The 111,786-nt window shown below is 64.4% G+C and carries 106 protein-coding genes and 1 tRNA gene (2 of these 107 only partly in view); 65 read left to right on the top strand and 42 right to left on the bottom strand.

What is annotated here, in order from left to right:
• Positions 1-650, top strand: partial view of a glycosyltransferase family 2 protein gene (locus AC2FLM_RS02045; RefSeq protein ID WP_234218399.1) — the 3' portion only. Its footprint begins 238 nt before the window's first position; the window shows 650 of its 888 coding nt (coding positions 239-888); the start codon falls outside the window, past its left edge; its stop codon occupies positions 648-650.
• Between the two features lie 16 nt (positions 651-666).
• On the opposite strand, the gene AC2FLM_RS02040 is transcribed toward AC2FLM_RS02045, so the two are convergent.
• The gene (locus AC2FLM_RS02040; RefSeq protein ID WP_496855172.1) at positions 667-2,055 is read right to left on the bottom strand and encodes a M20/M25/M40 family metallo-hydrolase; all 1,389 of its coding nucleotides are present in this window, start codon (positions 2,053-2,055) and stop codon (positions 667-669) included.
• A gap of 317 nt (positions 2,056-2,372) precedes the next feature.
• On the opposite strand from AC2FLM_RS02040, the gene hemA reads away from it, so the two are divergent.
• From hemA to ispG, 3 genes are all read left to right on the top strand, one after another.
• Complete coding sequence (gene hemA, locus AC2FLM_RS02035; protein WP_496855170.1) at positions 2,373-3,596, top strand: 5-aminolevulinate synthase; 1,224 nt, start codon at positions 2,373-2,375, stop codon at positions 3,594-3,596.
• Positions 3,597-3,726: 130 nt separating this feature from the next.
• The gene (locus AC2FLM_RS02030) at positions 3,727-4,932 is read left to right on the top strand and encodes a helix-turn-helix domain-containing protein (RefSeq protein ID WP_496855168.1); all 1,206 of its coding nucleotides are present in this window, start codon (positions 3,727-3,729) and stop codon (positions 4,930-4,932) included.
• A gap of 72 nt (positions 4,933-5,004) precedes the next feature.
• Positions 5,005-6,132: a flavodoxin-dependent (E)-4-hydroxy-3-methylbut-2-enyl-diphosphate synthase gene (gene ispG / locus AC2FLM_RS02025; protein ID WP_496855166.1), complete on the top strand. Its 1,128-nt coding sequence runs from the start codon at positions 5,005-5,007 to the stop codon at positions 6,130-6,132.
• A 7-nt stretch (positions 6,133-6,139) separates the two neighbouring features.
• Here the strand turns inward: ispG and AC2FLM_RS02020 are convergent, their stop codons facing one another.
• The 3 genes from AC2FLM_RS02020 to AC2FLM_RS02010 all read right to left on the bottom strand — a co-directional run bounded on the left by AC2FLM_RS02020 (position 6,140) and on the right by AC2FLM_RS02010 (position 8,608).
• The gene (locus AC2FLM_RS02020) at positions 6,140-6,400 is read right to left on the bottom strand and encodes a hypothetical protein (protein ID WP_496855164.1); all 261 of its coding nucleotides are present in this window, start codon (positions 6,398-6,400) and stop codon (positions 6,140-6,142) included.
• Positions 6,401-6,503: 103 nt separating this feature from the next.
• Positions 6,504-7,262 carry a DsbA family protein gene (locus AC2FLM_RS02015; protein ID WP_234137008.1) on the bottom strand — a complete coding sequence of 253 codons (759 nt, stop codon included), beginning with the start codon at positions 7,260-7,262 and terminating at the stop codon, positions 6,504-6,506.
• Positions 7,262-8,608, bottom strand: coding sequence for a M48 family metalloprotease (locus tag AC2FLM_RS02010; protein ID WP_496855162.1), 1,347 nt, complete (start codon positions 8,606-8,608; stop codon positions 7,262-7,264). The genes AC2FLM_RS02015 and AC2FLM_RS02010 overlap by 1 nt, the downstream gene beginning before the upstream one ends.
• A 22-nt stretch (positions 8,609-8,630) precedes the next feature.
• Here AC2FLM_RS02010 and AC2FLM_RS02005 point away from each other — a divergent pair, with 22 nt between their 5' ends.
• From AC2FLM_RS02005 to AC2FLM_RS01980, 6 genes are all read left to right on the top strand, one after another.
• Positions 8,631-9,776: a pyridoxal phosphate-dependent aminotransferase gene (locus tag AC2FLM_RS02005; protein ID WP_496855160.1), complete on the top strand. Its 1,146-nt coding sequence runs from the start codon at positions 8,631-8,633 to the stop codon at positions 9,774-9,776.
• 61 nt (positions 9,777-9,837) lie between these two features.
• Entirely contained in the window at positions 9,838-11,055 is a 1,218-nt protein-coding gene (locus AC2FLM_RS02000) for an N-acetylmuramoyl-L-alanine amidase (RefSeq protein WP_234218404.1), read from the top strand.
• A gap of 156 nt (positions 11,056-11,211) precedes the next feature.
• Positions 11,212-13,698, top strand: coding sequence for a penicillin-binding protein 1A (locus AC2FLM_RS01995; protein WP_496855157.1), 2,487 nt, complete (start codon positions 11,212-11,214; stop codon positions 13,696-13,698).
• 180 nt (positions 13,699-13,878) lie between these two features.
• Complete coding sequence (prfB, locus tag AC2FLM_RS01990) at positions 13,879-15,006, top strand: peptide chain release factor 2 (protein ID WP_496855155.1); 1,128 nt, start codon at positions 13,879-13,881, stop codon at positions 15,004-15,006.
• 382 nt (positions 15,007-15,388) lie between these two features.
• Positions 15,389-16,795 carry an amidase gene (locus tag AC2FLM_RS01985; protein ID WP_496855153.1) on the top strand — a complete coding sequence of 469 codons (1,407 nt, stop codon included), beginning with the start codon at positions 15,389-15,391 and terminating at the stop codon, positions 16,793-16,795.
• Positions 16,796-16,822: 27 nt separating this feature from the next.
• Positions 16,823-17,602, top strand: coding sequence for a DUF2189 domain-containing protein (locus AC2FLM_RS01980; RefSeq protein ID WP_496855151.1), 780 nt, complete (start codon positions 16,823-16,825; stop codon positions 17,600-17,602).
• A 57-nt stretch (positions 17,603-17,659) separates the two neighbouring features.
• On the opposite strand, the gene AC2FLM_RS01975 is transcribed toward AC2FLM_RS01980, so the two are convergent.
• Positions 17,660-18,457 (bottom strand): helix-turn-helix domain-containing protein, encoded by a 798-nt coding sequence (locus AC2FLM_RS01975; protein WP_430539494.1) that lies wholly within the window; start codon positions 18,455-18,457, stop codon positions 17,660-17,662.
• Between the two features lie 227 nt (positions 18,458-18,684).
• On the opposite strand from AC2FLM_RS01975, the gene AC2FLM_RS01970 reads away from it, so the two are divergent.
• The gene (locus AC2FLM_RS01970; protein ID WP_496855148.1) at positions 18,685-19,035 is read left to right on the top strand and encodes a hypothetical protein; all 351 of its coding nucleotides are present in this window, start codon (positions 18,685-18,687) and stop codon (positions 19,033-19,035) included.
• 12 nt (positions 19,036-19,047) lie between these two features.
• Here the strand turns inward: AC2FLM_RS01970 and ilvN are convergent, their stop codons facing one another.
• Positions 19,048-19,608, bottom strand: coding sequence for an acetolactate synthase small subunit (gene ilvN / locus AC2FLM_RS01965; RefSeq protein ID WP_234145425.1), 561 nt, complete (start codon positions 19,606-19,608; stop codon positions 19,048-19,050).
• Between the two features lie 68 nt (positions 19,609-19,676).
• The gene (locus tag AC2FLM_RS01960) at positions 19,677-21,428 is read right to left on the bottom strand and encodes an acetolactate synthase 3 large subunit (RefSeq protein WP_496855146.1); all 1,752 of its coding nucleotides are present in this window, start codon (positions 21,426-21,428) and stop codon (positions 19,677-19,679) included.
• 407 nt (positions 21,429-21,835) lie between these two features.
• Here AC2FLM_RS01960 and AC2FLM_RS01955 point away from each other — a divergent pair, with 407 nt between their 5' ends.
• On the top strand, positions 21,836-22,684 hold the full coding sequence (locus tag AC2FLM_RS01955; protein WP_234218411.1) for a HalD/BesD family halogenase: 849 nt from the start codon (positions 21,836-21,838) through the stop codon (positions 22,682-22,684).
• Between the two features lie 23 nt (positions 22,685-22,707).
• Here AC2FLM_RS01955 and AC2FLM_RS01950 read toward each other — a convergent pair whose 3' ends face one another.
• Together AC2FLM_RS01950 and AC2FLM_RS01945 are read right to left on the bottom strand one after the other, a co-directional pair.
• Entirely contained in the window at positions 22,708-23,358 is a 651-nt protein-coding gene (locus AC2FLM_RS01950; protein ID WP_234162371.1) for a response regulator transcription factor, read from the bottom strand.
• Positions 23,355-24,788 (bottom strand): cache domain-containing protein, encoded by a 1,434-nt coding sequence (locus AC2FLM_RS01945; protein ID WP_234136273.1) that lies wholly within the window; start codon positions 24,786-24,788, stop codon positions 23,355-23,357. Before AC2FLM_RS01945 ends, AC2FLM_RS01950 begins: the two co-directional genes overlap by 4 nt.
• 260 nt (positions 24,789-25,048) lie before the next feature.
• Here AC2FLM_RS01945 and AC2FLM_RS01940 point away from each other — a divergent pair, with 260 nt between their 5' ends.
• The 3 genes from AC2FLM_RS01940 (at position 25,049) to AC2FLM_RS01930 (ending at position 29,547) form a co-directional block, all read left to right on the top strand.
• Positions 25,049-26,134, top strand: a complete 1,086-nt coding sequence (locus AC2FLM_RS01940; RefSeq protein ID WP_234215927.1) for a TRAP transporter substrate-binding protein — start codon at positions 25,049-25,051, stop codon at positions 26,132-26,134.
• Between the two features lie 114 nt (positions 26,135-26,248).
• A complete protein-coding gene (locus AC2FLM_RS01935) occupies positions 26,249-27,175 on the top strand; it encodes a TRAP transporter small permease subunit (protein ID WP_234218413.1) in 927 nt (308 codons plus the stop codon).
• Positions 27,176-27,192: 17 nt separating this feature from the next.
• Positions 27,193-29,547, top strand: coding sequence for a TRAP transporter large permease (locus AC2FLM_RS01930; protein WP_496855142.1), 2,355 nt, complete (start codon positions 27,193-27,195; stop codon positions 29,545-29,547).
• A gap of 220 nt (positions 29,548-29,767) precedes the next feature.
• On the opposite strand, the gene AC2FLM_RS01925 is transcribed toward AC2FLM_RS01930, so the two are convergent.
• The 3 genes from AC2FLM_RS01925 to AC2FLM_RS01915 form a co-directional block, all read right to left on the bottom strand.
• Positions 29,768-30,589, bottom strand: coding sequence for an arginyltransferase (locus tag AC2FLM_RS01925; protein ID WP_496855140.1), 822 nt, complete (start codon positions 30,587-30,589; stop codon positions 29,768-29,770).
• Positions 30,590-30,662: 73 nt separating this feature from the next.
• Positions 30,663-31,100 (bottom strand): RDD family protein, encoded by a 438-nt coding sequence (locus AC2FLM_RS01920; protein ID WP_496855138.1) that lies wholly within the window; start codon positions 31,098-31,100, stop codon positions 30,663-30,665.
• Between the two features lie 57 nt (positions 31,101-31,157).
• A complete protein-coding gene (locus AC2FLM_RS01915; RefSeq protein ID WP_234218416.1) occupies positions 31,158-31,601 on the bottom strand; it encodes a DUF2852 domain-containing protein in 444 nt (147 codons plus the stop codon).
• Positions 31,602-31,681: 80 nt separating this feature from the next.
• Between AC2FLM_RS01915 and AC2FLM_RS01910 the strand changes: the two genes are divergently transcribed.
• Entirely contained in the window at positions 31,682-31,969 is a 288-nt protein-coding gene (locus tag AC2FLM_RS01910) for a hypothetical protein (RefSeq protein ID WP_496855136.1), read from the top strand.
• Here the strand turns inward: AC2FLM_RS01910 and AC2FLM_RS01905 are convergent.
• On the bottom strand, positions 31,956-32,429 hold the full coding sequence (locus AC2FLM_RS01905; RefSeq protein WP_496855134.1) for a YbaK/EbsC family protein: 474 nt from the start codon (positions 32,427-32,429) through the stop codon (positions 31,956-31,958). The genes AC2FLM_RS01910 and AC2FLM_RS01905 overlap by 14 nt on opposite strands.
• Before the next feature lie 81 nt (positions 32,430-32,510).
• On the opposite strand from AC2FLM_RS01905, the gene AC2FLM_RS01900 reads away from it, so the two are divergent.
• The 5 genes from AC2FLM_RS01900 to AC2FLM_RS01880 all read left to right on the top strand — a co-directional run bounded on the left by AC2FLM_RS01900 (position 32,511) and on the right by AC2FLM_RS01880 (position 38,283).
• The gene (locus AC2FLM_RS01900) at positions 32,511-35,312 is read left to right on the top strand and encodes a [protein-PII] uridylyltransferase family protein (protein ID WP_496855132.1); all 2,802 of its coding nucleotides are present in this window, start codon (positions 32,511-32,513) and stop codon (positions 35,310-35,312) included.
• Positions 35,296-35,571: a hypothetical protein gene (locus tag AC2FLM_RS01895; protein WP_234136282.1), complete on the top strand. Its 276-nt coding sequence runs from the start codon at positions 35,296-35,298 to the stop codon at positions 35,569-35,571. Before AC2FLM_RS01900 ends, AC2FLM_RS01895 begins: the two co-directional genes overlap by 17 nt.
• Before the next feature lie 127 nt (positions 35,572-35,698).
• Complete coding sequence (locus AC2FLM_RS01890) at positions 35,699-36,481, top strand: DUF6778 family protein (protein ID WP_496855129.1); 783 nt, start codon at positions 35,699-35,701, stop codon at positions 36,479-36,481.
• A gap of 39 nt (positions 36,482-36,520) precedes the next feature.
• Positions 36,521-37,732 (top strand): RSP_2647 family RNA methyltransferase, encoded by a 1,212-nt coding sequence (locus AC2FLM_RS01885; RefSeq protein WP_496855127.1) that lies wholly within the window; start codon positions 36,521-36,523, stop codon positions 37,730-37,732.
• Positions 37,729-38,283: an RSP_2648 family PIN domain-containing protein gene (locus AC2FLM_RS01880; RefSeq protein ID WP_496855125.1), complete on the top strand. Its 555-nt coding sequence runs from the start codon at positions 37,729-37,731 to the stop codon at positions 38,281-38,283. Before AC2FLM_RS01885 ends, AC2FLM_RS01880 begins: the two co-directional genes overlap by 4 nt.
• Here the strand turns inward: AC2FLM_RS01880 and AC2FLM_RS01875 are convergent.
• Together AC2FLM_RS01875 and AC2FLM_RS01870 are read right to left on the bottom strand one after the other, a co-directional pair.
• Positions 38,275-39,258 carry an LLM class flavin-dependent oxidoreductase gene (locus AC2FLM_RS01875; protein ID WP_496855123.1) on the bottom strand — a complete coding sequence of 328 codons (984 nt, stop codon included), beginning with the start codon at positions 39,256-39,258 and terminating at the stop codon, positions 38,275-38,277. The two genes, AC2FLM_RS01880 and AC2FLM_RS01875, sit on opposite strands and share 9 nt — an antisense overlap.
• Before the next feature lie 18 nt (positions 39,259-39,276).
• Positions 39,277-39,963 carry a M48 family metalloprotease gene (locus AC2FLM_RS01870; protein ID WP_234145440.1) on the bottom strand — a complete coding sequence of 229 codons (687 nt, stop codon included), beginning with the start codon at positions 39,961-39,963 and terminating at the stop codon, positions 39,277-39,279.
• A gap of 241 nt (positions 39,964-40,204) precedes the next feature.
• On the opposite strand from AC2FLM_RS01870, the gene AC2FLM_RS01865 reads away from it, so the two are divergent.
• Positions 40,205-40,396 carry a hypothetical protein gene (locus AC2FLM_RS01865; protein ID WP_496855121.1) on the top strand — a complete coding sequence of 64 codons (192 nt, stop codon included), beginning with the start codon at positions 40,205-40,207 and terminating at the stop codon, positions 40,394-40,396.
• A 35-nt stretch (positions 40,397-40,431) separates the two neighbouring features.
• On the opposite strand, the gene AC2FLM_RS01860 is transcribed toward AC2FLM_RS01865, so the two are convergent.
• The 4 genes from AC2FLM_RS01860 to AC2FLM_RS01845 all read right to left on the bottom strand — a co-directional run bounded on the left by AC2FLM_RS01860 (position 40,432) and on the right by AC2FLM_RS01845 (position 44,254).
• A complete protein-coding gene (locus AC2FLM_RS01860; protein WP_496855119.1) occupies positions 40,432-41,616 on the bottom strand; it encodes a vWA domain-containing protein in 1,185 nt (394 codons plus the stop codon).
• 4 nt (positions 41,617-41,620) lie between these two features.
• The gene (locus AC2FLM_RS01855; RefSeq protein WP_011048221.1) at positions 41,621-41,788 is read right to left on the bottom strand and encodes a hypothetical protein; all 168 of its coding nucleotides are present in this window, start codon (positions 41,786-41,788) and stop codon (positions 41,621-41,623) included.
• A 6-nt stretch (positions 41,789-41,794) separates the two neighbouring features.
• Complete coding sequence (locus tag AC2FLM_RS01850) at positions 41,795-43,204, bottom strand: DUF2927 domain-containing protein (protein ID WP_496855117.1); 1,410 nt, start codon at positions 43,202-43,204, stop codon at positions 41,795-41,797.
• A 204-nt stretch (positions 43,205-43,408) separates the two neighbouring features.
• Entirely contained in the window at positions 43,409-44,254 is an 846-nt protein-coding gene (locus AC2FLM_RS01845) for an AAA family ATPase (protein WP_234145444.1), read from the bottom strand.
• A 336-nt stretch (positions 44,255-44,590) separates the two neighbouring features.
• Between AC2FLM_RS01845 and dksA the strand changes: the two genes are divergently transcribed.
• Both dksA and AC2FLM_RS01835 read left to right on the top strand, forming a co-directional pair.
• On the top strand, positions 44,591-45,067 hold the full coding sequence (dksA, locus tag AC2FLM_RS01840) for an RNA polymerase-binding protein DksA (RefSeq protein ID WP_234145445.1): 477 nt from the start codon (positions 44,591-44,593) through the stop codon (positions 45,065-45,067).
• Between the two features lie 72 nt (positions 45,068-45,139).
• Positions 45,140-46,312 carry an FAD-dependent monooxygenase gene (locus AC2FLM_RS01835; protein ID WP_496855114.1) on the top strand — a complete coding sequence of 391 codons (1,173 nt, stop codon included), beginning with the start codon at positions 45,140-45,142 and terminating at the stop codon, positions 46,310-46,312.
• A gap of 85 nt (positions 46,313-46,397) precedes the next feature.
• Here the strand turns inward: AC2FLM_RS01835 and xth are convergent, their stop codons facing one another.
• Positions 46,398-47,204 carry an exodeoxyribonuclease III gene (gene xth, locus AC2FLM_RS01830; protein WP_496855112.1) on the bottom strand — a complete coding sequence of 269 codons (807 nt, stop codon included), beginning with the start codon at positions 47,202-47,204 and terminating at the stop codon, positions 46,398-46,400.
• A gap of 346 nt (positions 47,205-47,550) precedes the next feature.
• On the opposite strand from xth, the gene AC2FLM_RS01825 reads away from it, so the two are divergent.
• Genes AC2FLM_RS01825 through AC2FLM_RS01815 form a run of 3 tightly spaced genes read left to right on the top strand, consistent with a single transcriptional unit; the run spans position 47,551 to position 49,981 of the window.
• Complete coding sequence (locus tag AC2FLM_RS01825; protein WP_496855110.1) at positions 47,551-47,958, top strand: hypothetical protein; 408 nt, start codon at positions 47,551-47,553, stop codon at positions 47,956-47,958.
• A 59-nt stretch (positions 47,959-48,017) separates the two neighbouring features.
• Positions 48,018-49,094 carry a DUF6902 family protein gene (locus AC2FLM_RS01820; protein WP_496855108.1) on the top strand — a complete coding sequence of 359 codons (1,077 nt, stop codon included), beginning with the start codon at positions 48,018-48,020 and terminating at the stop codon, positions 49,092-49,094.
• Positions 49,091-49,981, top strand: a complete 891-nt coding sequence (locus tag AC2FLM_RS01815) for a DMT family transporter (protein ID WP_496855106.1) — start codon at positions 49,091-49,093, stop codon at positions 49,979-49,981. Before AC2FLM_RS01820 ends, AC2FLM_RS01815 begins: the two co-directional genes overlap by 4 nt.
• A 3-nt stretch (positions 49,982-49,984) precedes the next feature.
• On the opposite strand, the gene AC2FLM_RS01810 is transcribed toward AC2FLM_RS01815, so the two are convergent.
• The gene (locus AC2FLM_RS01810) at positions 49,985-50,308 is read right to left on the bottom strand and encodes a HesB/IscA family protein (RefSeq protein ID WP_234162379.1); all 324 of its coding nucleotides are present in this window, start codon (positions 50,306-50,308) and stop codon (positions 49,985-49,987) included.
• A 75-nt stretch (positions 50,309-50,383) separates the two neighbouring features.
• On the opposite strand from AC2FLM_RS01810, the gene AC2FLM_RS01805 reads away from it, so the two are divergent.
• The 7 genes from AC2FLM_RS01805 (at position 50,384) to AC2FLM_RS01775 (ending at position 57,269) form a co-directional block, all read left to right on the top strand.
• Positions 50,384-51,541 carry a deoxyguanosinetriphosphate triphosphohydrolase gene (locus tag AC2FLM_RS01805; protein WP_496855104.1) on the top strand — a complete coding sequence of 386 codons (1,158 nt, stop codon included), beginning with the start codon at positions 50,384-50,386 and terminating at the stop codon, positions 51,539-51,541.
• Positions 51,542-51,612: 71 nt separating this feature from the next.
• Positions 51,613-53,358, top strand: coding sequence for an arginine--tRNA ligase (gene argS, locus AC2FLM_RS01800; protein ID WP_496855102.1), 1,746 nt, complete (start codon positions 51,613-51,615; stop codon positions 53,356-53,358).
• Between the two features lie 94 nt (positions 53,359-53,452).
• Entirely contained in the window at positions 53,453-54,544 is a 1,092-nt protein-coding gene (locus AC2FLM_RS01795) for an SPOR domain-containing protein (RefSeq protein ID WP_496855100.1), read from the top strand.
• On the top strand, positions 54,541-55,548 hold the full coding sequence (gene nagZ / locus AC2FLM_RS01790; RefSeq protein ID WP_496855098.1) for a beta-N-acetylhexosaminidase: 1,008 nt from the start codon (positions 54,541-54,543) through the stop codon (positions 55,546-55,548). The genes AC2FLM_RS01795 and nagZ overlap by 4 nt, the downstream gene beginning before the upstream one ends.
• Complete coding sequence (locus tag AC2FLM_RS01785; RefSeq protein WP_234145454.1) at positions 55,538-56,329, top strand: segregation and condensation protein A; 792 nt, start codon at positions 55,538-55,540, stop codon at positions 56,327-56,329. The genes nagZ and AC2FLM_RS01785 overlap by 11 nt, the downstream gene beginning before the upstream one ends.
• Positions 56,326-56,982, top strand: a complete 657-nt coding sequence (gene scpB, locus AC2FLM_RS01780) for an SMC-Scp complex subunit ScpB (RefSeq protein WP_496855096.1) — start codon at positions 56,326-56,328, stop codon at positions 56,980-56,982. Before AC2FLM_RS01785 ends, scpB begins: the two co-directional genes overlap by 4 nt.
• Positions 56,983-57,050: 68 nt before the next feature.
• Positions 57,051-57,269 carry a hypothetical protein gene (locus tag AC2FLM_RS01775; RefSeq protein ID WP_234136304.1) on the top strand — a complete coding sequence of 73 codons (219 nt, stop codon included), beginning with the start codon at positions 57,051-57,053 and terminating at the stop codon, positions 57,267-57,269.
• A 10-nt stretch (positions 57,270-57,279) separates the two neighbouring features.
• Here the strand turns inward: AC2FLM_RS01775 and AC2FLM_RS01770 are convergent, their stop codons facing one another.
• The 8 genes from AC2FLM_RS01770 to AC2FLM_RS01735 all read right to left on the bottom strand — a co-directional run bounded on the left by AC2FLM_RS01770 (position 57,280) and on the right by AC2FLM_RS01735 (position 62,782).
• Complete coding sequence (locus AC2FLM_RS01770) at positions 57,280-58,359, bottom strand: 2'-deoxycytidine 5'-triphosphate deaminase (protein ID WP_496855093.1); 1,080 nt, start codon at positions 58,357-58,359, stop codon at positions 57,280-57,282.
• Positions 58,360-58,420: 61 nt separating this feature from the next.
• A tRNA-Pro gene (locus tag AC2FLM_RS01765) sits at positions 58,421-58,497 on the bottom strand.
• A gap of 61 nt (positions 58,498-58,558) precedes the next feature.
• Complete coding sequence (locus AC2FLM_RS01760) at positions 58,559-59,305, bottom strand: MerR family transcriptional regulator (protein WP_496855091.1); 747 nt, start codon at positions 59,303-59,305, stop codon at positions 58,559-58,561.
• An 18-nt stretch (positions 59,306-59,323) separates the two neighbouring features.
• Positions 59,324-59,626 (bottom strand): integration host factor subunit alpha, encoded by a 303-nt coding sequence (gene ihfA, locus AC2FLM_RS01755; protein ID WP_234136307.1) that lies wholly within the window; start codon positions 59,624-59,626, stop codon positions 59,324-59,326.
• Positions 59,627-59,710: 84 nt separating this feature from the next.
• Positions 59,711-60,682: a beta-ketoacyl-ACP synthase III gene (locus tag AC2FLM_RS01750; protein WP_496855089.1), complete on the bottom strand. Its 972-nt coding sequence runs from the start codon at positions 60,680-60,682 to the stop codon at positions 59,711-59,713.
• 5 nt (positions 60,683-60,687) lie between these two features.
• Positions 60,688-61,803 (bottom strand): phosphate acyltransferase PlsX, encoded by a 1,116-nt coding sequence (gene plsX / locus AC2FLM_RS01745; RefSeq protein WP_234145459.1) that lies wholly within the window; start codon positions 61,801-61,803, stop codon positions 60,688-60,690.
• Positions 61,804-61,827: 24 nt separating this feature from the next.
• On the bottom strand, positions 61,828-62,034 hold the full coding sequence (gene rpmF, locus AC2FLM_RS01740; protein ID WP_011048200.1) for a 50S ribosomal protein L32: 207 nt from the start codon (positions 62,032-62,034) through the stop codon (positions 61,828-61,830).
• A gap of 208 nt (positions 62,035-62,242) precedes the next feature.
• Entirely contained in the window at positions 62,243-62,782 is a 540-nt protein-coding gene (locus AC2FLM_RS01735) for a YceD family protein (RefSeq protein ID WP_234170943.1), read from the bottom strand.
• Between the two features lie 84 nt (positions 62,783-62,866).
• On the opposite strand from AC2FLM_RS01735, the gene AC2FLM_RS01730 reads away from it, so the two are divergent.
• From AC2FLM_RS01730 to AC2FLM_RS01720, 3 genes are all read left to right on the top strand, one after another.
• A complete protein-coding gene (locus AC2FLM_RS01730) occupies positions 62,867-63,334 on the top strand; it encodes an outer membrane protein assembly factor BamE domain-containing protein (protein WP_234145461.1) in 468 nt (155 codons plus the stop codon).
• A gap of 86 nt (positions 63,335-63,420) precedes the next feature.
• Positions 63,421-64,161 carry a GNAT family N-acyltransferase gene (locus AC2FLM_RS01725; protein WP_234183900.1) on the top strand — a complete coding sequence of 247 codons (741 nt, stop codon included), beginning with the start codon at positions 63,421-63,423 and terminating at the stop codon, positions 64,159-64,161.
• 80 nt (positions 64,162-64,241) lie between these two features.
• Positions 64,242-66,050, top strand: a complete 1,809-nt coding sequence (locus tag AC2FLM_RS01720; RefSeq protein ID WP_496855086.1) for an ABC-F family ATP-binding cassette domain-containing protein — start codon at positions 64,242-64,244, stop codon at positions 66,048-66,050.
• Between the two features lie 21 nt (positions 66,051-66,071).
• On the opposite strand, the gene AC2FLM_RS01715 is transcribed toward AC2FLM_RS01720, so the two are convergent.
• Both AC2FLM_RS01715 and AC2FLM_RS01710 read right to left on the bottom strand, forming a co-directional pair.
• On the bottom strand, positions 66,072-66,827 hold the full coding sequence (locus tag AC2FLM_RS01715; RefSeq protein ID WP_496855084.1) for a 3-hydroxyacyl-CoA dehydrogenase: 756 nt from the start codon (positions 66,825-66,827) through the stop codon (positions 66,072-66,074).
• Between the two features lie 27 nt (positions 66,828-66,854).
• Positions 66,855-67,757, bottom strand: a complete 903-nt coding sequence (locus tag AC2FLM_RS01710) for a GNAT family N-acetyltransferase (RefSeq protein ID WP_496855082.1) — start codon at positions 67,755-67,757, stop codon at positions 66,855-66,857.
• A 45-nt stretch (positions 67,758-67,802) separates the two neighbouring features.
• Here AC2FLM_RS01710 and AC2FLM_RS01705 point away from each other — a divergent pair, with 45 nt between their 5' ends.
• A complete protein-coding gene (locus AC2FLM_RS01705; RefSeq protein WP_496855080.1) occupies positions 67,803-67,925 on the top strand; it encodes a hypothetical protein in 123 nt (40 codons plus the stop codon).
• A gap of 88 nt (positions 67,926-68,013) precedes the next feature.
• Here AC2FLM_RS01705 and tyrS read toward each other — a convergent pair whose 3' ends face one another.
• Positions 68,014-69,261, bottom strand: a complete 1,248-nt coding sequence (gene tyrS, locus AC2FLM_RS01700) for a tyrosine--tRNA ligase (RefSeq protein WP_496855078.1) — start codon at positions 69,259-69,261, stop codon at positions 68,014-68,016.
• A 62-nt stretch (positions 69,262-69,323) separates the two neighbouring features.
• Between tyrS and AC2FLM_RS01695 the strand changes: the two genes are divergently transcribed.
• The gene (locus AC2FLM_RS01695) at positions 69,324-70,436 is read left to right on the top strand and encodes an anhydro-N-acetylmuramic acid kinase (RefSeq protein WP_496855076.1); all 1,113 of its coding nucleotides are present in this window, start codon (positions 69,324-69,326) and stop codon (positions 70,434-70,436) included.
• A 93-nt stretch (positions 70,437-70,529) separates the two neighbouring features.
• Here AC2FLM_RS01695 and AC2FLM_RS01690 read toward each other — a convergent pair whose 3' ends face one another.
• Positions 70,530-71,246: an endonuclease/exonuclease/phosphatase family protein gene (locus tag AC2FLM_RS01690; RefSeq protein ID WP_496855074.1), complete on the bottom strand. Its 717-nt coding sequence runs from the start codon at positions 71,244-71,246 to the stop codon at positions 70,530-70,532.
• Positions 71,247-71,315: 69 nt separating this feature from the next.
• On the opposite strand from AC2FLM_RS01690, the gene AC2FLM_RS01685 reads away from it, so the two are divergent.
• Complete coding sequence (locus AC2FLM_RS01685) at positions 71,316-72,221, top strand: DMT family transporter (protein WP_496855072.1); 906 nt, start codon at positions 71,316-71,318, stop codon at positions 72,219-72,221.
• A gap of 90 nt (positions 72,222-72,311) precedes the next feature.
• Here AC2FLM_RS01685 and AC2FLM_RS01680 read toward each other — a convergent pair whose 3' ends face one another.
• Positions 72,312-73,730, bottom strand: coding sequence for a protein adenylyltransferase SelO (locus AC2FLM_RS01680; protein WP_496855070.1), 1,419 nt, complete (start codon positions 73,728-73,730; stop codon positions 72,312-72,314).
• Between the two features lie 65 nt (positions 73,731-73,795).
• Between AC2FLM_RS01680 and AC2FLM_RS01675 the strand changes: the two genes are divergently transcribed.
• The gene (locus AC2FLM_RS01675) at positions 73,796-74,215 is read left to right on the top strand and encodes a cupin domain-containing protein (protein WP_234218645.1); all 420 of its coding nucleotides are present in this window, start codon (positions 73,796-73,798) and stop codon (positions 74,213-74,215) included.
• Between the two features lie 254 nt (positions 74,216-74,469).
• Here AC2FLM_RS01675 and AC2FLM_RS01670 read toward each other — a convergent pair whose 3' ends face one another.
• On the bottom strand, positions 74,470-75,261 hold the full coding sequence (locus tag AC2FLM_RS01670) for a LuxR C-terminal-related transcriptional regulator (RefSeq protein ID WP_496855218.1): 792 nt from the start codon (positions 75,259-75,261) through the stop codon (positions 74,470-74,472).
• Between the two features lie 138 nt (positions 75,262-75,399).
• On the opposite strand from AC2FLM_RS01670, the gene AC2FLM_RS01665 reads away from it, so the two are divergent.
• Genes AC2FLM_RS01665 through AC2FLM_RS01645 form a run of 5 tightly spaced genes read left to right on the top strand, consistent with a single transcriptional unit; the run spans position 75,400 to position 80,964 of the window.
• Positions 75,400-76,473 carry an ABC transporter ATP-binding protein gene (locus tag AC2FLM_RS01665; protein WP_496855068.1) on the top strand — a complete coding sequence of 358 codons (1,074 nt, stop codon included), beginning with the start codon at positions 75,400-75,402 and terminating at the stop codon, positions 76,471-76,473.
• A 3-nt stretch (positions 76,474-76,476) separates the two neighbouring features.
• Positions 76,477-77,388, top strand: coding sequence for an ABC transporter permease (locus AC2FLM_RS01660; RefSeq protein ID WP_496827671.1), 912 nt, complete (start codon positions 76,477-76,479; stop codon positions 77,386-77,388).
• The gene (locus AC2FLM_RS01655; protein ID WP_234140800.1) at positions 77,381-78,184 is read left to right on the top strand and encodes an ABC transporter permease; all 804 of its coding nucleotides are present in this window, start codon (positions 77,381-77,383) and stop codon (positions 78,182-78,184) included. Before AC2FLM_RS01660 ends, AC2FLM_RS01655 begins: the two co-directional genes overlap by 8 nt.
• Before the next feature lie 21 nt (positions 78,185-78,205).
• On the top strand, positions 78,206-79,225 hold the full coding sequence (locus AC2FLM_RS01650; protein ID WP_234140802.1) for an ABC transporter substrate-binding protein: 1,020 nt from the start codon (positions 78,206-78,208) through the stop codon (positions 79,223-79,225).
• 56 nt (positions 79,226-79,281) lie between these two features.
• Positions 79,282-80,964 (top strand): amidohydrolase, encoded by a 1,683-nt coding sequence (locus tag AC2FLM_RS01645; RefSeq protein WP_496855065.1) that lies wholly within the window; start codon positions 79,282-79,284, stop codon positions 80,962-80,964.
• Between the two features lie 58 nt (positions 80,965-81,022).
• Here AC2FLM_RS01645 and AC2FLM_RS01640 read toward each other — a convergent pair whose 3' ends face one another.
• The 5 genes from AC2FLM_RS01640 to AC2FLM_RS01620 all read right to left on the bottom strand — a co-directional run bounded on the left by AC2FLM_RS01640 (position 81,023) and on the right by AC2FLM_RS01620 (position 86,308).
• The gene (locus tag AC2FLM_RS01640) at positions 81,023-82,084 is read right to left on the bottom strand and encodes a quaternary amine ABC transporter ATP-binding protein (RefSeq protein ID WP_496855063.1); all 1,062 of its coding nucleotides are present in this window, start codon (positions 82,082-82,084) and stop codon (positions 81,023-81,025) included.
• 11 nt (positions 82,085-82,095) lie between these two features.
• The gene (locus tag AC2FLM_RS01635) at positions 82,096-83,127 is read right to left on the bottom strand and encodes an ABC transporter permease (protein WP_496855061.1); all 1,032 of its coding nucleotides are present in this window, start codon (positions 83,125-83,127) and stop codon (positions 82,096-82,098) included.
• Between the two features lie 113 nt (positions 83,128-83,240).
• Entirely contained in the window at positions 83,241-84,215 is a 975-nt protein-coding gene (locus AC2FLM_RS01630) for an ABC transporter substrate-binding protein (RefSeq protein ID WP_496855059.1), read from the bottom strand.
• Positions 84,216-84,444: 229 nt separating this feature from the next.
• Complete coding sequence (locus AC2FLM_RS01625) at positions 84,445-85,614, bottom strand: M24 family metallopeptidase (RefSeq protein WP_496855057.1); 1,170 nt, start codon at positions 85,612-85,614, stop codon at positions 84,445-84,447.
• Positions 85,607-86,308: a GntR family transcriptional regulator gene (locus tag AC2FLM_RS01620; RefSeq protein WP_496855055.1), complete on the bottom strand. Its 702-nt coding sequence runs from the start codon at positions 86,306-86,308 to the stop codon at positions 85,607-85,609. The genes AC2FLM_RS01625 and AC2FLM_RS01620 overlap by 8 nt, the downstream gene beginning before the upstream one ends.
• A gap of 305 nt (positions 86,309-86,613) precedes the next feature.
• Between AC2FLM_RS01620 and AC2FLM_RS01615 the strand changes: the two genes are divergently transcribed.
• Genes AC2FLM_RS01615 through AC2FLM_RS01605 form a run of 3 tightly spaced genes read left to right on the top strand, consistent with a single transcriptional unit; the run spans position 86,614 to position 90,774 of the window.
• The gene (locus tag AC2FLM_RS01615) at positions 86,614-87,501 is read left to right on the top strand and encodes a phytanoyl-CoA dioxygenase family protein (RefSeq protein WP_496855053.1); all 888 of its coding nucleotides are present in this window, start codon (positions 86,614-86,616) and stop codon (positions 87,499-87,501) included.
• A gap of 2 nt (positions 87,502-87,503) precedes the next feature.
• The gene (locus AC2FLM_RS01610; protein ID WP_496855051.1) at positions 87,504-88,301 is read left to right on the top strand and encodes a maleate cis-trans isomerase family protein; all 798 of its coding nucleotides are present in this window, start codon (positions 87,504-87,506) and stop codon (positions 88,299-88,301) included.
• Positions 88,302-88,344: 43 nt separating this feature from the next.
• Positions 88,345-90,774 (top strand): GcvT family protein, encoded by a 2,430-nt coding sequence (locus AC2FLM_RS01605; protein ID WP_496855049.1) that lies wholly within the window; start codon positions 88,345-88,347, stop codon positions 90,772-90,774.
• A 36-nt stretch (positions 90,775-90,810) separates the two neighbouring features.
• Here the strand turns inward: AC2FLM_RS01605 and AC2FLM_RS01600 are convergent, their stop codons facing one another.
• Complete coding sequence (locus tag AC2FLM_RS01600) at positions 90,811-91,629, bottom strand: helix-turn-helix domain-containing protein (RefSeq protein ID WP_496855047.1); 819 nt, start codon at positions 91,627-91,629, stop codon at positions 90,811-90,813.
• A gap of 176 nt (positions 91,630-91,805) precedes the next feature.
• Between AC2FLM_RS01600 and AC2FLM_RS01595 the strand changes: the two genes are divergently transcribed.
• The 6 genes from AC2FLM_RS01595 to AC2FLM_RS01570 all read left to right on the top strand — a co-directional run bounded on the left by AC2FLM_RS01595 (position 91,806) and on the right by AC2FLM_RS01570 (position 98,831).
• Positions 91,806-93,374, top strand: a complete 1,569-nt coding sequence (locus tag AC2FLM_RS01595; protein WP_496855045.1) for an ABC transporter substrate-binding protein — start codon at positions 91,806-91,808, stop codon at positions 93,372-93,374.
• A 76-nt stretch (positions 93,375-93,450) separates the two neighbouring features.
• Positions 93,451-94,395: an ABC transporter permease gene (locus AC2FLM_RS01590; RefSeq protein WP_496855043.1), complete on the top strand. Its 945-nt coding sequence runs from the start codon at positions 93,451-93,453 to the stop codon at positions 94,393-94,395.
• Between the two features lie 10 nt (positions 94,396-94,405).
• Positions 94,406-95,284, top strand: a complete 879-nt coding sequence (locus tag AC2FLM_RS01585; RefSeq protein ID WP_496855041.1) for an ABC transporter permease — start codon at positions 94,406-94,408, stop codon at positions 95,282-95,284.
• On the top strand, positions 95,284-96,255 hold the full coding sequence (locus AC2FLM_RS01580; protein ID WP_496855039.1) for an ABC transporter ATP-binding protein: 972 nt from the start codon (positions 95,284-95,286) through the stop codon (positions 96,253-96,255). The genes AC2FLM_RS01585 and AC2FLM_RS01580 overlap by 1 nt, the downstream gene beginning before the upstream one ends.
• The gene (locus AC2FLM_RS01575) at positions 96,252-97,235 is read left to right on the top strand and encodes an ABC transporter ATP-binding protein (RefSeq protein WP_496855037.1); all 984 of its coding nucleotides are present in this window, start codon (positions 96,252-96,254) and stop codon (positions 97,233-97,235) included. Before AC2FLM_RS01580 ends, AC2FLM_RS01575 begins: the two co-directional genes overlap by 4 nt.
• Before the next feature lie 165 nt (positions 97,236-97,400).
• The gene (locus AC2FLM_RS01570) at positions 97,401-98,831 is read left to right on the top strand and encodes a C69 family dipeptidase (RefSeq protein WP_496855035.1); all 1,431 of its coding nucleotides are present in this window, start codon (positions 97,401-97,403) and stop codon (positions 98,829-98,831) included.
• A gap of 34 nt (positions 98,832-98,865) precedes the next feature.
• Here AC2FLM_RS01570 and AC2FLM_RS01565 read toward each other — a convergent pair whose 3' ends face one another.
• Positions 98,866-99,576: a helix-turn-helix domain-containing protein gene (locus AC2FLM_RS01565; protein WP_496855033.1), complete on the bottom strand. Its 711-nt coding sequence runs from the start codon at positions 99,574-99,576 to the stop codon at positions 98,866-98,868.
• Positions 99,577-99,824: 248 nt separating this feature from the next.
• Between AC2FLM_RS01565 and AC2FLM_RS01560 the strand changes: the two genes are divergently transcribed.
• The 10 genes from AC2FLM_RS01560 to AC2FLM_RS01515 form a co-directional block, all read left to right on the top strand.
• Positions 99,825-101,237 carry an MFS transporter gene (locus AC2FLM_RS01560; protein ID WP_234218460.1) on the top strand — a complete coding sequence of 471 codons (1,413 nt, stop codon included), beginning with the start codon at positions 99,825-99,827 and terminating at the stop codon, positions 101,235-101,237.
• Positions 101,238-101,303: 66 nt separating this feature from the next.
• Positions 101,304-102,701 carry a NarK family nitrate/nitrite MFS transporter gene (locus tag AC2FLM_RS01555; protein WP_234145491.1) on the top strand — a complete coding sequence of 466 codons (1,398 nt, stop codon included), beginning with the start codon at positions 101,304-101,306 and terminating at the stop codon, positions 102,699-102,701.
• 61 nt (positions 102,702-102,762) lie between these two features.
• Positions 102,763-106,491 (top strand): nitrate reductase subunit alpha, encoded by a 3,729-nt coding sequence (locus AC2FLM_RS01550; protein WP_496855031.1) that lies wholly within the window; start codon positions 102,763-102,765, stop codon positions 106,489-106,491.
• Positions 106,488-108,011 (top strand): nitrate reductase subunit beta, encoded by a 1,524-nt coding sequence (narH, locus tag AC2FLM_RS01545; protein ID WP_496855029.1) that lies wholly within the window; start codon positions 106,488-106,490, stop codon positions 108,009-108,011. Before AC2FLM_RS01550 ends, narH begins: the two co-directional genes overlap by 4 nt.
• Complete coding sequence (gene narJ / locus AC2FLM_RS01540; RefSeq protein WP_496855027.1) at positions 108,011-108,715, top strand: nitrate reductase molybdenum cofactor assembly chaperone; 705 nt, start codon at positions 108,011-108,013, stop codon at positions 108,713-108,715. Before narH ends, narJ begins: the two co-directional genes overlap by 1 nt.
• A gap of 14 nt (positions 108,716-108,729) precedes the next feature.
• Positions 108,730-109,512, top strand: a complete 783-nt coding sequence (gene narI, locus AC2FLM_RS01535) for a respiratory nitrate reductase subunit gamma (protein ID WP_234145495.1) — start codon at positions 108,730-108,732, stop codon at positions 109,510-109,512.
• Positions 109,513-109,516: 4 nt separating this feature from the next.
• Positions 109,517-110,314 carry a peptidylprolyl isomerase gene (locus AC2FLM_RS01530; protein ID WP_496855025.1) on the top strand — a complete coding sequence of 266 codons (798 nt, stop codon included), beginning with the start codon at positions 109,517-109,519 and terminating at the stop codon, positions 110,312-110,314.
• A 19-nt stretch (positions 110,315-110,333) separates the two neighbouring features.
• Positions 110,334-110,906 carry a hemerythrin domain-containing protein gene (locus AC2FLM_RS01525; protein WP_496855023.1) on the top strand — a complete coding sequence of 191 codons (573 nt, stop codon included), beginning with the start codon at positions 110,334-110,336 and terminating at the stop codon, positions 110,904-110,906.
• The gene (locus tag AC2FLM_RS01520; RefSeq protein ID WP_234145498.1) at positions 110,896-111,513 is read left to right on the top strand and encodes a carbonic anhydrase; all 618 of its coding nucleotides are present in this window, start codon (positions 110,896-110,898) and stop codon (positions 111,511-111,513) included. The genes AC2FLM_RS01525 and AC2FLM_RS01520 overlap by 11 nt, the downstream gene beginning before the upstream one ends.
• Positions 111,510-111,786, top strand: partial view of a molybdopterin molybdotransferase MoeA gene (locus AC2FLM_RS01515; protein ID WP_496855021.1) — the start only. 1,001 nt of this gene lie beyond the right edge of the window; 277 of the gene's 1,278 nt are visible here — the first part of the coding sequence; its start codon is at positions 111,510-111,512; the stop codon falls past the right edge of the window. Before AC2FLM_RS01520 ends, AC2FLM_RS01515 begins: the two co-directional genes overlap by 4 nt.

Genomic DNA, 111,786 nt, shown 5'->3' with positions numbered 1-111,786 from the left:
ACGCGCTCAGGCAATGGTACAAACACGTTCTGGTCTGTGACGTGGATGAATTCGTGGTGGTCGATCCGGCAACGGGGATGAACCTGCGCACCTGGCTGGACGATGCGCCGGGGCGCACTGTCTATACCGCGATGGGGCTCGAGATCGTGCATCTGCGCGACCGCGAAAAGGATGATATCGGCGGCGGCATCCTGGGCCCGCGCCGCCATGCGCAGGTGGCGCTGCATTATGCCAAGCCCTGTATCGTGTCACGCCCGGCCAAGATCGGGCGCGGCGGGCACTATGCCGAATATGAAAAGCTGAACATGCCGGATTTCCTCTACATGTTCCACATGAAGTATTGCGACTACGGGCTTTATGTCGAAACGCTCAATCGCCGTAACGCCTTCATCGAGAAACAGAAGCAGGTGGCAGGCGACGGCACCGTGCGCACCAATCCGAAATGGTTCGCGGATGGGCGCGATGATGACGCCGTGTTCAGCGCCTTCGAGCGGCGCCCCGTGGTCGAGAGCTTTGATCTGAGCCACGTGCGCGAGATCATGCATTCGACCTGGGAGCAGCGCGGCGACGGGTTGTGGCATTTCCACCGGCCCGAATATGACGAGCTTTACATGCTGCCGGTCCGGTTCGGCGGGGCCGACTGCGCCTGAGCCGGCCCCGATCGCGTCACCGTGTCAACGCATCCAGGATCCGCGCCCAAGAGCGGATACCCTTGTGAAAGCTCTCCACATCGTATTTCTCGTTGGGTGAGTGAATGGCGTCATCGTCATTGGCGTAGCCCACCAGCATCGAATCAAGTCCCAGCACCGATTTGAAGAAACCGACCACCGGGATCGAGCCGCCCATGCCGGTGAACACCGCCTCGCGGCCCCATTCGTCGGACAGCGCGCTGCGGGCGGCCTCCATCTCGGGGCGGGTGATATTCATCACAGAGGCTTTGGACCCTTCCAGGTCATTATCCCAGATCACCCCCGCATCGGGGCTGAGTTGCGCCTCGACATGTTTGCGGATCGCGACGCGCAGCTTGTCGGGGTCCTGATCGCCGACCAGCCGGCAGGTGATCTTGCAATGGGCCTGGGCCGGGATCACGGTCTTGGACCCGGCGCCGTTATAGCCGCCCCACAGCCCGTTGACCTCAAGCGTCGGGCGCGCCCATTGCTGTTCCAACGTCGAATAGCCCTGTTCGCCATGCGCTTGGCTATAGCCGACCGAGCTGAGGTACTCACCCTCGTCAAAGCCGCAATTTTCCCATTGCCGCAGCTGCTCGGCGGGCACTTCGTGCACGCCTTCGTAGAAACCTTCGACCGCGACGCGGCCCGTCTTCTCGTCATAGAACGAGGTCACGATGCGCGACAGCTCGCGCAGCGGGTTCAGGCCGGGGCCACCGTAATGGCCCGAATGCAGGTCGATGCGCGGCCCGGTGATGGTGAATTCATCCTTGAGCATGCCGCGCAGCTGCGCGGCGATCGACGGCACCCCGCGCGACACCATCGAGGTGTCACAAACCAGTGCGATATCGGCCTTCAATTCTTCGGCATTGGCCTGAAGGAAGGGCACCAGCGAGGGAGAGCCGCTCTCCTCCTCGCCCTCGAAGAAAAACGTGATGCGGCAGGGCAGGGAGCCATGCACCGCCTTCCAGGCGCGGCAGGCCTCGACAAAGGTCATCAACTGGCCCTTGTCGTCCGACGACCCGCGGCCCCGGATCACGCGCCCGTTCGGCGTGTCCTCGATCTGCGGTTCGAACGGTGGGCTGGTCCACAGGTTCAGCGGGTCGACCGGCTGCACGTCGTAATGGCCATAGAACAGCACATGCGGCGCGTCGTCATGGTCGGCGGCCACATGGCCCACCACCATCGGGCGACCCGGCGTGACCCGCTTTTCGGCGGCAATACCGATCCCGGCCAGATCGGCCACCAGCCAGTCGGCGGCCTGGTCACAGGCCTCGGCATAGGCCGGATCGGTCGAGATCGAGGGAATGCGCAGCAGCTCCATCAGCCGGTCGATGGCGGCGGGCAGGTCGGTGTCGATACGCGAGAGGACGTCGTCGAGGGACATCGGGCGGTTCCTTGTCTAACGGGATATTCGGGGCGGAGCCTAGCAGCACCGCCCGCCCTGTCCAGTGGCCGACGTTCACGATGGGAAACCGCAACCGGGATTTGCGGCGCCCGCTGCCGTTTTTGACGCCCATCGCGGCGCAGGGCGCCTTGTCCCCTCGAAACCGGCGGTTTAATTGACGCAAGTCAAGGCTGCGACATCGGGGCCGGATGTAACAGTTGAAAAAATGATGCGCCGCAGATATCCATTCACGAACGCGAATGTGGCGTAGAGCCTGACCTGCCGCAACCCGGCCGCACGATACGAAGGAGGATCCGGTGGACTATTCGGTTAAACTCGACGCCGCCATTCAGAAGCTTCACGACGAAGGCCGCTATCGCACCTTCATCGACATCGAACGGCGCAAGGGCCATTTCCCGCATGCGGTCTGGACCCGTCCCGACGGCAGCGAGCGCGACATCACCGTCTGGTGCGGCAACGATTATCTGGGCATGGGCCAGCAACCGGTCGTGCTGGAGGCGATGCAAGAGGCGCTGACCGCCGCTGGTGCCGGTTCGGGCGGCACCCGCAACATTTCCGGTACCACCGTCTATCACAAGCGGCTCGAGGCCGAGCTGGCCGACCTGCACGGCAAGGAGGCGGCGCTGCTGTTCACCTCGGCCTATATCGCCAATGACGCGACGCTGAGCACCTTGCCCAAGCTGTTCCCCGGCCTGATCATCTATTCCGACGCGCTCAACCACGCCTCGATGATCGAGGGCGTGCGCCGCAACGGCGGTGCCAAGCGTATCTTCCGCCACAACGACGTGGCGCATCTGCGCGAACTGCTGGCCGCCGACGACCCGGCCGCGCCCAAGCTGATCGCTTTTGAATCGGTCTACTCGATGGACGGCGATTTCGGCCCCATCGAAGAGATCTGCGACCTGGCCGACGAATTCGGCGCCCTGACCTATATCGACGAGGTGCACGCGGTCGGCATGTACGGTCCGCGCGGTGGCGGCGTGACCGAGCGTGACAACCTGGCCCATCGCATCGACATCATCAATGGCACCCTGGCCAAGGCCTATGGCGTGATGGGTGGCTATATCGCGGCCAGCGCGAAAATGTGCGATTCGATCCGCTCTTATGCGCCGGGTTTCATCTTTACCACCTCGCTGCCGCCGGCGGTTGCGGCAGGCGCTGCGGCGTCGGTCGCCTATCTGAAGAACGCGCAAGAGCTGCGCGACCAGCACCAGACCCAGGCCCGCATCCTGAAAATGCGGCTCAAGGGGCTGGGCCTGCCGCTGATCGACCATGGCAGCCATATCGTGCCGGTGATCGTGGGCGACCCGGTACACACCAAGAAGCTGAGCGACATGCTGCTGGAAGACTTCGGCATCTATGTGCAGCCGATCAATTTCCCCACCGTGCCGCGCGGAACCGAGCGTCTGCGCTTTACCCCGTCGCCGGTGCACGGGCCCAACGAGATGGACAAGCTGGTCAAGGCGATGGACGCGCTCTGGTCCCATTGTGCGCTGAATCGCGCCGAATTGGCCGGTTGAAGTCACGCGCCCGTGTGCAAGTCCTTTGCCCTATGATAGGGTTGAGGTAACAACAGGCACGGACGAATCGTTATGGGGACGATTCCCGGCGCTGTCAGGTATATCTGACAGCCAACTTGGGGCGGCAGGGATGATCGGGCGCAGGTCTCAGCGCAAGTCGGCAGACGTAGAAGAGGAGAAGCCGCGCGGCTTCGACGATTTCGAGTTGCGTCTGGGCGATGTCATGCGGGGCGAACGCGCCACCATGGGCAAGTCGTTGCTGGATGTGCAGCGCGAGTTGCGGATCAAGGCCAACTATATCGCCGCCATCGAGAATTGTGATCCCTCCGCCTTTGATACACCGGGCTTCATCGCCGGTTACGTGCGCTCCTATGCCCGTTATCTGGGCATGGACCCCGATGACTGTTTCACCAAGTTCTGCGCCGAAAGCGGGTTCGAGGTGGCGCATGGCATGTCCGCGCAGGCCTCTAGCGTCAAAAAGCCCGGTACCCCTCCGCAGCGCCGCCCGGCGGCCAGCGATCCGTTCATCGCACCCAACACGCCTTTTGCGCCAGGCCGCGATTCGCTCCTGTCGCAGATCGAGCCGCGGGCCGTTGGTTCCGTTCTCGTTCTGGTGGCCCTGATCGGCGGCATCGGCTATGGCGGCTGGTCGGTTCTGAAAGAGGTGCAGCAGGTGCAGGTGGCGCCGGTCGAACAGGCGCCGCTGGTGCTGTCGGACCTCGATCCGCTGAACGGCGCCGGCGACACGCTGGAAACCGCGATGGCCTCGCCCTCGGTCGAGGCGCTGGACCGGCTCTATCGTCCGCAGGCGCTGGATGTTCCGGTGCTGGTGGCGCGCGATGCCCCCATCGCCACGTTGGACCCGCGCACCGTGGGTAATTTCCAGACCCCCGAACTGCCCGATGTGCAGCTGAGCGAGACCCAGCGGGCGGTCGAGGCGCTGTTGCCTCAGGTTGTCGAAGATCTTGAGCCAACGCTGAAACTCGTCGCCGTCAGCCCCGCCTGGATGCGGGTTACCGCCGCCGATGGCAGCGTGATCTTCGAGGGTACGCTGGGCACCGTCGAACAGGGTAATGTCTATGAGGTGCCGCTGACCGAAGAGCCGCCGAAACTTCTGGTGGGCGAATCCGGTGGTGTCTATTTCAGCATGAATGGCGCGCATTACGGTCCGATCGGAGCACGTGGCACCGTCACCCGCAACGTGGTCCTGTCGATGGATGCGGTGGGCGAGCGGTTCCAGGTCGCCGATCTGGAGTCCGATCAGAACAACGCCCTGCGCCAGTTGCTGGTGGCCGAGGCCCAGAGTACCCAGCCGCAACAGGTCGCTAACGACTGATCCGCCATTGCCGCCACCGGTGTGGGGGCCTATCTAGGGGCCAACGCGTTCCGATGTAGAGGGCCGGCCCCCATGTCCCACAATCCCGTGCGCCCCTGGCGCAATGTCTATCGCCGCAAATCGCGCCAGATCATGGTGGGCAACGTGCCTGTGGGCGGCGATGCCCCGATCTCGGTCCAGACCATGACCAACACGCTGACCACCGATGTGGCCGCCACCGTGGCCCAGGTGCAGGCAGCGGCCGAGGCGGGAGCGGATATCGTGCGGGTCTCGGTCCCGAACGAGGCCAGCGCGCGGGCCCTGCGCGAGATCGTGCGCGAAAGCCCGGTGCCGATCGTGGCCGATATCCATTTCCACTATCGCCGGGGAATCGAGGCGGCCGAGGCGGGCGCGGCCTGCCTGCGCATCAACCCCGGCAATATCGGCAGCCCGGACCGGGTGCGCGAGGTGATCAAGGCGGCGCGCGATCACGGCTGTTCGATCCGGATCGGGGTGAATGCCGGAAGCCTGGAAAAGCACCTGCTGGAGAAATACGGCGAACCGTGTCCCGAAGCGATGGTCGAAAGCGGGCTGGAGCATATCCGCATCCTGCAAGACAATGATTTCCACGAGTACAAGATCAGCGTGAAGGCCAGCGACGTGTTCCTGTCGGCCGCCGCCTATCAGGGCATTGCCGAGGCCACCGACGCACCCATTCACCTTGGTATCACCGAGGCGGGCGGGCTGGTCAGCGGCACCATCAAATCGGCCATCGGTCTGGGGAACCTGCTGTGGATGGGGATCGGTGACACAATCCGCGTCAGCCTGAGCGCCGATCCGGTCGAAGAGGTCAAGGTCGGATACGAGATCCTGAAATCCCTGGGTCTGCGCCATCGCGGTGTCAACATCATCTCGTGTCCCAGCTGCGCGCGGCAGGGGTTTGACGTGATCAAGACGGTCGAGGCGCTGGAGAAGCGGCTGGAGCACATCAAGACGCCGATGAGCCTGTCGATCATCGGCTGCGTGGTGAACGGTCCGGGTGAGGCGCTGATGACCGATGTGGGTTTCACGGGCGGCGGCGCCGGGTCGGGCATGGTCTATCTGGCGGGCAAGGCCAGCCACAAGATGTCCAACGAGCGCATGATCGATCATATCGTCGAAGAGGTCGAGAAAAAGGCCGCCGCGCTCGAGGCCGCCTCCGCCGCCGAAGCGGCGGAGTAGGGGTCGCTTATCCGGCGCGGGCCATCGGGGCGCCGGGCCGGCTGCGCGACTGGGTCAGATCGCGCGACAGCCGCGCGATCCGGGCTTCCTTCATCGACAGTTCCAGATCCAGTCCCTCAAGCGTGCGGCGCAGGTCCTGTATCCGGTCCGTCTGCTGCCGGACATGGAACTGCGACAGGCGCAGCCTGCGCGCGGTAAGATACCAGAGCGCAAAGAATCCGACGGCGGGCAACAGGCCCGCAAGGGGGGCAAGGGTAATCATATCCATGTCCCGAGCCTAACCGCAAAAAGGTTAACAACCCGGTGATGCCCATCACGAAAATCTGGGCATTTTCGGGGCAGCGGCGCCGGCCCTGGCCGGCGCCATCAGATCAACTGCGTTCAGCGCGCAACGCGTCTGCGACCTGCTGCATCTGGTCTGCGGGCAGATAGCCGCGCAGCATCTCGGTTTCCATCACAAAGGAGGGCGTGCCGGAAATGTTCAGTCGCTGCGCCAGCGCCCTTGTTTCGGCCAGGCGGCGGGTGACTTCTTCGCTTTCCATCTCGGCCAGGATGGCGTCGGTATCGAGCCCCAGCCCCTCGCCGATACGGCGCAATGCGACGGCGTCGGCCTCGCCGGTAAAGTCGAGCAGCGCGTCATGCACCTGTTTATAGGCATCCGGCCCCGCTACGATCAGGGTGGCCACGGCAAAGCGGGACGAGGCCAGCGACGCCTCGCCCAGGATCGGGAATTCCTTGATGATCAGGCGGATATTGCCGTCCGATTGCAACAGTTCGGCCACCTCGGGTACGGCGCGGCGGCAATAGCCGCAGCGGTAATCCATGAACTCGACCAGGGTGATGTCGCCCTCGGGGTTGCCGCCGACCCAGGAATAGCCGTCATTGAACAGCTCTTCGGCATTGACCTGCACCAGGTGCAGATCCTGCTGCGCCTCTTCCTGCGCTTTGCGCTGTTCCAGCAGGTTGACCGCCTCGATGATCACCTCGGGGTTTTCCAGCAGATAGGCGCGCACCTGCTCGCCAAAGGCGGCGCGCTGGTCGGGGGTCATGTCGGACAGGTCCAGCGCCTGGGCCGGGACCGAGAGAAGCGACAGGGCCGTCACGGCCGGGGCGATATGGCGGAGCATCATCATTTCCTTTTTACTGAGCGTTCCGATGCCAACAGCACATCCTGCGCCCGTTGCCAACCGGGAGATCCGGTGGGCAGGGCGCCAACGGCGCGTTTGGCGTGAATAAGAGCGTCTTCGGGGCGGCCCTGAAGCGCATAGCGTTCGGCAGTCACCATCGAGGCCATGCCGTCATTGCCAAGCTTGGCATAGGCAACGGCCAGATCGCGCAACATGCGCAGGTCGCGGTACTCGCGGGCGCGGGCGCGTTCCAGCACTTCAAGCGCGGCGCGGTCCTGTCCGGCGCTCAGCAGCGCGCGGCCATACCCCGCCAGGATCAGCGCGTTGTTGGGGGCGAGGTCCACCGCCTGTTCATAGGTGGCGACGGCGGATTGGGTCTGTCGGTGCTCCATCAGGATCTGGCCCTTGAGTTCCAAATAGTATGGGTCCTCGGGGCGCAGCGCGATGGCACCGTCGATGGCGGCGCGGGCGCGGGACAGGTTGCGGTCGCGGTGCCAGGCAATCGCCTCGCGCATCAGGCGGATGTCGCGATGCGGTTCCTCGGCGGCGCGGCCCAATGTCCATTTCGAACTGCGGGAAAAGGCCGACAACTTGCCGCGCACGCGCGCGAACCAGTATTCGGCATTGGGATTGTCGGGCGCCTTGTCGCCATAGGATTGCAAAAACGCCTCGGCGTTGCGGATGCGGTCGCGGGTCAGCGGGTGGGACTGCATATAGGGGTCCTGCCGCCCGACGCTCAGCAATTCCTGCCCGGCAAAGGTGCGGTGCAGGTCGACCAACCCGCGCAGCGAGATATCGGACCAGCGCAGATAGCTGGCAGCGGAATTGTCGGCCGCCGACTCTTCGGCCCGAGTATGTTTCAGAAACCCGCGCAGGGCCGAGCTTTGCGATCCCGCCGCGATCCCGGCAGCAGCCTCGCCGCCGCCCGCCGCCGCCGCGATCAGCGACAGGGCAAGACCCAGCTTCGACAGGGTCTGCGCGTTTTCGAAATTGCCGATCCGCCGGGCAATATGGCCATTGGCGATATGGGCCGCCTCGTGCGCGATCACCGCTTGCAGGATATCGGCGCGGGCGACCTTCTGGATCAGGCCGGAATGGATGAAGATGGCATTGTGATCCAGCACAAAAGCGTTGAGCGAGCTGTCATCCACCACCAACAGCTTGACCCGGCGCGGGTTCAGCCCGGCGGCGCGCAGGATGGGAAAGGCCAGCTCCTCGAGCCCGTTTTCGATATCAGGGTCGCGCAGCAAGGTGATGGCCGAGGCGCTGCCTGCCGTGACCAGCCACAACAGAGCAACCAGCAACAGGGCCGGGATTGACGCCAGCCGGGATACGCGGTCAAAAGCCATGGCCGCACATTGGGAGAATGCCGTGAGAAACTCAAGCCGATCCGCCGTCGATCCCTTTATCGTGATGGATGTGATGGAGGCCGCCCGCCGCTCTGAGGAGGCCGGGCGCCGCATCATCCACATGGAGGTGGGTCAACCCGGTACCGGCGCCCCCAAGGGGGCGGTAGAGGCATTAGCCAAGTCGTTGGAAACAGACGCTTTGGGTTATACCGTGGCGCTGGGCCTGCCGGCACTGCGCCAGCGCATCGCGCGGCTTTACGGCGAGTGGTACGGGGTCGATCTGAACCCCGAAAGGGTGGTGATTACGCCCGGATCCTCCGGCGGATTCCTGCTGGCCTTTACCGCGCTCTTCGACAGCGGCGACCGGGTGGGGATCGGCGCGCCGGGATATCCCTCGTACCGCCAGATCCTGCGGGCGCTGGGGCTGGTGCCGGTCGATCTGCCCACCGCGCCGGAAAACCGGCTGCAACCGGTGCCCGCGGATTTTGCCGGGCTCGATCTGGCCGGGCTGATGGTCGCCTCGCCAGCCAACCCGACCGGCACCATGCTGGACCATGCCGCCATGGGCGCCCTGATCGAGGCGGCGCAGGCGCAGGGTGCAAGTTTCATCAGCGACGAGATTTACCATGGCATCGAATACGAGGCCAAGGCGGTAACCGCGCTGGAGCTGACCGACGAGTGCTACGTGATCAACTCGTTCTCGAAGTATTTCTCGATGACCGGCTGGCGCGTGGGCTGGATGGTGGTGCCCGAGGATCAGGTGCGCGTGGTGGAACGGATCGCGCAGAACATGTTCATCTGCGCCCCCCATGCCAGCCAGGTCGCGGCCCTTGCGGCGCTGGATTGCGACGCGGAATTGCAAGCAAATCTGGATGTTTACAAGGCAAACCGCAAGCTAATGCTGGAGCGGTTGCCCAAGGCCGGGTTCACCCGCATCGCGCCACCCGACGGGGCGTTTTATGTCTATGCCGACGTGTCCGACCTGACCGATGACAGCCGCGCCTTTGCCGCCGAGATCCTGGAACAGGCGGGCGTGGCGGTGACGCCGGGGCTGGATTTCGACCCGGTGCGCGGGGCCGGTACGCTGCGCTTTTCCTATGCGCGCGCCACGGCGGATATCGAGGAAGGGCTGGACCGGCTCGAAGCCTTCATGAAGGCACGCGGATGATGGTTTGCGGCATCGGTCCGTCGCGGTATCTTGTGGGATACCGGCGAGAGAAAGCAGGGACATGAGCAGGATTATCCTTTTCATCGCGCTGATCTGGGCGGCGCTGCCGGCGCTGGCGCAGGATTTCAGCGGCCTGGCCCGGATCCGGCCCGACGAAAGCCGCATCGAGACGCTGCCGCGCGGCGGGCTGCGGATCGAGCTGGGGCTGAGCCAAGGGGTGCCCTATCGGCTGTTCACTTTGGACGCGCCGCGGCGGTTGGTACTGGATTTCCAGGAAGTGGACTGGACCGGGCTGCGCGCCGAGGCGATGGACCAGAGCGACAAGGTGCTGGCGGTGCATTTCGGCACCTATCTTCCGGGCTGGTCGCGCATGGTGCTGGAACTGGCCGCTCCGCTGGCCGTCGATCTGGTGGCGATGCAGGTGGACGAAGGAACCGGCAGCGCCCGGCTGGAGGTGGCCCTGCGCGCCTCGGACGAGGAAAGCTTTGCCGCCGCCGCGGGGGCGCCGCAAGACCCGCGCTGGGACCTGCCCGCGCCCGAGGCTCTGCCGGCGCTGCCCGAGCGCGGCGCGGACGCGCCGCTGCGGGTGGTGCTCGATCCCGGCCATGGCGGCATCGACCCGGGCGCCGAAACCGAGGGCGTGGTGGAGAAACACCTGATGCTGCGCTTTGCCCGCGAGCTGCGCGAGGTGCTGCTGCGCTCGGGCGGGTTCGAGGTGGTTCTGACCCGCGACGGCGATCATTTCGTGTCGCTGGAACGGCGCATCGCGCTGGCCCATGAGGCGGGGGCGGATGTGTTCATCTCGTTGCACGCGGATTCGCTGAGCGAGGGGTTGGCCCATGGCGCCACCGTGCATGTGCTGGCCGAAGAGGCCTCGGACATCGCATCGGCCAAGCTGGCCGAGCGGCATGACCGCGACGACCTGCTGGCGGGCGCCGATCTGAGCGCCACCGACGACCGGGTGACCGATGTGCTGCTGGACCTGGCGCGGCAGGAGACCCGCCCGCGCACCGAGGCGCTGGCACGCGCGCTGGTCGATGGCATGACCCAGCAGGGCGGGCCGATGAACCGCCGCCCCCTGCGCGGGGCGTCGTTTTCGGTGCTGAAGGCCGCCGATATCCCCTCGGTCCTGATCGAGATCGGTTTTCTGTCCAGCCCGCGCGACCTGAAGAACCTTCAGGACGCGGAATGGCGCGCGTCGATCGCTGCGGGCATCCGCAACGGGCTGGCGAACTGGCATCAGGCGGATCTGGAACGGCGCGGCTTGGTCCGGCAATAGCGCGGGCCTGTCGGGCGGAACCGGGGCGCTGCCCCGGACCCCGAGGTATTTTTCAACAGAAGAAAGCGATACGCGGCGGCAAATTGGCGCCGGGCGTTTTGACCAGGGCGCACAAGGTGCCTATATAGAAGCCACCGCGAAACAAAGGCAGCGTACGTGATCCGGTTCATCCTCTCCTTCTTCGGGGCGATCTTCAGCCTCGTCACCCTGGGTGTCTTCATGGTCGCCCTGACCATCGGAGGCGTGTTCTGGATGTATGGGCGCGACCTGCCCAGCCACGAATCGCTGGCCCAGTACAAGCCCCCCACGATCAGCCGGATCTATTCGGGCGAGGGTCAACTGATCGACGAGTTTGCCAAGGAGCGGCGTCTGTTCACCCCGGCGGACGAGATCCCCGACCTGGTCAAACAGGCCTTCATCTCGGCCGAGGACAAGAATTTCTATACCCACCAAGGTTATGACATCCGCGGCATCGCTGCCGCCGGGGTCGAGGCGATCCGCTCGCGCGGCAGCAATGTGCGCGGCGCCTCGACGATCACCCAGCAGGTGATGAAGAACTTCCTCTTGTCCGGGGATCGTCGGGCAGAGCGCAAGATCAAGGAGATCATCCTGGCCGCAAGGCTGGAGCAGACGCTGAACAAGGAACAGATTCTCGAACTCTACATGAACGAGATCTTCCTCGGCCAGAACTCGTATGGCGTAACGGCCGCCGCGCAGACCTATTTCAACAAGACACTTGCCGAACTGGCCCCGCATGAGGCCGCGACGCTGGCCGCCATGCCCAAGGCACCGTCGGATTATCACCCGGTCCGCGAATATCAGCGGCTGCTGGACCGTCGCAACTATGTGCTGCGCGAGATGCGCGAGAATGGCTATATCGACAAGGCCACCTATGAGAACGAGCGCGCGATGCCGCTGCGCTCGGTGCAGAACGGCGATTTCGAAGGCTTCCGTACCGCGTTGCCGCCGCGTGATTATTTCACCGACGAGATCCGGCGCCAGCTGAGCGAGGATTTCGGCGAGGGTGAGTTCTTTACCGGCGGCTTCACCGTGCGCGCCTCGATCGACGAGGAGATGCAGGTCGAGGCCGCACGCGCGCTGCGCGAGGCCTTGCAGAAATACGACCGTGGCCGCGGCAAATGGCACGGCACCGGAAAGACCATCGAACCGGCCAAGCTGGGGGATGAGGATGTCTGGCGGGCAGAACTGGCAGCAACCGAGGTGCCGCGCGATGTGGATCTGGGCGGGCGCTGGCATCCGGCGGTGGTGCTGGGCGTTGGCGACCAGGAGCTGACCGTCGGGGTCGAGGATGGCCCGGCCAGGGGACGCGTGCCGCGCGCCGACATCAAGTGGATGAAGGGCAGCTTCAAGGACAATTTCGCATTGGGCGACGTGGTGCTGGTGCGCAAGGCGGACGAGGACTGGTCGCTGCGCCAGGTACCCGAGGTGCAGGGCGGGTTCATGGCGATGGACGTGAATACCGGTCGCGTTCTCGCGATGCAGGGCGGGTTCAGCTATCAGGACTCGGTGTTCAATCGCGCCACCCAGGCGCAGCGTCAACCCGGGTCGAGCTTCAAGCCCTTTGTCTATGCGGCCGCGCTGGACAGTGGCTATAGCCCGGCGACCATCGTGGTCGACGCGCCGATCGAGGTGAATACGCCGCAGGGCCTGTGGCGGCCCAAAAACGCGTCCAACAAGTTCTACGGCCCGACGCCGCTCAGGACCGGGATCGAACGGTCGCGGAACCTGATGACCATCCGTCTGGCGCAAGAGGTGTCGATGCCGGTGGTGGCGGGTTATGCCGAACGGTTCGGGGTCTATGACCACATGGGGCCGTTCCTGGCCAATGCGCTGGGGTCGGAAGAGACCACTCTGTACAAGATGGTGGCGGCCTATGCCATGTTCGCCAATGGCGGCGAGCGGGTGGAACCGACCCTGGTCGACCGGATTCAGGACCGGTTCGGAAAGACCATCTATCGCCACGACAGGCGCGACTGCGTCGATTGCCTGTCGGACCGGCTGGCGCCGGATCAGGCACCGCGCATCGTGACCAACCGCGAGCGGGTGATGGATGCGATCACCGCCTATCAGCTGACTTCGATGATGCGCGGCGTGGTTGAACGCGGCACTGCGAGCGGCGCCGTGAACCTGCCGGTGCCCACGGCGGGCAAGACCGGCACCACCAACGACGCCAAGGACGTGTGGTTCATCGGCTTCACCTCGAACATCGTGGCAGGTTGCTATATCGGTTATGACCGCCCACGCCCCTTGGGCCGAGGCGCCTCGGGCGGCGGCATGTGCGGCCCGGTGTTCCAGAGCTTCATGACCGAGGCGGTCAAGAAATACGGCGGTGGTCCCTTCGACATTCCACCGGGGGGCCATTTCATCAAGATCGACCGCTTTTCCGGCGCCCGCCTTCCGGACGACGCGTCGGGCGACTATGTGGTGGCCGAGTATTTCCGGGATGGCGAAGAGCCGATCTTTGGCCTGACCTATGATGGCGGCTTTGCGATGGGGTCGAACCTGCCACTGGTCGAAGAGGTGCAGCAGGCCGGCCAGCAGGTCAGGACCTCGACTGGAGAGGTCACCACTGTGGGACCCAAGGCCAATTTCGGCACTGTCAGTTCGGGCGGGCTCTACTGAGGGGGCTGTCCCTGCCGCGCACTGCCCTGCAAAGGGGGGCGGCCCACCGATCCAGAGCCAGTTACGCGCCGGCCGCTGGGGTAAGGCCCTGATGGCCGCAAAAACATCGGGCCTCGCTTGCCCGCGCCCCGGCACTGGTTTATCAGGCTGTTTCACGAGAGAACGAGAGCAGGACAGCCCATGCGCGCCGAAATCCAGAACATCGTGACCGACATCGAGAAATCCCTGCGCCTGCTGGCACAGCGGATGGATCACGAGACTGCGCAGCACCGGCTTGAGGAGTTCAACGCGCGGGTCGAGGATCCGAACCTTTGGGACAATCCGGAAAACGCCCAGAAGCTGATGCGCGAGCGTCAGACGCTGGTCGATGCGCTGGAGACCTACAAGGGGATCGAGACCGATCTGTCTGACAATATCGAGCTGATCGAACTGGGCGAGATGGAAGACGACCAGGACGTGGTCAAGGATGCCGAGGCGGCGCTCAAGGCGCTGCGAGAGCGCGCCGCCGAGAAAGAGCTGGAAGCGCTGCTGGATGGCGAGGCGGACGGTAACGACACCTTCCTCGAGATCAACGCAGGCGCTGGCGGCACCGAGAGTTGCGACTGGGCGTCGATGCTGGCGCGGATGTATGTGCGCTGGGCCGAGAAGAAGGGCTACAAGGTCGAGCTGCAATCGGAAAGCGCGGGTGACGAGGCGGGGATCAAATCGGCGGCCTACAAGATTTCCGGCCATAACGCCTATGGCTGGCTGAAATCGGAAAGCGGCGTGCATCGGCTGGTTCGGATCTCGCCCTATGACGCGGCGGCCAAGCGGCATACCTCTTTCAGCTCGGTCTGGGTCTACCCGGTGGTGGACGACAACATCGAGATCGAGGTGAACCCCAGCGATATCCGCGTCGACACCTACCGGTCCTCGGGCGCGGGTGGGCAGCACGTCAACACCACCGACTCGGCGGTGCGGATCACCCACATTCCCACGGGTATCGTGGTGACGAGTTCCGAGAAATCGCAGCACCAGAACCGCGACATTGCCATGAAGGCGCTGAAATCGCGGCTTTACCAGCAGGAGCTGGACCGCCGCAACGCAGAGATCAACGCCGCGCATGAGGCAAAGGGCGATGCCGGCTGGGGCAACCAGATCCGGTCTTACGTGTTGCAGCCCTATCAGATGGTCAAGGATCTGCGTACCGGACATGAGACCAGCGACACCAAGGGCGTGCTGGATGGTGACCTGGACGGGTTCATGGCCGCGACGCTGGCGATGAAGGTCTCGGGCAAGAGTCGCGCCGACGCGCAGGCCGAGGACTGAGCCCGACCGGGCAGGGGGGCGCTGCCCCCGCCTAAAAAATTCGACGAATTTTTTAGGCTCCCCCGGAGTATTTTCAGCGAAATGAAGGGGCGGGTTCAGCCCTGTTCCAGCTCGATCAGGTTGCCTTCGGGGGCGCATGTAAAGGGCGCGGCATGCGCGCACGGTGCTGGCGGGTTCGGTGATTTCGCCTTGCTGGCCGCCGCCTGCAGTCAGGATCGCGCGCGATGCGGCAGACATGGGCACGTCGCATGGGCCGATCCCAGGGGAGGGGCTAGGCCGGGAAGCGGGCGCTTGCAGAAAAGATACATGCAAACAGTGGGTTTAAATGCCATCCGGGCGTCGCTAGGCTCAGGTCGAAGCCAGCCTTGGGAGACCCCGCCACATGGATGTGATCCGTTCTTCTGCCAGTGATATTCTAGGGGCGCTGCGTAGCAGGCAGCTGTCATCCGAGGCTGTGATGGAGGCCACGCTGGCGCGGATCACCGCCGTCAATCCCGAACTGAACGCCATCGTGGCGCTGCGTTCGGCAGAGGAACTGATGGCCGAGGCACGGGCGGCGGATGCGGTGGCGCCCGAGGCGCGCGGTGCGCTGCACGGCCTGCCGATCGCGATCAAGGATCTGGAAAGCATTGCGGGTGTGCCGACAACCATGGGCTCGCCGTTGTTTGCGGATTTTGTCCCGGACAAGGACAGTCTCTTGCCGTCGCGACTGCGGGCGGCCGGCGCGATCCTGATCGGCAAGACGAACGTGCCGGAGTTCGGGATCGGATCGCATACGTTCAACCCGGTCTATGGCGCGACGGGCAACCCCTATGCGCCGGCCCTGTCCTGTGGAGGGTCATCCGGCGGGGCGGCGGTGGCGCTGGCCACCGGCATGACGGCCCTGGCGGATGGGTCCGACGAGATGGGGTCGCTGCGCAATCCCGCGGCCTGGAACAACGTGTACGGCTTCCGTCCGACCTGGGGCACCGTGCCCCTCGATCCGGAGCGTGAATTGTTCCTGCATCAACTGGCCACGCTGGGCCCGATGGGGCGCAGCCCGGCGGATATCGGGATCATGCTGGATGTGATTGCCGGGGCGGATGCGCGCGTGCCTTTGTCGGTGAACGCCCCCAAGGCATCGCCGGTGTCCCCTGCGGATCTGAAGGGTGTCCGCATCGGCTGGCTGGGCGACTGGGGTGGCGCCTATGCGATGGAGTCGGGGATTCTGGAACTGTGCGAAAGCGGGTTGCGTGTGCTTGAGACGCTTGGTGCCGCAGTCGAACCGGTTCCGGCCCCGATGGACGCGGCGGCGATCTGGGAGGCCTGGCTCGACCTGCGATCCTGGGGCAAGGCCGGTTCGTTGGAGCCCTTGCTGCGCCAGAACCGGTCGGCGCTGAAGGATACCGCGATCTGGGAGATCGAACGCGGACTCGGCCTCTCGGCGATGGATGTCCACCGCGCCAGTGTCAAACGCTCGAACTGGTACAAGCGGTCGGTCGAGCTTTTCGATGAATTCGATGCACTGGTTTTGCCCTCGGCGCAGGTCTGGCCCTTTGACGTGAACGTGCCGTATCCGAAGGAAATCGCGGGCCGCACCATGGATACCTATCATCGTTGGATGGAGGTCACGATACCGATCGGTCTGATCGGCCTGCCATCACTAGCGGTTCCGGCCGGGTTCGGCCCCCAGGGTGTGCCCATGGGGTTCCAAATCTTTGGCCCGCGCGGCGGCGATGCGGCACTGCTGGCACTGGGCGAGGCCTATCACCAGGCCACGACCTGGCCGCAACGTCACCCGGCCATGTAGACGCGAGACAACAGAGAAGGAGCAGGCATGATCGAGAAACCTTTTGGTGTGCCGCCAATGCATCCGGCCAGCTTCGACATGCTGCGCCATGCGCTGGCTGCCGGGCTGCGCGATTACTTGCGGGCGCCGCTGTTCGGGCTGCTGTTTTCGGGTTTTTATGTGATGTCGGGTCTCTTGATGGCCTGGGTGACGGCCTGGACCGGCACCACCTTCTGGCTGGTGTTGGCCGCGATCGGTTTTCCGTTGCTCGGCCCCTTTGCCGCCGTTGGCCTCTATGAGGTATCGCACCGATTGGAACAGGGCGAGCCGCTGGATTTCGGAGAGATATTCGGCGTTGTGATCTTGCAGAGCCGACGCCAGCTGCCCTCGATCTGCGCCATCATGGTGCTGGTCTTTCTGTTCTGGTTCTTCCTCGGTCACATGATATTTGCCCTCTTTCTGGGCCTGACGACCATGACCAATGTCTCCAGTTCGATGGAGGTGTTTCTCAGCCCCAACGGGCTGATGATGCTGGCCGTGGGCACAGTGGTGGGCGCGGGATTTGCAACGCTGCTCTACATGATCACGGTGATGTCGATCCCGATGCTGCTGGATCGGGAACTGGATTTCGTGACGGCGATGATCGCCAGTTTCGGCTTTGTTTCATCCAATCCCGTGGTGATGCTTGTCTGGGCCGGGATCCTGGCCGTGATGACCTTTGTCGCCATGGTGCCGGGATTTTTGGGTCTGTTTCTGGTGCTGCCCTGGTTGGGCCATGCCTCGTGGCACCTTTACCGTCAGGTGACGCGGGACGATACCGCGGCCTGACGCTTTGGCGGTGTGGCGGCTGATCCGCCCGCAGTCGTATTGCGGGGCTGCCGACCCTCAGCGGAACGCTTCGTCCGGGCGCAGCAGGCGCCGGTGAAAGGGCAAGAGTTGTTCTGCGTCCACAAAGCCGGCCTGGCGCGCGGTTTTCCAGATGGCTGCCTTGTCTCGGCCCAGGTGTTCGTAAACCAGTCGGGTGATGCGATGGCCGCTCACCGGTTCGCGCACCGAGCGCGACACGTAACCGACCCAGAAATTGTTTTCGAAAGACGCCACGCGCGACAAATAGTTGAAAGAGAAGGTCATCGCGTTGCGGCGCGAGATCAACAGTGTCACCCCGTCATCCTCGCGTGTGACATAACCGCGGAATTCACGGGTGCGGGGGTCGTCGGGCAGATCCTGTTGGCGCATCGCCTCAAGCGCCTCGTAGCCGCGGATATAGGTCGCGTTGTTCTCGCGAAAGACATAGACCAGCCCCAGCACGAATTTGTTTTCGTTGACGAAGCTACGCCGCGTGAACCGGTAGAAACCACTGGGAAAGTCGTCCTCGTCAAGGCGGGTCACGTCCGGCCCGAAGAACTCGGACAGCACCGGCCCCGACAGGATCTGATCCGAAACCGGTATGGCATCGACCGGATCCAGCAGGATACGCGCATCGACATCGAAAAAGCTGCATATCCGATCCAGCACGTCGGGGCGGGGAAAGCTCTCTCCTGACAGATATCGGTTGAACTGGGTGCGGTTGATGCCGAGTTGGCGCGAAAGTTCGGAGATTGAGGGGTAACGGCGGGACAGTCGGCGCAGGTTTTCGCCGAACATGTTGCGGAGTTCCGCCGGTGTCCTGGTAGGTTTTGTCATAGGGTCCCGAAACAGAATTGTTCATTTAGACCGAAACGTGAAGGGTTGAGTGGTTGCTCCCTTCGGTCGATACACAAGTTGATACTATATAGCGTCAAAATAGACGCGAAAGTGTGTCAGGAGGCTACCGGTCCAGACACAAAAAGCAATAGCCAGACACGCATTTTACCATGTTTGACTCGTGTTAATTCGCTCAATCTAAAGAAAACAAGTCATTGGGACGGGATATGTTTGGTGTAGTACTCTGGAGCGACAGTGATGATCAGAAAGCGGTCATCTGGTGCGAGGACCACGGGGACCTCGCGTTCTATCGGAAAACGGATGCTCAGGCATCGGTCTGCCTCGATGTGGGGGACTGGGTTCAGTTCGACCTGGTGACCGAACGCAAGCAGCGTCTGGCCTTCAATCCGCGGCTGGTCGATCAGGGCAGTTATCGCGGCTTGCAGGATCTGCTGCGCGATGCAGGCGCGACGGGTGGGGATGTCGCGGATGGGGCCGCGGCAAAGGTCATTCCGTTTGCAGCCCAGGCGCGGCGCAAGCCCGGCAGACAGGCCGAAGGCGAAGTCTGCCGCGCCTGAACCTCTGCTTTGTCAGTCGCCGCGCAACAGCGCCGCGACACCCGTGCGCGCGATCTCGGCCAGGCCCAGCGGCCGCATCAGATCGGCAAAGGCGTCGATCTTGTCCGGCGCACCGGTGATCTCAAAGACGAAGCTGTTGAGCGTGCTGTCGACCACGTTGGCGCGGAAGATATCCGCCAGCCGCAGTGCCTCGACCCGCTTGTCGCCGCTGCCCACCACCTTGAGCATCGCCAGTTCGCGCTCGACCGAGCGCCCCTCGACCGTCAGGTCATGCACGTCGCGGACCGAGACGATCCGGCCCAGCTGCGCCTTGATCTGCTCGATCACCTGTGGCGTGCCGGTGGTGACGATGGTGATACGGCTCAGATGGCCGGTGTGATCCACCTCGGCGACGGTCAGGCTTTCGATGTTGTAGCCGCGTCCCGAGAACAGGCCGATGACGCGGGCCAGCACACCGGGCTCGTTCTCGACCAGAAGGGCGATGGTGTGCCGTTCGGCCACGTCCGAGAAGGTCGGGCGCAGGTTATAGGCGGAATGGCTGCTGGAGCCTTTCTTGATGTGTAGGGCAGACATATGCGTCCCTTTCAGAGTGGAGAGTACCGGTCGCACAGGGCGCGACCGACAAAATTCGCAGGATTTTGTCAGACGAGGACCGCGCCGCCGGCCTGGATCACGCCCTGGGTCTCGGCATCGCCCAGCAGCATCTCGTTATGGGCCTTGCCCGAGGGGATCATCGGGAAGCAGTTCTCGTGCTTTTCGACAAGGCAATCGAAGATCACCGGCCCATCATAGTTGATCATCTCCATGATCGCGTCATCCAGATCGGCGGGATCCTTGCACAGGATGCCCTTGGCGCCAAAGGCCTCGGCCAGTTTCACGAAATCGGGCAGCGCTTCGGACCAGGATTGCGAATAGCGCTCGCCATGCAAGAGCTCCTGCCACTGGCGCACCATGCCCAGGCGTTCATTGTTCAGAATGAATTGCTTGACCGGCAGGCGGTACTGCACGGCGGTGCCCATCTCCTGCATGTTCATCAGCCAGCTTGCCTCGCCCGCCACGTTGATCACCAGCGCGTCCGGATGCGCGATCTGCACCCCGATCGAGGCCGGCGTACCGTAACCCATGGTGCCCAGGCCACCGGAGGTCATCCAACGGTTCGGATCCTCAAAGCCCAGATATTGCGCCGCCCACATCTGGTGCTGGCCCACTTCGGTACACACGTAGCGGTCACGCCCCTTGGTCAGCGCTTCCAGACGCTCCATCGCGTATTGCGGCTTGATGGTCTTTTCCGAAGGCTTGTAGGTCAGGCAGTTCACCTTGCGCCATTCGGTGATCTGGGCCTGCCATTTCTGCACCGCCTCGGCATTGGTCTTGCGCCCGCGCGCCTTCCAGACCTTCAGGATGTCTTCCAGCACATGGCCCACATCGCCGACGATGGGGATATCGACCCGGATCACCTTGTTGATCGAACTGGGGTCGATGTCGATATGCGCCTTCTTCGATTTCGGGCTGAACGCGTCGATGCGGCCGGTGATCCGGTCGTCGAAGCGGGCGCCGATATTGATCATCAGGTCACAGCCATGCATGGCCATGTTCGCCTCGTAAAGCCCGTGCATGCCCAGCATGCCCAGCCAGTTCTTGCCCGAGGCGGGATAGGCGCCCAGACCCATCAGGGTCGAGGTGATGGGAAAGCCGGTCGCATCCACCAGCTCGCGCAAGAGCTGGCTGGCGGCGGCGCCGGAATTGATCACGCCACCACCGGTATAGAACACCGGGCGCTTGGCCTTTTCGATGGCCGCGACCAGTTCGGTGATCTCTTCCATGTCGCCCTTGACCGGCGGGTTGTAATGGGTCTCGAGCCCCTTGGGGCCCTGATACTTGCCGGTCGCGAACTGAACGTCCTTTGGGATGTCGATCAGGACCGGGCCGGGCCGGCCCGAGGTCGCCACATGGAATCCTTCATGGATGGTCTTGGCCAGCTTGTCGGTATCCTTGACCAGCCAGTTATGCTTGGTGCAGGGGCGGGTGATGCCAACGGTGTCGGCCTCCTGGAACGCGTCCGAGCCGATCATGAAGGTCGGCACCTGCCCGGTGAGGACCACGATCGGGATCGAGTCGAGCAGCGCATCGGTCAGACCGGTCACCGCATTGGTGGCGCCGGGACCCGAGGTCACCAGCACAACGCCGGGCTTGCCGGTCGAGCGGGCATAGCCCTCGGCCGCGTGCACCGCGCCCTGTTCGTGCCGCACCAGAATGTGGCGAATGTCGTTTTGCAGAAAGATCTCGTCATAGATCGGCAGCACGGCGCCGCCCGGATAGCCGAATACCGTGTCCACGCCCTGATCCTTGAGGGCCTGGACCACCATCTTTGCGCCGGTCATCTCACGTGTCATCTGCTTTGCTCCATTGGCGACATGCGTCTTCTCGTTTCAGCATAAAAAAAGCCCCCGAACTTTCGGAGGCGCATGGGTTCGATTATGGCTTACCGTTACCGGCCCATGCGCGTTGTTCCTACGATTACGACTAGCGCGGTCATTCCCAGCGGCTCCTTCATGCTTGGCGGGGACATTATGGGCGAGGGCAGGGGGCGTCAACACTCAATCGGGTCGAAAACCTGTCGCTGCGAGCAGTTTTGGCGACATTTTGTTGCGCGGAATGCCGCAGGGCGGGACATTTCCGCGAATTTGACCCGTCGTCACATGATGGATCTGATCCATTGGCGGCGCGCGATGCCGGAAACAGGCCAGAAATCCGCGACTCGTTTACCGACCCTGTAGGGGCGGCAAAGCAGGAGGACGCGATGGAATTGCATGATTTGATCGATCTGGGGCGCTATCCGATCGACCGGCCCGATGCGCCGGCCTATGCGGCCATGCTGGCCGATCTCAGACGCGAAATCGCCGAGGACGGTTGCGCGGTGCTGCCGGGCTTTGCCCATCCCGCTGGCGTGGCGCGGCTGGTGGCCGAGGCCGATGCGGTGGCGCATCTGGGGCATCGCTCCTTCAGCCGCACCAATGTCTATTTCTCGCAGGACGACCCGAACCTGCCCGCCAACCACCCGGTTCGGCAATTCTTCGACCGCTCGAACGCCTTCGTGCCGGCCGATAATTTCCCACCCGACAGACCGCTGCGCCGGATCTATGAGGCCGGGCCCTTCATGCCCTTCATCCGTGACGTGCTGGGTGAGCCGGAAAACAGGTTCTTTCGCTATGACGACCCGCTGGCGGATGTGATCGTAAACGCGGTCGAAACGGGGCAGGGCTTCCCCTGGCATTTCGACACCAACAATTTCACGGTCACGCTGGCGATCCAGAACGGCAGCGCGGGTGGCGCGTTTGAATATGTGCCCGACCTGCGAACGGCGAGCGACGAGAATTTCGAGGGCGTGGCCGAGGTGTTGGCGGGTGCCCGCGACCGGGTCCGGGTGCTGGACCTGCAACCGGGTGATTTGCAGATCTTCAAGGGCCGATACGCGCTGCATCGGGTCGCCCCGGTCGAGGGGCCGCGACGGCGTTATGTGGGTATCTTCTCGTTTGTCGAGACCGAGGGGATGTGCGGTGGGGTCGAACGGACGCGGCAGCTGTATGGCAGGGTGCTGCCCCGGCATCACCAGCGCGCGGGATTGCGCGCAGACGCGTTGCGGGACTGATCCGAGCCGGTGCCGCTGCCGGGTCAGAGACCGACGCCGGTGCCTTGCAGTACGCCGTGTTCCAGCGCATAGCGGGTCAGCCCGGCGGTCGAGGAAATGCCGAGCTTGCGCTTGATGTTCTTGCGGTGGGTTTCCACCGTGCGCACCGAGATATCGAGCGCGATGGCCACTTCCTTGTTCGACTTGCCCTGCGCCAGTTGCAGCAGGATGGTCTGTTCGCGCCCGGTCAGCGCCTCGCGCGCCTCCTCGCCCTCCTTTGGCTCCAGCGAGCCCTTGGCACCGGTGCACAGATACCGCTCGCCCCGCATCACCGCGTCGACGGCCTGCTTGATCTCTTCGGTCGGCACGTCCTTGAGCACATAGCCCATGGCGCCATGGCTGAGCGCGGTGGAGATATATTCGGGGCTGTCATGCATGGACAGGATCAGAATGCGGGTATCGGGCATCTGCTCCAGGATGATCTCGGTTGCGCCCAGCCCGCCGAGACCGGGCATGTTCAGATCCATCAGGATCACATCGGGCAGCAGCGCCAGAGCGCGGCCCACCGCCTCGCGCCCGTCGCCCACGGTGCCGATCACCTGAATGTCGTCATAGCTTTCGAGAATGGCCTGAATGCCTTCGGCCACCATCGGGTGATCGTCGACGATCAGAACGCGGACGGGGGTGTCGGTCATGGCAGGGCCTTTCTCTTCGACGCCGGCTCCTCCTGGGGCGGCAACAGGTGGCTCAGCGGCAGGCTCACCTCGATCACGGTGCCGGTCTGCGCGCCGCGGGATGACAGGATGCGCAGGCTGCCGTCAAGCTGTTCGATCCGTTCCTGCATGTTGCGCAGGCCCAGGCCGGGGCCGGGTTTGCCCGGGGTCGAGCGGATGCCGCGGCCATTGTCCGAGATGCGCATGGTGGCGCCCTTCTTGTGGCCGCGCAGGTCGATCGAGACCCGGGTTGCGCCCGAATGACGCTCGATATTGGTCAGCGCCTCCTGGGCGATGCGGTAGAGCGCGATCTTGCTGTTGTGATCCAGCCGGTTGCGGAACACCACGGTGGTGAAATCGGTCGCGATGCCGGTGCGCTCGCGGAAATCGTCGGTCAGCGATTTCAATGCCGGACCAAGGCCCAGATCGTCGAGCACGCCGGGGCGCAGGTCGCGGCTGATGCGGCGCACCTCGGTGATCGCGATGCCGAGGTTCTCGATCCCCTTGTCCAGCGGCGGTTCGGCGCCGTCATGATCGCCGCGTGCCAACCGGCGACGGGCATTGTCCAGCGCATAGCGCACCCCCACCAGGATCTGGCTGATACCGTCATGCAACTCGCGCGCCACCCGCCCGCGCTCTTCCTCTTGCGCGTCGAACACCCGTTGCGTCAGTTCCTTGAGCTTGGCATCGGCCAGCCGGCGTTCGCGGATGTTCAGAACCATGCCCGAGCCGAACACGATCAGCAGCGCCGCCAGCGCGATGGCGCCGATATAGACAAAGGTGCGGCGGACGCGGGCCTGTGTCTCGGCCCGGGCCGCTGCGACCGAGGCCAGCACGTCGTCGATGAACACCCCGGTGCCCACCGCCCAGCGCCAGTCTTGCAAGCCCACCACATAGGCCACCATCTGCGCCTCTTCCCCGGTCGATGGTTTCTCCCACATGAAGGAATGCCAGCCCGCGCCCTGCCGGGCGAGGCGGATGAACTCGTCCACAACCGGTACGCCCTTGCTGTCGGTCAACCCCTCCCAGTTGCGGTTGATGAATTCGGTCTGGCGCGGGCTGACCAGGTTCTTGCCCTCGTAATCGTAGACGAAAAAGAACCCGTCCTGTCCGTAGATCATCGCCGCCAGCATCTGTGCGACCTGTGTCTTGGCCTCTTCATCGTCAGGCGCGGCGGGGCCATAGATATGGGCAAAGCCGTTGCGCGCCTGGGTGACGTAGTTGCGCAGTTCGGCCTTCTTTGCCTGCAACAGCTGCCGCTCCAGCGCCTGGATCTCGCGTTCGGCCAGGGTGCGGGCCTGATAGGCCACCAGCGCTGCGATGGCGGCCACCGCCACCACAAGCGGCAGCGTCGCCAGAAGCGAGATCTTCTGGGCGTAGTTGGGGCGGATCAGGTTGCGCAGGCGGTGCATGGCGAATCGATACGCAAAACCGGCGGCAAAATCAAAGCATGCGATCAAGTCGTGACCGGCCGCCACGCACTTGTGTGGTCGCGCAGTGCCCGAAAAACAGTGGATTTCTAGGTCAGTGGCCGCATTTTTCCGCGCTGCTACGTAGTACTAGGTATTCACAGAGCGGATCATCGCTCGTTACCCTTGCGACACTGGAAACGATCCGCCCACCGGGATGACCCGGCGGGCGTTCATGACTTGCAAGGGGAGGAAATACTCTTATGGATCGTCGTTCTTTTCTGAAAACCTCGGCCATGGGCGGCGCTGCCGCGGCTGCCACCACCGCTCTGGCCGCTCCGGCCTATGCTCAGGGCAAGCGGACCCTGACCATGGTCACCACCTGGGGTCGCGGTCTGGCCGGTGTGCATGATTCGGCACAGCGCGTCGCCGACAACATCACCGCCATGTCCGATGGCAACCTGACTGTCGACCTGAAGGCCGCCGGCGAACTGGTGGGTGCGTTCGAAGTGTTCGACGCCGTTTCCTCGGGCCAGGCCGACATGTATCACGGCGCCGACTATTACTTCGTCGGTCAGCATCCGGGCTATGCGTTCTTTACCGCGGTGCCCTTTGGCATGACCGCGCAGGAACTGGTGAACTGGTACTATCACGATGGCGGCCACGAGCTGCATGACGAGCTGGGCCAGATCTTTGGCCTGAAATCCTTCCTGGGCGGCAACACCGGCGCGCAGGCCGGTGGCTGGTTCTCGAAAGAGATCAATGGCCCCGAGGATTTCAACGGTCTGAAGTTCCGCATGCCGGGCCTGGGCGGCAAGGCGCTGGGCAAGCTGGGCGCAAGCGTTCAGAACATTCCGGGTTCGGAAGTGTACCAAGCGCTGTCCTCGGGTGCCATCGACGGCACCGAGTGGATCGGCCCCTGGGCGGACGAAAAGGCCGGCTTCCAGGAGATCACCAAGACCTATTACACCGCGGGCTTCCACGAGCCGGGTGCAGGTCTGTCGGTTGCCACCAACCGTGACGTGTTCGAGAGCCTGAGCCCCGCGCATCAGAAGATCATCGAGGTTGCATCCGCCGAATGCCACCAGTGGAACCTGGCCCAGTTCCTGTCCAACAACGGTTCGGCGCTGCAGCGTCTGCAGGCCGGTGGCGTCAAGGTCCTGGAATTCCCCGACAGCGTCTGGGATGCCTTCGGCAAGGCGAGCCAGGAAGTCATGGCCGAGAACATGGGCGACGAGCTGTTCAAGAAGATCCACGACAGCGCCATGGCGTCGATGAAATCCTCGTCGGCCTGGCTGAACATGTCGTCGGGCGTCTACACCGCACAGCGCGACCGCGTTCTGGGCTGATCCCGCCAAGCGGCCAATACCGGACCCCCGCCCCAGGGCGGGGGGCCTACGCTTTGCCAGGACCTTGCGGCGCTGTTCCGCAGGACGATCCGGCACTCCTGAATCGGGGACATCATGCAGGACGATAACGGTATCTCCTTTTTCGGCGCCCTGTGGAACGGTCTGATCTGGCTGTTTCAGAACATCGCCGAGGCATTCTATAATTTCGGCTACGCGGTCACCCATCCACAGCTCTGGCTGGACTGGTCCGACAAGGCCTCGATCATGCGCTTTGTCTATTATGGCGGCTCGGTCGAGTTCTTCTTCGTGGTCTTCACCTTCGTTCTGGTCCTCACCGCGATCGGAATGTATTTCCGCTCGTTCATGTGGTTGATGGTGCGCGGGCTCGAAGGTTTCGCCAACACGGTCGGGCGCTTCTTTGCCTGGGCGGGCCTGCTGATGGTGCTGCAACAGATCATCATCGTGTTCATGCAGCGCGTCTTTGCACGGCCCGATCTGTCCTTTGGCTTTGGCATCCCGGTGACGCTCGACGTCAGCTGGTGGTCCGAAGAGCTGAAGCTTTACAACGCCATGGTTGTCTGCCTTTGCGCCACCTACACGTTCGTGCAGGGCGGTCATGTCCGCGTCGACCTGATTTATTCCGGCCTCAGCCACCGTGGAAAACGGGTGGTGGACATGGCCGGATCGCTTCTGTTCATGATGCCCATGGCAGTGGTGACCTGGCTTTACGGCTGGTACTTTCTGTGGCGGCATCTGATCGTGCCGAACCCTTCGGCCAGCGACCAGCTTGACCGCCTGCTGATGAAATCTCGGGCGCTGCGCTGGAACGTGGAGACCATCGGGTTCAGTCCCAACGGGTTCAACGGGTATTTCCTGTTCAAGATCCTGCTGATCACGTTTGCCGCCATGGTGTTCATCCACGCAGTCGCCTTTTTCTACCGCTCCTGGCTCGAATTCGTCGAAGGCGAGAGCAGCGCGGGTAAATATCTCGACAAGGATACTCTTGGCGAGGGCGAAGAGGCCTATGAAGGCACGCATTAAGAATAGGAACCGGGAACATGCTATTCGGTCTTGATGGCGTCGAAATCGGCCTCATTATCGTCTTTCTCTGTCTCTTCGGAGGCATCCTGTCGGGATTTCCGGTGGCCTTTGCCATCGGCGGCGCCGGCATCATCTCATTCGGTATCATCGCCGCGCTGGACAGCGCGGGGCTGCTGATCCACCAGGCTATCGACACCTCGTCGCAGGCCTATAACGATCTGATCGGTTCCGGGGTCAAACCGGATGTGATCTCGGTCTTCCGATACCCCGAATTGCCACGGGTCGCCGAACATGTGTTCCAGGGCGGCTGGCAGACGGCGATGGATCGCAACGTCTCCTTCATCGTGAACCGGATGAACGAGCGGGTGCTGGCGGGCCAGTCCATCGAGACGCTGCTGGCGGTGCTGATGTTCGTGCTGATGGGCATCACGCTGGAGCGTTCGAAGATCGCCAACGATCTGCTGACCACCATGGCGCGCGTCTTTGGCCCGCTGCCCGGCGGTCTGGCGGTGTCGATCGTGGTCGTGGGCGCGTTTCTGGCTGCCTCGACCGGGATCGTCGGCGCCACCGTGGTGACCATGGGCCTGCTGGCCCTGCCCACCATGCTGCGCAACAACTACTCGCCGGAACTGGCGACCGGTGTGATCGCGGCGAGCGGCACATTGGGGCAGATCATTCCGCCCTCGATCGTGATCGTTCTGCTGGGCACGCTGGCGGGCGACCTCTATTCGACCGCGCAGGAGACCCGCGCCATCGAGGCGGGCTGTACCGACGCGCTGACTTATCTGGGCGAACCGGCGGTCGTGTCGGTCGGTACCCTGTTCCAGGCAGCGCTGCTGCCGGGCATCCTGCTGGCTCTGCTTTATGCGCTTTATGCCTTTGGCTATGCGCTGCTGAATCCCGACAAGGCGCCGGCGGTCGAGCTGGGCGGCGGTACGGGCGAGCCGATCACCCGCGCCGAGGGGCTGACCTGGCTGCTGGGGGCGCCGGCGGCGCTGATTGCCGGGGTGCTGCTGCTGGGCAGTCTTGGTATCGTGGGAAGTCAGGACGTGACGGTCTCGACCTTTTCCGACAGTTCCAAGAGCGCCAGCCTGCGCACCAATGTCGGAGCCGAATGCAAGGCATCGATGATCGCGCTGCACGGGCAGGAAGCCTGGGACTCGGCGGTGGCCGAGCAGGAGGAGATCGACGCCGCGGGCGGGGTGCAGGAATCACACCGCCTGACCGCAGAGGAGATCGCCGAAGCCCGCGCGGAAAAGATCGCCGGAGCCGCGCCGATTGGTACGGGTGTCGCGGTGATCGCGGTGCTGCTGGGTCTGACGCTGGTGGTGGGCCGGGGCATCGCGCCCTCGCGTGATCCGAAACCGCTTCTCGTGGGCGGGCTGGGTCTGGTCCTGATGCTGCTGGCCGATATCCTGTTCATCGGGCCGCTGACCTCTCCCGGGGTGACGGTGCTGATCCTGTTGCTGCCCCTGGTCCTGGCGCTCTATGGCTGCAAGGAAGCTGCGATCCGTTGCACCGGCAACGATCTTATCCGGGTGGTGTTCCCGCCGCTGGTTCTGATCATCGCGGTGCTGGGGTCGATCCTGGGCGGTATCACCAACCCCACTCCGGCGGCGGCACTGGGTGCGGGCGGGGCCATCATGCTGGCGGCCTATCGCAAGCTGCGCGATGAGGGCCGGTCGGGAAAGGTGATCATCTGGTCCACCTTCGCCATCATCATCTGCCTGCTGATCGGGGTGAATTTCGACCTGCGCATCAATCAGGACGGTGTCAGCGTCGAAACCTGGATTGCCTTCGTCTTTGCCTATGCGACCTATATCTATGCGCTGGGCGGATTGCTGTTCGGCTGCTGGGTGCTGTTTGCCGGCGGTGTCCTGTCACCGATCGTGCGCGAGACGGCCAAGGTGACCTCGATGGTGTTCACCATCCTGATCGGGTCGCAGCTGCTCAATCTTGTGGTGATCAGCTTTGGCGGCGAGCATTACATCCAGCAGTTCCTGAAGAGCTTCGACAACGAGTTCAAGGTCTTCCTGATCGTGATGCTGGTGCTCTTCGTGCTGGGCTTCGTGCTCGATTTCCTCGAGATCATCTATATCGTGATCCCGATTGTCGGGCCGGTGATCTATGGCGGGTCCTTCGACCCGAAATGGGTGACCATCATGGTGGCGGTGAACCTGCAGACCTCGTTCCTGACGCCACCTTTCGGCTTTGCCCTGTTCTATCTGCGCGGGGTGGCGCCGAAGGAGGTGACCACGGGCCATATCTATCGCGGTATCGTGCCTTTCGTGATCATCCAGGTGGTAGGGATCGCGATCCTGTGGAGCTTCCCGTCGATCGTGACCATCGTTCCGGCGCTGATCCCGAACTGATCTGGGTGTTACCAAACGGAAAAGGGGGCCTCTGGGCCCCCTTTGCTTTTTGAGTTCCGGTCAAGGGGCGCTGCCCCTTCTTGCCCCTCTGGGGCAATTCATCCCCGGGATATTTCAGGCAAGAGGAAGATGCAGGACCGGGGGGGGGCGGGCACTGGCGGTTGAGACGCGGATCGCGTCTGCGGTTGGCTACGCCTTCACTCGCTTGGAAAAAGCAATCTCAGTCGCGGGTGGGCCAACGGTCAGGGAGCTGGATATTCGCGACCTGTTCGGCGATGGGATCGGTCGACAGCGGATGCTGGATGGCGTCATGCGCCTGCGGGTTCTTCATCGCCTGCCAGCGACCGCCCAGATAGATTTCGAGCCCTGAGAAGCGGGACTTGTAACCCATCTTGGGGCTGTCGGGCACCCAATAGCCAAGATAGACATAGGGTAGACCCGCCTCGCGTGCGATGTCGATGTGATCGAGGATCATATGGGTGCCAAGCGAGTCCCGGTGCAGGTCCGGGTCGTAGAAGGAATAGACCATGCTGAGCCCGTCATCGAGCACATCGGTCAGACTGACCGCGGTCAGCGCGCGGGTGTCGCGATGGGCATATTCGATTACCCGGCTGCGGATCGGCGTCTCTTCGATCATCGCGGCGAATTCGAACACATCCATGTCGGCCATGCCGCCATCGGCATGGCGGCTGTCGAGATAGCGGCGGAACAGTTCGTATTGCTCGTCTGTGGCCCATGGCGAGGTGGCGCGCCGGGTCAGATGCGCGTTGCGGCGCAGGGCGCGTTTCTGACTGCGGCTGGGTTGAAAGGCTGCGACGTCGATCCGGGCCGAGAGACAGGCGGCGCAATCGGCGCAGGAGGGGCGGTAAAGCACATTCTGCGAGCGGCGGAACCCCTGTTGTGACAGCGCATTGTTCAGCCGTTCGGCGCCTTCACCCTGGAGCGCGGTGAACAGTTTCCGCTCCATCCTGTCCGGCAAATACGGGCAGGGTTGCGGAGCGGTCACGTAGAATTGTGGCGCAATGGGCAGGGTGTGGCGCATGGGGGTCCCGTCTGTTCCTCGGCGGATGATAACAACCGATCCGGGACCCGCCAAGTGACCAAAGTCACAAGAGTTAAGCGTAGGCCCGCCGGTTCAGCGCCACGGTGCCCAGCACCGCATCGGTCAGGCCCTGGGCGCGCGATCCGGTCAGCATCATCAGGATCGAGATCACCTGAAGGATCGGCAAGGCCATGCTGACGGTATAGCCCGCGGTATGGGCCAGCGCCTGGCCGCCGTTCAGGCGGGCGCCGTAGGCATCGCGCAGCTCGATCCCGACAAAGCGCATGCCCCAGGTGGCCGAGCCGCCGGCGATGGTGGCGACGCGGTAGACAAAGCCCACCACCAGATAGAGCAGCGGCCAGACAAAGGCGCCGACAAAGGCGGTCAACAGTACCACAATGAGGCTGAGAATCAGGATGACGCAGGTGTCGAACACCCAGGCAAAGAACCGCTTGGCCGGGATGCTCTGATAAAACTCCGGCTGGTGGTCGGGATGGGGGAGGTGGGTCATCGGGGCAGGGTCCGTTTGCGTGTGAGGGCCGCCCGCGAAGGGGCGGCCACGTTGGGCTTAGGCGTTGTCTTCGCCCTTGTCGTCGCGGGCACTCTCGTCATCGCGGGCCCTGCGGACGCGCTCGTCCATGAACTCGTCGAACTCGGCCTTGTCCTTGGCTTCGCGCAGGCGGTGGAGGAAGGCTTCGAAATCGGCCTGTTCGCGTTCCAGGCGGGCCAGCGTGTCGGCCTTGTAGGCGTCAAAGGCGCTGTTGCCGGTGGTCGACATCGCCCGCATGCCGTGATGGCTCCAGGCTTTGCGGCGGGTGCAGGATTTGCTGAACATGCGTTTGCTCCAGATCATGTAGGCGAGAAGGGCGAGGCCGATGGGCCAGAAGAAGACAAAGCCAAGGACCATGGCAGCGATCCAGGCGCCTTTGCCCTTGCTGTCCAGCCAGGCTTCGCTTCGGTGCAGCCAACCCGGATTTGACGGGGCGGCGACGGGGTCGGTCATCATGGTCATCGTGGTCTCCAGATCAGTTGATGTGAATGTCTTTCACATTACCGATGTGGGGCGGTGAGCGAGACAATGCAAGAGGGTATGTGAAAAAGATTTACATCATGGTTTCGGCGAGTGTTCGCTCAATATGCAATCAAGAGTTGCGCGTTCAGAAAATTTGGGTTTTGATAATTTCCAGAACCTATACTCTTGTCGATAGGGAAACAGGGGCGACCATGCCGGAACAGACGGCACATAACGCAGGTCGGGACGTACGGTGTCGGGACAATCGGATGCCGGCGGGCTGGTGGTTGTTGCCCAGCGTCGTGCTGGGGCTGTTTGGCTGGACCGTGCTGCTCGGCCAGGTTCTTGCTCTGATCAACCCATCCTGACGAAATTGGCGGCTGCGGCGCCGGTCAGACGCTGAAGCTCTGCCGGAGCAATCGAAAAGACATGGCGCGGCGTGCCTGCTGCGGCCCAGACCACCGGAAAGACCATCAGCGCGGGATCCATGAAACTGGCCACCGGGGACAGATGCCCGACGGGTGCGACACCGCCGATGGCAAAACCCGTCTTGTTGCGCACGGTATCGGCGTCGGCACGTGACAGCGGCGCGCCGAACAGGGCGGCGGCACGGTCCGGATCGACCTGGTTGCCGCCAGCGGTCAGAAACAGCGCCAGTGCATCGCCGTCCCTTTGCTGAAAGATGATCGACTTGACGATCTGGTTCAGCGCACAGCCGACGGCGGCAGCGGCGTCCTCGGCCGTGCGGGCATTTCCCGTCTCGCGGATTTCGGTGGCGACCTGCGCGGCCTCGAGTGCGGCGCGGACCCGTTTCAGGCTCTTGCTCATGGCGCAGAACTGCCCGCACTGGTGGCAAAGGTCAAGTTTTGACGCATTGACGGCGGGTGGGGCGGCTGCGCTATTTGGCGCATGACAACACGCCTAGCCATCACCCGACTCCCCCGTGCCTATGATCCCGAACTGGGGGCTGAGGCGCGTGCCCTGCTGCCCGAACTGGGGGGCGATCTGGCCGATCTTGTCGCCGGTGCGGGGGGCACCAGCCCCTATCTGATGGGGCTGATGCGGGCCGAGGCCGCATGGCTGGCGCCCGCGCTCGAGGATGCCGATGCGGCGGTGGCCGCCGAACTGGCCGCGGCCCGCGCGCTGCCACCTGACCAGTTGAAACCAGGGCTGCGCCGGGCCAAGCGGCGGCTGGCGCTGTTGACCGCGCTCGCCGATCTGGCAGGCGCCTGGCCGCTGGAGAAGGTGACCGCGCTGCTCACCGATTTCGGTGCGCTGGCCGCCGATTTGGCCGCCAAGGCCGAGATCGCCGCCCTGATCCGGCGCGGCAAGCTGCCGGGCCAGACCGAGGCGGATGTTGAAACCGCCGCCGGGATGGTGATCCTGGCCATGGGCAAGATGGGCGCGCATGAGCTGAACTACAGCTCGGATATCGACCTGATCGTGCTGTTTGACGAAACCCGCTATGAGCCCGACGATTTCTTCGAGGCACGTCAGGGCATGGTGCGCGCCACCCGCAATTTCTGCGCCACGCTCAGCGACAAGACCGCCGATGGCTATGTGTTCCGCACCGATCTGCGCCTACGCCCCGACCCGGCGGTCACCCCGGTCTGTCTGGCGATGGAGGCGGCGGAACATTACTACGAAAGCCTTGGCCGCACCTGGGAGCGTGCCGCCTATATCAAGGCGCGGCCCTGCGCGGGCGATCTGGCGGCGGGGGGGCGGTTCCTTGAAACCCTGCGCCCCTTTGTCTGGCGCCGCCACCTGGATTTCGCCGCCATCCAGGACGCCCATGACATGCGCCTGCGCATTCGCGAGAACAAGGGCACCGGCGGCGCCCTGACCATTCCGGGCCATGACATGAAGCTGGGCCGGGGCGGCATTCGCGAGATCGAGTTCTTTACCCAGACCCGGCAGTTGATCGCGGGCGGGCGCGACCGAGACCTGCGCTTGCGCGGCACGGTCGAGGGGCTGGCGGCATTGGCGGCCAAGGGCTGGGTGCCGCCCGAGGTGGCCGAGGCGCTCACCCGCCACTACCGCGCCCACCGCGAGGTCGAACACCGCATCCAGATGGTGCATGACGCCCAGACCCACCGCATTCCGCAGACCGAAGAGGGCATTGCCCGCGTGGCCTGCCTGATGGGGATCGACGCCGCCGAGCTGCGCGCCGACCTGACCCGGCGCCTGACCGAGGTGCATGGGCTGACCGAGGATTTCTTTGCCCCCGACAGCGCCGCCGCCCCGGCGCCCGCCGTTCCAGCAGAGGTGGTGTTCGACGACAATGTGCTGTCGCGCTGGCCTACCTATCCGGCGCTGCGCTCGCAGCGGGGGCGGCGTATCTTTGAGCGGCTGAAGCCCGAATTGCTGGCGCGGCTGGCGCGCACCGCCAAACCGGACGAGGCGCTGCTGGCGCTCGATGGCTTTCTGGCCGGGCTGCCCGCCGGGGTGCAGCTGTTTTCCCTGTTCGAGGCCAATCCGCAACTGATCGACCTGTTGGTCGATATCGTCGGTACCAGCCATGCGCTGGCGACCTTCCTGTCGCGCAATGCCTCGGTCTTTGACGCGGTGATCGGCGGCTCGTTCTTCGACGACTGGCCGGGCGGGGCGGCGCTGCGCGCCGATCTGGCCGAGCGTCTGGCCGCCGAGGACGATTACGAGGCCCGGCTCGACATGGCGCGGCGCTGGACCAAGGAATGGCATTTCCGCATCGGCGTGCACCATCTGCGCGGGCTGATCGACGGCGCCCGCGCCGGCGCGCAATATGCCGAACTGGCCGAGGCGGTGATCTCGGCGCTGTTTCCGGTGGTTGAGGCCCAATTCGCCCGCAAACACGGCACGCCGCCCGGACGTGGCGCCACGGTGCTGGGCATGGGCTCGCTGGGGGCGGGGCGGATCAATGCGCAATCCGACCTTGACCTGATCGTGATCTATGACCCCGAAGACGCCGAAGGCTCGGACGGGCCGCGCCCGCTGGCGACCCGGCCCTATTACGCAAGGCTCACGCAGGCGCTGATCACCGCGCTGACCGCGCCAATGTCGCAGGGCAAGCTGTACGAGGTCGACATGCGCCTGCGCCCCTCTGGCACCCAGGGACCGGTGGCGACCAGTTGGACCAGCTTTACCGAATACCAGCTGAACGAGGCCTGGGTGTGGGAGCATCTTGCGCTGACCCGTGCCCGTCCGGTGGCGGGTTCAGAGGCATTGGGCGCGGATATCGAGCGGTTCCGCCAAGAGCTTCTGAACCGCCCTGCCGACCGCGACAAGGTGCTGCGCGAGGTGGCCGAGATGCGCGCCCGGCTGGCGGCGGCGAAACAGCCCGCCGGAGTGTGGGATGCCAAGACCGGGCCGGGCCGGATGCTGGATATCGAACTGGTGGCGCAGACCGGCGCGCTGTTGTCGGGCAGCGCCGCGCGCGATGTGGCGCAGGGCCTGCAAGGTGCGGTCGCCGCTGGATGGCTGGATGTCGCGGATGCGCAGTCGCTGACCCGTGCCTATGACCTATGCTGGTCGGTACAGACGGCGGCGCGGCTGCTGTCGGGCGAGATGATCGACGCGGAGCGGATCGGCGAGGGCGGCGCGGCCTTCCTCTGCCGCAGCACCGGGTTCGAGGACATGGCGGCGCTGGAGGCGGCGCTGGAGACGACATATGCCGAGGCGGCGGCGCTGATTGGCGCCGCGGTGGGAGGACCAGAGGATGCCGAAGACGGGTGACCCGCATGACCCCAAGGGTCTGATCTACGAGGCCTACAGGATCGAGGGGATCACGGCCCCCGAATGCCGCACCATATTCCTTGACTGGGCGCTCAGCCTGCCGGTGGGAACAGACCAGCGCGACGCGTTGGCGGACCTGCACGGGCGCTATGGGGCCGAGGCGCCCGATCATCCCATGACCGCCGTCATGCAGGACGGGCTGAGCGCCGAACAGGCGCCCCGCCGACGTGGCGGATGGCGTAGCCGACCCAGAAACTGAGTGATCCCGGATCGGAAACAATCTCTGAAACGTACGGAATTTGTCGCAAAGTTGCCCTAATTGCGGGGCAAATTCTCCTCAAACGGGTGCGGCTGTGGGAGTCGGAACCCGAAAATGGAGAAGAGACATGAAAACCATGCGGATGATCCTGCTTGCCGGTCTGGGCCTGTCGGTTGCGGCCTGCACGGCCGTCGATGTCCCGACCCGGAACGCCCCTTACGAGCAATTGCCGACCACGTCGATTACGGCTCCGGCGGGGTATGACCTGCTGCAACCGGAAAGCCGGGTCCAGTCAACCGCGGCGGTGGGGCAGGTGGTGATCCCGCATGCCGACATCGACACCGTTGCGCGCGCAGCGACGCAAGAGCCGGGAGTTGGCGGCTTGGTTGCAGGGCAGGCGCCCGTGACCATCAACTCGGTCACCGTACTGGTGCCGCGCTCTTTGAAGGTGTCCGAGCGCAACAGCTATCTGCCGCGCGGCGACATCGTGTGGCGCGAGGATCCGATCGGCGATCGTCACGCCCAGGTTCAGAAGATCGTGCAGGACGCGATGGTGCGTGGCGTCAGCCCGCTGAGCGGCCCGGTCAAGGCCGATCTGGAAATCGTCGTCAAGCGGTTCCACGCCTTGACCGAAAAGGCGCGCTATACCACCGGCGGCGTGCACGCGATCACCTTTGACATGGTCCTCAAGGATCCGGTTACGGGTGAGCAGTTGACCCCGCCGCGCGAGGTTCGCGCCGATCTGGAGGCCTTTGGCGGCCAGCAGGCGATCAACGCCGAGGCCCGCGGTCAGACCCAGAAGGTCCGCATCACCGACCACCTGACATGGGTGATCCAGCAAGAGCTGATCAACCCCGAAGGCTACGAGAACGCCTCGTTGGGCATCATCCAGGTGATGAATCGTCTCTGACACTTCCCAGCCAACGGGAATGAGATTAAGAGGGCGCTCATGACAGCGCCCTCTGACGTTTTTGACCGTCCCCGCATCCGCCTGAAGCCCAAGGCCAACGCCCGTGCCATCCGTCACGGGGCGCCTTGGGTGTTCGACAACGAGGTGGTCACCGACCGCCGCACCCGCAAGATCGCGCCGGGCACGGTTGCGGTGCTCGAGGATGACAACCGCGCGCCGCTGGGGCTGGTGGCGGTCAATCCTGGCTCGCGCATCCTCGCCCGGATGCTGGACCGCGATCCGGACGCGGTGCTCGATGCCGCCTGGTTCGAGACGCGGCTGACCCGGGCGCTGGCACTGCGCGAACGCCTGTTTGACGCGCCCTTCTACCGGCTCGTCCATGCCGAGGCCGATGGCTTTCCGGGTGTGATCATCGACCGGTTTGGTGACGCCTGCGTGATCCAGCCCAACGCCGCCTGGGCCGAGGCGCATCTGGAACTGCTGAGCGCGGCACTGATCAAGGTAACCGGCGTGAACACGGTTCTGAAGAATGCTTCGGGCCGGACGCGGTCTCTCGAAGGGCTGGATGACAAGAACGCGGTGCTGTCCGGGGCGGCGCCGGTGGCGCCGCTTCCTGTGCCGATGAATGGGGTGACCTATATGGCCGATCTGACCGGCGGCCAGAAAACCGGCCTGTTCTACGACCAGCGCCCGAACCATGCCTTTGCCGCGCGGCTGGCGGGGCAGGGTGCGCGGGTGCTCGACGTGTTCTCTCATGTGGGCGGCTTTGCGCTGGCGATGCTGGCCGGCGGCGCCGGCAGCGCGCTGGCGGTCGATGGCTCGGCCCCGGCGCTGGCCTTGGCCGAACAGGGGGCGCTGGCCTCGGGTCTGGCCGGGCGGTTCGAGACACGGCAGGGCGATGCGTTCGACGTGCTGACCACGCTGGGCGAGGAAGGCGAGACATTCGACGTGGTGATCTGCGATCCGCCCGCTTTCGCGCCCTCGAAACAGGCGCTGGACGCAGGCCTGCGCGCCTACGAACGGGTGGCGCGGCTTGCCGCGGCGCTGGTGCGACCGGGCGGCTATCTGGGTCTCTGCTCCTGCTCGCATGCCGCCGACCTGTCGCGGTTCCGCGAGGCCAGCGTGCGCGGCATCGGCCGCGCCGGGCGCAGCGCGCAGCTGATCCATACCGGCTTTGCCGGGCCGGATCATCCGCAATTGCCGCAACTGGCCGAGAGCGGCTATCTCAAGGCGGTGTTCTTCCGGCTGTGAAAGCGGTGCTCGACACTTGCGTGATCTATCCCACGGTCATGCGCGAGATGCTGCTGGGTGCGGCGCGGCTGGGGCATTTCACCCCGCTCTGGTCGGCCCGCATTTTTGAGGAATGGGCGCGTGCGGCGGTCAAGCTGGGACCGGCGGGCGAGGCGCAGGCGCGCGCCGAGATCGCCCTGACCCGCGCCGCCTGGCCCAGGGCCGAGGTGCCGCCCGCGCCCGGTGTCGAGGCGCGGCTGTGGCTGCCCGATCCGGCGGATATCCATGTGCTGGCCACGGCCATCGCCGGATCTGCGGATGTGATCGTGACCCTCAACCGCGCCGATTTCCCGCGCAACATCCTGGCCGAGGAAGGGCTGGAGCGGATCGACCCGGATGCGTTCCTTTTGCAATTTTTCAGCGACGACTCGGAAAATATGGCCCTCATGGCTGAAAAAATGCTGGATGAGGCCAATCGCCTGTCGGGCGAGACTTGGACCCTCCGCAGTCTGATGAAAAAGGCGCGCCTGCCTCGGCTGGGCAAGGCGCTGGAACACCACCGCTCAGAGTGAGCGCAGGATTCCGGCGGCGATTTCGAACGAACGTTTGCGCGCGGCGTGATCGTGGATCTGCCCGGTCAGGATCACTTCGTCGGGCTGATAACGGTCGATGATCTCGGACAGCTGGGATCTGACCGTCTCGGGGCTGCCCACCGCCGAAACGCTGAGCGCGGCATTCACCCCGGCCAGCGTGGCGCGATCCAGATGCGCGGCGATATCGTCAACCGGCGTCGGCAGTTTGCCGGGCCGCCCCAGCCTGAGCCGGGCAAAGGCCTGTTGCATGGTGGTGCGCAGGCGTACCCCTTCAGCGTCGGTTTCGGCGGCAAAGACATTGATCGCCATCATCGCATGGGGGTGATCCAGATAGACCGAGGGGCGGAAGCTGCGGCGATAAATCTCCAGCGCCTCCTCCAGCGCCTGTGGCGCGAAATGCGAGGCAAAAGCATATGGCAGGCCCAGTTGAGCCGCCAGTTGCGCGCCATAGAGGCTGGACCCCAGGATCCACACCGGCACATGGGTGTTCTGGCCGGGAAAGGCGCGCACCCGTGCCTCTGGATCCTCGGGGCCAAGAAAGCCGATCAGGTCGATCACATCCTGAGGGAAACTGTCCTGCTGGGACAGCCCCCGGCGCAGGGCGCGGGCGGTCGCCATATCGGTCCCGGGCGCCCGCCCCAGCCCCAGGTCGATGCGGTCGCCATAGAGCGACGCGAGTGTGCCAAAGGCCTCGGCCACCATGTAGGGCGCATGATTGGGCAGCATGATGCCGCCCGCACCGATCCGCATGGTCTTGGTCCGGCTGGCGATATGGCCGATCAGCACCGCGGTCGCGGCGCTGGCGATGCCGGGCATGTTGTGATGCTCGGCCAGCCAGTAACGATGATACCCCAACGCCTCGGCATGCGCGGCCAGATCGCCGCTGTTGGCCAGCGCCTGGGGAATATCGCTGCCCTCGGGCACCGGGGCAAGGTCGAGCAGGGAATAGAGCATGCGGGTCGGTCCTGAGGATCAATGGGCCTGCCAGCGCGCTTCGAGCCGGTCAAGCGCGGCGATGCGCTCGGCGGTTTTGGGATGACTGAGCAGCCATGCGGGCGCCACCCCGGCGCGCTGCGCAGTGAGCGCGTCAAGCTTGTGAAACAGCGCCTTTTGCGGCGCCACACCGATGCCGGCCTTGGTCAGCAGGGCGGCGGCATAGGCGTCGGCCTCATATTCGTCGGCGCGGCTTAGTCGCGCGGCAAGCAGGGTGGTCAGCATATTGGCGATCCAGACCCCGAAAAAGGGGATGAACCGGCCCAGCAGCATGGCCAGCGCGGTGCGCATGGCGTTCTGGCCGGAAAAGTCGATCATCCGCCGCCGCGAATGGCCCAGCGCCACATGCCCCAGCTCATGCGCAATGACCGAGGTCAGCTCTTCGCCGGTAACCTCGCCGCTTTGATATTTGCGGTAGAAGCCGCGGGTGATGAAGATGCGCCCGTCAGGCGCGGCCAACCCGTTGACCGGGTCGATTTCATAGATATGCACCGGCACCCGCGCCACGCCCAGCGCCGCCGCCAGCCGGTCGGTCAGCCGTTTCAGCGCCGGGTCGGCCAGCTCGGTCGAGCGGGCATCCAGCTCGCGCCGGGTCCGCCAGGCCGAGAAATGGTACATGGCAAAGGCGTAGAGAACCGCCAGCAGGATCGGGGTGACACGCAACATGGATCAGATATGGGGCGTTCCGGCGACGGGGGCAAGCGGCAAGCCGCCGATGACGGGTCGGTCCGGTGGGCAGGGCGCCATCCTGGGCAGAGTTCTGCCCCCGCATCCGGCACCGCAGACAGGGTTTCCGCCGGTTTCATCCGGGTCCACGCAGGGGGCTTGTCGCGCCAAAGAGCTCGCGCCTAGCGTGCCACGGGCGGCCCGATGCAGCCGCACATCTTGATGCGAGGAACCACGAGCGATGACGACCAGATTGACCCTTTTGATTGCCTTTGCGCTTCCGCTGATGGGCTGTTCCGAGCCTGAGCCCGAGCCGGTACAGATCCTTGAAGCCCCCTCATTCGACAAACTGGGCAATCCGGTCTGTCCCGAAGGCTATAACCTGTCCACCACCGAGACCGGCGAACCGGTTTGTGCCGGGGTTGTGTACTGAACGCATGAAGCCGCTGGCCGCCGCGCAGCTGGGGGTCAGCGGGTCAGCACCCGCATGCCCTGTTCCAGCCCCGACAGGGTCATCGGCACCATCCGATCCTCGAATATCTCGCGGATCATGCCGATCGAATGGGTATAGTCCCAGTATTTCTCGGGCACCGGGTTGATCCAGAGGTTGCTGGCCCATTGCTCGCGCGCGCGCGCCAGCCAGACCTGGCCCGCCTCCTGGTTCCAATGCTCGTTGGCACCGCCGGGATAGGCGATTTCGTAGGGGCTCATCGAGGCATCGCCCACGAAGATGCATTTGTAATCGGGCCCATAAGTGCGCAGCACCTCATGGGTGGGGATCTGCGCATCCCAGCGGCGACGGTTGTCGCGCCAGACGCCTTCGTAGAGGCAATTGTGAAAGTAGTAATATTCCAGATGCTTGAACTCGGTGCGGGCGGCCGAAAACAGCTCTTCCACCACCTTCACATGCGGGTCCATCGAGCCGCCCACGTCAAGGAACAGCACCACCTTGACCGCGTTATGCCGTTCGGGGCGTTCCTTGACGTCCAGATAGCCGTGTTCGGCGGTGGCGCGGATGGTGCCATCCAGGTCCAACTCCATCGCGGCGCCCTCGCGCGCCCAGCGGCGCAGCCGTTTCAGCGCCACCTTTATGTTGCGGGTGCCCAGTTCGACCGTGTCGTCGAGATTCTTGAACTCGCGCTTGTCCCAGACCTTGACCGCGCGCTGGTGGCGACTTTCCTTCTGGCCGATCCGCACCCCTTCGGGGTTGTAGCCATAGGCGCCAAAGGGCGAGGTGCCGGCGGTGCCGATCCACTTGTTGCCGCCCTGGTGGCGGCCCTGTTGTTCCTTGAGCCGCTCGCGCAGCGTCTCCATCAGCTTGTCGAACCCGCCCAGCGCCTCGATCTCGGCCTTTTCCTCGGGCGACAGGTGTTTTTCGGCCATCTTCTCCAGCCAGTCGGCGGGGATGTCCACGGCCTCCATCACCTGCTCAAAGGTGATCTCTTCGAGTCCCTTGAAACTGGCGGCAAAGGCGCGGTCGAACTTGTCTATATTGCGCTCGTCCTTCACCATCGAGACGCGGGCCAGGTAATAGAAGGCCTCGACATCGTAGGTCGCCAGCCCCTTTTTCATGCCTTCGAGAAAGGTCAGGTATTCGCGCAGTGACACCGGAACCCCGGCTTTGCGCAAATTCTCGAAAAAGGGCAGGAACATCGGCTCAGACCATCAGACGGTGGATCACCAATGTTGCTATCATCCCGAGGAGCGCGAAGGCAATCGCGTAGCCCGCAGCATATTGCGCGATATCCGCGGTTGTGCCGTTACGTCGCTTGGCGGTCAGCCCGCCAAGCAAGGCGCCGAACAGCGCCGCTGCGATGACAATCATGCGTTCTTACCCGCCCAGTGCGTTGCGGGGGTTCAGGGCCGCGATCTCCTGCATCTTGGCCCGAACCGCCCAGTCCGAGCCGAACCCGTACCGCGCCCAGCCGACACTGTCCAGCCGCAGGTCGCGGGCAGCGTCGGTTTTGCCCAACAGGGTCAGCGCCTCGGCCTCGAGCATCATGAGGGTGGCCAGCAGCGCGGCATTCTCGGCCTGGGCGGCGACGTCACGCATCGGGCGCAGCTGGGCCAGCGCCCCGGCACCATCGCCGCGCGAGATGGCAAAGGCGGCGGTCTGGGTGGTCACATAGGCCTGATGCAGCCGGGTGCCCGGTGTCGATTGCAGCACCTGCATGGCGGTCGTGAAATGCCGCTGTGCCAGATCGGGATCGGCGGTTTGCAGCATCCGGCCAAGCATGTAGTGGCCAAAGGCGCGGCGCTGGTCCACCCAGCCCCAGGACTGGGCCATCTGCGCGGCTCGGTTGGCGGCGTCCAGCCGGGCCTGATAGGCCGTTCCGGGGCCAAGTGCGGCCTGTACCTGATCGATCCAGGCGCGCGGGGTCGACACGACCGGTTGCGCGGCAACGGTGACGCCGCGCGGGTTGAGCCGGCCCAGCAGGTCGGGCAGCACTGCGGCGACCTGGGCCTGGCTCATGCCGCTGCGCAGTTCCGGCGCATAGGTGGCACGCAGCACCAGCATGTCGAACCCGGTCAGGATGGTGTGGATATTGTCGTCGTTGAACACCGAATCCGGCAGGCGGTAGAGGTCGTTGAGCGGCCCGATCGCCTGTGCCAATTCCTCGTGCAGGCAGTCGCGCAGCTCTTGCGGGCTGCTGTCATAGGGTACGAAGATGCCCAGCCGCTCGCGCTTGCGCAGGTTGGCCCAGTTGGTCTTGTCCTTGCGGCGGTCGCGGCGGAATTCGGCCAGGCTCGACACGTTGGGAACCACGAAACAGGCGGCATGGGGCAGGGCGCGGCCGATCTCCTCGCGGCTGACGGCCTCGATGGTGATATTGGCGCTGGCGTCGCTGACCTGACGGATGTCGATCCCGGCCTCACCGCGCAGGCGCCCCAGCAGCCGGGTCAGGTCCGGTTGCAGGCTTGCGGGCGGCGAGCCGGTCACGCGCACGGTGATCGGGGTCTCGAACCGGGTAAACACCGGCAGGTCGCGCCCGCTTTCCAGCTGGAAATGCAGGGCCAGAAAATCGGCGGCAATGTTGCCGTTCGACCGTTGCGGCGGCTGCACCCGGGTGGCGCCAAAGCTCTTCATCGGCTCCAGCGACAGGCCGGGCGTCTGCGCGCGGGTCGGAGTATCCTCGAGCGGGACAGTATCACAGGCTGCAAGCCCGAGGCCCGAAACCACGGCAAGCGCCCGGAACAGCGGGCGGGAGACGGCACGGGAAAAGGCGCTTTTGACTGTCATCGTGTTACTGCTGCTCAACGTTACCAAACCTGTCAATCTTTGTCGGGGCGTAAGGTTACCGCTCTGACAAGGACATGGTGGCATCCGCACCCCTCCGGGGGCAAGCGCGCGAAGGGCGATTAAGGCCCCGTTTACTACTTTTTTGGAAACAAAAAGGGCGGCTCGAAACGAACCGCCCTCGATCGGTCACCAATTTCGCGTGAATCAGCGTTTGCCCCGCGCCATGAAGGCAAGCCGCTCGAACAAGTGTACGTCCTGCTCGTTCTTGAGCAGCGCACCGTGCAGTTTCGGCAGCGCATTGGCCCCGTCGCGGCGCAGATCCTCGGCGGTCAAATCCTCGGCCAGCAGCAGTTTCAGCCAGTCGATCACCTCGGAGGTCGAGGGTTTCTTCTTCAACCCCTGCGTCTCGCGAATCTCGTAGAACTGGGTCAGTGCGGCGGTCAGCAGCGTTTCCTTGATGCCGGGGTGATGCACCTCGACGATGCGGCGCATGGTGGCCTCGTCCGGGAAACGGATATAGTGAAAGAAACAGCGCCGCAGAAACGCGTCGGGCAGTTCCTTCTCGTTGTTCGAGGTGATGATGACGATGGGGCGCTGCCGGGCGCGGATGGTCTGGCCAGTCTCGTAGACATGGAACTCCATCTTGTCGAGTTCCTGCAACAGGTCGTTGGGAAACTCGATATCGGCCTTGTCGATCTCGTCGATCAACAGCACCACTTTCTCGTCCGCGTCAAAAGCCTGCCACAGCTTGCCCTTCTTGATGTAGTTGCTCACATCATGCACGCGCTCCTCGCCCAGTTGGCTGTCGCGCAGACGGCTGACCGCGTCATACTCATACAGGCCCTGTTGTGCGCGGGTGGTGGATTTCACGTTCCACTCGATCATCCGCAGGCCCAGGGCGCCCGCGACCTGTTTGGCCAGCTCGGTCTTGCCTGTGCCGGGCTCGCCCTTGACCAGCAGCGGCCGCTCCAGCGTCACGGCGGCGTTTACGGCAATCGTCAGATCGTCGGTCGCCACATATTCGGCGGTTCCCTGGAAACGTGCGGTCATGGCGGCCCTCATCCTGTCGTGCTTGGCCCTCAGGTAAAGCGCGCGTTTCGCTTTGGCAAGGCGCGCCGCCGCGTCGTACCGGGGACCGGAAACAGGCTGTTTCCCTCCGCAAGGCTTACAAAAGGAGTCTTTTCTCTGCATATGTCGTAACGTCAGTTTCCGCCCGAGCTCTTCGGCGCCGGCCCGAATTCATAAAAAAAACAAGGGTTTGCGCCTAGTTTTCAGAGGGTGCGATGAATTGCCGGTCAGGGCGGTTTTTTGGCCGCCGTCACATGTCTTTGTGTAGTGACATTCCCCGGCTCGTCGGATAAACGCTGCGGCAGAAGGGGGAGCCGAATGTCTGAAAATATTTCCGAAACGGACGTTGTTGGCCAGACCGAGGGAGCACAGATGAAGCCGGAATCCTTTCTGCCGGAAGACTATCGCCCGGCCGAAGACGAGCCATTCATGAATGATCGTCAGCTTGAGTATTTCCGCCGCAAGCTGATCAACTGGAAACACGAATTGATGGCGGGCAGCCGAGACACGATCGAAGGTCTGCAGGACAGCACGCGCAACATTCCCGACGTGGCCGACCGCGCCAGCGAAGAGACGGACAGGGCGCTGGAACTCAGAACCCGCGACCGTCAGCGCAAGCTGGTCGCCAAGATCGATGCCGCGCTGCGTCGCATCGATGACGGTGAATATGGCTATTGCCAGGTTACCGGCGATCCGATTTCGCTCAAGCGTCTTGATGCGAGACCGATCGCAACCATGACGCTCGAAGCGCAGGAACGTCACGAGCGCCGGGAAAAGGTCCATCGCGACGATTGACGTCGCGACCTGCGACAATCAGCGGAAACGCCGGGGTCTTTCGCCTCGGCGTTTTTGCGTTAAAGGGGGCGCATGGGAATGTTCGGAACCAGGATCATCGTGGTGGGCGCCGGCATCGGCGGGCTGGCCGCTGCGCTGGCGCTCAAGGCGCGCGGCGCCGATGTGACCGTGCTGGAGCAGGCCGACGCCATCGTCGAGGTGGGCGCCGGTATCCAGGTCAGCCCGAATGGCGCCGCGGTGCTGGGCGCGCTGGGGCTGGGGCCGGCCTTCGAGGAGATTTCGGTCCGGGCTCGCGCGGTGGTGTTGTCGGATTACCGCCGCCCGGGCGAGGTGGTGCGGCTCGACCTGATGCGCCATGCGGGCGACCAGCGCTATGCCTTCGTACATCGTGCGGACCTCGTCGACCTTCTGGCCGAGGCGGTGCGCCGGGCAGGCGTGCATGTCAGGCTGTTGCAGAAAGTGGACCGCGTCGATCCCGGTTCACCACCGGTCCTGCATATGTGCAACGGGGCCCATCTGACCGCCGATCTGGTTGTGGGGGCGGACGGGCTGCACTCGCGCGCCCGTGCCGCGCTGAACGGGGCGGGCAAACCTTTCTTCACCGGTCAGGTTGCGTGGCGCGCGACCGTACCCAACATGGTCGACCTGCCGGACGAGGCGCGGGTCTATATGGGGCCGGGGCGGCATCTGGCCTGCTACCCGCTGCGGGGGGGAAGCCTGGTCAATCTGGTCGCGGTGCAGGAACGCGCCGACTGGACGGCCGAAAGCTGGAGCCAGTCCGACGACCCCGCCAACCTGCGCGCCGCGTTTGCAGATTTCAGCGGCCTGCCCGCCGCCCTGCTGGCGCAGGTCAGCGCGCCGGGCCTTTGGGGCCTGTTCCGCCACCCGGTGGCGGAAACCTGGCATCGGGGCCGGGTCACTCTGGTCGGCGATGCGGCCCACCCGACGCTACCTTTCATGGCACAGGGCGCTAATATGGCGCTTGAAGACGCCTGGGTGCTGGCCGATGAACTGGGCAAGGCGCCGGGGATCGAGCTGGGGCTGGCCGCCTATCAGGCCCGTCGTCAGGCCCGCGCCCGCCGGGTGATCGCAGCGGCAAATGGCAATGCCTGGAAATACCACCTGCGCAGCCCGTTGCGCGGCCCCGCGCATCTGGCCCTGTCACTTGGCGGCAGGCTGGCGCCCGCCCGCATGGTGCGCCAGTTCGACTGGCTCTACCGCCACGACGTGACAATGGGCGCGTAAACGGCCCTCTCTTCTTCTGTTCCCAAATACCTCGGGGGAGACGCGCTTGCGCGGCGGGGGCAGCGCCCCCAAACAACCGTGCGGCTCAGATATCCAGCTCGACCCAGACCGGCACGTGATCGGACGGCTTGTCGCCGCCGCGTACCTCCTTGTCGATGCCGCAATCGCGCATCAGGTCGGCGGCCTGCGGGGTCAGCAGGAAATGGTCGATGCGGATACCGTCATTGCGGTTCCAGGCGCCGGCCTGATAGTCCCAGAACGAATAATGCCCCGGCCCCTGCACCCGCGCGCGGAACGCCTCGGTAAAGCCCAGGTTCAGGATCCGGCGAAAGGCGGCGCGACTTTCGAGCCGGAACAGCGCGTCCTCGCGCCAGGCCTCGGGGCGCTTGGCGTCCTCGGCCTGCGGGATGATGTTGTAATCCCCCGCCATCAGCGCCGGTTCCTCTGCCGCCAACAGCTCTGCCGCGCGGGCCCGCAGCCGCTCCATCCAGCGCAGCTTGTAGTCGTACTTGCCACCCGGCACCGGGCTGCCATCCTCGGCCAGTTCGACCGGGTTGCCATTGGGCAGGTAAAGCCCGCAGACCCGCAGCGCCTGTTTGCCCACCACCGTGGCCTCGATCCAGCGCGCCTGTTCGTCGCTCTCGTCGCCCGGTAGCCCGCGCGAGACATCCTCGAGCGGAAGTTTCGACAGGATCGCCACCCCGTTGAAGCCTTTCTGGCCATGCGTTTCCACGTTATACCCGCGTTCTTCGAACAGATCGCGGGGGAAAGCCTCGTCCACCGACTTGATCTCTTGCAGCAGCACCACATCGGGTTGGGCGCTGTCCAGCCAGTTTGGAAGCGCCTCGGCGCGGGCCTTGATCCCGTTGATGTTGAACGTGGCGATCTTCATGTCCGGGTCCCCCGTGCTGGCTTTGCCCCGATCTATCCCCGATCCCGGCGGCGGGGGCAAGCGATGCAAGAACCCGCAGATCGGCAAGGTCGGGCGAATCCGTCCCGCCGATTCGCTGTGAAGTTGCCGAACTTTCGCCCCAATTCGCTGAATTTTCGAGTTGTGGATAAAAATTTTTCAATGATTTCCGTGTCCTACAATTTTATTGAATGACTTATTTTTGCCTCATTTCCTTAATGTGGATAACTCATTATTTTGCAACGCATGATTGAAAAATATCTTTTCGAGAGCCGTCGGTCCTGCAACCGTGAGGGGGTCATCAACACCAACTCTGGGGGACAGACCAATGACTGCCATGCTCAAGATCAACCAAATCCAAGGCGAAATCAAAGACGGTGCCAGTATGATGGATGGCGACGTAACGGAAATGTTCTCGTCCGGCTCCGCGCCGATAACCTCAGCACGCGCAATGATGGGCGAGGGCGTTCAGATGTTCTCGACCAGCTGCCAGGCCTCGGGCGCCGACACCGCCACGGGCGAGGGCGTTCAGATGTTCTCGACCAGCTGTCAGGCCTCGGGCACCGACACCAGCACGGGCGAGGGCGTGCAGATGTTCTCGACCAGCTGCCAGGCCTCGGGCACCGACACCAGCACGGGCGAGGGCACTCAGATGTTCTCGACCAGCTGCGAGAAGGTGGGCGCCGTTGCGGTCAAGCTGGGCGAAGGCACCCAGATGTTCTCGTCGGGCAGCTGAGCACGGAACAGGTAAGGGCCGGGCGTTTGTTGGACGCCGCGAAACACGGGAGATCTCTCATGTCGAACGTCATCCAGCTGAACGCCCGGCGCCCAAGCTTCGGGCCCCTTCGGGGGCTCGCGGCGCTGATCGACGGCTTTGCCAGCCACCGTCGGTTCGGAGACGACGTGTTCTGGCTCAAGGAAAATGCCGAGCTGCTGAACATTCTGGAATGCACCGGCCAGGCACCGGGCCAGGAGGCCCTTGAGCCGCATCTGGCCTTTTACACCGACCTGCCCGAGCGGCTGCGTTTCTTTCCGCAATATTACCGGTTCCTGCTGTCGATCTGCCTCGATCTCGAGGATCTGGGGATGCCGGGCGATACCGGGGCCGAACTGGCGGACTGGGTGGCGCGGCAGGGCCTGCCCGAGGCGGAACTGTCGGATTTGCAGAGGGCCGAGGCGCGCCGCCTGCTGGCCCGGCGCGGCGTTGTGATCTCGTCACGCGATGCCGGGCTGACTGTGCGGCTGCATGATTTCATCTCTCGCTCGCAGACTTTTGCACTGCCCAACAAGAAGGCCGCTTATGAGCTGACCCATATCGTTTTCTACCTGTCCGAATACGGGCGGCGTGCCCCGAAACTGCCGGCCGAGGCGCTTGTCAGCCTCGAATATGTGGGTCTTTTGGCCTATCTGGAGCAAAACGCGGATCTTTTGGCAGAAATCTGTGTCGCCATGCGCTATGCTGGCACAACGCCCTCGCCGATCTGGGAAAACTGGCTGGCGGGCGCGATGGGGGCATTCAGCCTTCGCAGCGGAGCGCAGGCAGACATGCAGGATGACTATCACGAATATCTGGTATGTGCCTGGGCAGGGCTGGCGGCGCGGCGCGGCGCGCCCGCGCAGGCGGTGGCGCCGGGGCCCGTCTCGTTCCACCGGACAGCAGGCTGGAGCGGCCCGCTGCGCGAGATTTCCGAATGCATCTACCGGATGGGGGCCGCGCGCAGCGGCGACTGGCACCGGATGCGCCCGCAGATCGCGGCGCAGCTGAGCGAGACCGGCCATGACATCCTGACCGAGGCCGAGGCCAGCAGCCCAAGGTTCGACGCCTTTTTTGCCGGTTTTGCCCGCAGCAGCGTGATGCGGGTGGCGGGATGAGGGCGGCGCTGACAGGCGGCGGGCTGGTTCTGGCCTATACGGCGGTGATCTCGTCGGCGGACGCGATCACCAAGCTCATCGCCCAAGGGTATGCGGCGCCACAGCTTTACGCGATCTCGGGGTTCATCGTTGCGGCGATCAGCCTCGCGGTGGCGCGGGGTAACCGGACGCGGGCGCTCAGAACCGTATGCCCCCGCGCCATGGCGCTGCGGGCATTGGCAACGGTGGTGGCCTCGCTCTGCTTCTTTCATACCTTCCGGCTGCTGCCTTTTGCAGATGTCTTTGTCTTTATCGGTCTGATGCCGATCGTGGCGGCGCTGATGTCGGGGTTGATGCTGGACGAACATGCCCGCCCGGCGACCTGGGCCGCGCTGGTGGCGGGGTTTGTGGGCGTGCTTTGCCTGATGCCAGGCGGTATCGGTGCCATCGGAGCGGGGCATCTCTGGGCGCTGGGTGGGGTGGTGACGGGCACCTTCTCGCTGATCCTGTCGCGCTATATCGGCCGGTATGAAAGCAATGCGCTGGCGCAGGTGTTCTATCCGAACCTGGCGCTGGGGCTCAGCATGGCGGTGGCGCTGCCCTTTGTCTGGGTGCCGATGCCGATGCTGGATCTGGCCTGGGTCGGGGCCTATGCGGCGCTCTTGTTCCTGGCGCGCTGGCTGCTGGTGATCGCGCTCAGGCTGCTGGCGGCCTATGTGGTCACACCGCTTCTGAACCTGCAATTCGTCTGGATGGTGGCGTTGGGCGCGCTGGCCTTTGGCGAATGGCCCGCGCCGATGACCTGGCTGGGTGCTGCCATCGTGATGGTCTCGGGCCTCTATCTGATCTGGGATCAGATGACCCCAACGCGCGCGCAGGAGGAGTTGAGCCTGCGCACCGATCCCTGAGGTTCAGATCGAGAACGAGGTGCCGCAGCCGCACGAGGCGGTGGCGTTCGGATTGTCGATCACGAAACGGGCGCCGATCAGCTCTTCGGAAAAGTCGATGACGGCGTTTTCCAGAAACGGCAGCGAAATCGCGTCGACTACCACCCGCTGACCCTGGCCTTCGAGCACCAGATCGTCGGACTTGGGTTCGTCCAAGGCGATCTCGTATTGAAAGCCGGAACAGCCGCCGCCTTCGACCGCAACGCGCAGCGCCTGGCCCTGATCCGCGGCGCCGATCTCGGCCAACCGGGCAAAGGCGCGGTCAGTCACTTTGGGGGGCAGGCGCATTGCGGTCTCCACGGTTTCTTTCCGGTGCTGCCTGCAATATAGAGGGGGCAGGGACAGGCGACAAGGACGAGACCATTGAAAAGAGCGGGGTTTGCCTCGGATCCGGGCCGCGCGCGCGGGCGGCTGGTGGCCGAAGAGGAAAGCGGCTTTCGCTCCTGTTTCCAGCGTGATCGCGACCGGATCATTCATGCCAGCGCCTTTCGCAGGCTGAAGCACAAGACCCAGGTCTTTGTCGAACATGAGGGTGACAGTTATCGCACCCGGCTGACCCATTCGATCGAGGTGGCGCAGGTGGCGCGCACCATCGCGGGGGCGCTGGGGCTGAACCCGGAGCTGACCGAGGCGGTGGCGCTGGCCCATGACCTGGGCCACACGCCCTTTGGTCATACCGGCGAGGATGCGTTGCACGCGCTGATGGAACCCTATGGCGGGTTCGACCACAACGCCCAGGCCATTCGCATCGTCACCCGGCTGGAACGGCATTATGCCGCCTTTGACGGGCTGAACCTGACCTGGGAAACGCTTGAGGCCATTGCCAAGCATAACGGCCCGGTCACCGGGCCGCTGCCCTGGGCGCTGGCGGAGTGCAACGCTGCCTTTGATCTGGAACTGGACACCCATGCCAGCGCCGAGGCGCAGGTGGCCGCCCTGTCCGACGATATCGCCTATAACAACCACGATCTGCATGACGGGTTGCGCGCCGGGCTGTTCAGTGATGACGAGATCGCCGAACTGCCCATCGTCGGTGACTGTTATGCCGAGGTCGACCGCACCTATCCCGATACCGATGCCTATCGCCGGAGGCACGAGGCGCTGCGACGGGTGTTCGGCGTGATGGTGGCCGATGTGATCGACACGTCGCGTGCGGCGCTGGCCGGGTCGGGGGCCGAAAGCGTTGAGGATATCCGCCATCTGGGCCGCCCGGTGATCCGGTTTTCGGATGCGCTCTGGTCCGATCTGCGCCAGATCAGGGCCTTTTTGTTCACCCGCATGTATCGCGCGCCCTCGGTCATGGTGGTGCGCGAACAGGTGGCGCGGGTGGTCGAGGAGCTCTTTCCGATCTATCTGAACGATCCCCGGCAGATGCCAAAACACTGGCATGGTGAAATCGACGCCGCCCCGGACGAGACCGCGCTGGCGCGGATCGTGTCCGATTATGTCTCGGGCATGACCGACCGCTTTGCCTTGCAGGACCATGCGCGGCTGACGGGAAGCGAACCGATCCGGCACTGACGCGCGCGCCAGGCTGCATTGACCTTGGCGGTTTGCGTGGTAAACCGCCAGTCAAGCAAAAGGATGCCGAGATGAACCTCTTTACCGAGATGCGCGGCCTCGTTCTGGAGGCGCTGGACCAGATGCAGGCCGAGGGCGCGCTGCCCCAAGGTCTCGATTTCGCCAATGTGGCGGTCGAACCGCCGCGCGATGCCGCCCATGGCGACATGGCCACCAACGCCGCCATGGTGCTGGCCAAACCCGCGGGCCAGAAACCCCGCGACATCGCCGAAGCGCTGGCCACCCGGCTGGCCGCTGATGGCCGCGTGGCCAAGGCCGAGGTGGCCGGGCCCGGATTTCTCAACCTGACCCTGGCCGCCCCCGTCTGGCAGCGGGTCGTGGGCACCGTGCTGCAAGACGGCACCGCCTATGGCCGCTCGGACATGGGGCAGGGCAAGAAGGTCAACGTGGAATATGTCAGCGCCAATCCCACCGGCCCGCTGCATGTGGGCCACACAAGGGGCGCGGTGTTCGGTGATGCGCTGGCCAGCCTGCTGGATTACGCCGGCTATCAGGTGACGCGCGAATATTACATCAACGATGGCGGCGCCCAGGTCGATGTGCTCGCCCGCTCGGTCTATCTGCGCTATCTCGAGGCGCATGGCCAGGCGGTGGAATTTGCCGATGGCACCTATCCCGGCGAGTACCTGGTCGAGGTCGGTCAGGCGCTCAAGGACAAGGTGGGCGACGCCTATGTCGGTCAACCCGAAGAGGTCTGGCTGGAGGAGATCCGCAACTTTGCCACCGATGCGATGATGGATCTGATCCGCGCCGATCTGGCCCAACTCGGGGTTCAGATGGACGTGTTCTATTCGGAAAAGTCGCTCTATGGCACGGGCCGGATTGAGGCGGCGATTGACAGCCTGCGCGCCAAGGGGCTGATCTATCGCGGCACGCTGGAGCCGCCCAAGGGCAAGCTGCCCGAGGATTGGGAGCCGCGCGAACAGACCCTGTTCAAATCCACCGAACATGGCGATGATGTGGATCGGCCGATCATGAAATCGGACGGCGCATGGACCTATTTCGCCCCCGATATCGCTTATCATTATGACAAGGTTTCCAGGGGCTTCGACGCGCTTATTGATGTGTTCGGTGCCGATCATGGCGGCTATGTCAAACGGATGAAGGCCGCCGTTTCGGCCCTGTCGGACGGGCGCGTGCCGCTCGACATCAAGCTGTGTCAGCTGGTCAAGCTATGGAAGAATGGCGAGCCGTTCAAGATGTCGAAACGGGCAGGCAACTTCGTCACCCTGCGCGACGTGGTCGAACAGGTTGGCCCGGATGTGACCCGCTTTGTCATGCTGACCCGCAAGAACGACGCACCGCTGGATTTCGATTTCGACAAGGTGCTGGAGCAGAGCCGCGAAAACCCGGTGTTTTACGTGCAATACGCCCATGCGCGGGTGTCCTCGGTGCTGCGTCGGGCGACCGAGGCGGGCATTGATGCCTCGGATGCGGCGCTGCGCGTGGCTGACCTGGGCCTTTTGGGCCACGAGGCGGAACTGGCCGTCATGCGCAAACTGGCAGAATGGCCACGCCTGGTCGAGATTGCCGCGCGCACCAACGAGCCGCACCGGATCGCCTTCTATCTCTATGAACTTGCGGGAGATTTTCACGCGCTCTGGAATCGCGGCAACGATCTGGTCGAGCTCAGATTCATCCAGGATGGCGATCAGGGCACAAGCCAGGCAAAAATCGCACTGGCCCGTTCGGTGGCGGTTGTGATTTCAGCCGGTCTTGCTATTCTTGGCGTCACTCCGGCGGAGGAGATGCGGTAACTCGAAACAACACCGCCCAAACCGTCGGTCGAGGCAGTTTCAAGAAAAACCTTTGCGTGATCAACGTATTGCGCGGCAGGGCAGTGAGGCGGATATGGCGAGTTTCGATTACACGGGTCACGTGAACCCGAACCATGTGCAGTATAGCTATCAGATGCCCGGCATGGGGCTGGATGTCGAGGACGAGGCCCTTGCCGAGGACATGGGCGAAGATTACGGTCATGCACCCGCGCGACCGGGTCTTGCCCGTGCGATCAGCGTGGCGGGTGCGGTCGGATCGTTGGCGCTGGTCGTGGGCATCGGTATCTGGGGCTACAAGCTGGTGATGCGCGATGTCAGCGGTGTCCCGGTCGTGCGCGCGGTCGAGGGGCCGATGCGCATCCAGCCAGACAAACCCGGCGGCACCCCCGCCGATCATCAGGGCCTTGCCGTCAACACCGTGGCCGCCGCGGGCAGCGCCGCGCCGCCCGCCGACCGTCTGGTTCTGGCGCCGCGCCCTGTGTCGCTGAGCGAAGAGGACCTGCCGATGGACGAGCTGCGCCCGACCCCTGCTTCGCTTGAGGTCGATGCGGCCGATCCCGAAGCCGTCGAGGCGTTTCGCAATGGTGATATCGACAGGCTGGTGGCGGAACTGACCGAAGGCACCGCGCCGCTGGAAGCGCGCGAGAGCGCCCTGCTGGATGAGGGCACCAGCCGCACCGCCTCGATCGAACAGCCCGAACCTTTGCCCGCCATCGACCCGGCCGACCTGCTAGCCGAGAACCCGCAACTTGCGCTGGTGGACGAACCCGGCGTTGCCCGGTCGCTGCGTCCCCAGACCCGGCCGCAGCGCTCGGTTCCGGCCGAGACCGAGGCACGCGCGGCCATGAACGCGGCAGTGACCGCCGCTGTTGGCGCCGCTACAGCGGTGGATCTGGACCCGGCCAGCCTGCCGGTGGGCACACGCCTGGCCCAGCTGGGCGCCTATGACAGCCCCGAGATCGCGCGGGCGGAATGGGACCGGCTGAATGGCCGGTTTGGTGAATATCTCGACGGCAAGCAGCGGGTGATCCAGGAGGCCTCGAGCGGTGGGCGCACCTTCTATCGCCTGCGCGCCGCAGGCTTTGACGATCTTGCCGAGGCCCGGCATTTCTGCTCGGTTCTGGTGGCAGAACGCGCCGATTGCATCCCGGTCACCACCCGGTGAACTTTGGTGCCACCATTCTTGATGCCGAGGGGCTGCGGCTGACTGCCGAAGAAAAGGCCCTGTTTCGCGAGGCCGATCCATTTGGCTTCATCCTGTTTGCCCGCAATGTCGACAGCGCCGATCAGGTCCGCGCGCTGTGCGCGGAGATACGCGATGCGGTGGGCCGCGACTGCGTGATCACCGTCGATCAGGAAGGCGGCCGGGTGCAGCGCCTGCGCCCGCCGCTGGCACGCAACTGGCTGCCCCCGCTCGATCATGTGACGCGGGCTGGCACAGGGGCCGAGCGCGCGATGTACCTGCGCGCCCGGCTGATCGCGCATGAGTTGCGCGCGGTGGGGATCGACAGCAATTGCGCCCCGATGCTCGATCTGGCGCGCGACGACACCCATCCGTTCCTGCGCAACCGCTGTTATGGTTCGGAGCCCGAAACCGTGGCCCGGCTGGGCCGTGCCGTGGCGCAGGGGCATCTGGACGGCGGCGTGCTGCCGGTGGTCAAACATATGCCCGGCCATGGCCGCGCCACGCTGGACAGCCACCATGACCTGCCGCATGTGGCGCTTGCGGTCGAGGCGCTGGACGACAGCGACTTTGCCCCGTTTCGCGCGTTGAACGACATGCCGATGGGTATGACCGCGCATCTGGTCTATGACCGGATCGACCCGCGCCCCGCCACCATCTCGCCGGTGATGATGGCGTTGATCCGCGAACGGATCGGGTTTCAGGGCCTGATCATGACCGACGATATCTCGATGAAGGCGCTGGCGGGCTCGATCGCCGACAAGACCGTACAGGCGCTGGCCGCTGGCTGCGACGTGGCGCTGGTCTGCAATCAGACCCTGGCCGAGCGCGCCGCCGCCGCCGGGGCTGCTGGCCGGATGCGTGCCGAGGCCCAGGCGCGGGCGGAACGGGCGCTGGCCCTGCGTCAGCCGCCGGGGGAACTTGACATCCCCGCCGCCGAGGCGGAACTATCTCGCCTCATGGGCGGGCAGGTGTATGACGGATAACCTTTTCAGCGAAGAACCGACCTCGGTTGCCGACCGGCTGGCCGCCGAGGCGCTGATCGTCGATGTGGACGGGTTCGAGGGGCCGCTGGACCTGCTCTTGACCCTGTCGCGCACGCAAAAGGTGGATCTGCGCAAGATCTCGGTGCTGGAGCTGGCACGGCAATATCTGGCCTTTGTCGAACGCGCCAAGGCGCTGCGCATCGAACTGGCCGCCGATTACCTGGTGATGGCGGCCTGGCTTGCCTTTCTGAAATCGCGCCTGCTGCTTCCGCCAGACCCGGATGAGGATGGCCCCTCGGGCGAGGAACTGGCCGCGCATCTGGCCTTTCAGTTGGAGCGCTTGCAGGCGATGCGCGATGCCGCCGCGCGGCTGATGGGGCGAGACCAGCTGGGGCGCGACTTTTTCCGTCGGGGCAAGGGCGAGGATATCGCCCGCATCCGTACCGTGACCTATTCCGCCTCGCTGCTGGACCTGATGCAGGCCTATGCCCGCATCCGCACCCGCGACGAATTCCGCCCCTTCGTGATGGATCGTGACAAGGTCTATACGATGGAACAGGCGCTGGAACGGATGCGTGGGCTGATCGGCTTCGCCGGCAGCTGGACCGATATGGCCAGCTATCTGCCCGAAGGCTGGGGCAAGGATCCGGTGCGCCGCCGCTCGGCCACGGCGGCGACCTTTGCCGCCTCGTTGCAACTGGTCAAGGAGGGCCATCTGGAAATCCGGCAAAGCGAGCTCTTCGCCCCGATCCACCTGCGCAAGAAAGATACCGAGACATGAGTGACGCGCCCGAGGAAAGCACCGAAAGCCTGTTCGAGGCGCCGCCGCTGGCGGAACAGGAACGCATGGTCGAGGCGGTGCTGTTTGCCAGCCCCGACCCGGTGGGCGTGAGCGATCTGGCCGCGCGCATGCCCCATGGCAGCGACCCGGCCCGGGCGCTTGAAATGCTGCGCAAACGCTACGAGGGGCGCGGCGTGCGGGTGGTGCAGGTGGGCGAGGGCTGGGCCATCCGCACCGCGCCCGACCTCGGCTTTCTGATGCAGAAGGAAACGGTCGAGACCCGCAAACTGTCGCGCGCGGCGATCGAGACGCTGGCGATCATCGCCTATCACCAGCCGGTGACCCGCGCCGAGATCGAAGAGATCCGGGGCGTCTCGGTCAGCCGGGGCACCATCGACCAATTGCTGGAAATGGAGTGGATCCGTCTGGGCCGCCGCCGGATGACACCGGGCCGCCCGGTCACCTTTGTGGTGACGCCGCATTTCCTGGACCATTTCGGGCTGGAAAGCGCCCGCGACCTGCCGGGACTGAAAGAACTGCGCGCCGCCGGGTTGCTGGAAAACCGCCCCCCGCCGGGCGCCTTGCCGATTGCCGAGGCCCGCGAAGAGGGCGAGGAGAACGAAGGCCAATCCGAGCTTTTTGAAGAAGATTGATGCCGAGGCCCTGAAATTTCCCAAATTCGATGCTATGTCTCTGCCCGGGCAGCAAAGAGGAAAAAATCATGAACGTGAACCAGCTGATCGACATGATCGTCCGCACGGTGGTGCGCCGGGCGGTGAATGGCGGCGTCAATGCGGGCTTTGACGCGATGTCGAATCTGGGGCGCAAATCGCGCAAGGCTCCGCCGCCGCAACACCAACCGGAACCCGATCCCGAGCGCGAGCGGATCCGTCAGATGCGCCAGGCGCGTCGCGCGGCTCGAAACGAACAAGAGCTGTAGTGACAGGGTGTTATGCAGGGGTCTTGAAGTGTTTTGACAGCTTCAGCCCCTGGCCCTGATAATTCGACGCGATGCCCGCGCCGTATAGCTGGGTGGGCTGTTCGGCCATCTTTTCATAGACCAGCCGTCCAACGATCTGCCCGTGTTCCAGCACGAATGGCGCTTCGTGACAGCGCACCTCAAGCACCCCGCGCGAACCGGCGCCACCGGCCTGTGCATGGCCGAAACCGGGATCGAAGAAGCCCGCGTAATGCACCCTGAATTCGCCCACCATGGCCAGATAGGGCGCCATTTCGGCGGCATAGAGCGGCGGGATATGCACCGCCTCGCGGCTCACGAGGATGTAGAACGCACCGGGATCGAGAATGATGCGGCCATCGCGGCTGCGCACCTCCTCCCAGTATTCCGCCGGATCATAGGCGCCGATCCGCTCCAGGTCGATGACACCGGTATGCGGCTTGGCCCGATATCCCACCAGATCACTGCCCGGCAGGCGCAGATCGACCGAGAAGCCCAGACCGTCCTGAATGACGGCCGGGCCATCGACCAGCGGCATCTCGGCATGCAGCGCGCGCAGGGCGGTATCGTCCAGCACCGCCTGACCGCGCCGGAACCGGATCTGGTTCAGCCGCATGCCCGGTCGCACCAGCACGGAAAACGAGCGGGGGCAGATTTCGGCATAGAGCGGGCCGGTGTAGCCCGCGGGAATACGGTCGAATTCGGTGCCGCCATCGGTGATGGTCCGGGTCAAGAGGTCCAGCCGCCCGGTCGAGCTTTTGGCATTGGCAACGGCGTTGATTTCAGCGGGCAGGGCCAGCGATTCCATCAGCGGCACCAGATAGACGCAGCCCTTTTCCAGAACCGCGCCCTGACTGAGGTCGATCCGGTGCATCTCGAACTCGGCCAGACGGTCGGCAACACTGTGTCCGGCCCCCGCCAGAAACGAGGCGCGGACGCGATACGCCACGGCGCCCAGGCGCAAATCCAGGCTGGCGGGTTGGATCTGTTCAGGCAGAACCGGCGGTTCGGCACTGATTTCTCCGCCCGCGATCATTGCCTCGATCTGCTGGTTCGGGCACACGCCGGTCATCCCGTTCCCTCCGCGGTCCAGAGGCCCTGGTCTGCCATTTTTTCGTTACGTCGGTGTGATTTGGTCGGGCTAGCAGGACTCGAACCTGCGACCTTCCGTCCCCCAGACGGACGCGCTACCAGGCTGCGCCATAGCCCGACGATGTGGTGTTCATACCGGTTTTCCCGGCAGGGGCAAGAGGAAAACATACCCTTTTTTCTTATCCCGCCTGCCGGTCCAGCCAGCTCTGCAACTTGGTCGCCAGAGGAAGGATGCCGGACTGCGCAGCGGCGGGCAGGTCGTGGATTTCAGCAAGTGCCGTCAGCAGGCCCGGCTCTGCCTCGATGTCATCGTCGGCGGGGATATCGGCCACTTCGATGGCAAGCGGACGGGGCGGTGCGTCGGCCTCTTGTGGGGGGGTGTCTTCGACCGCATCCTCGGGGGTCTTGTTCTGAACAGGGTCCACAGCCCGTTCGGGCGCAGACAGAATCTCGACATCTCCGGGGGTCTCGTCCTCTTCGTCGTCCTCAGACGGGGCGGGGGACGAATCGGCGACGATCTTTTGCAGAACCTCGGTCGGGACAGGTTCGCCCAGGTCCATGTCGAACTGTATGGCGCTGTCCCTGTCAGAGGGCTGGACATTGAACCGGACCACGTTGCCGCCACTTTGTGGGCCGGGAGAGGCCGAATCCTCCAGATCCTGCGACTGGCCCGAAACATGGGCGACGCCCTGTTCACGCAACAGTTTCTGCACGCCCTTGATGGTCATGCCATCGTCATGCAGCAGCTTTTTGATGCCACCCAGCAACTGCATGTCCGCGGGCCGGTAATAACGGCGCCCACCGGCACGCTTGACCGGTTTGACCTGGCTGAACTTGCTCTCCCAGAACCGCAGTACATGGGCCTGCACCCCCAGCCTTTCCGCGACTTCCGAGATGGTGCGAAAGGCGTCGGGCGATTTGCTCATGAAAACGGACCCTTTGATTTACTTGCGGTTTCCGGCGGCAACCCGTTCCTTCATCAGGTGCGAAGGGCGAAAGGTCAGCACCCGGCGCGGCTGGATCGGGACTTCCTCGCCGGTCTTGGGGTTGCGCCCGATCCGGGCGGATTTGTCCCGCACGCTGAAGGTGCCGAAGGACGAGATTTTCACCTGTTCGCCGCGCACCAGCGCGTCGGACATGTGGTTCAGCATGCTTTCCACCAGCTGTGCGCTTTCATTGCGCGACAGGCCCACTTCGCGGAAAACCGCCTCGCTCAAATCCATCCTTGTGAGAGTTTTGTCACTCATGCCGACCCCCTGTTGCTGACAAAGCATAGGGGGTCAGGAAATTCCCTGTCAATATCAATGAATTGCAAAGCGCAGGATAGGCCGCTACCAGCGCAGAACCACCGCACCCCAGGCCAGGCCGCCGCCGATTGCCTCGGTCACAACTAGATCGCCGGTCTTGATCTGGCCGCGCGCCTTGCCCACCGACAGCGCCAGCGGAATCGAGGCGGCGGAGGTGTTGCCGTGGTCCTGCACCGTCACCACGACCTTGTCCATCGGCAGGCCCATCTTCTTGGCGGTGCCCTGGATGATACGGATATTGGCCTGATGCGGCACGATCCAGTCCACATCGGCGCTGCTCAGCCCGGCCTTGCCCAGAGCGGTCTCGGCTGTCTGGGCCAGCTTCTCGACAGCATGGCGGAACACCTGGTTGCCCTGCATGCGCAGATGGCCGGTGGTCTGGGTCGACACGCCGCCATCGACATAAAGCAGGTCCTTGTAGCGACCGTCGGAATTCAGGTCGACCGACAGGATACCCCGGTCCTGCGGGGTGCCTGCGGCCTCTTCATATTCCAGCACCAGCGCCCCGGCGCCATCACCGAACAGCACGCAGGTCGAACGGTCGGTCCAGTCCATGATCCGGCTGAAGGTTTCGGCGCCGATCACCAGTACCCGCTTGGCCTGACCCGACACGATCAGTGCGTTGGCGTTGCTCAGCGCATAGACGAATCCCGCGCAAACCGCTTGTACGTCAAAGGCATAGCCATTGGTCATCCCCAGCCGCGCCTGAACCATCGTGGCCGCCGACGGAAAAGTGAGGTCGGCGGTCGAAGTTGCCAGAACGATGGCATCCAGTTGGTTGGCGGTCATCCCAGCATCGGCCAGCGCGGCCTCTGCGGCACGGGTGGCAAGGTCCGATGTCGTCTCGTCCTTGGCGGCGAAATGGCGCCGTTCGATCCCCGACCGGGTCCGAATCCATTCGTCGGTCGTATCCAGGGTTTTCTCGAATGCCGCGTTGGGAACGATCTGTTCGGGAAGATAGTGCCCGACACCTCTGACAACTGCGCGGCCTGCCATTGATTTTACCTGCTTTCTTGTTCTTCTGCCTGGGCCCCGGCTGGGGCTGGTTCATCTTGGGTAAGGGCGGCGGCGGATGCAACCCGGGCAGCCAGCCGCTCAGCAAAACCTGATTGCGCGAGAGTGAACGCAAGCTTGACCGCCGCCGAGATACCGGTGGCATCGGCGCTGCCATGCGACTTGATCACGGTACCGTTCAGCCCCAGGAATACGCCGCCATTCACGCGGCGCGGGTCGATCCGCTTGCTGAGCCGCTGGAGAGAAGTCACCGCGAGCAGCGAGGCCAGCCGCGACAGCGGCGAGTATTTGAAGGCCTCGCGCAACAGCGAGCCGATCATCCGCGCAGTGCCTTCGCCGGTCTTGATCGCCACATTGCCGGTGAACCCGTCCGTGACGATCACGTCACATCGTTTGCCGGGAATGTCGCTGCCTTCGACAAAGCCTACGAATTCGAAATTTGCGCGATCCGCGTAGTCCGCGATCAGCGCCTGCGCTTCTTTCAGCTCGGCCTTGCCCTTGTGCTCTTCGGTACCGACATTGAGCAGCCCGACACGGGGGCGGGGCAGGTTCATGCCGTTTCGCGCATAGGACGCGCCCATCAGCGCATATTGCAACAGGTCGCGGGCATCGGCGCGGATATCCGCGCCGGCATCGAGCAACACGTTGAACCCCTGCGGGTTGCCCGAGGGGAACAGAATCGCGATGGCCGGGCGGGTCACACCGGGCAGGCGCCGCAGCCGCAGCATGCTCAGCGCCATCAGCGCCCCGGTATTGCCGCAGCTGACGGCACCGGCGGCCTCGCCGTTGCGCACCGATTCCAGCGTCGACCACATCGAGGTGTTCTTACCGTTGCGCACGACCTGGCTGGGTTTGTCCTCCATCGTGACCACATCGGTGCAATCACGAAAAACGACGCGTCCGTCGAGAACGCGCCGCTTGGCGACCAGCTTTTTCAGCCCGTCTTCAGGGCCATGCAGAATGAACCCCACATGGGGGTTCTTCTTTGCCGATTTCGCAATGCCTGCCACCACGACCGAGGGACCCGCGTCCCCGCCCATGGCGTCAACCGAGATGATGATCTGTCCGGACGCATTGCCGGTCTGATCGGGCTGAGCCGTCATGCCGTGGCCTGCTCCAGATCGGGCTTAGGCCGCGTCTTCGTCCAGCTCGATCTCGTCGGCCTGAGCAACGACTTCGCGGTCGTCGTAATGGCCGCAGGCGGCGCAGACGTGGTGCGGGCGCTTCAGCTCGCCGCAATTGCCGCATTCGTTCGGGTTGGCAGCAACCAGGGCGTCATGCGCACGGCGCATGTTGCGACGCGATTTGGATACTTTGTTCTGTTGGACAGCCATTGTCTCAACCTTTGTCTTAACTGAGGGCCGCAGACAGCGCCGCAGGCCGGTTTCATTCTTCGTTTCCCAGAAGGCGTGACGAGCGTTTAGGCCGCGGCCCCCGCATTGTCCAACCCTAAATCCGATTGAGCGCGCGAAAATACTGCGATTCTCGCCACGTTCAAGGGGTTTTTCTGACCGCTCCCTATGGCAGGTTTCACCGCCCTTGTCATGAGTCTTTTTTGAGGGTTTCGCGCAGCGCGGCCAGCCCGGCAAAGGGGCGGGTTTCCTCGTCCGTCATCGCCTGTTTGCCCGGCTCGGTGAACACCGCCTGACCCAGATCGACGCCTTCCTTGCGGGGATAGGCGGGCAGATTCAGCGCGAGTGCCTCGCTCATTACGGCGTCCAGGTCGATGGTCGCGCGCAGCGGTTCGGCCTCGTCATCCTCGGTGGCCATTTCGGCCTCTTCCTCGTCCGGCTCGGTCCAATCGGCAAGAAACAGCCGGGTCAGCCGGGTGTCGATGCGGGTGGTGACCGGGTCCAGCGTGACGACGCAGGGCTGGATCACCGTGGCGCCCAGCTCGGCCTCAAGCCGCCAGTCCCGCTTGCCCTCGGCCCGGATCGTGCCGCTGAAGCGCAGCTTGCGCAGGCCGTCCAGGCCCAGATCCTGGGCGATCTCGGCCAGTCGGGCGGGGCCGGGGCGCAGGTCGAAGGCGGTAACGCTGTTTTGTGGCAGATCTGCGACCCGCAACACGGTTTCGTCGGACATTGGTGCGCTTTCGTCTGTTGAACCGGAGCAAAGGTTTCTGTAATCGGGATAAAAGGCGCGCAAGGCCAAGGCAAGGGGGCAGGAATGTCAAAGACCGCAGGGCTGCTGAAACCGGTGTTCCGCATCGTGGCTATCGGCCTCACCGTCGGTGCGCTGACCGCCTGTACCGCCATCTACCGCAATCACGGCTATGTGCCGACCGCCGAGGAGCTGGCCGCGATCCAGGTCGGCGTCGATACCCGTGACAGCGTGGTCGAGGCCGTCGGCACCCCCAGTTCCTCGGGCCTGCTGAATGAAAGCGGCTATTACTATGTCGCGACCCGCATGCGCCATTACGGCGCCCGTGCGCCGCAGGTCGTCTCGCGCGAACTGGTGGCGATCAGCTTTGACCAGCGCGGCGTGGTCCGCAATATCGAGCGCTACGGGCTGGAAGACGGTCGCGTCATCCCGCTGGAGCGGCGGGTGACCAGCTCCAGCGTCGAGGACAAGACCTTTATCCGCCAGCTGCTGGGCAACCTGGGCAATTTCAACCCCGCGAACGTGATCAACTGATCGGCAATACCTGTCACCCCGGCGTCACATCTTGTGTGCTAGGGGTCGGCCCACTAGGTTTGACCTGTTCAGTGGAGGGCCGCGTGATGCCGGATACCGTACTGTTGAGCAAAGGCCGCTATCGCGCGCGACTGGCGCAGGGGCCTGCGGATATCGCCGCGGCTCAGGCGCTGCGGACACGGGCCTTTCGTACCGCGACACCCGACCGGGATCGGTTCGACACTGTCTGCGACCACATTCTGGTCGAGGACATGCGACAGGGCGCTGCGCTGGTCTGCTGCTTTCGCATGCTGACGATGGAGGGCGGCGCCGAGATCGGGCGCAGCTATTCGGCGCAATTCTACGAGTTGGCGGGGCTGCAAAGCTTCGAGGGCCGCATGGTCGAGATGGGCCGGTTCTGCATTCATCCCGACCATCACGACGCCGATATCCTGCGGGTGGCCTGGGGGGCGATGACCGCTTTTGTCGACCGCACCGGGGTGCAGATGCTGTTTGGCTGCTCCTCGTTTGCCGGGACCGAGACGGCCGATTATCTTGATGCCTTCGCGATGCTGAAACACCGTCATCTGGCGCCCAAGCGCTGGCTGCCGCGGGTCAAGGCGCCCGACGTGTTCCGATTCGCCGCCCGCCTGCGGCGCAAGCCCGACGCCAAGAAGGCGATGCTGCGCATGCCGCCGCTGCTCAGGACCTATCTGCTGATGGGCGGCTGGGTCAGCGACCACGCGGTGGTGGACCGGCAGATGAACACGCTGCATGTGTTCACCGGGCTCGAGATCGGCGCGATCCCGCCCGCGCGCAAGCGGCTGTTGCGGGCAGTGGCGGGCTAGGCTCAGGATTAATGGATTCTGAGCCTGGAGGGCACACAAGGGGCGTTGACGCCATGCGGGGCGCGGTTTAGCTGGCGGGCATGGCACGTATTCCTCTGTTGCAGATGACCGGTATCTCGCTGACCTTCGGCGGCGAGCCGGTATTTTCCGATCTCGATCTGGTGGTTCAGCCGGGCGACCGCGTGGCGCTTGTCGGGCGCAACGGGTCGGGCAAATCCACACTGATGAAGGTGATGGCCGGGCTGGTCGAACCCGACGCGGGCGAGATCGTGATCCCGCCCGGCAAGTCGGTCGGATACATGGAGCAGGACCCGACCATGACCGGGTTTGCCACGCTGGGCGATTACGCCGCGAGCGGGCTGGAGCCGGGCGAGCTTTACAAGGTCGAGCGCGCCGGTGAGGGGCTGAAATTCGACCCCGCCCGCGCGGTCGAGACCGCTTCGGGCGGCGAGCGGCGCCGCGCCGCGCTGGCCAAGCTGATGGCCGAGGCGCCCGAGCTGATGTTGCTGGACGAGCCGACCAACCATCTGGATATCGAAGCGATCGGATGGCTTGAACGCGAGTTGTCGGCCACCCGCGCCGCCTTTGTGCTGATCTCGCACGACCGTGCGTTCCTGCGTGCATTGACGCGCGCAACCCTTTGGATCGACAGGGGAATCGTGCGCCGTCAAGAACGTGGCTTCGAGGATTTCGAGGCTTGGCGTGACAAGGTCTGGGAGGACGAGGACACCGCCCGCCACAAGTTGAACCGGCTGATCAAGTCCGAAAGCCGCTGGGCGGTCGAAGGCATCAGCGCCCGGCGCAAGCGCAACCAGGGCCGGGTGCGCGCGCTTCAGGCGTTGCGGGCCGAACGCGCCTCGCAGATCAAGCGTCAGGGCACGGCGGCGATGTCGCTGGATGCGGGTCCGAAATCGGGCCGCAAGGTGATCGAGGCGCAGGGCCTGACCAAGGCGTTCGATGGCAAGCCCATCCTGCGCGGGCTAGACCTGACCGTGCTGCGCGGCGACCGGGTCGCCTTTGTCGGTCCCAATGGGGTGGGCAAGACCACCGTGCTCAAGATGTTGCTGGGTCAGGTCGAACCGGACAGCGGCACCGTGCGGCTGGGCACCAATCTGGAGATCGCGGTATTCGACCAGACCCGCGCCCAGCTCGACCCCGAGATGAGCCTGTGGGACAGCCTGACCAGCGACCCCGAGATGCGCGTGTCGGGCAAGGCCGATCAGGTCATGGTACGCGGCCAGCCCAAACATGTGGTCGCCTATCTCAAGGATTTCCTGTTCGACGAACGCCAGGCGCGGGCGGCGGTGAAATCGCTATCGGGCGGTGAAAAGGCGCGGCTGTTGCTGGCGCGGCTGATGGCGAAACCCTCGAATGTGCTGGTGCTGGACGAACCGACCAACGACCTGGATGTGGAGACGCTCGACCTGTTGCAGGAAATTCTGGACGATTACGACGGCACTGTGCTGCTGGTCAGCCACGACCGCGATTTCCTCGACCGCGTCGCCACTACCACGGTTGCAATGGAGGGGGATGGCCGCGCCGTGGTCTATGCCGGAGGCTGGACGGACTATCGCGCGCAACGGGGCGAGGATACGCCGAAAGAAGACGTAAAATCAAAACTTTCTGCGCCAAAGGCAAAGCAAGAGGTGAAGCCGAAATCGGGCCTCACCTTCTCGGAAAAGCACCGGCTCGAGGCGCTGCCGGCCGAGATCGCCCGACTTGAAGCCGAGATTGCCAAGTTGCAGGAACTGATGGCCGACCCCGAGCTTTATACCCGCGAACCGATCAAGTTCCAGAAAGCGACCGAGGCTCTGGTGCAGCGGCAAGAGAAACTCTCTGCCGTCGAAGAGGAATGGCTGACTCTGGAAGAAAAGGCCGAGGCCGGGTAAGCCCGGCCACGGGCCAAAGGCTCAGCGCATCCGCAGGGCGCCGTCGAGGCGGATCACCTCGCCGTTGAGATAGCCCATCTCGACGATGAACCCGGCCAGACGGCCGTATTCGCGCGGGTCTCCCAGGCGGGCGGGATTCGGCACATCGGCGGCCAGACCAGCGCGCACCTCTTCAGGCAGGCCCATCAGCATCGGCGTCAGGAAGATGCCGGGTGCGATGGTCATCACCCGAATCCCGGTCGAGGCCAGATCGCGCGCCATCGGCAGGGTCATGCCCACAACGCCACCCTTGGAGGCGGAATAGGCCACCTGGCCCTTTTGCCCGTCAAAGGCCGCGACCGAGGCGGTGTTGATGATCACGCCGCGCGCGCCATCCGGTTCGGGGTCGTTCTTTGCCATCTCGACGGCGGCCAGGCGCGCGACGTTGAAACTGCCAACCAGATTGATGTCGATGGTGCGCTGGAAGGCGTCCAGGGGATGCGCGCCTTCCTTGCCCACCGTCTTGATACCATAGGCGATACCGGCGCAGTTCACCGCGGCGGTGATCTTGCCCATCTTCTCCATGGCGTGGGCGATGGCGGCGGTGACCGAGTCTTCGCTGGTCACGTCGGTCTGGGCGAAATGCCCGCCGATCTCGGCGGCGACCTTTTCACCGCGTTCGGCATCGCGGTCGAGGATAGTCACCTGCGCGCCGTTCTCGGCGAAATAGCGGGCGGTTGCCTCGCCCAGACCGGAGGCGCCGCCGGTGATCACGGCTGCGGTTGTGTCGAGTTGCATGGGCCTCTCCCTGATATGAACATATGTTCAATAATCCGGGGCGGGGGCGTCTGTCCAGCTTTGTTGCATGCGCCTGCGGTCGAGCCAGGCCAGCGGACGCAACGTTTTGCCCATCGGCGGCCACCAGGCCCAGGTACCGCCAAGGGGGCGCGTGCGGGCGCCGGTGCCCAGCTTGAACCGGGTCAGGCCGGGGGTCTGTTCGGTCTCCACCGGGCCGAGGTCAAGCCGGGTCGCGTCTTGGGCGGAGAGCCATGTCATCGCCTGCCACATCAGCAGGGTCTGGGCGCTGGCGGCCCGGCCCGTCGGGGTGCTGTGGCCGATGTGATAGCTGGCGGCTGTACCATGGCGCAGGATCAACAGGCCCGCGACGGGGGTTCCGCCCTGGCGGGCGGTGAACAGCTGCGCCGCGCCGGGATTGGCGCGCGCATAGGCCAGCGTCAGGGCGGTGGGCCAGTTGCGGTAGCCGCGCGCGCGCTGTTGCGCGGCCTCGGCGATGAGCAGCCAATGGGCGGGGTCCTGCGGCAGCGGGCCCTGTGTCACGCGCAGGCCCTGCCTGCGCGCATGGCGCAGGCGGTTGCGCCATTTCTGGTGCAGCCCCGCCATCAGATCGCCGGTGAGATCCAGTTCAGCCACATGGGCGGGGGTGATCAACGGCACCGCCCCCAGCCGATCGAGACCCGGGCAGGGTGTGTCCGGGTTCATCAGGATCAGGCTGCGGCGCAACCCGGCGCGGGCGAGCAGGCCGGGCAAGGCCCGAGGGGCAAGCCGGGCACGGCTGAGAAGGGCGATGGGCAGCCCGCCAATGCGCCGTGTCAGCACCAGTGTACCGTCATCCAGTCGCGCCGCCCGCTGGCCGCAAAGCGCCAGTGCGGCGGCGAATTCGGCGCTTTGCTGCAAGGGGGGCGCATCGGGGGCGGTGGTGTCGCACATGGCGCCATTAACCGGTTCGAAACCTAAGACCAGGTTAATGCGCGTATGAAACGGGTATTTGGCCAGAGGATCGCCGCCCCGAACCCGACGCGGGCGGCCGCCGCCCTGCTGGCGGCGATCCTGTCCGGCGTGCTGCTTTTGGGGTTGGGGGTCATGGCCCTGTTCTGAACCCGGTGGGGGCAAGGGGGCGCTGCCCCCTCGGCCCTTGCGGGCCTCACCCCCGGAGTATTTGGGGCGAAATGAAGGGGCGGTTGTTCTAGGCCAGCTGTACCAGCGCGTGGCGTTTCTTGCCGGCGCTGAGCTTGATCGGTTGGGTGAGGTCACCCGCCTCGATCATCAGACCCGCATCGGTCAGTGGCGCGTCATTCAGGCGGGCGCCATCCTCGGCGATGAGGCGCTTGGCCTCCTTGCCGGATTTGGCGAGGCCGGTCTTGACGATCAGCTGCACGATGGAGGCAGGCAGGTCGGCGGCGCCAAGGGTGAGCGTGGGCAGGTCGTCACCGATTCCGCCCTTTTCGAACACTTCACGGGCGGTGGCCTCGGCCGCCGCCGCCGCCTCGGCCCCGTGACAAAGGGCGGTGACCTCGTTGGCGAGGATCACCTTGGCGGCGTTGATCTCGGAACCCGCCAGCGCGCCCAGGCGGTCGCATTCGTCGACGGGCAGCTCGGTATAGAGTTTCAGGAACCGGCCCACATCGGCATCGGTGGTGTTGCGCCAGAACTGCCAGAATTCGTAAGGCGAGCGCATGTCGGGGTTGAGCCAGACGGCGCCGTCCTGGCTCTTGCCCATCTTCTTGCCGTCAGACGTGGTCAGCAGCGGCGAGGTGAGGCCATAGACCTCGTGGTCGATCACCCGGCGGGTCAGGTCGATGCCGTTGACGATATTGCCCCACTGGTCCGAGCCGCCCATTTGCAGGATACAGCCATAGCGGCGGTTCAACTCCATGAAATCATAGGCTTGCAGGATCATGTAGTTGAATTCGAGGAAGCTGAGCGATTGTTCCCGGTCGAGACGGGATTTCACGCTCTCGAACGACAGCATCCGGTTGACCGAGAAATGTCGCCCGATATCGCGCAGGAAATCGAGATAGTTCAGATCGGCCAGCCATTCATCGTTGTTGAGCATCAGTGCCGCGTTCTCGGTGCCACTGTCATAGTCGATATAGGCGGCGAATACCTTGCGGATCCCGGCGATATTCTCGTCGATCTGGGCGGGCGTCAGCAGCGGGCGTTCGTCGGCGCGAAAGGACGGATCGCCCACCTTGGTGGTGCCGCCGCCCATCAGCGTGATCGGCTTGTGCCCGGTTTTTTGCAGCCAGCGCAGCATCATGATCTGGATCAGGCTGCCCACGTGCAGCGATTTGGCGGTGGCGTCAAAGCCGATATAGCCGGGCTGGCATCCCTTGATCAGCGCCTCGTCGAGGCCCTGATAATCGGTGCAGTCGGCGAGAAAGCCGCGCTCCATCATCACCGCGATGAAATCCGATTTGGGATGGTAGGTCATGTCTTGCCTCGGGGTTGGATTGCGGGGCACTTATAGGCGGCAGTTGAACAAAGGAAAAGGCCATGAAGAGGGCCATCGGGCGAGTGGGGCCGGTCACGGCGCTGGGGGCGATGTCGGGCACGTCGCTGGACGGGGTCGATGCGGCGGTGGTCGAGACCGATGGTCTGGCGATTTTCGGATTCGGGCCGGTGGGGTATCGCGCCTATGCGCCCGAGGAGCGCGCTGTGCTGCGCGCTGGTCTCGGGCGCTGGAGCGGGCCCGAGGTCGAGGCGGCAGGCGATCTGGTGACGCAAGCCCATGTGCAGGCGCTGGCCGGGTTCGAGGGCGTCGATCTGGTGGGGTTTCACGGCCAGACCCTGGCGCATGAGCCGCGCGGGCGGGGTACATTGCAAGTTGGCGATGGCGCGGCTCTTGCCGCCGCCCTGGGGCGGCCGGTGGTCTGGGACTTCCGCAGCGACGATGTGCAACTGGGCGGAGAGGGCGCGCCTTTGGCGCCGTTCTTTCATTTTGCCTGCGCCAAGTGGATCGGTGCCAGCGAGCCCTTGTGTTTTCTGAACCTCGGTGGAGTGGGCAACCTGACCTATGTGGATCCGTCTTTTGACCGGCCCGAGACGCCCGGCGCGCTTTTGGCCTTTGACACCGGTCCGGCCAACGCACCGGTCAACGATCTGGTGCAGGTGCGGCTGGGCCTGCCGATGGACGAAGGCGGCGCGGTGGCGCGGGGCGGCACCGTGGAGACCGGCGCGCTGGAGCTTTTTCTGGCCGAGCCCTATTTTGCAAGAATGCCGCCCAAGTCGCTGGACCGAAACGATTTTTCCGAGATGATCGGGTTGGTGTCCGAACTCAGCGACAGCGATGCGGTGGCGACGCTGACAGGCATGTGTGCAGCGGCGGTGGCGCAGGGGATGGAACATTGCCCGCGTCCGCCTGCGCGGGTGCTGGTTACCGGCGGCGGGCGGCACAATCCGGTGCTGATGGAGATGCTGCAAGTGTCCCTGGATTGCGCCGTTGAACCGGTCGAAAGCGTCGGGCTTGATGGCGACATGCTCGAGGCGCAGGCCTTCGCCTATCTGGCGGTGCGGGTGGCGCGCGGCCTGCCGACCTCGTGCCCCGGCACCACTGGTGTGGGCGCGTTGGTGGGGGGCGGTATCGTCAGCCTGCCGGACGAGGCATGACGGGGTGCTGGTGCTGAAAAAATTCGTCGAATTTTTTCGCCCCCCGGTAAAAATGTCCGAGCAGAAAGAAGCCTGTGCGCCGTTTGAGGGCTGTCAGTCCGGACGCGTGAGATCGGCCCAGACCGGCAGGTGATCCGAGGCGATGGGGGCGGGACGCTCGGCAAAGACGCCATGCGCAACGGCACTCAGCTCCGCGCTGTGCGCGATCCGGTCCAAAGCCCCCAGCGGACGCGGCGCCGGAAAGCTGGGCCGGGCCGGAAGGAAGCGCAGCATCGGCGCCAGATGGTCCAGCACAGGCTGGCGCGACCATTCGTTGAAATCGCCGGCCCAAACCGTGGGCATCGGCGGCAACCGCTTCAGATCGTGGGCGAGGTGCACGATCTGGTCCCGGCGCGAGGCCGCGAGCAGGCCAAGATGCAGGCCCAGAACCCGCAGCGATCCGATTGGGGTATCGAACTCGACCCGCACCGCGCCGCGCGGCTCGAATCCCGGCAGGTCGTGATGGGCGCTCGAAAGCTGGGTGATGCCGGCGCCCTTCCAGATCACCGCATTGCCGTGCCAGCCCAGCGATCCGGCGCCGCCCAGGTCCACCACGTTCCAGCCGGCCTCCTCCAGCACGAAATGCGGCAGGGCGGCGGGACGCGGCGGCAGGCGTTTGTCGGCCTCTTGCAGCACGGCGATATCGGCGCCGAGCGCCCCCAGTACCTGAAGGATACGGCGCGGCTGGCGGCGCAGGTCGAGGCCCACGCATTTCTGGATGTTGTAGCTGGCAAGGCGCAGCGTCGGGGCTATCGTCATCGGTTGCGTCATGGATCCTGTCCCCCGTCATGCGGCAGCGCGCGGCGGGGCGCAAGGGCCGGATCGCGGGATTTGCTTGACATGTGCAGGACCCCGCCGTTCTGTGCCTGCATGGAACAGAAACGCCCCGTCGACGCGGCCGGAGCCGTGGCCCTTGTCGGCATTGCCGCGCTGTTGGCCTTCAACCAGGTGGTGATCAAGGTGACCGGCGGCGGATTTGGACCGGTTTTTCAGGCCGGGCTACGCTCGGCTGTCGCATTGGTCTTTGTGCTGGTATGGATGCTTGCCCGACGCAAACCGATGGCTTTTCCGCGCGCGGCCTTGATGGGCGCACTGATCACAGGCTTGCTCTTTACTATCGAGTTCATGGCGCTGTTTGCCGCGCTCGATCTGACGTCGGTCTCGCGGGTGTCGATCCTGTTCTATTCGATGCCGGTCTGGCTGGCGCTGGGCGGTCACTTTCTTTTGCCGGGCGAACGGCTGTCCGGAGCGCGGGTTCTGGGATTGGTGCTGGCCATGGGCGGGGTGGTGCTTGCGCTGCTCGAGCGCGATGCCGCGCATGTGAGCCTCTTGGGCGATGCGCTTGCTGTATTTGCTGCCATGTGCTGGGCCGGGATCGCGCTGGGAGTGCGGCTGACACCGATGGCCCGCGTCCCGGCGGAAATGCAGCTGACAAGCCAACTGGTGATCTCGGCGCCGCTGCTGCTGTTGCTTGCGCCGCTGACGGGTGAGAGCCTGCGCGCGCCCGAGCTTCTGCATTGGGCCGGGCTGCTGTTTCAGGCGGTTTGCGTGGTGGGACTCGGATTCGTGATTTGGTTCCGGCTGCTGGCCGTCTACCAGGCCAATGGCGTGGCCTCGTTCAGCTTTCTGTCACCGGTTCTGGCGGTGATCTTTGGCTTGCTGCTGTTGGACGAGCGGGTGGGCGCCGTGGTCTGGCTGGCACTTGCTCTTGTCGCGACAGGGATCGTGCTGATCAACCGGCGCTGAGGCGGAGCCGGGCCAGGGGGCGCTGCCCCCGCCTACAAAATTCGTCGAATTTTGTAGGCCCCCCCGGAGTATTTTGGGCGAAATGAAGGGTCAGGTGCCGCAGAACGTGGCCTGTACGACCTCGTTTTCCGCTGGTGGGCGGGTCAGGTCGATGTGATCCAGCTGATCCTCGTAAGGACGGGACAGCACGGTATGGAGCCTCTGGAACGGGGCATAGTCGCCGTTTACCGCCGCCGCGATCATCTGTTCGACCCGGTGATTGCGCGGGATGAAGGCGGGATTGGCGGTCCGCATCACAGAGTCGGGCGCTGCCTCTTGCCCAACGCGCTGCTGCCATTCCGTCGCCCAGCTATCATAGGCGGTCGGGTCGGTGAACTGGTCGCGCGCCCTCGGGCCGCCCAGGGCGCGAAACGTATTGGTGAAATCGGCCCGTTCGCGCGCCATGCGGGTGAGCAGGTCCGTCACCAGCGTCTTGTCGGCCTCGCCGGGTCGATCGATGCCGATCTTGGCGGCAAATACGCCAAGCCATTCGCGTTCCAGCAAGGCAGGCATGGCATGCACGATCGCGGTGGCCTCTTCGACGGCGGCCTCCTTGTCCTCGACCTGCTGGATCAGTGCGGTGGCCAGCTGTGCCAGGTTCCAGACCGCGATATCGGGCTGATTGGAATAGGCATAGCGCCCATAGCGGTCGATCGACGAATAGACCGTGTCTGGGTGATAGGTATCCATGAAGGCGCAGGGGCCATAATCGATGGTCTCGCCCGAGATAGTGCTGTTGTCGGTATTCATCACCCCGTGGATGAACCCCACCCCCATCCAGCGCGCGATCAGCCGCGCCTGCGCATCGCGGACGGCGGTCAGCAGGCCCATTGGCCCATCGGCATCCGGATAATGGCGGGCAATGGCATAGTCGGTCAGCCGTTTCAGGTGCCCGATCTCGCCCCGCGCGGCAAAGACCTGGAACGTGCCAACCCGCAGGTGGCTTTGCGCCACGCGGGTCAGCACTGCACCGGGCAGGGCCTGCTCGCGCCGAACTGTCTCGCCGGTTTCGACCGCCGCCAGTGCGCGGGTGGTGGGGATGCCGAGGGCCGCCATCGCCTCGCTCACCACATATTCGCGCAACACCGGGCCAAGCCAGGCCCGTCCGTCGCCCCCGCGCGAATAGGGCGTGCGCCCCGCACCTTTGAGCTGGATGTCGCGGCGGATGCCGTCACTGCCCAGCACCTCGCCCAACAGGATCGCGCGCCCGTCGCCCAGTTGCGGGTTGTAATTGCCGAACTGGTGCCCGGAATAAAGCTGCGCCAGCGGTTCGGCACCTTGCGGGACGGTGTTGCCGGCAAAGACCTGCGCCATCTCGGGCAGATCGCCCGGCGTGATGCCCAGCAGGCGTGCGAGATCGGTGTTGAATGCCACAAGGCGTGGTGCGCGGACCGGGTCGGGCACCTGCGCGGAAAAGAACCCGCCCGGCAGCCGGGCGTAACTGTTGTCGAAGGGGATCGCGATTGTCATGCGCCCAAGATATGCTGGACCGAGCGAAAGACCAGCCCCAAGCGAGAGAGCCGATGCCCGATCATATGACCGCCGAAGAGATCATCCGCCACCTCGAACTGGAACCCCATCCCGAAGGCGGCTGGTACCGGCAGACCTGGATTGCCGACAATCCGGGCCGCGCCAGCGGCACCTGCATCTATTTCCTGCTGAAATCGGGCGAACGCAGCCATTGGCACCGGGTCGACGCGACCGAGATCTGGCTCTGGCACGCGGGCGCGTCTCTGGTCCTGTCGATGAGCGCGACCGATACCGGCCCCGCCACCGATCACCTGTTGACGCCGGACCTGCGAGCGGGTGCGCCGCAACTGATCGTGCCGCCCGGCTGGTGGCAGGCCGCGCGCAGCACCGGCGAATACACGCTGGTCAGTTGCACCGTCTCACCCGGTTTCCGGTTCGAGGGGTTCGAACTGGCGCTGCCCGGCTTCGACATACCGCGTCGTTGACAGGCGGCGGTGTTGCTGTTCGTGGCAGGACATGCGGTTCTTGCTGTCTCCAAGGTGACATCCCCGCTCCGATGCCTTGCGACGCTGGCGCTCCTCCAAGTCCCCGCAGCACGAGGCGAGGTGCCGGGCGCAAGATGAAAAAACCCTGCTGGCTAACCGTTGATCATCGTAATGACGGTGAATGCGCTGGCAAAGCCTGTCCGGCCCCGCGGCCCGCGCGATTTCTGCCTGTTCCCGGCGGGACATACATGTCGTCACATCAGGTGCCTGAGCAGGCCGAAAAGCTCGCTTTGCGAGGAAATCGCCAGTTTGCGATAGAGGTTGCGGCGATGGACCTTGCTGGTCTCGCGGGCAATGTCCAGGGTCAGCGCCGCCGAGCCGTTGGAATGGCCCTGCATCACCAGCGCGGCAATCTGCGCCTCGCGTTTCGTAAGGCCGATTGCCAGCTTTTCCCGTGCATGCGAGCGGATCAGTTCGGCCAGCGACGGTGTTTCGACCGGCGTGCTTTCAGAGCGGCGCGGGTCGAGCAGGGTGACATGCTGGGTCAGCAGTTCCAGCAGGACCGGCGCGTGATGCTTCAGACATTGAAGCTCGCGCCGGCGATAGGGGCCCATCTCGTCGAACCGGCTGATGGACAGGTGCAGGCGGGTGCCCGAGGGCAGCGGAGCGAGCAGGCCCACCTCGTCGCACAGCCCGGTCTTGCGGTAATACTCCAGATAATACTCGCTGGAAAAGAAGCGGTCCGGCGCGATCTCCGGCAGCCGGTAGAGACCGCCACCGCGGGGCAGGTCGCGAAACTGAAAGAACGGGTCAAAGGCATAGGTGTTGTCGACATATTCCGTCAGCGCCGAACTGGGCAGCTTCTTGGCCATCAGCCAGGCGTCCAGCATCATCGGCGCCTTGCCGGGATCGAAGCGGAACATCAGAAAGGTTGCAAAAGGCATCCGCGCCCTGAACAACCGGCGATAGGCGGGAAAGAATGCGGGCGTGCCGACGGTGGCCATCGCCCGGCGCAAGCGCAGGATATCCCGTTCGGTCGGGTTCATCACGGTAAAAATACCTACATCGGGGGGAAAATCAGTCGAAAAATACCCCTAGTGGGGTATATCCCCGGGATATGTTTGGGGCAATCATCAAGTGAATGACGTATCCGTCAGGATGCCGCGACCAGATGGGGGGCGCATTTGACCAACGCGATCAGCGCACGTGCCTTGCGCAAGGTGTATCCGGGCAATCCGCCGGTCGAGGCCCTGAGCGGTGTCGAGATCGACATAGCCGACAACGAGTTTTTCACGCTGCTTGGCCCGTCGGGTTGCGGCAAGACGACGATCCTGCGGCTGATCGCGGGGTTCGAGCATCCGACCTCGGGCACGCTCGAGATGTTCGGGCAGAGCCTGCTGGACCTGCCGCCCTACAAGCGCCAGATCAACACCGTGTTCCAGAGCTATGCGCTGTTTCCGCACATGACGGTGGCCGAGAATATCGGTTTCGGGTTGGAGATGCTGGGCAGGCCCAAGGCCGAGATCAGCCAGACCGTGGGCGAGATGATGGAACTGGTGCAGATGTCGCATCTCGCCGACCGGCAGACCGGCCAGATCTCGGGCGGTCAACAACAGCGCGTTGCGCTGGCCCGGGCGCTGGCGCCCAAGCCCCGCGTGCTGCTTCTGGACGAGCCGCTGAGCGCGCTGGATTTCAAGCTGCGCAAGAACATGCAGCTTGAACTCAAGCGCCTTCAGACCGAGACCGGCATCACCTTCATCTTTGTCACCCATGACCAGGAAGAGGCGCTGACCATGTCGGACCGGATCGCGGTGATGTCCGATGGCGCCATCCGCCAGATCGGTTCCCCGCGCGAGATCTACGACCATCCCGCCGACCGGTTTGTCGCCGATTTCATCGGTGATACCAATTTCCTGTCAGCCGATGTGGTCGAGAACAGGGACGGTGCGGCAACGCTGAGACTGGGCTCGGGGCGCACCATTGCCGCCCGTGCCGCCCAAGGGGTCAACGGCCGTGTCACCATCGCGGTGCGCCCCGAACATGCCCGCCTGGGCACGCCCGCCGAAGGGCTGCTTGCGGGCGTGCTGAGCGATGCGGTCTATTTCGGCACCGACACCCATTTTCACGTGACCCTCGAAGACGGGACAACCTTTGTGCTGCGCCAGCAGAACAGCCCCGACAGCACGGCGGGATTTGCCACCGGTGATCCGGTGGGGGTGTGCTTTCCTGCCGAGGTCGCCCAGGTGCTGAGGGACTGAGCGATGGCGGAGATACCGGATATCACGGCACGCCGCGCGGCCCGCAACCGCTGGCTGCTGTTGATGCCGGCTTTGGCCATCCTGCTTCTGGCCGCCAGCGGACCCTTGCTGATCACGCTGGTCTATTCTTTTCTCAGCCCAGGGGATTATGGCGGCGTCGAATGGCAGCTCTCGTTCGATGCCTGGTTCAACGTCTTCATGCAGCGCGACATTTTCGATGACACGCTGGGATGGTCGGACGCGCATCTGAGCATCTTCTGGCGGTCGGTGAAACTGTCGGCGCTGACCACGCTGGCCTGTCTCGCCTTCGGCTTTCCCACCGCCTATTTCATTGCCACGCGCCCGAAAAAGCAGCGTGACCTGTGGATGCTGCTGATCATCATCCCGTTCTGGACCAACCTGCTGATCCGCACCTTTGCCATCCTCGAGCTGATCCGCAACGAAGGCACCGTGAACACCGTTCTGATCGCGCTGGGCATCATCGACGCGCCGATCCAGATGCTGTTCACCGAATTCTCGATCCTGCTGGGCATGGTCTATGTCTATCTGCCGCTGATGGTCCTGCCCATCTATGCCTCGATGGAACGGTTCGATTTCCGGCTGGTCGAGGCGGGCTATGACCTCTATGCGACCCGGCTCCAGGTGTTGCGCCGGGTGATCCTGCCGCTGGTCAAGCCGGGGGTGATCGCGGGGTCGATCCTTGTTTTCGTACCCTCGCTGGGCGCCTATGTGACGCCGCGCGTGATGGGCGGCGGCAACCAGTTGATGATCGGCAACCTGATCGAGCTGCAATTCGGGCAGGGCCGCAACTGGCCGCTGGGCGCGGCGCTGTCGATCACGCTGCTGGCGATCGTGATGGTGGCGCTGCTGGCCTATGTGCGCGCCGCCGGCAATGACGAGGCCCACCATGGCTGAGCGCGTCTTTGACATCCGCAAGCAGACCGGCTTCACCACCATCGCCTTTGCCTGTTTCGCGATGCTCTACATGCCGATCATCCTGTTGGTGGTCTATTCCTTCAACGCCGGCACCTCGATCGCCATCTGGGAGGGCTTCTCGTGGCGCTGGTACGCCTCGGCCTGGGAGAACGAGCAGGTACAGGAGGCGACGCTGCGCTCGCTGGTCGTCGCGCTCTGGGCCTCGGGCATTTCGACCACGGTTGCGGTGCTGGCCGCGCTGGCCACCACCCGCACGCGGCGGTTCCGGGGGCAGACGGCGGTGTTTGCCCTGATCAACCAGCCGCTGATGGTGCCCGAGATCGTGACCGCCGTGGCGCTGTTGATCTTTTTCGCGATGATCAAGGTCGCCACCGGCTATACCGGGCTGGCCTATCTGATCCTCGCGCATTCGGCCTTTTGCATCCCCTTTGCCTATCTGCCGATCCGGGCGCGGCTTCAGGGCATGGATCTGAGCCTGGAACAGGCCGCCGCCGATCTTTACGCCCCTCCGTTTCAGGTGTTCCGCCGGGTGACCCTGCCGCAGCTGTGGCCGGGTATCCTGGCGGGCGCCATGCTGGCCTTTGTCATCTCGCTGGATGACGTGGTGATCACCGAATTCGTGAAATCCGCCGGTCAGGACACGCTGCCCACCTATATGCTGGGCCAGCTGCGCCGCGTGGTGACGCCCGAGATCAACGCGATTTCCACCGCCCTTCTGGGCATCTCGATCACCATGGTGATCGCTTACACGCTGCTGAGCAAATTCAGAAAGTAAAACACCAAAGGGAGAGTACTGATGAAAAAGGCACTGACGGCACTGACCCTCGTTCTGGCCGGCCCCGCGCTGGCGGAGGGCGAGTTGAACATCTTCAACTGGGGCAACTACACCTCGCCCGAAATGATCGAGAAATTCGAGGCCGAGACCGGCATCAAGGTCACGATCACCGATTACGACAGCAACGACACCGCGCTGGCCAAGATCAAGGCGGGCGGGCACGGGTTCGACATCGTGGTGCCCTCGGGGACCTATATCCCGATCTTCGTGGGCGAGGGGCTGCTGATGGAAAGCAAGCCCAACCAGATGGAGAATTTCAAGCATATGGACCCGCAATGGGTCGATGTGGAATTCGATCCGGGCCGCAACTATACGGTTCCGTGGCAATGGGGCACGGTTGGCATCACCGTCAACACCTCGGTCTATGGTGGCGACATCAACACCGCCGCGCTGATCTTTGATCCGCCCGAAGAGCTGAAGGGCAAGATCAACGTGGTGCCCGAGATGAACGACGTCATGGGCCTGGCCATCCGCTATGCGGGCGGGGAGCAATGCACCGCCGACAAGGAAATCCTGAAAAAGGCGCGCGACATCCTGCAGGCGGCCAAGCCGCACTGGCTGTCGATGGATTACGGCAATATCGAGAAATACGCCAAGGGCGACCTGGCCGCTGGCGTGAACTGGAACGGCGCCTCGTTCCGGGCCCGCAACCAGAACCCCGATATCGCCTTTGGCTATCCGCAAGAGGGTTTCCCGGTCTGGATGGACAATGCCGCGATCCTGAGCGACGCCAAGAACGTGGAAGAGGCCAAGATCTTCCTCAACTTCATCATGGATCCGGAAAACGCGGCCATGCTGTCGGCCTTTGCCCGCTATGCCAACGGCATCAAGGGGTCCGAGGCCTATATGCCCGAGGACATGAAAACGGCCCCCGAAGTGGTGGTGCCCGACGCGCTGAAAGGTGCGGCCTTTGTGTCCAAGACCTGCCCGCCCGAGGCGACCAAGCTCTATACGGCGATCTGGACCGAGCTTCAGAAATAACCACCCTGCGGCTCCGTCCCCGGACGGGGCCGCTCTTTTTTTACCGGAGCCCGCCCATGCCCGCCGACATCATCATTCACAACGGATCGCTGATCACCTTTGACGAGGCCCAGCCGCAAGCACAGGCGCTGGCGATCCAGGGTGGCGTGATCGCCGCCGTCGGCAGCGATGCCGAGATCCTGGCGCTGGCCGGACCCGAGACCCGGCTGATCGACGCGCGGGGCGGTACCGTGCTGCCCGGCTTTATCGACAGCCACGTGCATCTCTTCGGCGGCTCGGTCGAGCTGGATTGCCTCAGCCTTTACGGGGTCAAGGGTCTGGACGCGATGCGCGCGGCCATTCAACCCTATGCACAGGCCAATCCCGATGACGCACTCGTCTTTTGCGTGATGGCCGACTACGGCATCCTCGGCACCGGCCACACCCTGACACGCCATGATCTGGACAGTATTCTGGCCGATCGCCCGCTGGCCATGTTCGCCCCCGATCACCACACCGTCTGGGCCAATACCGCCGCGCTCGAGGCGACCGGCCTGCTCCAGGGGGGCGAGGTCGATGCCGGTTCGCTCATCGTGATGGGTGAGGATGGTCTGGCCAATGGCGAGTTGCTGGAACCCGGTGCCTATGGCCCGATCCTGGGCCTGACCCGCCATGGCGGGCGCGAGATGCTGGGCCTGACCACCGGCAAGGACCCCGAGCCGCCCGCCACCCCCGAACAGCGCGCCCGCGACAAGGACGTGATCGCCCGCGGCCTGGCCCATTGCGCCGCGCAGGGTATCACCGGGCTGCACCTGATGGACGGCAACCGCTATCAGCTCGAACTGCTGACCGAGCTCGAGGCCGAGGGGCGGTTGCTTTGCCGCTGCGAAGTGCCGTTCCACATGAAAGGCACCGACCCGCTAGAGCGGATGACGGCCGAGGCGCCCGCCATGCGCGCCGCCTATCGCGGCGACAAGGTGCGCTGCAACCACCTGAAAATGTTCATCGACGGCGTGGTCGAAAGCGGCACCGCGCTGATGCTGCGGCCCTATCCGGGCGAGCTGGGCGCCAATGGCAATACCGGCGACGAGGTGTTTACCCAGGAGCATTTCACCGCCTGCTGTGTCGAGGCTGACCGGCTGGGCTTCCAGATCGCGGTGCATGCCATCGGCGACGCCGGGGTGCGGCGCACGATCGATGCGCTCGAAGCGGCCCGGCGTGCCAATGGCAGGCGCGACAGCCGCCACCGGATCGAACATATCGAGGTGATCCATCCCGACGACATCCCCCGGCTGGCGGAACTGGATATCGTCGCCTCGCTGCAACCGGGCCACGCGCCGCGAGGCCATATCTTCCCGCCCGGCGCGGTGGGGCAATACCTGCATCCCGACCAGATCGCGGGGGCCTATGCTTGGCAGACCATCCGCAAGACGGGGGCCCGGGTGGTGTTCTCGACCGACTGGCCGGTGATCCCGGTCGATGTGATGCCCAGCATCCGCGCCGCCATCGCGCCGCTCGATCTCGGTCCGGACTGGCCGGACCAGAGCCAGTCGCTGATGGATACTCTGGCCAGCTATACCCGCGACAATGCCTGGGTCGAGTTCAACGAGGACAGCAAGGGCAGGCTGCAAGCGGGCATGGTGGCCGATATTGCCGTGCTGAGCCACGACCTGACCGCGCTGGCCCCCGACGAGATCACTCAGGCCGCCGCGATGGTGACGATTATGGATGGCGCTGTCACCTATCGGCGCGAGGGCTGATCGCGCAAACGAACAGGGGCCGCCGCGTCCTGCCGCGACGGCCACCAGGCCCGACCCGTCAGTGTTTGCGCGCGCTCGCGTCCGAGGCGACGCGCGGAACCAGCGCCTTGACCAGATGGGTCATGTCGAGCGTTCCCACCGGGGTACCATCGTGCATCACCACATAGCGATGCGAGGTGTCGCCGCCGGAGCGGGCGATCATGCTTTCCAGCGTATCGTCATAGCCCACCTCGCCATGGGCGTCGGGCGGTACCGGCTGGCCGTCGAGCGGTGTCATGATCGAGCGGACCCGCAGCACGCGGGCCCGGTTGATGTCGCTGACGAAGTCCTCGATATACGGATCGTTCGGATTGAGCAGGATATGCTGCGGCTCTCCCTGCTGCACGACATAGCCGTCCTTGAGAATGACCAGGTGATCGGCCAGTTTCAGCGCCTCGTCCAGGTCATGGGTGATAAAGACGATGGTCTTGTGCAACTCCGTCTGCAATTCCAGCAGCAGGTCCTGCATGTCGGTGCGGATCAGCGGATCGAGCGCCGAGAACGCCTCGTCCATCAGCATGATGGGCGAGTTCGAGGTCAGCGCGCGCGCGATCCCGACCCGCTGCTGCATGCCGCCCGACAGCTGGTGCGGATAGTGGTTGCCATAGCCATGCAGCCCCACCCGATCCAGCCATTTGTCGGCCTCGACCAGATAGTCCCGCTTGGCCACGCCGCGCACCTTGAGCGTGGTGCCCGCGTTCTCGGCCACGGTCTTGTGCGGCAGCAGGGCGAATTTCTGGAACACCATCGACATGACTTCGCGGCGCAGGTTGCGCAGCTGTTCCTCGTCATAGGCCAGCACATCCTCGCCATCGACCCGCACCTCGCCCGAGGTGGGTTCGATCAGGCGGTTGAGGTGGCGGATCAGCGTCGACTTGCCCGAGCCCGACAGGCCCATGATCACGGTGATCTCGCCCTCGCGCATGTCGACATTGATGTCGCGCAGCCCCAGAACGTGGCGATGCTGTTTCAGCAGATCGGCCTTGGACATGCCGTCCAGCACATGTTTCAGCGCCGCTTTCGGATCGGCCCCGAAGATCTTGTAGAGGTTGCGGATCGAAACCTTGATATTGTCGCTCATTCCCGTGTCCCTCAGTGCTGTTGCGCGGCGTTGACGCGGTTGAGCGCGGCCTTGGTGACCCGGTCGAGGATCACCGCCAGCAGCACGATGCCCAGGCCCGAAACAAGGCCGACACCCAGTTCAAGGTTGCGGATGCCGCGCAGGACCAGAACCCCCAGGCCGGGCGCCGAGACCAGCGAGGCGATGACGACCATGGCAAGGCTCATCATGATGGTCTGGTTCACCCCGGCCATGATATTGGGCAGGGCCAGCGGGATCTGCACGCCGAACAGCTTCTGCCGGTCGGTCATGCCGAAACTGTCGGCGGCCTCGATCACGTCCTTGTCCACCAGCCGGATCCCCAGATCGGTCAGGCGGATGACGGGAACGATGGCGTAAAGGATGATGGCGATGCCGTAGAGCTTGGGCTCGGTCACCGAAAAGAGAAAGATCAGCGGGATCAGATAGACGAAAGAGGGGAGCGTTTGCAGCATGTCCAATATCGGGATGGTCATGCGTTGCAGCCGATCGTTGCGTGACATGGCGATGCCGATGGGCACTCCGATCAGCACACAGAGAAAGGCGCAGACAAAGATGATCGCCAGCGTCTGCATGGCGTGGTCATAGTGGTCGACAAAGGCCAGGAACACCAGGCAGGCCATGACAAAGCCCACCAGCCGCATCGAGCGCGAGGCGAAATAGACCACCAACGCCAGCAGCGGCATCATGATCCACCAGGGCGTCGCCTCGAAAGTGGCCAGAGCGAATTCCAGCATCCAGCTCAGCGGCTGCGTCAGCGGGTCCAGCACGAAGCGCAGCGCGCCCTTGGCCGCCAGGAACGCGTCCTCGACCCCTTTGGTGACATCGCGTGACTTGGCAAAGGCGGCGCAGGCCTTGTTCAGTTCGTCCAGCGAGGGAAAGGGCAGATTGAACAGGGTGGTCTCGGTCTTGCCACCTGCCTTGGCCAGCAGATCGGCCATCGACAGCGTGGCTTCGCCGGATTTGCCAGCATCGCACCAGTCGCGCAAGCCAAGGCTGTTGAACAGAAAGTCATAGGTGGCCATGAGAACGAGCCCCTTTCACGGTTGTCTCGGACGGTTCCCGTCTGGTGCCGGGTGCGCGACGGCGGGTGTGGAAACCGCCGGGGCGCCAATGGCGGCCCGGCGGCAGTTCCAGATTACTTGATCAGGGCGGCCAGCTTTTCGCGGGCCGCGTCATTGACCCAGCCTGCCCAGATGTCCGAGTTGTTGCTCAGGAAATAGACCGCCGCCTCTTCGGCCGAGGCGCCGTTGTCGTCTTTCCAGGCCAGCACGGCGTTCATGACGTCGATGTCAAAGCTGAGATTGCGCATCAGCTCGGCCACGTCCGGCGCCCGTTCGGTCAGAGCTGCCGTCGCGACGGTCAGCACCGGCGCCGGCGGAAAGTCCGACACGCCCGGATTGGCATTCTCGGCCGACTGGTTGGCCAGATGCACATCCGTGTCGATATCGCCGATCGAGATCTGGGTCATCGGGTATTTGCCCAGAACCGCGGTGGGCGCCCAGTAATAGCCGAACCAGGGGGTCTTGTCCTCGTAGGCCGCCGCGATCGAGGTGGCCAGCGTCTCGCCCGAACCGTGATCGAAGATCTCCATCTTGTCGCGCATGCCCAGCGCGGTGATCAGGTTGTCGTTGACGATCCGGCAACCCCAGCCCACCGGACAGTTGTTGAACCGGCCACCGACCAATTCGGGGTTGGCCAGGATGTCGGCGACGGTCTTCAGCTCGGGATGCGCCTCGGCCAGGTACGAGGGAATCCACCAGCCTTCGAGGCCACCGGGATTGAACACCTCGGCCAGACGCTCGACCTTGCCTTCGGCTTCAAGCTTGAGATAGGGCTCGCCGGCCGAGTTCAGCCAAAGTTCGGTCACGATGTCGGGCTCGCCGTTCTCGGCAAGCGACGCGACCGAGGTCACGGTGGCCGAGGGCACCAGCTCGACCGTGCAGCCATAGCCCTGTTCCATCAGGAACTTGGCGGTATGCGTGATGATCTGGGACGAGGGCCAGTTCATTTCGGTCAGCGAGACCTCGCCACATTCGGCCCATGCGGCCGATGCCGTGGTCATGGCCGCGACGGCGATGACGCTTCTGGCCAGAGTGATGGGATTGTTCATGGTCTTCTCCTGTTGGTGATTTGTTTTTTGCCGTCCCTGGCCTTGTCCAAGTGCGGGTTTCGGGACGTTTACACCCGCACCGAGGCTAGAGAGCGTGTCCTCTCAAAGCAATTTGAAACCTTTGAAAGAAATTTCAGAGTTTCTGAAGTTGTGTGATCGTCTCTCCAACCACCCGTCGTCGAGCGGGGCGCCGCGTGGCCGAATTGGGGATCGGATGCGGGCATGCGGGTCATTGTAAGATCACCAACTCGGGCGCGGCGCGGTTGGTCAGCAATCGGGCAGGCCCGTCGGTCACCACGATATTCTCTTCGTGTACCATCATCAGCCCGTCGCCGTAGCTGAGCGAGGGCTCGATGGTCAGGACCATGTTCTCTTGCAGCACGGTGGTGTCAAAGGCCGCGTGCGAGGGCTGTTCGGTCAGTTGCATGCCCAGCCCGTGGCCCAGCCGCCCGATATCGCCGCCGCTGTCATCCAACTCGGCGATGACGGCGGACATGGCCTGGAACAGGTCGCGGCACGTGGCGCCGGGGCGCGCGGCGTCGATCCCGGCCTGTGTGGCGCGCCACAGCACGTCATAGGCGCGGCGCGCGGCATCATCGGCACGGCCTATCGCCCAGTTGCGGTCGAAATCGCAGAAATACCCGTCCCAGGTACAGCCGGTATCCAGCATCAGTACGTCCCCCGCCCGCAGGGGCCGTTGCGAGGGCGGCGAGATCACATCCGCATAGCCGCCCTGATCGGCGGCGCCCACCACATAGGGCGCGTCATCCGCGCCCAACCCGATTGCCGCGCGGCGGAATTCGCGAAACACGGTGTCCAGCGGCATCCCCTCGGACACGAACTGTGGCACCGCTTCGAACGTGGCCGAGCCGATGGCGCAGATATGGGCCAGCTTCTCGATCTCGGCGGGGGTCTTGACCATGCGCAGCCCCTGCACCAGGCTGGTGGCATCGGCGATCTCGAGGCCGGGCAGGGCGGAGATCAGGCGTTCCCAATCGCCCAGCGGCATCCTGAGCAGCGTCTCATGCCCCTTCATGACGCCCAATCGCGCGCCGCGCGCGGCCAGCGGCGACAAAAGCTCGGTCAACAGGCTGATCCCGTCATCCTGTGGCCGCGGCGCGGGCCAGGTGCGCACATCGTCCAGCCAGCCGCGCCGCATCAGTTCGGCGCCGATCTCGGGGATCACCGCAATGGGCTTGCCGCTGGCGGGCACGAACAGGAACCAGGGCCGGGTTGGGCTCTGCCAGAACAACGTGTGAAAGCCGCTGAAATAGCGCAACTCGGGTTCGGTCATCAGCAGCAGACCGTCCAGCCCCTGTGCCGCCATCCTGTCTTGCGCCCGCGCCGTGCGGGCCTGAAATTCCGCGGGGGCGAAGCCGCGCATGGGACTGTCAGCCATGGGTAAAACCTCCGACAATGGCGCGGGCCGAAAACTCTGCCAGTTCACCGCGCCAGAACTGGCGACCGAAACAGAAAGGGCGCCCGGATGCGTCCCGGATCACCTGGGTCAGTTCGATCCCCGACTGGCTTTGCGCCAATCCCAGCAACTGGGTCTCTTCGGGATGGGCGCCGCGCATCCGGATCATGATATCTCCGGTATGCGCGACCAGATCGTACTGGCTGTCGAGCAGGCGGGTGGTGGATTGATGCAGGTCGTGGGACAGGAAATCGGGGCACCGTCCGGCATCGACATATTCGGTCTCGACAAAAATCGCGTGACCATCCTGACGGAACAGGCGGGTGTATTGATAGATCGGGGCGCCCGGTTCCAGTCCCAGCCGCGAGGCCAACGAAGCGTCTGCCTGGTCCAGCCGCGCCCGGATCACCTCGATCCCCAGCGCAGCGCCCCGGCGTTCGGCATCGGCGACGAAGCTGACCATGTTCGAAACGTCATAGCTGACACGTTTGGGCGTGACGAAACGCCCGCGGCGGTCCTCGCTATAGACCAGCCCCTCGGCCTCGAGCGCGTCGAGTGCGCGCCGTGCGGTCATCCGGCTGATGCCGGTTTCCTCGGCGATGCGGCGCTCCGAGGGCAACGCGGCATGTTCCGGCAGGGTGCCATCCGCAATGCGGCGCTTGATGTCCTGGACCACCTGCTGAAATCGCGGTGTCCCGCGGGATGTCCCCGCCCGAGTTTGATCCGGTGTTGCGTCGTTCATCTGATTCCCGAAATTTTCTTTCAACGTATCTGGTATATACCAGATTCAGCAAGGAGATTTTTTAGCTTGACTGAGCGGGCAGACTCGCCGTTACATCGAGTCAATCTGGTATATACCAGTTTTGACCGACTGACAAATGGCAGAGCCTCTCCGGTGTCGGTCCGTCGCGCGGCATGGCGCCCGATTGGCGCCGATAATCTCACCCCCGGCGCGGCCGGGCCCAACAGGGAGGAAAGGCAATGGGACTGTTGTCACAGGAGCAAAAGGACACGTTCTGGCGCGACGGCGTGCTGGTTGTCGAAGATGCGGTGTCGCCTGATGAATTGGCCGCGCTCAGGACCGTTTTCGAAGACTGGGTTGAGGAAAGCCGCGCCCATGACGACGATTTCGGCGAAACGCAGGACGGTCGCGCACGGTTCGACCTGCAACCGGGCCACAGCGCCGACAAGCCCGCCCTGCGCCGCATTCAATCGCCCGAAGAGGTCTCGGAGGTGTATGCACAGACCATGCGCACGGCGCGCACAGTCGACTACTGCGCCGAACTGATCGGGCCGGACCTTCGCTTTCACCATGGCAAGGTGAATTCCAAATTGCCCGGATCGGCCACACAGGTGAAATGGCATCAGGATTTCCCGTTCCAGCCGATGACCAATGACGACATGATCACCTGCCTGTTGTTCCTCGACGACGTGACGCTGGAAAACGGCCCGCTCGAGGTGATCCCGGGCAGCCACAAGGGACCGATCCATTCGCATTGGCACAACGGTGTGTTCACCGGCGCGGTGGATGACGCGATCGTCGAGGCAGAGCGTGACAGGATCGTCAAATGCACCGGCAAGGCGGGGTCGGTCTGCCTGATGCATGCCAGCCTGCTGCATGGTTCGGCGCCCAATCTGTCGGACCAGCCGCGCACGCTCTACATCACCACCTATTACGCCGAGGACGCGATCGAGCTGAGCCCCAACCACCTGCCAAGCCGGCTCACCCATGAACTGGTGCGCGGCGAGGCCTCGGGCCGGGTGCGCTGTACCGCTTACCAGATGGAGCTTCCGGCGGTGCCCAAGGGCACGTCCTTCTTTGCGCAACAAGAGGGGTCGGATGGCGCTGGCGCTGGGGCGATGATGTAGCCATGCAAAACGCCGCGTCCTCTCCCCCCTCTGTGATTCCCCCCTCTGTGATCGAAACGCTCGCGTTCGAAACCGATGCCGGACTTGGCCAGCGGGCCCGGATCGGCCTGATCGTGTTGCAGACCGATCAGACCATCGAGCACGAGTTCGCCCACCTGTTCCGGGGGGAGGGCGTGGCGCTCTATCATGCGCGCATCCCCAACGCGATGGAGGTCTCGCCCGAGACCCTGCGCCAGATGCAGGCCGATCTGCCGCGCACCGCCCAGCTGTTGCCGCCGTCTTTCGGCTTTGACGCCATCGGCTATGCCTGCACCTCGGGCGCCACGATGATCGGCGAGGCCCGCGTGGACGAGATGATCCGCGCGGTACATCCCGGCGCCCGCACCTCGAACCCGATCACGGCGTGCAAGGCGGCGCTCTCGGCGCTCGGTCTGCGCCGTATCGCGCTGCTGACGCCCTATCCGCCCGAGGTGACGCTGGAAATGCAGGCCAATCTGCGCGCCGCGGGGTTCGAAACCGTAGCGGTTGCCTCTTTCAACCAGTCCGACGATTTCACCGTGGCCCGGATCTCGGCCCAGAGCATCCTTGACGCCGTCGCGACCATCGGCGCGCGTGACGAGGTGGAGGGTGTCTTTGTCTCCTGCACCAGCTTGCGTGCACTCGGTGTGATCGCCGAGGCCGAGGCGCGGATTGGCAAGCCGGTGATCGCCTCGAACCAGGTTCTGGCCTGGCACCTGATGCGGCTGGCGAGCCTTGGCGGCGTGCCAGAGGGCGCCGGTCGCCTGTTCGCGTCCGGCTGACCCACCGCACCCAATCCCCGAATTTCAAGACAGGATCAAGCAAATGACCACTCCGCTTCCCGACAGGGCCCGCGTCGTCATTATCGGCGGCGGCATCATGGGCTGCTCGGTGGCCTATCATCTGGCCAAGGGCGGCTGGAGCGATGTCGTGCTGCTGGAACGCAAGACGCTGACCAGCGGCACCACCTGGCACGCGGCGGGGCTGGTCGGGCAATTGCAGGGCAGCCATGCCACCACCGCCTTTGCCAGCTATGGCGTTGAATTGTTGCAAGAGATCGAGGCGGAGACCGGCCAGAACCCCGGTTTCCGCCAATCGGGTTCGATATCCATCGCGCTGAATGACGAGCGCATGGCCGAGCTGAAGCGCAAGGCCGATTTCGCGCGCCTTTTCGGGGTCGAGGCGCATTACATGGAGACGGCAGAGATTGCCGAGCGCTGGCCGCTGATGAATGCCGAGGGCGTTCTGGGCGGCATCCACATGCCCTCGGACGGGTCGGCCAACCCGGTCGACCTGACCCAGGCGCTGGCGCGGGGCGCGCGAAAATACGGCGCCACGATCCGCGAGAACGTGAAGGTCGAAGAGGTGTTGACCGCCAATGGTCGCGTGACCGGCGTGCGCACGGATCACGGCACCATCACCGCCGATTTCGTGGTCAACTGCGGCGGCATGTGGGCGCGTGATCTGGGCCGCCAGAACGGTGTCGGCGTGCCGCTCCATGCCTGCGAGCATTATTATCTGGTCACCGAGCCGATCCCGGACCTGCCCGCCGACCTGCCGGTGCTGCGCTCTTACTGCGACGGCACCTATTGGAAAGAGGACGCAGGCAAGCTGCTGTTCGGTTTCGCCCATTTCCAGGCCAAACCCTGGGCCACCGGCGGTATCCCCGACAGTTTCGAATTCGACAGCCTGCCCTTTGTCGAGGATGACGTGATGGAGGTGCTGGAACTTGCCATGAACCGCGTGCCCATCCTGCAGGAAACCGGCATACGCACCTTCTTTAACGGACCTGAAAGCTATTCCCATGATGGCCGCTTCACCCTGGGCGAGGCGCCCGATCTCAAGGGGTACTTCGTGCTGGCCGGGGTCAATTCCACCGGTATCCAATCTGGATCAGGCGCGGGCAAGGCGCTCGCCGATTGGATCATGGCAGGCCACGCGACGATGGACCTGTCCGAGATGGACCCCGCCCGGATAGAGGAGTGGCAAGCCCGCGATCCCTATCTGCAGGAACGTTGTCCTGAAACGCTGGTGCTGACTTACGCGATGCACTGGCCGGGGCGGCAACGGGAAAGCGCACGAGGTTTGCGGCGTACACCATTCTACCACGCGATGAAGGCCCATGGTGCGGCCTATGCCGAGGTGCAGGGCTGGGAACGCCCCGGCTGGTTCGCCCCCGGCGGTGAAACGCCGGTCTATGATCATTCCTTCTTTCGTCCCGGCTGGTTCGACCATGTCCAGGCCGAACAGCGCGCGGTGCGCGGCGCGGCGGGCCTCATCGACTATTCCATGCTGGGCAAGCTGATGGTCGAGGGGCGCGACGCCGAGGCGTTTCTGCAACGCGCCTGCACCAACGACATGGCCCTGCCGGAGGGGCGGCTGGCCTATACGCTGATGCTGAACGCGCGCGGCGGCATCGAAAGCGACGTGACCGTTGCCCGCCACGGTCCCGACAGTTTCATGGTGATGAGCGCGATCTCGCATACCCGGCGCGACCGCGACCACCTGCGCAGACTGGTCCAGCCGGAAGAGGACGTGCGCCTGCGCGATGTCACCGCGTCCTTTGGGGTGCTCTCGCTCTGCGGTCCGAAATCGCGCGCGATTCTGGCGGCGGTGTCGGATGCCGACCTGTCGGATGCGGCTTTCCCGTTCAACAGCCTTGCCCATTTCCACATCGGCCATGCCCCGGTGTTTGCCCAGCGGCTGTCCTATACGGGCGATCTGGGCTGGGAGATCTTCGTTACCCCCGATTTCGCCGAACATGTGTTCGAGACATTGATGGAGGCAGGCGCCCCCCTTGGCCTGCGGCTGGTGGGGGGCGAGGCCCTGAACGCGCTGCGGATCGAGGCGGGTTTTGTCCATTGGGGCCATGACATGGCCTATACCGAGGCGCCGCATCAGGTCGGGTTGGGCTTTGTCTGCAAACCGGACAAGGCGGTCCCCTTTGTCGGGCGCGATGCCTGTCTTGAGCGCAAGGCCGGGGGCGCGGGTCCGTTCCTCTGTTCGGTCCGGCTGGCCGAGGGCGACGCGCTGCTGCACCATAACGAGCCGGTCCTGATGGGCGATTCCGTTGCGGGGTTTGTCACCAGCGCCGCCTTCAGTGCCCAGACCGGCACCGCCATCGGGTTGGCAATGGTCTCGCCGCCCGAGGGCGGCGGGCGCCGCGATCTCGGTCAGCGGGCCTGTTCGGTTCTGGTCGAAGGGCGCCGGGTGGCGGCAACGCTCAGCCTGCGCCCGCTGATGGGGGCGGGGTAAGCGCGCCACCCTTGGGGCGGGCTGTCGGTTGTGCGGCTATCCGGGCCGCCCCGGCATCACAAACCCCTCGGCATTTGCCTCGCGGGCGCCCAGCAGGATCGACCGGGCCCGCTGGTCGAGTTTGGCCGAGTTGATGTCATATCGCCCGACCTGGCGCATTGCGTCGCGCAACGAGGTGAAATCGTCCAGATAGCGCCACACCACAGGAGAGGTGAAGGGCAGTCTCTGCCGGCTGCTGATGCCGAATGTCGTGCCGCGCAGATATTGCAGCTGCCCCCGCCCGACGGGATGGAGCACCGTTTCGACCAGCGCATCCCGCGCCAACCGTTGATATTCCATCACGAAGATGCGATTGCCCAGCATCGCCACGCGCCCGTCATATTTCGACAGGTACAGGCTGCCATCGTCGGGGTCGATCGAACGTTCCAGCGAGCGGCTGCGGATCAACCCGTCGTGTTCGTCCAGGCAGACCAGCGCGCAGACGATCGAGTTTTCCCAGGTCTGGGTCAGGAAATAGCTGAGGTAATAGCCCAGATACCGGCGCAGCGGCAGGGTCTGACCGCGAAAGGCGGAATAGAAACCGCCCCCGTCCGGACGAGGCACCTGGGGGCCCGCCAGCTTGCCCGCGACCGAGGGGTGCGCCTCGAATTCCTCGGTCGGCAGCAGGAACTCTGCCTGTCTGACCCCGAAATGCACGGCGATCTTGCGCATGTTGGCGGGCGATGGCCGCGCCGCGCCGCTCAGGTATTTATTGAATTGCTGGCGATTCACCCCGATCCGGCGGCAAAGCGCGGAAACCGAAGATTCGGTCGAGCACAACAGTCTGAGATTGGCCGCAAAGCTGTCGGTCTCCATTCCCGCGAACTCCCTTAGGGTTTCAGCCCAGTTTATTGAGCGATTTGCATGCTGAACAGCATAAAGTCGCGTCAGATCGCGTCTGCCCGCTCAATTGCGCGAAATTCCGGCTTGGCGTCTCAATCGCTCCGACTCCGCCGCAGAACCGGCGCGATATCTTGACAGGGAGACAAGAGATGAACGGAGCCAACATTTCCTGGACACGTGTCGGGTTGCCCCGCCGGTCCTTTCTGAAAGGCGCCAGCGCGCTGGGTGGCCTGGCGGCGGCAGGGTTGTTGCCTGCGCGTCCGGCGCAGGCATCGGGCGGGGTGCTGAAAACCCGCACCTATGCCGATATCCGCTCGATGGATCCGGCCTTCAGCCAGGGGGTGGTGGACGAGGAGATCCACGCCGCGATCTACAACAAGCTGATCCAGTACAAGCCGGGCCGCGAATGGGGCTGGCAACTGGATGCCGCCGCGATGATCGAACAGGCAGACGACACCCATATCAACTTTGCCCTGCGCGACGATATCGGGTTCACCAATGGGTTTGGCGCGATGACCGCCGAGGACGTCAAGTTCTCGTTCGAGCGGATCATCGACGACGCGCTGGAATCGACCAACAAGCCCGACTGGGGGCCGCTCAGCCATGTCGAGGTGACGGGCGAGCGGACCGGCACCATCGTGCTGAAGAACGCGTTCCAGCCGCTGTGGTCGATCACGCTGCCCTATATCGCGGGCAATATCGTGTCCAAGGCCGCGTTTGACAGCGTCGGCGGCAAGATCGACACCCAGCCGGTGGCGACCTCGGGCCCCTATCTGCATGCGGGCTGGGAGCCGAAACAGAAAACAACCCTGCGCCGCAACCCCGACTGGAAGGGCGACCCGGCCGCGTTTGACGAGATCCAGATCTATCACATCGACGATGAGAAGGCCGCCGAGATCGCCTTTGAGGCGGGCGAGATCGACTTTACCCGCGTCAGCCTGGACAGTGTCGAGCGGCTGAAGTCGAACCCGATCGCGGGGGCGACGCTGGAGGAGTTCCCGTCGCTCTACTATGTCTGGGTCGGCATGAACCTCGATAACCCCAAGCTGGGCAACTTGAAGCTGCGTCAGGCGATCCAGCATGCGATCGACGTGCCGACGATCATGGCGGCGGCCTATTTCGGGGCGGCGGAACCCTCGACAGGGATCATCGCGCCGGGTCTGGCCGGACATCGCGACGCACCGCTGACCGGTGTGGCGGCGGATCTGGACAAGGCGCAGGCGCTGATGGCCGAGTCCGGCGAGGCCGGGGTTTCACTTGCCATCGACGTGCTGAACAAATCGGCCAACGTGACGGCGGCGCAGATCATCCAGGCCAATCTGGCGGCCATCGGCGTCACGCTGGAAATCCGCCTGCACGAGGGCGCGACCTTCTGGGAACTGGGCTCGAACGAGGATCTGGAACTGGTGCTGAACCGCTATTCGATGACGCCGGATCCGTATTACGCGACCTCGTGGTTCATCACCGAGCAGGCGGGTGTCTGGAACTGGGAGCGGTTCCGCTCGGAAGAGTTCGACAAGCTGCACCTGGCGGCGCAGTCCGAGGGCGACCCGGCCGCGCGCGCGGCGATGTATGCCCGCGCCCAGGACCTGATGGAGGAAAGCGGCGCCTACAAGTTCCTGACCCACGAGGCGACGCCGGTGATCTATCGCAACAGTGTCACCCCGGCGCTGCGGCCCGATGGGCTGCCGCTCTACCGCTACTTCGGCACGGCCTGAGACCTCTCCCCGAGGCCGTTGGGGGCGCAGGTTTGATCTGTGCCCCCCTCCTTTTCCCTGAAAGACGGGGTACCCCATGCTGTCCTTCATCTTCAAACGGATCGGGCTGGCGGCGGTGATCACGGTTCTGGCCGTGTCCTCGCTGTTCCTGATCGTGCACATGATCCCCGGCGACCCGGTCTCCACCATGCTGGGGCCGCGCGCCACGCCCGAGATGCGCGCGGCGCTGGAGGCGCGGATGGGGCTGGACCGGCCGCTGATCGTCCAGATCGGCCTGTTCTTTACCAACATGCTGCGCGGCGATCTGGGGATGGATGTGTTTTCCAACCGACCGGTGACGGATATCGTACTGAACCAGGTGCCCTATACGCTGGTGCTGATCCTGTTCTCGATCACATGGTCGGCCGTTCTGGGGGTGGCGCTGGGCTGTTATTCCGCCGTGAACCGCAACTCGCTGGGCGACCGGCTGACCGGCATCCTGTCGGTCTCGGTGATCGCGGTTCCCGCCTTTGTGGTGGCGCTCTATTCGCTTCTGATCTTTGCGGTGAAGCTGCAATGGTTTCCGGCCATCGGGGCAGGGGATGCGGGGGATTGGGGTGACCAGCTGCATCATCTGATGCTGCCGAGCCTGGCCATCGGTCTCAGCTGGGTCGGCTATATCGCGCGGCTGGTGCGGGCCTCGATGCTGGAGGTGATGGGCGAGGGGCATATCCGCACCGCGCGCGCCTTTGGCCTGCCCGAGCGGCGGATTGTGTTCGGCTATGCGCTGCGGCTGGCCATCCTGCCCACGGTCACGGTGATCGGGGTCGGCATGGGGTTTTTGCTGTCGGCGGCGGTGTTCACCGAGATCGTGTTCTCACGCCCCGGCCTGGGCAAGCTGGTGATCGACAGTATCACCACCCGCAACTACCCGGTGGTGATGGGGTCCGTCCTGTTTTCCACCCTGATCTTTGTCGCCTCGACCACGCTGGCCGACATCGTCAACGCCATTCTGGATCCGCGGATCCGGGCCGGGAAATGAGGGCAGGGACATGACCGATACAACGATGCCAAAGCCCCGGTCCGAACTGGGTGAAATCCTCTACCACCTTGTGCGCGACCCGCTGGGGCTGACCGGGCTGGTGATCGTGGTGCTGATCCTCGCTTCGGCCATCTTTGCGCCCTGGATCGCACCCTATGACCCGATTGCGCTCAATGTGCCCGACCGGTTGCAGGGGCCGAGTGCGGCGCATCTGATGGGCACCGACCAGCTGGGGCGCGATACGTTCAGCCGGGTGATCTGGGGCGGACGCGTGGCGCTTCAGGTGGCGCTGCCGACCATCGGCGGGGCAATCTTCTTCGGGCTGCTGCTGGGGATGATCGCGGGCTATGGGCCGCGATGGCTGGACAACCTGATCGTGCTCTTGTTCGACACCATCCGGTCGTTTCCAACCGTGATGTTCGCGTTGGCGGTGGTGGCGCTGGTAGGGCCCAGCCTGAACACGGTGATCGTGGTGATCATGGTGACCTCGATCCCGACCTATGGGCGGGTGGTGCGCACTCTGACCCAGTCGCTGAAAGAGGCGGAATTCATCACCGCCGAGAAATCGCTGGGCGCCTCGACGCCCCGGATCATGGCCGTGCATCTGCTGCCCAACGTGCTGGGGCCGCTTGCGGTGCTCGCGGCGATGGACATCCCGACCGTGGTGGGGCTTGAGGCGGGGTTGTCCTTTCTGGGCATGGGGGTGAAGCCGCCGACGCCGTCCTGGGGATCACTGCTCAACGACGGTTACAACCTGATCCGCAACACGCCGTGGCTGATCATCGCGGGGGGCATCCCGCTCATTCTGACCACCATCGGCTTTACCTTTCTGGGCGAGGCGCTGCGCGATGTGGTCGACCCGAAACTGCGCGGCAAGGGGGGCAAGTGATGGCCGTTCTCGATATTCAGGGCCTGTCGGTCAGCTATGCCACCCCGCGCGGAGAGCTGAAAGCGCTGCGCGATGTGTCCATGACCGTGCCCGAAGGCAAGATCGTCGGCATCGTCGGAGAATCCGGCTGCGGCAAGTCCACGCTGATTTCAGCGATCATCCGGCTGATGGCACCCAATGCGCGGGTCGGTGCCGGGGATGTGATGTTCAAGGGCGCGGACCTGCTGGGCAAGAGCGCGGCGCAGATGCGTGGCCTGCGCGGCACCGAGATTTCCATGGTGTTTCAGGACCCGATGCAGACCCACAACCCTGTGCTGACGGTCGGCCGCCAGATGATGGACATCCAGTATCGCGACCGGCTGACGAAAGCCGAAAAGCGCAAGCGCGCGACCGAGATGCTGGCGCTGGTGGGCATCCCCGACGCGCAGGCGCGGCTGAACCAGTACCCGTTCGAATTTTCCGGCGGCATGCGCCAGCGCATCGCCATTGCCATGGCGCTGATGGCGAAACCGGCGCTGTTGATCGCCGACGAGCCGACCACGGCGCTGGATGCGACGCTGGAGGTACAGATCATCGAGCGGTTGCGGGAATTGCAGGACGAGATCGGCTGTGGCGTGCTGTTCATCTCGCACCATCTGGGGGTGATTGCCGAACTGTGCGACGAGGTGGTGGTGATGTATGCGGGCGAGGTGGTCGAGACCGGTTCGGTGCGCGATGTGTTTCACCAGCCGGCCCATCCCTATACGCGGGCGCTGCTGGAATGTGATCCGGGTCATATCAAGGTCAGGACCCGCAACCTGCCGACCATTCCCGGTAATATCCCCGATCTGGTCAACCTGCCGGGCGGCTGCATCTTTGCCGACCGCTGTTCGAAGCGTCACGATGCCTGTTCGGTTCGGCCCGCCATGGCGGATGCCTCGGGTGGGCACAGGGCGGCATGTCATCTTGTCGGGGCGGGGGTGACCGCATGACTGCGCTTCTGGAAATCAACGACGTCGTGGTCCGGTTCGGCCTGCGCGGAGGCCTCTTCCGCAGCGCTGGCAGTATTAAGGCGGTCTCGGGCGTCAGTCTGAAGATCGAAGAGGGCCGCACCTATGGCATCGTCGGCGAAAGCGGTTCGGGCAAGACCACGCTGGCGCGCGCGGTTGCGGGGCTGCACCATGCCTCGAGTGGCTCGATCCTCTATCGCGGGCAAGAGCTGCGCGACCTGCCCGAGGCGCAGTTCCGCAAGCTGCGCCGCGAGATCGTGATGATGTTCCAGGACCCGATCGGCTCGCTGTCTCCGCGCCTGTCGATCAAGTCGCTGATTACCGAGCCGTTCCGTATTCAGGGCATGAAGGATCGTGATCTGGATGCCGAGGCAAGGCGTCTGTTGGCCATGGTCGGCCTGCCGCCCGAATTTGCGGCGCGCTATCCCTATCAGATTTCCGGCGGTCAGGCGCGGCGGGTGGGCGTGGCGCGGGCGCTGGCGCTGGACCCGAAACTGCTCATCGCGGATGAGCCGACGGCGGGGCTCGATGTGTCGATCCAGGGCGAGATGCTGAACCTGCTGGCCCGGCTTCAGGACGAGTTGGGCCTGGCGATCATGATCATCACCCACAACCTGAACGTGGTCCGCCACATCACCGACAGGGTGGGCATCATGTATCTGGGCAAGCTGGTCGAGGAGGGCGAGACCGAGGCGGTGTTCTCGGCGCCGCAGCACCCCTATACGCTGGCGCTGCTGGCGGCGAATCCCGAACCCGATCCCGATGCGCAGCTGATGCGCATCGCGTTGCAGGGAGAGCCGCCCAGTATCCTGCGGCGGCCCGCCGGGTGCGAGTTCCATACCCGCTGCCCCTTTGTCCAACCGCGCTGCGCGACCGAGGTGCCGGCCTGGCAGGAGGGCGCAAGCGCGGCTCATCGCTGTCATTTCCCCGGCGCATGGGCACAGCAGACGGGTCCCGGATGACTGCCATCCCCTCTGCGGGCGGGGGCACAGCCTTGCCGCCCCGGCCAATCTGAGCGACAACCCGTCGGGCGGTTCCGAAACGAGCGGGGCCTGCGCGGCGCGCGAAACCTGGCGGCAGATCCGGCGTTCCCGCCGCAGCGCTGCCGCAACCGGAGACCATCACGCATGAGCTATGCAATCTATGTCGGCAAATCCCACAGCCGAACCGGCCATGCCTGGCTGGCGGGATACGGAGATGAACCTTCGTCCCACTGGCTCGAGATCGTGGCAGCGGCGGAGCACCCCGAGGGCGCCACCATCGAGGTGGGCGTTGGCCCCGAAGCCGACATGCCGGGCCGCAGGATCACGGTGCCACAGGTGCCCCGGACGCAAGCACACATGCGGGTCAGCTATTCCTATTATCTGGGCGTGCCCGCGCCGATCACCAATGGCGGTGTGAATGCCGCCGGTGTGGCGGTGCGCGACGTCTGGTCTACCTCGCGGCAGGAACTGCGGGACATGACCCCCAATGATCAGGCCGGCTTCACCTATAGCGACCTGGCCCGCACCGTGCTGGAGCGTGCCACCAGTGCGCGGGACGCGGTCACGCTCTGCGCCGCGTTGATCGCGGACCATGGCGAGGCGACCTATGGCGGCAATTCCCATATCTTCGCCGATGCGGACGAGGCCTGGGTGATGATCCAGTTCGCCGGCGGGCAGGGGCTGTGGGTGGCCGAGCGGCTTGGCCCCGACAGCATCCGCGCCTCGCGCCCCGGCTATGTGCTCGAGGTGCCGGTGGACGAACCCGGTCACCCCGATTTCCTGTGGTCGCCGAATTTCGTCAGCTTTGCACGTGAACGCGGCTGGTACGAGGCCGGGCCGTTCGACGCCAACGCGGTCTATGGCGACGGCAAGGGGCGCTGGGACGGGATCCGCTGGATCGAGGATGAGATGCAGGCCCGCGCCGCCCGTCCCGGCAAGATCGGTCTGGAGGACATGATCTGGGCCGTGCGCACCGAGAGGCTGACCGGCGACACGGCGGGATATGGTCAGGTCGTGCCACTGCGGCGCGTCGCGGACCCGGCGCTGACCTGCATGTGGCATGCGGCCTGCGGGGCGCTGGCGGCGCCGTTCTCGCCGGTCTTTCTGGGGCAGGACGCGATCCCGCCGGAATACGGGCCGCACCGCTATCTGACCACCGGCGAGTCGCACCGGTTCCTGGATTTGCGCAAGGCGGTCAGCGGCGGCCACGATACCGTGTCGCTGGTGCCGCAGTTCAACGAGACCAGCGTGGGCGCCTTTCAGGACTGCAAGCGCCTGATGTATCTGATGCAATTGCTGGGCGAGGCCGCGCTTGCGCCGGTGCATCAGGCCTTTGACCGGCGCGAGGCGCGGCTGTCCGAATTGACACAGGCGCATTTGCGTGTGGCCGGGGCCGCGCTCGAGGCCGGTCACCGCGCCGAGGCGATCGCGGTCCTGTCGGCCTTTTCCAACAGCGAACTGACCGCGGCGCTGGCACTGGTGCGCGATCTTGCGGCGGGCCTGTCCGTGCAGGCCTCGGGCTTGCCCCGGACGGCTCTGCCCGGCACGCCGGCGACCTTCAAACAGATCTGGTAGCGGCACGGCGGCGCCTGCCGCCTTTCCCCGCCCCTCAGGTCCTGTCGTCGTCGATCAGCGGGCTGGGCCGGGCAAAGCGTTCGAGCTGCGCCTGGTCGGTGATGGTGATCCGGTTGCCCTCGACCAGCACGCCATAGGGCTGAAGGCTCTTGAATGACCGGCTCAGGTTCTCCGGCGTCATGCCCAGAAGCGAGGCCAAGCGCCATTTTTCGAAGGGGAGGTCGAACTGGGTCGCCCCGTCGCAGCGGCCTTGCTGACGCAACAGGTAATTGGCCAGCCGTTCCAGCGAGGACCTGAGCTTGAGATCCTTCATCGTCTTGACCTTGCGACGATAGGCCTGGGCTAGTTCCCGGACGATGGCGCGGGCAAACGCGGGGTCGGCGTCGAACACGGCGCGCACATCCTGGCTGGGGATCAGGGCGATCCGGCTTTTTTCCAGCGTGCGCGCCGACATCAGATAGGGGGCGTCCCGCACCGTGGCCGCAAGGATGAAGGTAGAGATCGGCCGCACCGTCGCCAGGCTGCTCTCGCGGTTGTTCCAGCCCGAAAACAGATCGACCGAGCCGGACAGCACGATATGCAGGAAATCGCTGGGCTCGCCCTCGGTGATCAATTCGATCTGAGGCGGGAAATTCTGCACATAGGCGCCGCGCATCAGCGACAGGAAATGCTCATCCGACATGTCCTCGAACAGGTGAAGCCCCCGGATGTCCGGGTAATCCGACTCGGGCATACCTAGGCGCATCTGCATCCACCTCTTGATAAATATCAATATTTCGATTGATAAGAATCAATCAATTGATTGATCCACGTCCCCTTACGCCTTGATACCTCGTATGTCGCAACATGACAAATTTCTTCAAGCCATTTATTTTGCTGCATTTTCTGGGGAACTTGATCTGAGTCAAGCAATCTGACCACAAAGAAGCGCCCTGTGCCCCCAGCCAAAGCAGTCCGCCATGCGCAGACTGTCAGAGACTGGAGGGACAGCCGATGGAGCTACAGAACAAGGCCACAGCGCTGTGGTCGAATTTCTTCAACGTGAAGATGGTGCAGATCAGAACGTTCCACATGACGTGGTTCGCGTTCTTCTCCTGCTTCTTCGCATGGTTCGGCATCGCGCCGCTGATGAGCGTGGTGCGCGACGAGCTGCAACTGACCAAGGACCAGATCGGTTGGGCGATCATCGGTTCGGTCGCGATCACGGTGTTTGCCCGGTTCTTCATCGGCTGGCTCTGTGACCGCATCGGGCCGCGCAAGGCCTATACCTGGCTGCTGCTGCTTGGCGCCTTTCCCGTGATGGGGATCGGGCTCAGCTGGAACTTTGAATCCTTCCTGCTGTTCCGGGTCATGATCGGCGGTATCGGGGCGGCCTTTGTCATCACGCAATACCATACCACGGTGATGTTCGCCCCGAACGTGGTGGGGCAGGCCAATGCAACCTCGGCGGGCTGGGGCAACCTGGGTGGCGGTGTCACGCAGTTTGTCATGCCGCTGCTGTTCTCGGTCTTCGTCGTGGGCTTCGGCTTTTCCGAGGCGATGGGCTGGCGGCTGGCCATGGTCGTGGTGGGTGTCATCATCTTCCTTGTGGGGATCGCCTATTACTTTCTGACCCAGGACGCGCCCGACGGCAATTTCGACGACCTGCGCGCGCAGGGCCGGATGGAAGAGAAAAAGAACGTCACCGGCAACTACATGCAGGCGCTGAAGGACCCGCGCGTCTGGGTGCTGTTCGTCATCTACGGGGCCTGTTTCGGGATCGAGTTGACGGTAAACAACGTCGCCGCGCTCTATTTCTTCGACTATTTCGACCTGAGCCTTGTGACCGCCGGTTTCGTTGCCGCCTCGTTCGGCTTGATGAACATCTTCGCCCGCACGCTGGGCGGCCTGTTCGGCGACAACTTCGGATCGCTCTGGGGCCTCAAGGGCCGGGCCTTCTGGCTGTTCGTCTGCATCCTGTTCGAAGGCATCGCGCTGATGATCTTCAGCCAGATGCAGGTCCTGTTCCTGGCCCTTCCGGCGCTGATCGTCTTCTCGCTGTTCACGCAGATGGCCGAGGGCGCGACCTATTCCGTGGTCCCCTTCGTCAACAAGAAGGCGCTGGGCGCGGTGGCCGGTGTGGTGGGCGCGGGCGGCAATGCCGGTGCGGTTCTGGCGGGCTTCCTGTTCAAGAACATGGTGGACTGGTCCGAAGCCTTCCTGATCCTCGGCATCGTGGTGAGCTGCGCCTCGTTCCTGGCCTTCTTCGTCCGCTTCTCGACCCGGCAGGAAGATGAAGAGCGCGCCAACTTCGCCGCCGCCAATATCGAGACCCTGCGCCGCCGCGCCGAAAAGGCCAATGCGGAGCTTGAAGAGGGTCTTGCCGCGATCGCACGCAAGAACGGCGGCGTCCAGCCGGCCCAATGAAACAGTGCCGCCCGCACAGGGGTGCGGGCGGCCAATCACAGACACGCCATAGCGGAGGAACCACCCATGGCAACCACAACAGCACAGGCAGCCCAGCAGGGCCACACCCTGATCGACTGGCGCCCCGAAGACCCGCAGTTCTGGAAGGACCGCGGCCATGCGGTCGCAACGCGCAACCTCTGGATTTCCATTCCCAACCTGCTCCTGGCCTTTTCGGTCTGGATGGTCTGGTCGGTCGTCGTGGCCAAACTGCCCGCCATCGGGTTCGACTATTCCACCGGCCAGTTGTTCTGGCTGGCGGCGCTGCCGGGCCTGTCCGGCGCAACGCTGCGGATCTTCTACAGCTTCATGATCCCGATCTTCGGCGGGCGGAAATGGACCGCCATTTCAACCGCCTCGCTGCTGTTGCCGGCGCTGGGCATCGGCTTTGCGGTGCAGAACCCCGAAACGCCTTACGTGATGTTCCTGGTGCTGGCCCTGATGTGCGGTTTTGGTGGCGGCAACTTTGCCTCGTCGATGGCCAATATCGCCTATTTCTATCCGAAAAAGACCAAGGGCAACGCGCTGGCGCTGAACGCGGGTCTGGGCAATCTGGGCGTGTCGGTCATGCAGTTCGTGGTGCCGATGGTGATCACTGCGGGCGTGTTCGGCGCAATCGGCGGTGAGCCGGTCACGCTGGGCGATGGCAGCCAGCTCTGGATCCAGAACGCGGGTTTCATCTGGGTTCCCTTCATCGCCCTCAGCGCCATTGCCGCCTGGTTCGGCATGAATGACATCGCCGATGCCAAGGCCTCGTTCTCGGAACAGTCGATCATCTTCTCGCGCAAGCACAACTGGATCATGTGCATCCTCTACACCGGCACCTTTGGCAGCTTCATCGGCTATGCCGCCGGTTTCCCGCTGTTGATGAAGACCCAGTTCCCCGATGTGAACGTGCTGCAATACGCCTTTCTCGGCCCGCTTGTCGGCGCGCTCAGCCGGGCCGCGACCGGTTGGGTCTCGGACAAGTTCGGCGGTGGCCGCGTGACCTTCTGGACCTTCCTCGGCATGATCGTGGCGGTCTGGGGCGTGCTTCAGTTCCTGCCGTCCGAGGCCAACCCGGCCGGCAATTTCTGGGGCTTCTTCGCCTGCTTCATGGCGCTGTTCTTCCTGACCGGTGTCGGCAACGCCTCGACCTTCCAGATGATCCCCTCGATCATGCGCCAGGAAGTGCCGCGCCTGATGCCGCAGCTGGACGAGGCCGCGACCCTGAAACAGGCCGAGCGCGAAAGTGCCGCGATCATCGCCTTCACCTCGGCGATTGCGGCCTATGGCGCCTTCTTCATCCCCAAGTTCTACGGCACCTCGATCAGCATGACCGGAGCCCCCAACGGCGCGCTCTGGGGGTTCCTGATCTTCTACGTGATCTGCGTCGCGATCACCTGGATCTTCTACAGCCGCAAGAACGCACCGGTTCCGTGCTGAGCCAGTAACGCCACCGGGCGCGCGCCACCGCGCGTCCGGCCAGTCTCAGGAGATAACACAGATGAGCCACCTGCTCGACAGATTGAACTTCCTCCAGTCCAATGAACTGGAACAGTTCTCGAACGGCCACGGCCAGGTCACGCGCGAAAACCGCGATTGGGAGGACACTTACAGAAACCGCTGGCGGCATGACAAGATCGTGCGTTCGACCCATGGGGTGAACTGCACCGGATCGTGTTCGTGGAAGATCTACGTCAAGTCGGGGATCGTGACCTGGGAAACCCAGCAGACCGACTACCCCCGCACCCGCCCCGACCTGCCCAACCATGAACCGCGCGGCTGTGCGCGGGGCGCCTCCTACAGCTGGTATCTTTACAGCGCCAACCGGGTAAAGAACCCGCTGGTGCGCGGTCGGCTGTTGAAGGTCTGGCGCAAGATGCGCGAGACGATGACCCCGGTCGAGGCCTGGACCCGGTTGCAGAACGACCCGGTGCTGCGCGCCTCGTATGTCGAGACGCGCGGAAAGGGCGGCTTTGTGCGCGCCAGCTGGGACGAGGCGACCGAGATCACCGCGGCGGCGAATGCCTATACCGCCAAGACCTATGGTCCGGACCGCATCTTCGGTTTCTCGCCCATTCCGGCCATGTCGATGATCTCTTACGCCGCCGGCTCGCGCTATCTGTCGCTGATGGGCGGTGTCTGCATGTCCTTCTACGACTGGTATTGCGACCTGCCGCCGGCCTCGCCCATGACCTGGGGCGAACAGACCGACGTGCCGGAATCGGCCGACTGGTACAATGCGGGTTACCTGCTGCTCTGGGGCTCGAACGTGCCGCAGACCCGGACGCCGGACGCGCATTTCTATACCGAGGCGCGCTATCGCGGCACCAAGTCGGCGGTCATCTGTCCCGACTATTCCGAGGCCGCCAAGTTCGGTGATGTCTGGCTGAACGTGAAACAGGGCACCGATGCGGCGCTGGCAATGGCCTTTGGCCATGTCATCCTGCGCGAATTCCATCTCGACCGTCAGGCCGAGTATTTCGAGGAATATTGCCGCAAGTATTCCGACTTCCCGATGCTGGTGAAGATCGAGGAGAAGGACGGCAGGATGATCCCGGGCCGGTTCCTGCGCGCCGACGATCTGGACGGCAAGCTGGGTGAGCAAAACAATCCCGAGTGGAAGACCGTCGCCCTTGACGAGACCTCGGGCGCGCTGGTCGCGCCGAACGGCTCGATCGGCTACCGCTGGGGCGAGGACGGCGAATGGAACCTCGAGGAGAAGGCGGCCGGCGCCGATACAAGGCTGCGGATGTCGCTGATCCTCGACAAGGATCATGACGACGTGGTCGGCGTGGATTTCCCCTATTTCGGGGCCGACGCGACCGAGGCCTTCACCACCGGCGACAAGCGCCCGAACGTGTTGACCAGGAACATCCCCGTCAAGCGCATCAAGACCGCCGAGGGCGACGTGGCCGTGGCCACCGTCTTTGACCTCTTCTGCGCCAATTACGGGCTGGATCGCGGTCTTGGCGGCGACTGGGTGACCAGCGACTTCAACGAGGACGTGCCCGGCACCCCGAAATGGGCCGAGAAGATCACCGGCGTGAAGGCCGACAAGATCATCCACGTCGCCCGCGAATTCGCGCAGACAGCCGAAAAGACGGGTGGCAAGTCGATGATCATCATCGGTGCCGCGATGAACCACTGGTACCACATGGACATGAACTATCGCGGCGTCATCAACATGCTGGTGATGTGCGGCTGCGTGGGCCAGTCCGGTGGCGGCTGGGCGCACTATGTCGGCCAGGAGAAGCTGCGTCCGCAAACCGGCTGGCAGCCGTTGGCCTTTGCGCTCGACTGGGGCCGCCCGCCGCGCCACATGAACTCGACCAGCGCCTGGTATGCCCATACCGATCAATGGCGCTACGAGACGCTGACGGCGGGCGAAATCCTGTCGCCCACCGCCCCCGAGGGCGATTGGGACATCAGCCTGATCGACTATAACATCCGGGCCGAACGCATGGGCTGGCTGCCCTCGGCGCCGCAGCTGAAAACCAACCCGCTCGAGGTGGCCAAGGCCGCCAAGAAGGCAGGCAAGGAGATCCCGGCCTATGTGGCCGAGCAGCTCAAATCCGGTGCGCTGGAAATGTCCTGCGAGGACCCGGACGCGCCCGAGAACTGGCCGCGCAACCTGTTTGTCTGGCGCTCGAACCTGCTGGGCTCCTCGGGCAAGGGGCACGAGTATTTCCTCAAGCACCTTCTTGGCACCGATCACGGTGTTCTTGGCAAGGATCTGGGCGAGGAGGGCCGGCAACTGCCGAAAGAGGCCAAATGGCACAAGGACGGTCCGCGCGGCAAGCTTGATCTGCTGGTCACCATCGACTTTCGCATGAGCACGACGGCGGTCTATTCCGACATCGTGCTGCCGACAGCCAGTTGGTACGAGAAGAACGACCTCAACACCTCGGACATGCACCCGTTCATCCACCCGCTGCAAGCGGCGGTGGACCCGGCCTATGAAAGCAAGTCGGATTGGGAGATCTTCAAGGCCATTGCCTACAAGGTGCAGGAGGTCGCGCCCGAGATCCTGGGGCAGGAGACCGATATCGTCGCCCTGCCGATCCTGCATGACACGCCCGGCGAACTTGCCCAGGACCAGGTCAAGGACTGGAAAAAGGGCGAATGCGATCTGATCCCCGGCAAGACCGCGCCGAACTATATCGCGGTCGAGCGGGATTATACCGCGATCGGCGACCGGTTCACCGCGCTTGGGCCGCTGATGGACAAGCTCGGCAATGGCGGCAAGGGCATCGCGTGGCAGACCGATCACGAGGTCCAGCACCTGCGCGACCTGAACGGCGTGTGGGAGGAGGGTCCGGCCAAGGGCTGCGCCAGGATCGTCACCGACATCGACGCGACCGAGGTCGTGCTGATGCTGGCGCCGGAAACCAATGGCGAGGTCGCGGTCAAGGCCTGGGGCGCGCTGTCAAAGGCCACCGGACGCGATCACACCCATCTGGCGCTGCCCAAGGAGGACGAGAAGATCCGGTTCCGCGACATCGCCGCGCAACCACGCAAGATCATCTCGTCGCCGACATGGTCGGGGCTGGAAAGCGAAAAGGTCTGCTATAACGCGGGCTATACCAACGTGCACGAACTGATCCCGTGGCGGACCCTGACCGGGCGCCAGCAGCTCTATCAGGATCACCTGTGGATGCGCGCCTTTGGCGAAGGGTTCCTGTCCTACCGGCCTCCGGTCGATCTGAAGACGATCACCCGCGAGGTGCAGGATGCGGGCGACAGCCTGGTGCTCAACTTCATCACGCCGCACCAGAAATGGGGCATCCACTCGACCTATTCCGACAACCTGCTGATGCTGACGCTGAACAGGGGCGGGCCGGTGATCTGGATTTCCGAGAACGACGCCAAGAAGGCCGGGATCGTCGATAACGACTGGGTCGAGCTGTATAACACCAACGGGGCGCTGACGGCCCGCGCGGTGGTGAGCCAGCGCATGAAGGACGGAACGACCTTCATGTATCACGCCCAGGAAAAGATCGTGAACACCCCCGGTTCCGAGAAAACCGGCAAACGGGGCGGCATCCACAACTCGGTCACCCGCGCGGTGCCCAAGCCCACTCACATGATCGGCGGCTATGCCCAGCAATCCTACGGCTTCAACTATTACGGCACCGTAGGGGCGAACCGGGACGAGTTTGTCGTCGTCAGAAAGATGAAAAAGGTCGACTGGCTCGACCGGGAAGCCACCCAGAAGGAGGCAGCGGAATGAGAATTCGTGCGCAAATCGGCATGGTGCTGAACCTCGACAAATGTATCGGGTGCCACACCTGTTCGGTCACCTGCAAGAACGTCTGGACCAGCCGCGACGGTGTCGAATACGCCTGGTTCAACAATGTCGAGACCAAGCCTGGCACCGGTTATCCCACCGACTGGGAAAACCAGGCGCGCTGGAACGGCGGCTGGGAGCGGACCAAATCCGGCAAGCTGCAACCCAAGCAGGGCGGCAAATGGCGGATCCTGGCGAATATCTTCGCCAACCCGGACCTGCCCGAGATCGACGACTACTATGAGCCGTTCGATTTCGACTATGACCACCTGAAATCCGCCCCCGAGATGGAGGCGTTCCCGACGGCGCGCCCCCGTTCCAAGATCACCGGCGAGCGGATCGAAAAGATCGAGAAGGGCCCGAACTGGGAAGAGATCCTGGGCGGCGAATTCTCGAAGCGGAGCCAGGACTACAACTTCGAGGGCATCCAGAAGCAGATCTACGGCGAATACGAGAACACCTTCATGATGTATCTCCCGCGGCTCTGCGAACACTGCCTGAACCCGGCCTGTGCCGCGTCGTGCCCCTCGGGCGCGATCTACAAGCGCGAAGAGGACGGTATCGTCCTGATCGACCAAGAGAAATGCCGCGGCTGGCGGATGTGCGTCTCGGGCTGCCCCTACAAGAAGGTCTACTACAACTGGTCGACCGGCAAATCCGAGAAATGCACCCTGTGCTATCCCCGGATCGAAAGCGGCAACCCGACCGTCTGTTCGGAAACCTGCGTGGGCCGCATCCGCTATATCGGCGTGATGCTCTACGATGCGGACAAGATCGAAGAGGCGGCGAATGCGCCGGACAAGCAGGACCTCTATGATGCGCAGCTGGGCGTGTTCCTCGACCCCAACGACCCGGTGGTGATCGAAACCGCCCGGGCCGACGGTATCCCCGAGGACTGGATCAAGGCGGCACAGGAAAGCCCGATCTGGAAAATGGCGATGGAGTGGAAAGTGGCCTTTCCGCTGCATCCCGAATACCGGACGCTGCCGATGGTGTGGTACATCCCGCCGCTCAGCCCGATCCAGAACGCGGCCGAAGCCGGGGCCATCGGCATGGATGGCGCGATGCCGGATGTGAAGAACCTGCGCATCCCGCTGCGCTACCTCGCCAACATGCTGACCGCCGGCGACGAGGCCCCGGTGGCCCAGGCGCTGGAACGGATGCTGGCCATGCGCGCCTATATGCGGGCCAAGACCATCGACGGCGTGCGCGACGAGGCCATCGTCGCGCGGGTGGGCCTGTCGGGCCGGGTGATCGAGGACATGTACAAGATCATGGCGCTTGCCGATTACGAGGACCGTTTCGTCATCCCGACGACGCATCGCGAACAGGTCGAAGAGGCCTATGACCTGCGCGGCGGCTGCGGCTTTACTGATGGCAACGGATGCTCGACCGGCGTCTCCAAGGGCTCGCTGTTCGGCGGGTCGAAGAAACCCCTGAAAATGCCCACGGAGGTGATGTGATGGACCGCACGTTGAAGGCGCTGTCGCTGATACTCAGCTATCCGACGCGCGAATTGCAGGCGGCGATGCCCGAGATCGGGGGCGTTCTTGCCGCCGACAGCCGCCTGACCGCCGCCGCCCGCCGCGACCTGCGCCCGCTGGTCGAGGCACTGGGCGGGCGCGACATCTACGATCTCGAAGAGCAGTATGTCATGCTCTTCGACCGGTCGCGTACCCTGTCGCTGAACCTGTTCGAACATGTCCATGGCGAAAGCCGGGACCGGGGCGGCGCCATGGTGTCGCTGCTGGAAGCCTACCGGGCGGGGGGTTTTGACCCCGTTACCTCGGAACTGCCGGATCACCTGCCGGTGCTGCTGGAATTCCTGTCGATGCGTCCCTTTGCAGAAGTACAGGAAACCTTGGCGGACGCGGCGCACATATTCGAGGCCTTGTCTGCCCGGCTTGTCCGGCGGGAAAGCCCCTATGCGCCCGCGTTCGCCGCTCTTTTGCAGCTTTCGGGCGTGGAAGCCGACCGCGAGGCGGTGGCCGAGCTTCTCGACCAGCCGGAAGTGGACCCCAACGACCTGGAGGCGCTGGACGAGGTCTGGGAGGAAAGCGAAGTGCGCTTTGGCCCCGACCCGAACGCCGGCTGCCCGATCTCGCGCGACATTCTTGCGCGGATGGACCAACCGATCACACCCGCGCCCGACGTGGCGGCGGAATAAGGGAGGCATGACAGATGCACAACTTCCTCTTCGGGATTTTTCCCTACATCGCCCTGGGCGTCGGGATCATGGGCACCATCGCCCGTTACGAGCGCGATCCCTTCACCTGGAAATCCTCGTCCTCGCAGCTCTTGCGCCGCAAGCAGCTGGTAATCGGCTCGGTCCTGTTTCACGTTGGCGTGCTGGTGATCTTCTTCGGTCACCTGGTCGGCCTGCTGACCCCGATCTGGGTGTTCGACCTGATGGGCATAAGTCACGGGGCCAAACAGACGCTGGCCGTGGTCGCCGGTGGCATCGCGGGCGTGATGGCGCTGGCCGGTGGCGGGATGCTGTTCCACCGCCGCTGGACCGACCCGCGCATCCGCCAGACGTCGAGCAACTGGGACATCGCGATCCTGGCCATGCTGCTGGCGCAGCTGGTGCTGGGGCTTGGCACCATCTTTGTCTCGCTCGGGCATCTGGACGGTCACGAGATGGTCAAGTTCATGTCCTGGGCGCAGGGGATATTCACCTTTGACAGCGGCGCGGCGGGCTATATCGCGGGCGTGGCGCTGGTGTTCAAGCTGCACCTGTTCCTGGGGCTGCTGATCATCATGGTGTTCCCCTTCACCCGCCTCGTGCATATCGTTTCGGGCTTTGCCGCACCGTTCCGCTATCTGCTGAAACGTCCGGGCTATCAGATCGTCCGGTCGCGTCGCGATGCGCCGCTGCCGGAACGCAACGGACCGGCAGCCCCCGCGCGCCGGGTCGTCGCCCCCGGAGCCGCCGGTGCCTCGGTGCGCCGTCCGGCGGAGTAGGCAGATGGGTCACGCATTGTTCCCCGATCTGGTCGTCAACGGCGAGACCGTGCCACACGCAGCCGTCGCCGCCGAGACCCAGAACCACGACGCCCCTAAGGGCAAGCCCGGCATCGCCTGGCGCAAGGCGGCGAACGCGGTCGCGATGCGCACCCTGCTGTTGCAGGAGGCGCGGCGCCATGGCCTGCGGGCCGAGCCTGACGAAGTGGGGCCGGGGCGTTTCGAAACCGACGAGGAGGCCCTGATCCGGGGCCTTCTCGACACCGCTGTCCAAGTGGCGCCGCCTTCCGAGGACGATCTGCGCGCCGAATGGGCGCGTGATCCGTCGCGCTTTCGCGCCCCGCCGCTGTGGGAGGTGTCGCATATCCTGTGTGCCTGCGACCCGCGGGACAAGGCGGCGCGCGAGCAGGCGCAGGCACGGGCGGTCGCGTTGACCGAACGCGTGTCGGGCAACCCGCGCGGCTTTGCCAAACTGGCCGCTGAGCACAGCGAATGCGGCTCCAGAAGCTCGGGCGGCGCGCTGGGACAATTGGGTCCGGGTGACACGGTGCCGGAGTTCGAGGCGGTGCTGCGCAAACTGGCCGAAGGCGAGATCACCAGTGCCCCGGTGCTGACCCGCCACGGCTGGCACATCGTCCGGATGGACGCAGTGGCCGAGGGGGCCGTGCTGCCCTTCGAGGCGGTGCGCCAGAAGATTTCGGACGCCATGGAGAAGGCGTCCTGGGCCTGCGAGGCCCGCGCTTTCGTCAACCGACTGGTCGCGTCCGCCGAGATCTCCGGGGCGGACCTCCGATCGGTCTAGCCGCCGGGAGGGCGGGCCCATGAAGACCCCTACGCGCGAGTTGAAGAGAGGCGACTGTCTCGCTCCGATCAATCCGGCGCTTCTCGAAGACCCGCTGGATTTCATCCACGAGGAGCACTTGCGCGAAAGGGAGATCTGCGCGCAGCTCGACGCACTCGCCGGGGCCGAGGCCCCGGATAGGGGCACGGCAGAGACCATTCTGGAGTTTCTGCGCGACGAGCTGCCGCTACATCTTGCGGACGAGGAAGAGGACCTGTTTCCACTGCTGCGCCGCCGCTGTCTGCCCGAGGATGAGATCGAAACCGCGATCCGGCGCCTCACCTCGGACCACCGCCACGCCGATGACGACACCCCCCGCGTGATCGCGGACCTCGAGGGGCTGAGTGCGGGCGCATGTGCCTTACCCGAGGAGATGCGCGACAGGTTTGCCAGCTATGCCGCCCATGCCCGCCGGCACCTGATCCTGGAAAACGCGATCATCCTGCCCTTTGCCCGGCTGCGCCTCACCGCCCGCGATATCGAGACTCTCAGGTTGCGGATGATGCAGCGACGCGGCCTCGACCGTTTGAAGGACAAAACCGATGCTGACTGACCTCATCGACCGCAACAGCCTGTGGGCACAGGCGCGAGATGCCGAGGATCCCGGCTATTTCGCCCGGCTGGCCGCGCAGCAGGCCCCGGAATTCTTCTGGATCGGCTGTTCGGACAGCCGCGTTCCCGCCAATGTGGTCGCGGGGCTCGATCCCGGAGAGGTGTTCGTGCACCGCAATGTCGCGAATGTGGTCCATTCCAGCGACATGAACCTGCTGTCGGCGCTGGAATTCGCGGTCGAGGCCCTGAAGGTGCGCGAGATCATCGTGTGCGGTCACTATGGCTGTGGCGGCGTCAAGGCCGCGACCGAGGACATGGCGCAGGGGCTGGCCGAACACTGGCTGGAACCGATCCGGCGGCTGGCCCGGGCCTATGCGGTCGATCTGGCGCGCTGCGACGATATCGACGCGCGCCGGGACAAGCTGGCCGAATTGAACGTCATCGAAGGTGTCCGGCGGGTTTCCGAAACACCGATCATGCAAAGAGCCTGGGGGCGCAGGGAGAGTATCCGCGTGCACGGGCTGATCTATGGGCTCAAGGACGGGCGGTTGCGCAATCTCGATTGCTCGATCGGACCGGGCCATTTCGAAAGGCAGGTCGCAGAATGACCGTTTTGGGAAAGATCGAAACACCGGGCTGCGGTTGTGACGCGCCCGGGCATCTGGCGTCTCTGATCAGCATTGACGCGGCGCTGGAACGGATTGCTGAACACGCGGCCCCGGTCGCGGATACGGAAACGGTGCCGCTGATGCGGGCCGCTGGCCGGGTGCTGGCGGAACCGGTCGTCGCCTCCGTGCAGACCCCGCCTTTCGACAATTCGGCGATGGACGGCTACGCGGTACAGACGCGGGCCTTTACGGGGCAGGGACCCTGGAGCTTTC

Source organism: Ruegeria sp. SAZD011 (assembly GCF_059612545.1).
Note: the sequence above shows the minus strand (reverse complement) of the source record. Positions and strands in the feature narration are given on the sequence as shown.

Excerpts from the sequence above, each read along its gene's own strand:
- AC2FLM_RS01630 (WP_496855059.1), bottom strand. The coding sequence starts at position 84,215 with ATGAACAATCCCATCACTCTGGCCAGAAGCGTCATCGCCGTCGCGGCC.
- dksA (WP_234145445.1), top strand. The coding sequence starts at position 44,591 with ATGTCTGAAAATATTTCCGAAACGGACGTTGTTGGCCAGACCGAGGGA.
- AC2FLM_RS01670 (WP_496855218.1), bottom strand. The coding sequence starts at position 75,261 with ATGAACCCGACCGAACGGGATATCCTGCGCTTGCGCCGGGCGATGGCC.
- AC2FLM_RS01605 (WP_496855049.1), top strand. The coding sequence starts at position 88,345 with ATGACCACTCCGCTTCCCGACAGGGCCCGCGTCGTCATTATCGGCGGC.
- AC2FLM_RS01570 (WP_496855035.1), top strand. The coding sequence starts at position 97,401 with ATGAGCTATGCAATCTATGTCGGCAAATCCCACAGCCGAACCGGCCAT.
- AC2FLM_RS01885 (WP_496855127.1), top strand. The coding sequence starts at position 36,521 with ATGACAGCGCCCTCTGACGTTTTTGACCGTCCCCGCATCCGCCTGAAG.
- AC2FLM_RS01520 (WP_234145498.1), top strand. The coding sequence starts at position 110,896 with ATGCTGACTGACCTCATCGACCGCAACAGCCTGTGGGCACAGGCGCGA.
- AC2FLM_RS01560 (WP_234218460.1), top strand. The coding sequence starts at position 99,825 with ATGGAGCTACAGAACAAGGCCACAGCGCTGTGGTCGAATTTCTTCAAC.
- AC2FLM_RS01760 (WP_496855091.1), bottom strand. The coding sequence starts at position 59,305 with ATGAGCAAATCGCCCGACGCCTTTCGCACCATCTCGGAAGTCGCGGAA.
- AC2FLM_RS01585 (WP_496855041.1), top strand. The coding sequence starts at position 94,406 with ATGACCGATACAACGATGCCAAAGCCCCGGTCCGAACTGGGTGAAATC.
- AC2FLM_RS01930 (WP_496855142.1), top strand. The coding sequence starts at position 27,193 with ATGCTATTCGGTCTTGATGGCGTCGAAATCGGCCTCATTATCGTCTTT.
- AC2FLM_RS01730 (WP_234145461.1), top strand. The coding sequence starts at position 62,867 with ATGTCAAAGACCGCAGGGCTGCTGAAACCGGTGTTCCGCATCGTGGCT.
- AC2FLM_RS01835 (WP_496855114.1), top strand. The coding sequence starts at position 45,140 with ATGGGAATGTTCGGAACCAGGATCATCGTGGTGGGCGCCGGCATCGGC.
- AC2FLM_RS01705 (WP_496855080.1), top strand. The coding sequence starts at position 67,803 with ATGAAACGGGTATTTGGCCAGAGGATCGCCGCCCCGAACCCGACGCGG.
- AC2FLM_RS01770 (WP_496855093.1), bottom strand. The coding sequence starts at position 58,359 with ATGACCGGCGTGTGCCCGAACCAGCAGATCGAGGCAATGATCGCGGGC.
- rpmF (WP_011048200.1), bottom strand. The coding sequence starts at position 62,034 with ATGGCTGTCCAACAGAACAAAGTATCCAAATCGCGTCGCAACATGCGC.
- scpB (WP_496855096.1), top strand. The coding sequence starts at position 56,326 with ATGAGTGACGCGCCCGAGGAAAGCACCGAAAGCCTGTTCGAGGCGCCG.
- AC2FLM_RS01985 (WP_496855153.1), top strand. The coding sequence starts at position 15,389 with ATGGATGTGATCCGTTCTTCTGCCAGTGATATTCTAGGGGCGCTGCGT.
- AC2FLM_RS01960 (WP_496855146.1), bottom strand. The coding sequence starts at position 21,428 with ATGACACGTGAGATGACCGGCGCAAAGATGGTGGTCCAGGCCCTCAAG.
- AC2FLM_RS01615 (WP_496855053.1), top strand. The coding sequence starts at position 86,614 with ATGGGACTGTTGTCACAGGAGCAAAAGGACACGTTCTGGCGCGACGGC.
- AC2FLM_RS01675 (WP_234218645.1), top strand. The coding sequence starts at position 73,796 with ATGACCGCCGAAGAGATCATCCGCCACCTCGAACTGGAACCCCATCCC.
- AC2FLM_RS01795 (WP_496855100.1), top strand. The coding sequence starts at position 53,453 with ATGGCGAGTTTCGATTACACGGGTCACGTGAACCCGAACCATGTGCAG.
- AC2FLM_RS01600 (WP_496855047.1), bottom strand. The coding sequence starts at position 91,629 with ATGGAGACCGACAGCTTTGCGGCCAATCTCAGACTGTTGTGCTCGACC.
- AC2FLM_RS02040 (WP_496855172.1), bottom strand. The coding sequence starts at position 2,055 with ATGTCCCTCGACGACGTCCTCTCGCGTATCGACACCGACCTGCCCGCC.
- AC2FLM_RS01660 (WP_496827671.1), top strand. The coding sequence starts at position 76,477 with ATGGCGGAGATACCGGATATCACGGCACGCCGCGCGGCCCGCAACCGC.
- AC2FLM_RS01775 (WP_234136304.1), top strand. The coding sequence starts at position 57,051 with ATGAACGTGAACCAGCTGATCGACATGATCGTCCGCACGGTGGTGCGC.
- narH (WP_496855029.1), top strand. The coding sequence starts at position 106,488 with ATGAGAATTCGTGCGCAAATCGGCATGGTGCTGAACCTCGACAAATGT.
- AC2FLM_RS02015 (WP_234137008.1), bottom strand. The coding sequence starts at position 7,262 with ATGATGCTCCGCCATATCGCCCCGGCCGTGACGGCCCTGTCGCTTCTC.
- AC2FLM_RS01815 (WP_496855106.1), top strand. The coding sequence starts at position 49,091 with ATGAGGGCGGCGCTGACAGGCGGCGGGCTGGTTCTGGCCTATACGGCG.
- AC2FLM_RS01905 (WP_496855134.1), bottom strand. The coding sequence starts at position 32,429 with ATGAGCAAGAGCCTGAAACGGGTCCGCGCCGCACTCGAGGCCGCGCAG.
- prfB (WP_496855155.1), top strand. The coding sequence starts at position 13,879 with ATGCGCGCCGAAATCCAGAACATCGTGACCGACATCGAGAAATCCCTG.
- AC2FLM_RS01925 (WP_496855140.1), bottom strand. The coding sequence starts at position 30,589 with ATGCGCCACACCCTGCCCATTGCGCCACAATTCTACGTGACCGCTCCG.
- argS (WP_496855102.1), top strand. The coding sequence starts at position 51,613 with ATGAACCTCTTTACCGAGATGCGCGGCCTCGTTCTGGAGGCGCTGGAC.
- AC2FLM_RS01900 (WP_496855132.1), top strand. The coding sequence starts at position 32,511 with ATGACAACACGCCTAGCCATCACCCGACTCCCCCGTGCCTATGATCCC.
- AC2FLM_RS01645 (WP_496855065.1), top strand. The coding sequence starts at position 79,282 with ATGCCCGCCGACATCATCATTCACAACGGATCGCTGATCACCTTTGAC.
- ihfA (WP_234136307.1), bottom strand. The coding sequence starts at position 59,626 with ATGAGTGACAAAACTCTCACAAGGATGGATTTGAGCGAGGCGGTTTTC.
- AC2FLM_RS01920 (WP_496855138.1), bottom strand. The coding sequence starts at position 31,100 with ATGACCCACCTCCCCCATCCCGACCACCAGCCGGAGTTTTATCAGAGC.
- AC2FLM_RS01725 (WP_234183900.1), top strand. The coding sequence starts at position 63,421 with ATGCCGGATACCGTACTGTTGAGCAAAGGCCGCTATCGCGCGCGACTG.
- AC2FLM_RS01945 (WP_234136273.1), bottom strand. The coding sequence starts at position 24,788 with ATGCACCGCCTGCGCAACCTGATCCGCCCCAACTACGCCCAGAAGATC.
- AC2FLM_RS01735 (WP_234170943.1), bottom strand. The coding sequence starts at position 62,782 with ATGTCCGACGAAACCGTGTTGCGGGTCGCAGATCTGCCACAAAACAGC.
- AC2FLM_RS01750 (WP_496855089.1), bottom strand. The coding sequence starts at position 60,682 with ATGGCAGGCCGCGCAGTTGTCAGAGGTGTCGGGCACTATCTTCCCGAA.
- AC2FLM_RS01695 (WP_496855076.1), top strand. The coding sequence starts at position 69,324 with ATGAAGAGGGCCATCGGGCGAGTGGGGCCGGTCACGGCGCTGGGGGCG.
- AC2FLM_RS01955 (WP_234218411.1), top strand. The coding sequence starts at position 21,836 with ATGGAATTGCATGATTTGATCGATCTGGGGCGCTATCCGATCGACCGG.
- AC2FLM_RS01820 (WP_496855108.1), top strand. The coding sequence starts at position 48,018 with ATGTCGAACGTCATCCAGCTGAACGCCCGGCGCCCAAGCTTCGGGCCC.
- AC2FLM_RS01650 (WP_234140802.1), top strand. The coding sequence starts at position 78,206 with ATGAAAAAGGCACTGACGGCACTGACCCTCGTTCTGGCCGGCCCCGCG.
- AC2FLM_RS02030 (WP_496855168.1), top strand. The coding sequence starts at position 3,727 with ATGATCGGGCGCAGGTCTCAGCGCAAGTCGGCAGACGTAGAAGAGGAG.
- narI (WP_234145495.1), top strand. The coding sequence starts at position 108,730 with ATGCACAACTTCCTCTTCGGGATTTTTCCCTACATCGCCCTGGGCGTC.
- AC2FLM_RS01580 (WP_496855039.1), top strand. The coding sequence starts at position 95,284 with ATGGCCGTTCTCGATATTCAGGGCCTGTCGGTCAGCTATGCCACCCCG.
- AC2FLM_RS01935 (WP_234218413.1), top strand. The coding sequence starts at position 26,249 with ATGCAGGACGATAACGGTATCTCCTTTTTCGGCGCCCTGTGGAACGGT.
- AC2FLM_RS01575 (WP_496855037.1), top strand. The coding sequence starts at position 96,252 with ATGACTGCGCTTCTGGAAATCAACGACGTCGTGGTCCGGTTCGGCCTG.
- AC2FLM_RS01865 (WP_496855121.1), top strand. The coding sequence starts at position 40,205 with ATGACGACCAGATTGACCCTTTTGATTGCCTTTGCGCTTCCGCTGATG.
- AC2FLM_RS01850 (WP_496855117.1), bottom strand. The coding sequence starts at position 43,204 with ATGACAGTCAAAAGCGCCTTTTCCCGTGCCGTCTCCCGCCCGCTGTTC.
- narJ (WP_496855027.1), top strand. The coding sequence starts at position 108,011 with ATGGACCGCACGTTGAAGGCGCTGTCGCTGATACTCAGCTATCCGACG.
- AC2FLM_RS01680 (WP_496855070.1), bottom strand. The coding sequence starts at position 73,730 with ATGACAATCGCGATCCCCTTCGACAACAGTTACGCCCGGCTGCCGGGC.
- plsX (WP_234145459.1), bottom strand. The coding sequence starts at position 61,803 with ATGACGGCTCAGCCCGATCAGACCGGCAATGCGTCCGGACAGATCATC.
- AC2FLM_RS01690 (WP_496855074.1), bottom strand. The coding sequence starts at position 71,246 with ATGACGCAACCGATGACGATAGCCCCGACGCTGCGCCTTGCCAGCTAC.
- AC2FLM_RS01710 (WP_496855082.1), bottom strand. The coding sequence starts at position 67,757 with ATGTGCGACACCACCGCCCCCGATGCGCCCCCCTTGCAGCAAAGCGCC.
- AC2FLM_RS01530 (WP_496855025.1), top strand. The coding sequence starts at position 109,517 with ATGGGTCACGCATTGTTCCCCGATCTGGTCGTCAACGGCGAGACCGTG.
- ispG (WP_496855166.1), top strand. The coding sequence starts at position 5,005 with ATGTCCCACAATCCCGTGCGCCCCTGGCGCAATGTCTATCGCCGCAAA.
- AC2FLM_RS02010 (WP_496855162.1), bottom strand. The coding sequence starts at position 8,608 with ATGGCTTTTGACCGCGTATCCCGGCTGGCGTCAATCCCGGCCCTGTTG.
- AC2FLM_RS01625 (WP_496855057.1), bottom strand. The coding sequence starts at position 85,614 with ATGGCTGACAGTCCCATGCGCGGCTTCGCCCCCGCGGAATTTCAGGCC.
- AC2FLM_RS01975 (WP_430539494.1), bottom strand. The coding sequence starts at position 18,457 with ATGACAAAACCTACCAGGACACCGGCGGAACTCCGCAACATGTTCGGC.
- AC2FLM_RS01950 (WP_234162371.1), bottom strand. The coding sequence starts at position 23,358 with ATGACCGACACCCCCGTCCGCGTTCTGATCGTCGACGATCACCCGATG.
- AC2FLM_RS01845 (WP_234145444.1), bottom strand. The coding sequence starts at position 44,254 with ATGACCGCACGTTTCCAGGGAACCGCCGAATATGTGGCGACCGACGAT.
- AC2FLM_RS01940 (WP_234215927.1), top strand. The coding sequence starts at position 25,049 with ATGGATCGTCGTTCTTTTCTGAAAACCTCGGCCATGGGCGGCGCTGCC.
- AC2FLM_RS01685 (WP_496855072.1), top strand. The coding sequence starts at position 71,316 with ATGTGCAGGACCCCGCCGTTCTGTGCCTGCATGGAACAGAAACGCCCC.
- AC2FLM_RS01870 (WP_234145440.1), bottom strand. The coding sequence starts at position 39,963 with ATGTTGCGTGTCACCCCGATCCTGCTGGCGGTTCTCTACGCCTTTGCC.
- AC2FLM_RS01875 (WP_496855123.1), bottom strand. The coding sequence starts at position 39,258 with ATGCTCTATTCCCTGCTCGACCTTGCCCCGGTGCCCGAGGGCAGCGAT.
- AC2FLM_RS01635 (WP_496855061.1), bottom strand. The coding sequence starts at position 83,127 with ATGGCCACCTATGACTTTCTGTTCAACAGCCTTGGCTTGCGCGACTGG.
- AC2FLM_RS01785 (WP_234145454.1), top strand. The coding sequence starts at position 55,538 with ATGACGGATAACCTTTTCAGCGAAGAACCGACCTCGGTTGCCGACCGG.
- ilvN (WP_234145425.1), bottom strand. The coding sequence starts at position 19,608 with ATGTCTGCCCTACACATCAAGAAAGGCTCCAGCAGCCATTCCGCCTAT.
- AC2FLM_RS01610 (WP_496855051.1), top strand. The coding sequence starts at position 87,504 with ATGCAAAACGCCGCGTCCTCTCCCCCCTCTGTGATTCCCCCCTCTGTG.
- AC2FLM_RS01550 (WP_496855031.1), top strand. The coding sequence starts at position 102,763 with ATGAGCCACCTGCTCGACAGATTGAACTTCCTCCAGTCCAATGAACTG.
- AC2FLM_RS01715 (WP_496855084.1), bottom strand. The coding sequence starts at position 66,827 with ATGCAACTCGACACAACCGCAGCCGTGATCACCGGCGGCGCCTCCGGT.
- AC2FLM_RS01720 (WP_496855086.1), top strand. The coding sequence starts at position 64,242 with ATGGCACGTATTCCTCTGTTGCAGATGACCGGTATCTCGCTGACCTTC.
- AC2FLM_RS02020 (WP_496855164.1), bottom strand. The coding sequence starts at position 6,400 with ATGGATATGATTACCCTTGCCCCCCTTGCGGGCCTGTTGCCCGCCGTC.
- AC2FLM_RS01895 (WP_234136282.1), top strand. The coding sequence starts at position 35,296 with ATGCCGAAGACGGGTGACCCGCATGACCCCAAGGGTCTGATCTACGAG.
- AC2FLM_RS01860 (WP_496855119.1), bottom strand. The coding sequence starts at position 41,616 with ATGTTCCTGCCCTTTTTCGAGAATTTGCGCAAAGCCGGGGTTCCGGTG.
- AC2FLM_RS01810 (WP_234162379.1), bottom strand. The coding sequence starts at position 50,308 with ATGCGCCTGCCCCCCAAAGTGACTGACCGCGCCTTTGCCCGGTTGGCC.
- AC2FLM_RS02000 (WP_234218404.1), top strand. The coding sequence starts at position 9,838 with ATGAGCAGGATTATCCTTTTCATCGCGCTGATCTGGGCGGCGCTGCCG.
- AC2FLM_RS01525 (WP_496855023.1), top strand. The coding sequence starts at position 110,334 with ATGAAGACCCCTACGCGCGAGTTGAAGAGAGGCGACTGTCTCGCTCCG.
- AC2FLM_RS01890 (WP_496855129.1), top strand. The coding sequence starts at position 35,699 with ATGAAAACCATGCGGATGATCCTGCTTGCCGGTCTGGGCCTGTCGGTT.
- AC2FLM_RS01590 (WP_496855043.1), top strand. The coding sequence starts at position 93,451 with ATGCTGTCCTTCATCTTCAAACGGATCGGGCTGGCGGCGGTGATCACG.
- AC2FLM_RS01855 (WP_011048221.1), bottom strand. The coding sequence starts at position 41,788 with ATGATTGTCATCGCAGCGGCGCTGTTCGGCGCCTTGCTTGGCGGGCTG.
- AC2FLM_RS01980 (WP_496855151.1), top strand. The coding sequence starts at position 16,823 with ATGATCGAGAAACCTTTTGGTGTGCCGCCAATGCATCCGGCCAGCTTC.
- AC2FLM_RS01825 (WP_496855110.1), top strand. The coding sequence starts at position 47,551 with ATGACTGCCATGCTCAAGATCAACCAAATCCAAGGCGAAATCAAAGAC.
- AC2FLM_RS01565 (WP_496855033.1), bottom strand. The coding sequence starts at position 99,576 with ATGCGCCTAGGTATGCCCGAGTCGGATTACCCGGACATCCGGGGGCTT.
- AC2FLM_RS01970 (WP_496855148.1), top strand. The coding sequence starts at position 18,685 with ATGTTTGGTGTAGTACTCTGGAGCGACAGTGATGATCAGAAAGCGGTC.
- AC2FLM_RS01640 (WP_496855063.1), bottom strand. The coding sequence starts at position 82,084 with ATGAGCGACAATATCAAGGTTTCGATCCGCAACCTCTACAAGATCTTC.
- AC2FLM_RS01655 (WP_234140800.1), top strand. The coding sequence starts at position 77,381 with ATGGCTGAGCGCGTCTTTGACATCCGCAAGCAGACCGGCTTCACCACC.
- AC2FLM_RS01595 (WP_496855045.1), top strand. The coding sequence starts at position 91,806 with ATGAACGGAGCCAACATTTCCTGGACACGTGTCGGGTTGCCCCGCCGG.
- AC2FLM_RS01915 (WP_234218416.1), bottom strand. The coding sequence starts at position 31,601 with ATGACCATGATGACCGACCCCGTCGCCGCCCCGTCAAATCCGGGTTGG.
- xth (WP_496855112.1), bottom strand. The coding sequence starts at position 47,204 with ATGAAGATCGCCACGTTCAACATCAACGGGATCAAGGCCCGCGCCGAG.
- tyrS (WP_496855078.1), bottom strand. The coding sequence starts at position 69,261 with ATGACCTACCATCCCAAATCGGATTTCATCGCGGTGATGATGGAGCGC.
- AC2FLM_RS01555 (WP_234145491.1), top strand. The coding sequence starts at position 101,304 with ATGGCAACCACAACAGCACAGGCAGCCCAGCAGGGCCACACCCTGATC.